The sequence below is a fragment of the Yoonia rosea genome, assembly GCF_900156505.1.
Taxonomy (GTDB): domain Bacteria; phylum Pseudomonadota; class Alphaproteobacteria; order Rhodobacterales; family Rhodobacteraceae; genus Yoonia; species Yoonia rosea.
The window spans coordinates 569819-685161 of record NZ_FTPR01000001.1; the positions used below are offsets into that span (position 1 = coordinate 569819).

Genomic DNA, 115343 nt, shown 5'->3' on the forward strand with positions numbered 1-115343 from the left:
CTGGGATGCAGAACTCGAAGCGTAACTGCGCAGCAGTGCTAGACTTGGGCCACGCATCGGGTTAGGTAGGCGGCGTTAGCGCTAACGCGGCATCCTATGGGGGTTTATTGTGGTCTCTCGCGTCATTCCTGTCGATGAATTCGATCTCGTGATTTTTGGCGGCACCGGCGATCTGGCCCGGCGCAAGATCTTGCCCGGTCTTTTCCGGCGCTTTCTCTCGGGGCAAATGCCTGCTGGTTCACGGATCATCGGTGCTGCGCGGTCTGAATTGGACGGCGATGGCTATCGCGAGATGATCGCTGAGGCAGTCGCTGAATTTGGTGGCGAAGAAGCTAGTAATAAGAAAGGCTTGGAGGCCTTTCTTAAACAACTTGAATATGTTGCGATTGACGCGCGCGGTGAGGGCGGATGGGCCGATCTGGCCGCGATTGTCCGCCAAGACGTGGTGCAGGCGTTCTACTTTTCGGTCGCACCGTCTCTGTTTGGTGATTTGGCGGAACGGCTGCACACCAACAAGATTGCCAATGCGCAAAGCCGCATCGTGGTGGAAAAGCCCTTTGGCCGCGATCTTGAGACAGCGCGCGAATTGAACCAGACGCTGGCGGCGCATTTCGACGAAAGCCAGATTTACCGGATCGACCACTATCTGGGCAAAGAGACGGTGCAGAACCTGATGGCAGTGCGCTTTGGCAACGTGCTGTTCGAGCCGCTTTGGAACAACCACTACGTCGATCACATCCAGATCACCGTGGCCGAGACCGTCGGTGTCGGCGGGCGCGGGGCCTATTATGACAAATCCGGTGCGATGCGCGACATGGTCCAAAACCACCTGATGCAGCTGTTGTGCCTGATTGCGATGGAGCCTCCTGGCCAGTTCGAGGCTGATGCAGTCCGCGACGAAAAACTGAAGGTTATCAGGGCACTACAGTCCATAGATCATCATCATATTGTACGTGGCCAGTATGATGCAGGCCCTGACGGCCCCAGCTATCGCGAAGACGCGGAAAACCCCCGCAGCTTTACCGAAAGCTTTATCGCCATGCGCTGTCACATCGCCAACTGGCGGTGGGCGGGTGTGCCGTTCTATCTGCGCACCGGCAAGCGCATGAAGGCGCGGTCGTCCGAGATTGCTGTCGTTTTCAAAGACCTCGGTCATACGATATTTGAGGGTGATGAGGCCCGTCACCGCAATATTCTGGCGATCCGCTTGCAACCCAACGAAGGTATTGATTTGCAGGTGACGATCAAGGAACCGGGGCCGGGGGGCATGCGCCTGATTGATGTGCCGCTGGACATGACCTTTGCGGATGCCTTGGGCGACGGGGCCGAGGATGTGACGGACGCCTATGAGCGCCTGATCATGGATGTGATCCGTGGCAACCAGACGCTCTTTATGCGCGGTGACGAGGTTGAGGCGGCCTGGGCCTGGACCGATCCGCTGATCAATAGCTGGGAAGCACGTAACGACGTGCCCAAGCATTATGACGCAGGCTCTGCGGGGCCGGAGGATGCGATGATGTTGTTGCACCGTGATGGCCGGAAATGGCGTGAAATCAAGGGCTAAGCCATTCGGGCGCGCGGCATGTTTGAATTGACCTGACCGAAGAAGAGGATTGGTCCTATGAAGCTCGTTGAATATCCGGATGCGGAAATGATGATGATGGATCTGGCTGATAAACTGGCCAGTGAGCTGTCATCAGCCCTACGCGCGAATGATACCGCATCGCTCGCTGTGCCGGGCGGGACAACGCCGGGGCCAATCTTTGACAGCCTGTGTGCCGTTGATCTGGATTGGGCGCGTGTGCAGGTGATGTTGACCGATGAACGCTGGGTGCCGGAGACGTCCGAGCGGTCGAATACGCGGCTGTTGCGCGAGAGGTTGTTGACCGACCGCGCCGCTGCGGCGACCTATTTGCCGCTCTACGCCGATGCGCCGACACCGGAAGAAAAGCTCGCTGAACTCGCGGCTAGTCTTAGCCCCGCATTGCCACTCACGGTGGCACTCTTGGGGATGGGGGCGGATATGCACACAGCATCGATTTTTCCCGGTGCCGATCAGCTTGATCTGGCATTGCAAGGCAGTGATCGCTTGGTCGCCATGCGCGCGCCCGGTGCGCCAGAGCCGCGTATTACACTGTCTGCGACAGTCCTGAATGCCGCGATGAGCCGGCACATAGTGATTGTGGGGGGCGAAAAGCGCGCCGCACTGGAAAGAGCGCGGCATTTATCCCCGCAAGAGGCACCTGTGGCTGCTGTCTTGAACGGTGCAACAGTACACTGGGCGGAGGCGTAAAAGATGTGGCGCAAACTGAAAGATCATCACGAGGCTGTCGCAAGCCGCCGGATCGAGACCATGCTGGACGCCGCCCGCGCTGCTGATTTTGTGGCGCAAACGGGTGACATGCGGCTGGACTACGCCAAGACGAATATCGACGCTGAAGGCCGCGCCTTGCTGATTGCGCTGCTGGATGAAGCGGGCGTTGCAGAAAAGCGTGACGCGATGTTTTCGGGCGCGCCGATCAATGAAACCGAAGGCCGTGCCGTGCTGCACACCGCTTTGCGCAATCTTGATGGCGGGCCCGTCATGGTGGACGGTCAGGATGTCATGCCAGAGGTTCTGGACACTTTGGCGCGCATGGAGAGCTTTGCCAATGATGTGCGGAGCGGCCGTTTCAAAGGGCAGGGCGGCAAGATCACCGATGTGATCAACATCGGCATTGGCGGGTCCGATTTGGGGCCTGCGATGGCGGCACAGGCGCTGGCCCCTTATCACGACGGTCCGCGCTGCCATTTTGTGAGCAACGTGGACCCTGCGGATATTGCAGGCGTGTTGCGCGGCTGTGATCCGGCGACAACTTTGGTAATTGTGGCCTCCAAGACCTTTACCACGATTGAAACCATGACCAACGCGCGGACGGCGCAAGCGTGGATGGGCCAAACCGTTTCAGATACAGGCGCACAGTTTGCGGCCCTTTCGACGGCAGCGGACAAAACAGCGGCCTTTGGTATTGATCCCGCGCGCGTCTTTGGCTTCGCCGACTGGGTCGGTGGCCGTTATTCCATGTGGGGTCCGATTGGCCTGTCCTTGATGATCGCTGTTGGCCCTAACGCATTCCGTGCCTTCCTGCGCGGCGCGCAATCCATGGACCGCCATTTCCAGGCCGCCCCCTGGCAAGAAAACCTGCCTGCGATGCTGGCGCTGGTGGGGATCTGGCACAACCAGATTTGCGGCCACGCGACACGCGCGGTTCTGCCTTATGATAACCTTCTGGCGCGTCTGCCTGCCTATTTGCAGCAGCTCGAGATGGAAAGTAACGGCAAGGGCGTCAGCATGGACGGTGCCGATCTGACCATCGATAGTGGCCCCGTGGTCTGGGGTGAGCCGGGTACGAATGGCCAGCACGCCTTTTATCAGTTGATCCACCAGGGCACTCGCGTGATCCCGTGTGAATTCCTTGTGGCGGCGCGCGGACATGAGGATGATTTGCACCATCAACACCAGCTTTTGGTCGCCAATTGTCTGGCCCAGTCCGAGGCATTGATGCGCGGGCGCACGCTGGATGAAGCCCGCGGCAAGGTGGCCGATAAATTCGCCGGTGCGGAACTCGAACGCCAGGCCCGCCACCGCGTGTTCAAGGGCAACCGCCCTTCCGTGACCATCGCCTATCCGCAGCTGACACCCGAGGTGCTGGGCCAGATCGTGGCGCTGTATGAGCACCGCGTGTTTGTCGAAGGGGTGGTGCTTGGCATCAATTCCTATGATCAATGGGGTGTGGAACTGGGCAAAGAGCTTGCCACTGCGCTGCAGCCTGTTGTCGAGGGCAAAGAGAGCGCGGATGGCAAGGATGGCTCAACTGCCGCACTTGTTGACTTTCTGCAGATGCATGGGGTGTCCTAGGGTGCGGGCTTTGTCATAAGCAGCGCGACACCTCACAAAGGACCATCACATGATCGTTGAAATGATCCCCTACGCTGTCGCGGCCATTATCGTTGTCGCGATGTTGCTGGAAATCAGAACAGGGCGCATCCCGAACTGGCTGACGGCGTTGCCGTTTGTTCTGTTTGCGGTGTTGCTGGTTGTGGCCGAGGACCGCACACCGTTTTACTGGCAAATGGGTCTGGCATTGGGCGTCTTCCTCTTCGGGCTTGTCATGTTCGCTATTGGCGGATCAGGGGCGGGGGCGGTCAAGCTGATGGCTGGTGTCGCGCTTTTTGTGCCAGTGTCGAACGCGGGCTATGCCGCCCTGATCTTCTTGGTGGTTTTCTTTGTCAGCGCGTTCGTTTTTGTCCAGTTGCGCAAGATCTTCGGCTCTGAAAACAGCAAGTGGCACCTGATGGCAAATGCGGTGCTGCCGCTGAGTTTTTCGATCGGAGTGGCGGGACTTTCAGGGATGTTTCTGCTCTAGGCATCCTAGATTGCGCACGCCTGAAATCCCTTGATATCGCGCGGTGTTCCCGTGACAGTCGGATCGGTCCGACCTCATTTATTGGTGTGCTAGAATGCTCTCAACGACCCAACAACGCAAAGCTGCAAAAAGCTATGTTCTGGCCGCTTTGGAAGACGCGGGCCTGTCGCGCAACGATGACGACGGGCGTGCCTTTCACGCGCGTTTCGAGGCGCATTTCCCGCAGCTTTTTGACCTTTTCGCCACGCTTTATGGCGCCCATGAAAGCTGCCTCGATCAGTTGGCACAACTGATCGTGCTGGCGCAGACATCATGGCGGGACCGCGCGGATGATCTCAAGACACTGGACGCCGCGCGCGAGGCGACCCCTGACTGGTTCCAGTCAAACCAGATGCTGGGCGCATTTTGCTATGTCGACCGCTACGCTGGCAATCTGGCAGGGCTGAAAGAGCATGTTCCCTATTTTCAGGAACTCGGGATCACGTATTTGCACCTGATGCCGCTTTTTGATTGCCCCAAGGAAAATTCTGACGGTGGCTATGCTGTGTCGAGCTACCGTGAGGTGCGCGCCGATCTGGGAACCATGGCCGATCTGCGCGCCTTGGCCAAGGACCTGCGCGAGGCGGGGATATCGCTGGTTGTGGACTTTGTCTTTAACCACACCTCGAACGAACATGAATGGGCGCAAAAGGCGGCAGCAGGCGATCCGGAGTATTCTGATTACTACTGGATTTTCAATGACCGCCGGATGCCCGACGCCTTTGAGCGTACGGTGCGCGAGGTCTTTCCGGACGACCACCCCGGGGCCTTTATCCAGATGGAAGATGGCCGCTGGATCTGGTCCACCTTCCATTCCTTCCAGTGGGACCTGAACTATTCCAATCCCGCCGTCTTCTGCGCCATGGCGGGGGAAATGTTGGCCTTGGCCAATCAGGGTGTCGACCTGATCCGCATGGATGCTGTGGCCTTTATCTGGAAACGGCTGGGCACCACCTGCGAGAGCCAGCCGGAGGCGCATTTGCTTTTGCGCGCATTCAACGCTGTGTGCCGTATTGCAGCGCCGTCGCTTTTGTTCAAATCCGAGGCGATCGTCCACCCTGACGAGGTCGTTTCCTACATCGACCCCGAGGAATGCCCGATTTCCTACAATCCGCTTTTGATGGCGCTGAGTTGGGAGGCTTTGGCCACGCGCAAAGTGGAACTGATTGATCAGGCCATCACCCGCCGCCAACCGATCAACGCAGACTGCGCATGGGTGAACTATGTGCGCAGCCATGACGACATCGGCTGGACATTTGCCGATGAGGACGCCGCCGAGCTAGATATTCTGGGCTTCGATCACCGCCGCTTCCTGAACAGTTTTTATACAAACCAGTTCGAAGGCAGCTTCGCGCGGGGTGTGCCCTTCCAATATAACCCCAAAACCGGCGATTGCCGTGTGTGCGGGACGACCGCCTCACTGACAGGGGTTGAGGCAGGGGACGCGGGCGGTATCGACCGGATGATCCTGCTTTACGGCATTGCGTTCTCGGCAGGGGGTATTCCGTTGTTGTCCCTGGGGGATGAGGTCGGCCAACTGAATGATGACGCCTACAAACAGAACCCGGGACAAGCCAAGGATCAGCGCTGGGTTGGGCGGCCCCTGCGGCCTGATGTACTCTATGCGCAGCGGTTTGATCCGGAGACAAACGCGGGCCAGATTTTTGCACGCATGAAGCAGTTGATTGAGGCGCGCCGTGCCGCTCCGGGTCTGGCCGGCAACGCGATCAGACCGTTTCCGACGGATAACCCCCATGTGCTGGGTTACGTGCGCAGCGGGGATGGCCAAGAGGTTTGCATACTGGCGAATTTCGCGGATGACGCCCAGGAAGTGGCCGCGGATCAGTTCCTTGAAACACCGCCACGGATGACCGACCTGATCACCGGTGAGTCTTACCATGTCCGCACAGGGGTAACGCTGGCCGCGCATCAGATCCTGTGGCTTTCACTGGCTGTTTGAGGTGCGTGGAGCGGGTAACGGGAGCCAGACTAGGCGCGTGGGTATGGTCAGACACAGATAAGACTGCGCAGCAATTATCTGGCAAGGACGGGCAGCGAGAGGCTGGCCCGTCCGGTTTCTCGTCATGATTGATGGCTGTTTGACGGGTTCCCTAACATCAATGAATATCAAGGCATTTGACAAAGATCATTGCTATCTCGCCTTTTGAGGCGCAGCCTCAAGGCGCGAAGGGCTGATGTTCGTCCTTTGATGTAAACAGTAATCTCTAAGGAGACTTGTCATGACGATCACAAAAATTACAGTACTGAGCGCAATCGCAGCGATGGCACTTGGGTTCGGGACAGCGAGCTACGCCGAATGCGTGGATGGCAGCTGCGAGGATCCAGAGACACCAGTGGAAACACGCGGCAACCCCGGCAACGCTAAGCCTGTCGGCAATAGCCCTTGGGACGGCATCACTGGCAACAGTGGGAACAACAACCCGGGACCGCGTGCTGGTACGATGGACGGTCAGCGGCCAGACTTTGATGATGACAATCCCTATGACCAGCCAGGCGGTAAAACCAGCCCCAGCAACGCAAACAAGTAACCAGCCAAAGAGCCACTGGTGACCTTCTTTGGGTTGTAAGCCAAATTGAGTATGATCGTTGGCCTGCGTGGAAATGCGTGGGCCAATTCCTTTTTCGCATTGGCCTGCTCCAGACCCCAAGCCGACCTAGGAAACTCAGGCCTAGTGGCTTGCTCTAAGCGCGGCTTAAAACGCCTTAAATAGCGTTGCTTTGCGGTAACTCATCAAGGGTGGATAAAAGGGCGGGTTTTTTGGCTGAAATTATTTAAAACCAAATAAAAACAATAACTTGATGATGCCATTGGAGCGGGTAACGGGAATCGAACCCGTAACTGAAGCTTGGGAAGCTTTCGTGATACCTTTTCACCATACCCGCGCAGCCGTTTGCATAAGCCGCACTGCGATGCGCGTCAATGGCTCTTCACATCGGCGGGGATCCGCTTTGCGCTCGCCGATCCGTGATTTGCGCCCATGGGCGCGCAGGCCTAACACAGCGTGGCACAACACAGAGGAATCCCACCATGTCAAAGACCCGCCGCACCGTTCTGGCCCAGATTGCCGCCTTTGTCGGCGTATTGGGTTTTGGCACGCAGGCCCGCGCAGCCACGCCCACACCCGCCGCCACAGAAGGGCCGTTCTATCCGACCCCGTCGATGCGTATGGCGGATGTGGACAACGATCTGGTCAAGGTGATGGGGCTGGTCCAAGAGGCAGGCGGCGAGGTGATCATCCTCAACGGGCGGGTGCTTGATACAGATGGGCAGCCGCGCGCGGGGGTGCGTGTCGAAATCTGGCAATGCGACATGAACGGCAAATACCTGCACGACGGCGACAGTCGTGATGTGGCCTATGATGCAGGCTTTCAAGGCTTTGGCCATGACATCACCGATGCCCAAGGGCAGTTTCGGTTTCGCACGATCAGGCCCACGGTGTACCCGGGCCGTACGCCGCACATCCATGCCAAAGTGCTGGATGGATCATCCGAATTGCTGACCACACAATTCTATCTGGCGGATCACCCCGAAAATGCGCGCGACCGATTGTTCAACCGCATGTCAGACTCGCAAAAGGCGCAGGTGACCATGATTTTCACCGCAGGGCCTGACGGGCCGGAAACAACGGTCGATATCGTCGTTTAACGCGGCCGGCGCCGTCTGCGGCCAGCGTCACCGCCGCCACCTGTGTTATGATTGACCTGCGGGATTGCCACGATGCTGTTGAGGATCGGAAAGGGCTCGACCGCGTTGGGGATGTTTGAGGCATTCACAAAATGCTCTTGGAAGCGCGGTTCAATCGCGGTTTCGATCTTGTGGATATTGTGCACGGTCTCTTCGATTTCGTGGCGCGCATCGGTATTCAAGAGCGCAATCCGCGCGCCGGTGCCTGCGGCATTGCCCGCACTTGTCACCTTGTCCAGCGGCGCATCGGGGATCATCCCCAGTACCATCGCGTGTTTGGGGCTGATATGCGCGCCGAACGCGCCTGCCAGTACCACGCGGTCCACCTTGTCCACACCGAATTTATCCATCAGCAGGCGCGCGCCCGAATAAAGCGCTGCTTTGGCCATCTGGATTTGGCGGATGTCAGTGTTGGTCACCGTAATCCTTGGCCCGCCATTTTCGGTGCCATCATAAAGCAGGTAGGAATTCGTGCGCCCGTCCTGAAAACAGTTGGGCGATCCGGTTTGCTCGGCCGATCCGATTAGTCCGGGTCCATCGACGATCCCAGCCATGCGCATTTCTGCGATCACCTCGATGATACCTGATCCGCAGATGCCCGTAATGCCCGTTTGCGCAATTGCCGCGTCAAACCCGTCTTCATCCGACCAGATATCGCTTCCGATGACCTGAAAGCGGGGTAGTTTGGTGACCGGATCAATTTCGACATGTTCAATCGCGCCGGGGGCGGCGCGCTGGCCGGAACTGATCTGCGCCCCCTCAAAGGCCGGACCCGTCGGTGAGGAACAGGCGAGGACCTTTTCCTTGTTCCCCAGAAGGATTTCCGCGTTGGTGCCCACGTCAACCACAAGCACAAGATCGTCGGATTTATCCGGTGCCTCGGACAGGGCGACTGCTGCCGCATCTGCGCCGACGTGGCCCGCGATGCAGGGCAGGATATAGACCCGCGCAGCCGGGTGCAGGTTCAGATCAAGCTCGGTCGCGCGCAGAGAGATCGATTCAGACGTGGCCAGCGCGAAGGGGGCTTGCCCCAACTCATAGGCGTCGATGCCCAAAAAGAGGTGATGCATCACAGGGTTGCAGACAAAAACCGCGTCCATGATCAGATTGCGGTCGATCCCTGCCTCGGAGGCGATTTGCACGAAAAGGGCGTTCATGCCCTCGCGCACGGCCTTCGTCATTTCGTCGGAACCGGTGGGGTTCATCATCCCGTAACTCACGCGGCTCATCAGGTCTTCGCCGAAACGGATTTGCGGGTTCATGATGCCGGATGAGGCCACAACCTCGCCGGATTGCAGATCACACAGGTGGGCAGCAATGGTGGTCGAGCCCAGATCAACGGCCAGCCCATAAAGCTTGCCCTCATAAAACCCGGGCCAAATCTGGATAATGCGCGGGCTGAAAACCGCATCGCCCAGATGCACGGCGACGGTGACTTTCCATTCCCCTTTGCGCAGCGCCTTTTGCAGGGTTTTCAACACGCCGAGATCGGCTTCCAGCGCGGGCAGGTCCCATTCGCGGCGCAGCGCGGCGACCAGCCGTTCCAGATCGCCCGAAGGGTCGTGCATGTCCGGTTCGGCCACTTCGACGTAGTAGAGTTTGGTCGAAGGGTTCATGATGATTTCACGCGCTTCGGCCCGTTTGCGCACGACCTGTTTGTGCACTTGGCTTTCGGCGGGCACATCGATCACGACATCGCTTTGGATCGTTGCCTGACAGCCCAGACGCCGCCCTTTCTTCAGACCGCGTTTGTCGTCATAGCGTTGCTCGACGCTGTTCCATTCTGACAATGCGGTATCGGCCACGGTGACGCCGTGTTTGGAAAATTCACCATAGGACGGAGTGATCTGACACTTTGAACAGATGCCGCGCCCGCCACAAACGCTATCAAGATCAACGCCCAACTGGCGCGCCGCTGTCAGGACAGGGGTGCCGACAGGGAAATTGCCGCGTTTGCCGGACGGGGTGAAAATGACAAGAGGATCTTTGGACATGATATGCGCCTGTTTGTTCTTGCCGCGAATGTAGCGTCTGTCCGCGCAAAGAGAAGGCCCGTATCCGTCATAATGACTATGAGCAGCGGCATCCTATTGCAGGACGTCAGTGCCGAGCAGCCAGACGGACAAAGGCACAGGCAATGTCGCGACGATTATCGTCATCATTGCATGCCGGGTCTCGAACAACCGGCTGAGCCCGCCTGCCAGCATGATCCCGCCACCGCCACCAAGTGCCACATTGCCTGGCAGGTTGATCGCCAGCCCGAGCGTGACGTAGCGATAGTTGCAAAAGATCGGGGCAAGCCACTTGGGCAGACGGTCTTGCATCGCTTGCAGCCGGTCGTCGCGCGGGGTTTCGTGGATTCGTTGCATCAAACGTGCAATCCGCGCCAGATAGAAGTCCTCGCACCACCGGACAAGCCGTGCCATCGGTACGTATTGTCCGATGCAGAAGGCCAGCGCCAAGCCGCAGACCGTCGCGAAATAGACGAACGGTGCCGCCTGCGCGCCTTCGAGCAGCAGAATGGCGATGCCAATCTCGACACCGGGCACAAAGGGAATAGCGAGAAGGATCGCGTATCCAACCATCACGGTGATCAGCAGCCCGGTCATCATACGCGCGGCTTCGTCGGTTTCGAACAGCGCGATTTTCGCCATCAGGAAATCAATGCCCGTTTTTGCAAGATAAACGAGGACAAAAACCACCAGCAGCTTGGATGCTGCGCGCGCGCACCGTTTCGCCGTTGTTCCGATTGTTGCGCCACTTTCTGCCATAAGCGCGACAGTGGTCACATTCGTGGCCAGTCACAAGCTAGCTTTTCAACCAGTTAGGTCTTTCGGTTCTTCATTATCCATGCAATAGGGACGTGCCAACGATACCACGACAAAGGAGACTGGTTGATGGAGATTCGCGAGGCACTCACCTTTGATGATGTTCTGTTGGTGCCGGGGGCGTCCAGTGTGCTGCCGTCGACTGCGGACACGCGCACCCGCGTGACCCAATCCATCAGCATGAATATCCCGCTTTTGTCCAGCGCAATGGATACTGTGACCGAAAGCCGCATGGCAATTGCTATGGCGCAGGCCGGTGGCATCGGTGTGGTCCACAAGAACCTCAACATCGAGGATCAGGCCAAGGAAATCCGCAGGGTCAAGCGCTTTGTCTCTGGCACAGTCTACAACCCCGTCACCTTGCGCCCCGATCAAACCTTGGCCGATGCCAAGGCGCTGATGGAGCGTTACCGGATCACCGGTTTCCCCGTTGTCGGCGAGGGTGGCAAGGTTGTCGGCATCGTCACCAACCGTGACATGCGCTTTGCGCAAGATGACAACACACCTGTCAGCGTGATGATGACGACGGATAATCTGGCCATTCTGCGTGAACCCGCCGATCTGGACGAGGCGCGCTCCTTGATGCAATCGCGCCGGATCGAAAAACTGTTGATCACCGATGACAAGGGCAAGCTGACAGGCTTGTTGACACTTAAGGATAGCGAACAGGCGGTACTGAACCCGATAGCCTGCAAAGACGGATTGGGCCGTTTGCGTGTTGCTGCGGCCTCTGGCGTGGGCGATGCCGGGTTCGAGCGGACCCAGGCGCTTGTCGAAGCGGGCGTTGATATGATCGTGATTGATACCGCCCATGGCCATTCCGAGGGTGTCGCCAAGGCTGTTGAACGCGCCAAGATGCTGTCCAACGAGGTGCAGATCGTGGCCGGTAATATTGCAACGGCCGAGGCGGCCAAGGCGCTGATCGGTTCGGGGGCAGATGCGGTGAAGGTCGGTATCGGGCCGGGCTCGATCTGTACGACCCGCATGGTTGCGGGTGTCGGTGTTCCGCAGCTGACGGCGATCATGGATTGCGCGGCTGGTGCAGGCGATGTGCCTGTCATTGCCGATGGCGGTATCAAGTTTTCGGGCGATTTCGCCAAGGCGATTGCGGCAGGTGCGTCCTGCGCGATGGTCGGCTCAATGATCGCCGGTACCGATGAAAGCCCCGGTGAGGTGATCCTCTATCAAGGCCGGTCTTTCAAATCCTATCGCGGGATGGGGAGCCTTGGCGCAATGGCCAGCGGATCAGCCGACCGCTATTTCCAGAAAGAGGCAGCCAGCGATAAACTCGTGCCCGAGGGGATCGAGGGGCAGGTGCCTTACAAAGGTTCGGCCCATGCTGTTGTGCACCAACTTGTCGGCGGTCTGCGCGCGGCGATGGGCTATACCGGTTGTGCCACGATTGACGAGATGCGCAAGAATTGCACCTTCGTTAAGATCACCGGTGCGGGCCTGAAAGAAAGTCACGTCCATGATGTGCAGATTACCCGCGAAAGCCCGAATTACCGGATCGGATAGGGCATGACCCCCGGCGCACGTGTGGCCGCCGCAATTGCGGTGCTGGACCAAATTCAGGCGGGGGCTGTTGCCGAGCAGGCGCTGACAGCCTGGGCGCGGGGTAGCCGTTTTGCCGGATCCAAAGACCGCGCTGCGGTGCGCGATCATGTTTTTGACGTGCTGCGCGCGAAACGCTCGCTCGGTGATGGCGCTGGTCGGGAATTGATGCAGCGTCTTGCCCAGCGTGAAAGCTGGCCCATGACCGAGCTGTTTTCCGGCGATGGCCACGCGCCCGACCCGCTCACGGCTGAAGAAATGGCGGCGCTTGATGCGCCGCTGACGCTTTCTGTCCCGGCCCGCTGCGATCTGCCGGATTGGCTCTGGCCGCTGTGGCAGGAAAGCCTGGGTGAACGCGCCGAAGCGGTCGCAATGGTGCAGCAGGGCCGTGCCGACGTCTTCTTGCGCGTGAACATGCGCAAAGGATCGGTGACTGCGGCCATGGATGCGCTTGCCAAAGACGGTGTGACGGTCATTGCGCATCCTGATGTTGCAGGCTGTCTGCGTGTTACCGGCAATCCGCGCCGTGTCAAAACCGCGGCCGCCTATCTGTCAGGACTGGTGGAATTGCAGGACGCGGCATCGCAACGGGCCGTGCGCCGGGTTGCTGTGCCGGATGGTGCCCGCGTATTGGACTATTGCGCCGGTGGCGGCGGCAAGGCGCTGGCCTTTGCCGATCTATACGAGGCGACAGTATTTGCCCATGATATCGCCCCGCAGCGGATGCGCGATCTGCCCGTCCGTGCGGCGCGGGCCGGTGTGACGATTACGCCTCTCGCGACTGAGGCGCTTGCCAAGGCGGGGAAATTTGATGTCGTGTTTTGCGACGCACCTTGCACCGGAAGCGGGACGTGGCGGCGCACGCCGGATGCAAAATGGCGTTTGGGGCCTGAAGATCTGGCGCATGTCATGCAATCACAGGATGAAGTGCTTAACGCTTCAGCCCCGCTTGTCGCGGATGCTGGCCTGCTGGTTTATGCAACCTGCTCAATCCTGTCAGATGAAAACAGCCGCAGAGTTCGAGCCTTCTGCCAGCGCAATCCCGACTGGCATATCATTGAAGAGCATCAGGACCTTCCTGATGCAAACGGCGATGGCTTTTATACCTGCGCGCTGCGCAGAAGGTAATACAACCTAGAATTGCAAACGGTGCTTTGCTATCTTGCATTAAGGTTAACTTAAGCGTTCTGCGTTTAAGGTGCCTTATCGCGTTGTGAGGTGTGTGCATTGCCTTTTGATCAGTCGTTTACGGCAGAGCGGCCCAAAGTGCCTGCCGGTCTGCCACCGGTCCTGCATCTTTTTGTAGCTGGATGTCTGTGTTTTGCCGTGGCCGTTTTGATGCCTGTGCCTGCACTTTATTTCGGCTTTGCGATCTGCGGGGGCATCTTGGTTGTGACTGCGGGTTTTGTTGGGGTCGCGCTCAAACTTGATCAGCGCGCGGCGCACCGGTTACGCGCAATGGCGCATACGATCATTGCCCATGACACGGGCATCGGATTTGTCACAGATGGTACAGGGCTTATTCGGTATGCGAATGCCGGTGCGCATGACCGCTTTGGTGCCACGGAAGGGACCGGGCTGGCGCAGGTTCTTGGGGCGATGTTGGCCAACCCGTACAGTGTGTTGTCGCAGATTATTGCACAGGCAGGGCCGACGGGCGCAAAGACAGAAGATATTGTCACGCGCGGCGGGCATTTCCGCTTGCGCCTCTTGATCATGGGCGAGGCTTGCCAGATCTGGTGGCTGGATGATCTCAGCGTTGCTGGACGGGCAGGGCGCGCGCGGCCGCAACCGGCGACTTTTCCGATGCTGACGGTGGGACCAAGTGGTCAAGTGATCCAGATGAACGAAAGTTTCCGCAAGTTGGTGGGGCCTTCGTTCCGTACGCTCGAGGATGTTTTTGATGAGCTGCCGCTGCGGTCTGGCCAACCCCAGGTCTTACGTGGATTGCAGGGGCGGAAAGACGTGGTGCTGGCGATCACGGAAGGCAGCGACGAGACGCGTGATATCTATGTCCTTCCCGGTGCGCCGATCTCGGCGACCCCGCCGATGTTCGAACCTGGCTGGGATGCCATTGAAAATCTCCCTGTGCCTTTGATGAAAATTGCGCCGGATGGGGTGCTGCTGGCTACGAACCGCGAGGCACGCCAGCTGTTGAATATCGGGGCGACACGCGGTCGACATGTGGCTGATGTGCTTGACGGGCCGGGGCGGCCCATCAACGACTGGCTTGGCGAAGCATTGGCCGGACAGGCGGGGCATGTATCACAGTTTCTGCATGGCCGTGGCGACAAACAGGACACCTTTGTTCAGGTCACACTGAACACGGCCGGTTCCCCCGATGACCTGCATGTGATCGCCGTGTTGAACGATATCACAGAGCTAAAGACGCTTGAGGCGCAATTCGTTCAAAGCCAGAAGATGCAGGCGATTGGCCAGCTTGCAGGTGGTGTGGCCCATGATTTCAACAATCTGCTGACTGCGATTTCGGGGCATTGTGAACTTTTGCTGTGCAACCACGATGAACATGACCGCGATTACAGCGATTTGATCCAGATCCACCAGAATACCAACCGCGCCGCGAGCCTTGTTGGACAACTGCTGGCGTTTTCGCGCAAACAGACCCTGCAACCCGAAGCGCTTGATTTGCGCGATACGCTGTCAGACCTGACGCATCTGTTGAACCGTCTTGTCGGAGAGAAAGTGTCGCTCAAGCTCGAGCATGACAATCAATTGGCGCGGATCAAGGCCGATAAACGGCAGCTCGAGCAGGTTTTGATGAACCTTGTGGTGAATGCCCGCGATGCGATGCAGGGTGCGGGTGAAATCCGTGTCGTGACGAAAAATACGCATCTCAAAACCGCGTTGCACCGCGACCGCGCCACTGTGCCGCCGGGCGATTATGTCTTGGTCAAAGTGATTGATGAAGGACATGGTATTCCGAGTGACAAGCTGGAAAAGATCTTTGAACCCTTCGTGACGACCAAACGGGTGGGTGAGGGAACCGGGCTTGGGTTATCCACGGCCTACGGAATCGTGAAACAGTCCGGCGGCTATATTTTTGTCGACAGCGAGGTCGGTGTCGGCGCGACGTTTTCACTGTTGTTCCCGAGCCATACACCAACGGAAGAAGTCGCAGAACCTGTGGCACCGGTTGCGAGCCTGCCCATCAAAACCAGCGCCGACGGCGTTGTGCTGCTGGTCGAGGACGAGGCACCGGTGCGCGCCTTTGCCGCCCGTGCCCTACGCTTGCGCGGCTATACCGTTCTGGAAGCGGATTGCGCCGAGGCCGCTTTGGAGCTTTTGGAAAATGCGGAGCTGCATATCGATATCTTTGTGACCGACGTCATCATGCCCGGTCAGGATGGCCCGACCTGGGTGCGCAAGGCGCTGCTGCAGCGCCCGCAAACGCGGGTTGTTTTCGTGTCTGGTTATCCCGAAGACGCTTTTGATGATGGCCAGCCAGAAGTGCTCGGGGCCGCATTCCTGCCCAAGCCGTTCTCGCTCAAGGCTTTGACCGACACTGTGCAGGAACAGCTTCAGGGGTCGCCAACATTGGAACAGGCCTGACAGGTGCTGTGAGCCGACGTTATCGCCCGATTGCAACCAGATGCGCCGCTGATCCGGTCAGGGCGGCGTAGTCATCCTCGATCACATGGACTGCAAAGTTACCCATGAAGCCTGCAAAGCGGCCCTTGTCGCGAAACGCGTCACCAAACCCGAATTGAGTCAGATGCGGTGCAAATGCGCGCGCCACGCCACCGGCCAGATACACCCCGCCAAAGGGCAGCTGGATCAATGACAGGTTGCCACAAACGGTCCCAAGAATGCGCGTGAAAAGCTGGGCGGCCTCGACAGCACGGGTGTCTGATCCGTCGGCGCAGGCGGTCATGATCTCTTGTGCGCTGCGTTCCCGCGGATCCTCGGCTTCACGTCCAAGGAATGCATAAACACGCTCAAGCCCGCGGCCGGAAAGGACATCTTCAACTGCAGGAAACCCGTGCGCAGTGGAGACAAACTGACACAACCGCAACTCCATCTCGTTGCGGATCGGCAGGTTCGCATGGCCGCTTTCAGAGGGCGTAACGATGCGCCCGTGTTCCAAATCATACACCGGTGCCGCGTTAAAGCCGGTGCCGACACCGATCACCAGTTTCGCCGCATTCTGGCTGCTGTCAGGGCCCGGCAGGATGGTACGAATATTCGCCGGATCAATGTGCCCCAAGGCATGACCCTGCGCCTGCAAGTCATTCAGAATTGCGACGGTTTCCGCTTTGGTGGCGCGGGCCAGCGTGTCCTTGTCAATTGTCCAGTCGAGGTTCGTCATCGTGGCGCGCCCGTCACGCACGGGCCCCGCCACCGCAACACAGGCCGCAACAGGGTCAACCCCGCCTTCGTCTTCGATATAGCGACGCAGCACGCTTTCAAGTCCGGGAAATTCACTGTTGTGATAGCGCCGGATCGTGCTGTCGATGATCATGCGCCCATCGGCCAAGGCGACACGCGTGTTGGTGCCGCCAATATCGGCAACCAGTGAATAGGTATCTGCGGGATGTGCCATGGTGTTCCTTAACGCGCGATCGCGGATTTCAGCGCGTGATAGGATGCTTTCGGTGTGCGCTTCAAGGTCTCAAAATCCACGTGAATGATGCCAAACCGCTTTTCATAGCCGAAGGCCCATTCGTAATTGTCCAGCAGTGACCAGTAAAAGAAGCCCTGCACATTCGCGCCTGCATCAATGGCGCGCTTTGTTGCCAGGATGTGATCATTGATGAATTGGGTGCGTTCGGGATCGGACACGCCACCGTTTACAAGATGGTCATCCCAGGCCATGCCGTTTTCCGTCACAAAGATGGGCAGATCGCCGACATAGTCCTGCGATAGGCGCGTCAGGAAAGATTGCAGTCCGTCCGGATAAATCTCCCACCCCATCTGGGTCTTGGCACCTGGGCCTTCCTCGGATGCGACATGGGGCCAAACCATGCTGTCATCACGGGTGACCTTGTGGCGGGTGTAATAGTTCACACCCAGAAAATCGATTGGCTGGCTGATCTGTGCCATGTCGTCCTGCCAGCCCGCCGGCATATGCGGGGACAGACCCGCAAGCGCCTCTTCGGGGTAGGTGCCTTTGGTCACGGCTTCGATGAACCAGCGGTTGTTGATTGCGTCCATCGTGGCCGCGGCCTGTGCGGCCTCTGGCGTGTCGTCCTTGGGGTCGGTGTGATCAAAGTTAAGAACGATCCCGCAGTTCTTCATGCCCTTGCCGCGCAGGCGCGTCATCGCCTCGCCATGGGCAAGATTGATGTGGTGCATCGCGCGTGCTGCGGCGCGGATATCCTTCAGACCCGGCGCGTGATGGCCCAGAAAATGCGACAGATACGAGATACACCACGGCTCGTTGATCGTGGCGATCGCATGGATACGGTCACCGATCCGGTCGGTGATCACATCTGTGAAATCACCGAAATACTTGCAGGTGTCACGGTTCATCCAGCCACCCTGATCGGCCAGGGCACTGGGCAGTTCCCAGTGATAGAGCGTCTGAAACGGCTGCAAGCCGCGTTCCAGCATGGCATCGACCAAGCGATCATAGAAATCCAGACCCGCAGGGTTCGGTGTCCGCCCGTCCGGCATCACCCGCGCCCAAGAGGTGGAAAACCGGTAAGCGTCCATGCCCGCATCTTTCAGCAGATCAAGGTCCTCGGCAAAACGGTGATAGTGGTCGCAAGCGAGCGCACCATCCTCGCCCCGCACCACATTGCCCGGACCTGCGGCAAAAGTATCCCAATGGGTCGGACCCGCGCCGCCGAATTTATGGCCCTCGATCTGGTAAGCGGCTGTGGCCGCCCCAAAGACGAAACCTTGGGGGAAATCTGAGCGTTTAAAGTCCATGTCAGTCCTTTCGCGGGGCAGGGCCGGTTGATGTTCCGACAACAAGTTCCGCTTCTAGCAGTTTGGTTTGTGGTGGACGCGCGGGGTTCTCGATCGCGTCAAGCAGCATTTGCGCCAACTGGCGCCCTGCTTCGCGCACCGAGGACCGTGTGGCGGTAAAAATCGGGGTGTCGCCCCCGTTCTTGAGGTACGACAAGACGTCGTCATGGCTGATCACCGAGACATCGCTGCCCATCACCAGCCCCTTTTCCTCAATCGCGCGGCGCACGCCAAGGGCGCTGATCATCGAAGAGCAGAGAATGGCGGTCGGCGCGTCCTCAAGAGCAAGCATCTGCCGTGCGCTGACATAGCCGAAATCCTCGGTCATTTCGCCCGAACGCATCAAATTCGGATCGGGTGTCACACAATGTTCAGTCAGCGATGCAACATAGCCGTTGCGCCGCCGATAGGCGAAATCCATGAATTCCAGACCGTTTACCAAACCGATCCGCTGATGTCCGAGATCGAACAAGAAATCAGTGGCGCGTTTGAACGCATTGCGGTTGTTCATATCGAGCCACGCATATGGCGTTTCGTTGACCGAAGCACGGCCATGCACGGCGAAGGGCAGATCAAGTTTATGCAAGAGGGGGATCCGCGGATCATCCATGACGGGACCATGCACAATCACCCCATCAACTGCGCGCCGTGATTTGAGCCCTTGATAAATCCTGCGCTCGTCGTCGTCGGCGACAATGGACAAGATCATTTCAAATCCGTTACGCGAATATGTTTCGCCAGCTCCTGCGATAAAGTCGCCAAAAACCGGATTAACCATCTCATGTTTGCTGGAAAGCGGGATCACATGGCCGATCGCCAGAGCTTTGCCCGTCGCCAGCCCTTTGGCCCGCGTTGACGGGCTATAGTTGAAAGTGCGGGCGGCCTCTTCAACCCGGCGTCGCGTGGCCGTGCTCACCTCGGGATAGCCGTTCAATGCCCGGCTCACGGTTGTTTGGCTAAGCCCCAGATTTTGAGAAAGTTCTTTTAAATTCATGGGGTCAGGCGATTATCCAAAGCGCTTTCAAGCATGTGGTTGACGTATGCGCGATCAAGGCAAATCGTGCGACTTGCCTTTTGAGTAGCATGATTTCTTGGAAATCCAAGGCAAATTTTAGCGCTAACAGTGCCGTATTGACAGACGCTTAAACTTGACCGACTGTGAGTAAATCCAAAGCGCTTTGGAATTTTGATTCCTTGACGCGGAAGGGAATGATCGCACGAAAGTGCATTAAAGGACGCGTTGATCTTGGCGCGATTGGGAGGAAATTCTATGATTACGAAACTGTATGCCAGCGTGGCAGCGGTTGCTCTGACTGCGAGTGCTGCAACCGCGGCAGGCCATCTTGCGTTTACGCCGGGTGAGGGTGATTTCAGCTGGGACGTCTACAATGAGTGGGCCGCAAATGCACCGGATCTGACCGGTCAGGACGTGACTGTTTTCGGGCCTTGGCTGTCACCAGAGGACGATATTTTCCGTTCGATGATCGCCTACTTTACCGAAGCAACAGGCGCAAATGTGACCTATGCGGGCTCGGACGGCTTTGAGCAGCAGATTGTCATTGACGCCGAGGCAGGCAGCCCACCGAAACATCGCTGTTTTCCCGCAGCCGGGTCTTGCCGCGAACATGGCGTCGCAGGGGCTGTTGGACCCGCTTGGTCCGGACATGGCATCTTGGGTGGCTGAGAACTATGCCGCGGGTCAGTCCTGGGTTGATCTGGGTACCTATGCCGACGCCAATGGCGACGATCAGTTCTACGGCTTCTTCTACAACGTGAACGTGAAGTCGCTTGTCTGGTATGTGCCAGAGAACTTTGAAGATGCAGGGTACGATATTCCGGAAACCATGGAAGATCTGATCGCCCTGTCAGAGCAGATCATCGCAGACGGCGGCACACCTTGGTGCATCGGTCTGGGTTCGGGTCCTGCGACAGGTTGGCCCGCGACAGACTGGGTTGAGGACATCATGCTGCGCACGCAATCCCCCGAGGATTATGATGCATGGGTCGTAAATGACCTGCCGTTCAACGATCCAAAAGTGATCGAGGCCATTGAAACATTCGGCATGTTTGCCAAGAATGATGCAATGGTTGCAGGCGGGTCCGCTGCGGTCGGTTCAACTGACTTCCGCGACAGCCCAGCAGGTTTGTTCTCGTCACCGCCACAGTGCTACATGCACAAGCAGGCGTCGTTCATTCCGGCATTCATGCCCGAGGACGTTGTGATCGGTGAAGACGCAGACTTCTTCTACTTCCCGTCCTTCGCAAGCAAAGATCTGGGTAATCCGGTTCTGGGCGGCGGTACCTTGATGGCTGTGACAGATGCGTCTGACGCGACAATGGCCTTCATGGAGTTCCTCCAGCAGCCACTGGCACACGAAGTGATGATGGCGCAGACAGGCTTCCTTACACCACACTCCGGCGTCAATCTGGATACATATGCAGATGCGACACTGCGTGGTCAGGGTGAAATCCTGCTGAACTCGACCACATTCCGTTTTGACGGGTCTGACCTGATGCCCGGCGCCATTGGTGCTGGTACATTCTGGACAGGTATGGTCGACTATGTAGGCGGTGCATCCGCGCAAGAAGTCGGCGATGCGATCCAGCAAAGCTGGGACGCGCTGAAGTAATCAGCCCAAGCTGACACGACATAGGGTTCGGGCGGGCAACTGTCCGGACCTTTCAGCGGCGCAACATGCGGCCGTCTGAGATACACAGCGAAGGGGAGGGCGCTATGAATCCGGCATTACAGGGATTGATCACCATCATTATCGGGGTCGGGGGCTGCGTAGGTTACTTCTACGGCGCGAACCTCTTTCTTGATAAGGTGCTTTTCAAAGCAGAAGGTCCCAATGCGGGCCGCAATATCAACCGCGCCAATATGATCCGGCCTTGGGTGTTTCTGATGCCCGCCTTGCTGGCCCTGGGTCTTTATCTTGCCTATCCCGTCTTCGCGACACTCCGCCTCAGCTTCCTAGAGCGTTTGCCCGGCAACGAATATGCTTTTGTCGGTTTTGAGAATTACAGCAAGATGTTCGCCGAGCCGAAGTTCATGGAGGCGATGCTGAACAACGTCCTCTGGCTGGTCGTTGTGCCTGCCGCCGCGACTGCCTTTGGTTTGCTGGCCGCCCAACTGACCGACCGCCTGAAATGGGGCAATATCGCGAAATCCATCGTGTTTATGCCGATGGCGATTTCCTTTGTCGGTGCGGCGGTGATCTTTAAACTGGTCTATGAGGCCCGTCCCGAAGACGTGGCCCAGATCGGTATCCTGAACCATCTTTACCTGACCTTTGGCGGCGACGCGCCGGTGCAATGGTTGCAGGTGCCATTCTGGAACAACTTCTTTCTGATGGCCGTACTGATCTGGATCCAGACCGGTTTTGCCATGGTGATCCTCTCTGCCGCCCTGCGCGGTATTCCCGAGGAAACGATCGAGGCCGCCGTGATTGACGGTGCAAACCCGTTCCAGATTTTCTTCAAGATCAAAGTCCCGCAGATCATGTCCACCATCGTGGTGGTCTGGACGACGATCACGATTGCCACGCTCAAGGTCTTTGATATCGTGTTCGCCATGACCAACGGCCAGTGGGAAACGCAGGTTCTGGCCAACTATATGTACGACAAATTGTTCCGCGCGAACGATTGGGGCATGGGCTCGGCCTCGGCGATGATTATCATGCTGATGGTGACGCCGATCCTTGTCTGGAACGTCTATAACGCACGCAAGGAGATGCAGTAATGGATGCGATTGCAGGACGTAAGCCCGCCGTCGTATGGGCGCTGAACATCTCGGTCGTGGCGCTTGTGGCGCTGTGGCTGTTTCCGACTTTGGGGCTCTTGGTGTCGTCGTTCCGGACGGGTGACCAGATCACAGCCTCGGGCTGGTGGTCCTCCTTCCTGCCCGCAGAGCAGACGATCCAGTTGCGTGTGGCCGATCCGGACGACGCCCGTGTCGATCTGGGCAACGGCCGTTTCATGGTCGAGGGCAACATCTTTGACGGACAGGATTTCGAAGGTGAACTGCGGTCTTGGGCCACATCCAGCCGCGACCTTGGTGCCTTCCAGCCCGGTGACGTGAATGATCTGGGTGATGGTGAGACACTCACAGTGCAGGCCGACGGTGCCTATGTCTGGGAAGGCGATGATGACCAGATCAGTGGCCGCGCTCAGCGTGTGTTCCTTGATGTCACGACACCGCCGGATTTCACGCTCGATAACTATAGCTTCGTGCTTTTCGATGAAGATAACTCGGAAGGCATGGCCAAGGCGTTTATGAACACGCTGACGGTTGTCATCCCTGCCACGATCATCCCGATCCTGATTGCGGCCTTTGCGGCCTATGCACTGGCTTGGATGGATTTCCCGGGGCGCGCCTTGCTGATTGCGATCATCGTCGGGCTCTTGGTTGTGCCGCTGCAACTGGCCCTTATTCCGCTCCTGTCGCTGCACAACGCGATTGGTATCGGCAAAGGGTATTTGGGAACATGGCTTGCGCATACGGGATTTGGCCTGCCTCTGGCGATCTATCTGTTGCGCAACTACATGGTCGGCCTGCCGCGCGATATCATCGAGAACGCCAAAGTGGATGGTGCGACGGATTTCCAGATCTTTACCAAGATTATCCTGCCGCTCAGTTTTCCGGCGCTGGCTTCTTTCGCGATCTTCCAGTTTCTGTGGACATGGAACGACCTTCTCGTGGCCTTGGTGTTCCTGATTGACGCGACAGGTGAAACCACGGTCATGACCAAGCAGATCGTCGAATTGCTGGGCACCCGTGGCGGCGACTGGGAAATCCTCGCGACCTCGGCCTTTGTGTCGATCGCGGTGCCGCTCGCAGTCTTCTTTGCGATGCAAAAATACCTTGTCCGTGGCCTTCTGGCAGGATCAGTCAAATAAAATCACGCGCCCCGGGCCAGTCTCGGGGCAACACTTACGCCCTCTGAAAGATCCCGGATCAAACACCCGGGAAGGGGCATGGAATAGGAACGACACATTATGACGACGGCGCTGGCCAATAATACCGAAATGGCTGTGGACCAAGATTGGTGGCGGGGGGCGGTGATCTACCAGATTTACCCGCGCAGCTATCAGGACAGCAACGGCGACGGCATTGGCGATCTTTTGGGGATCGTGCAGCGCTTGCCCTACATCGCGTCGCTGGGTGTTGATGCAATCTGGATTTCGCCCTTCTTTATGTCGCCGATGAAAGACTTCGGCTATGACGTCAGCGACTATTGCGACGTTGACCCGATGTTCGGCTCGATTGCGGATTTTGATGCTGTTGTCGATACCGCACACCGTCTGGGCATCCGCGTGATGATTGATCTGGTCCTCAGCCACACGAGCGATCAGCACCCCTGGTTCGCCGAGAGCCGCAAGGACCGGACGAATGACAAAGCCAACTGGTATGTCTGGGCCGACCCCAAACCGGATGGAACGCCGCCGAACAACTGGCTGTCGATCTTTGGCGGCTCGGCCTGGCAGTGGGATGCGCGACGCGAACAGTACTATCTGCACAACTTCCTTGTGTCCCAGCCGGACCTGAATTTCCATGAGCCGCAGGTGCAAGAGGCGTTGCTGGATGTCGCGCGGTTCTGGTTGAACCGGGGCTGTGATGGCTTCCGCCTTGATACCATCAATTTCTACATGCACGACGCGCAGCTGCGCGACAATCCACCTTTGCCCAAGGAAAAACGCAACGCCAACATAGCGCCTTCGGTGAACCCCTATAACCACCAGGAACATCTTTATTCCAAGAACCAGCCCGAAAACATTGATTTTCTGCGCAAATTGCGGGCCGTGATGGAACCCTATGGCGCCGCTGCCGTGGGTGAAGTGGGCGATGCGCAGCGCGGGCTTGAGATCATGGGCCAGTATACCGCTGGCGATGACCTGATGCAGATGTGCTATGCCTTTGAATTTCTGGCCGCCGATCAACCGACCGCGGCGCGCATCGTTGATGTGATGGGGCAGGTGGATGAAAAGGCTGCTGACGGCTGGGCCTGCTGGGCGTTTTCCAATCACGATGTGGTGCGCCATGCGACGCGCTGGCATTTGCCGCCAGCGGCGCAGCGTATGTTCGCAACGCTCATTATGTGCCTGCGCGGGTCGGTCTGTATTTATCAGGGCGAAGAGCTCGGCCTGCCGGAGGCCGATGTCGCCTTTGAAGACCTTCAAGACCCCTATGGCATCGAGTTTTGGCCCGAGTTCAAAGGCCGTGACGGGTGCCGCACGCCGATGGTCTGGGACAGTGACAACCAGAACGGCGGGTTCTCGGATGCGCGGCCTTGGTTGCCTGTGGCGTCTGAGCATCTGCATCTGTCGGTCAAGGCGCAAGAGGACGAACCGGGCGCGTTGCTGCACCACTACCGCAAGGCCATCGCTTTCCGGCATTCGCATCCGGCACTCAGCATCGGTGAACATGACCGCATGCAGGCCACGGGCGATGTCGTGTATTTCACGCGGACAGCAGGCAAACAGACGATATTCTGCGCCTTCAACGTCAGTGAAACGCCATCCGATTTCGATCTGCCCGAGGGGAACTGGACACCGATCGGTGCCGAGCTGGGCAGTGCACATACATCTGCAGACGGAAGACTGCACCTTGGGCCGTGGCAGGTTTGCCTCGCGCTCAAGACATAATTCTAGGGGAGTGAGATATGGCTGATCTGAAACTAACGGACGTCGCCAAGACTTATGGCGGAACGGTCGATGTGCTCAAACACATTAATCTGGATATCAAAAAGGGCGAATTGATCGTCTTTGTTGGCCCGTCCGGTTGCGGCAAGTCCACTTTGTTGCGGATGATTGCGGGGCTCGAAAAGATCACGGGTGGCGAATTGCAGATTGATGGTCAGGTCGTCAACGACGTGCCCCCTGCGCAGCGCGGGATTGCCATGGTGTTCCAGTCCTACGCGCTCTATCCGCATATGACCGTGCGCGATAACATGTCGTTCGCGCTCAAGCTGGCCAAGAAATCACAGGCGGAGATTGACGAGGCGGTAAACCGCGCCGCAAAAATCCTGCAGCTGGATGATTATCTGGATCGTTTGCCCAAAGCGCTCTCGGGAGGACAGCGCCAGCGTGTTGCCATTGGCCGCTCGATCGTGCGTGATCCCAAAGTCTATCTTTTTGACGAGCCGCTTTCGAACCTTGACGCCGCCTTGCGTGTGGCCACACGGATCGAGATCGCGCAACTCAAGGAATCGATGCCTGACAGCACGATGATCTACGTGACCCACGACCAGGTCGAGGCGATGACACTGGCCACCCGCATCGTGGTGCTGGCCAACAAGGGGATCGCCCAGGTCGGCACCCCGCTCGAGCTTTACGAACGCCCCGAGAACGAATTTGTGGCGCAGTTTATCGGCTCTCCGGCCATGAACCTGCTGGCCGGTGAAATCGTGGAAACTGGCGCGCAAACCGTTGTCAAACTTGCCGGAGGTGGTCTGGTGAAATCGGCCGTGCCGACGCAGGCATCGGACAAAGGTTTGCAGGTGAACGTCGGTATTCGCCCCGAAGACATGGTTGAATCGTCGGGTGACGACTATGCCTTCGAAGGCAAGGTCAACATCACCGAAGCTCTGGGTGAGGTTACCTTGCTCTATTTTGACAAGGTCGGTGACAATGACGCCGTCATTGGCAAGCTGCCCGGTATCCACGCCGATCTGCGTGGTAAATCCGTACGTATGGCCGCGACGCCTGAGAAGGTGCAGATCTTCCATAACGGACAGTCGCTCTATTACAGATAAGGGTTCCTCCCGAGCGTAACGAGTTGCTTGTATCGCGCCGATGTGATCGCATCGGCGCGATTAATCATTGAGGTCCGACCATGCAAACACCCGTCAACCGACTGAAAGCCTCGCTTCAATCCGGTCAGATCCAGCACGGTATCTGGCTGACATCCGGCACAGCTGTGCTGGCCGAGCTTGCGGGGAACGCAGGCTTTGACTGGTGCCTGATTGATGGTGAACACGGCCCCAATACGGTAAGCGAGATGCTACCGCAATTACAGGCGCTGGCCATCAGCGGCACGCCCGCTGTTGTGCGGATCGCGAATGCCGAGGCGTGGATGGTCAAGCAGGTGCTTGATCTGGGGTGCCAGACGGTGCTGGTGCCGATGGTCGATGATGCGCAGACAGCGCAAAAGATGGCCCGTGCGATGCGCTATCCGCCCGACGGTAATCGCGGGATGGGGGCGGTTCTGGCGCGTGCGACGGGCTGGGGTGCGGTGCCCGATTATCCGCATACTGCGAATGCACAGGTGTGCTTGCTGGTGCAGGCCGAAAGTGCTGCCGCGGTTGAGAATATTGACGCAATTGCCGCGACGGATGGCGTGGACGGAGTGTTTGTCGGGCCTGCGGATTTGTCGGCGGATATGGGCTATCCGGGCCAGCCTGATCATCCGGAAGTGGAAAAGGCCATAGACCACCTGATTGCACGCACAGTCGCTGCCGGCAAGATAGCGGGGATCATCACCTTTGATGAAAGCCGTTTTGCCGAATACGCGGAAAAAGGCGTGACATTCCTGGGTGTTGGTGGGGACATGGCGGTGCTCAACACCGCCCTGCGCGGACTTGCAGGGCGGGTAGGGCGCTAGCCAATTTCTGACACAGAAATTGCCGCCAAATCCTCAAAGAGGATTTGTCACAGACTTTCGTGAAAGTCTGTTCTTAACCGCGGCGACGGCGCCCTGTCCGCGCGCGCCCTTCGCCCTCTTTGGGGGCCACGCGGTTGAACTTGATCCATTCGGACCCTGAAGGGTCATTGTCCGTCAGGAAGTTGGCAGCACGGATCGCTTCCATCTCTTTGCCCGCACGTGGCTTGGTTGAACCAAGGCCAAAAAGCGTCACGAATGTCTCGTCGTCAATGTCTTCCGGCAGGATGATCCCTGCAGCCAGAATTTCAGCTTTCTTTTCCGCGATCTTCTTGGGCCCGACCGGCAGTGCCACAGGGTTCATAATGGCCGATGTCATGCCGGCAGTCATTGCCATCGGCAGGAACGCGTTATTGATGCCGTGACGGTTGGGTAGACCAAAGCTGATGTTGGACGCACCACAGGTCGTGTTCACGCCCAGTTCTTCGCGCAAGCGCCGCACCAGCGTAAAAACCTGCAAACCGGCGGTTCCCATCGCGCCAATCGGCATGACCAGCGGGTCGACCACGATATCATGGGCTGGAATGCCAAAATCAGCGGCGCGTTCCACGATCTTCTTGGCGACCGCAAAGCGCACGTCCGGATCTTCCGAAATACCTGTGTCATCGTTTGAAATCGCCACCACCGGCACGTTGTATTTCTTCACCAGCGGCAGCACCAGTTCCAGTCGCTCTTCCTCGCCGGTGACAGAGTTCAGCAGGGGCCGCCCTTCGGCCGCGGCCAGACCGTTTTCCAAAGCGCCGGGAACCGAACTGTCGATGCAGAGCGGCACATCCACAATCGCCTGCACACGTTCGATCATTTCCTTCATCAGAGGCGGTTCAACAAAGTTGTTGTCCGCATAGCGCGGGTCTTCGGCCATCTTGTTCGAAAACACCGCACCCGAGTTGATATCAAGGATATTCGCGCCTGCCGCGACCTGTGCGATGGCGTCCGCCTCGACGCGGGAAAAATCACCGCGCTCCAGCTCTTCGGCCAGAATTTTGCGGCCTGTGGGGTTGATCCGTTCACCGATCACGCAAAAGGGCTGGTCGAACCCGATAATGGCAGTCTTGGTTTTGGATTCAACAATCGTGCGTGTCATTATGAGCGGTCCTTAGGATTGAGATGCGGGAACGGCAGAATCGCCGCCATTTTCGATGGCCCAGGTGGCATTCGTCTTGATGCCGCCAAGGGGGAAGAAGTGGACATTGGTGATATTGAAGTCCGGGTTGGCCGCCTTGTGCGCCGCCAGTTCCGTCAGGACCTCGGTTGGCTCATAGGGCAGCAGCAGCTTGGTCACATCCATCGCACGCTTTTGCAGCACCTTCAAAGAAGGCCCGACGCCGCAGGCAATGGCGAATTTGATCAGTGTTTGCAGCTTGGCCGGACCGGCAATGCCGATGTGAACAGGGATCGTGACGCCAGCGTCTTTCAGGGCGTCAGCCCAAGCGATAATCGGGCCTGCCTCAAAGGCGAATTGTGTGGCCAGCGCCATTTCGGCGTCAGTGGTGTCAGAGAATTTCTGTTTCCAGCGCAACGCCTCCATGACGTTCTTGTCCGACCCGTCCTTGTCGATGTCGCGGTTGCCTTCGGGGTGACCCGCGACATGCAGGCGCTTGAAGCCAGCCTTGTCGAACAGTCCGCTTTCCAGCAGTTGCATGGAGGAATGATAGTCGCCATGCGGTGTTGCCACGCCACCGGCCAGCAACAACGCCTGATCGACGCCCGCCTCGCCCTGATAGCGCGCAATCCAGTCGCCCAGCGTTGCCTCATTCTTGATGATCCGCGCGGGGAAGTGCGGCATCACCTTATAGCCGTCCGTTGCCAGCCGTTTGGCCGTTGCGACCATGTCTTCAATCGGTGTGCCCTCGATATGGGCGATATAGACCCGCGTGCCAGCGGGCAGCAGTTCGCGGAAGTCTTCCACTTTTTCGGCGGTGCGTGGCATCACTTCGATGGAATAATCCCTCAGGAAGGCTTCCATGTGGGCATTGACGGTCGGCGTGGCGACCGCTTTGGATTTGCGGAATGAGAGCAGCGACATAACGACCTCCGATAGGCGCGTGGGGAAAGGGGGCGGGGTCTTCAAGCCCAGCCATCATTAGCAATGAGCGTCTTGATGCGCTCTAGGTCATATTCAGCATCGATCTTGGCGACAGTGGCTTCTGCTGCCTCTTGATCGGTGCCATCGACAGGAATCGGATCAGCCTTGCGAAAACCGGCCATGTAATCATCAGACTCAGCCGCACCTGATTTCATCGCAGCACGGTCAATCGCCTGTTCAAACCGTTCCGGCAGGGGCAGCTTCACCCCGCGCCGTCCGCGGCCCACAATGACCTGCGCTGGCATGTCGCGCCAATAGACGATCGTGACGTCGGCCATATGTGATTCCTCTCGTTTCTCTTGCTCTCGTTCTATCATCGCATTGCCCCCTTCAATGTCGGTTTTCGACCTCCATTGTGCAGTGAGCGACGATGCGTTTGCTAACCGATCCGGACCGGGACGGCTATCGGCAGGCATCTTCAAATTTTGCATAATCGTTGTGAGCCGCGCGCGGGAATGCATGACAAGACTTGTGCAAAGTCCTTTCCCCGCCTAGCTTGAGGGTAACTCGAAAATGGAGGGCGTAAACAATGGCGCCCAAGCGTCCCGATGGTGCGGGCGCGTTCCCGAAAGCGGTCGATAGCCCCGCGCCGAAATCGCCTGATCCATCGCAGCTATATGCGGCGCTGGATTTGGGCACAAATAGCTGCCGGATGTTGATTGCCCAACCCAAGGGCAGTCAATTCCATGTGGTCGACAGTTTTTCAAAGTCGGTGCAACTGGGCCATGGTCTGGAAAACACCGGCAGGCTGTCCCGCGCGTCGATGAACCGCACGATTTCGGCCATGCGCATCTGCCGCGAGAAGCTCAAACGTCACGGCGTTGAACATATGCGTCTTGTGGCGACAGAGGCATGCCGGCGTGCGCTCAACGGCGACAGTTTTGTGGCCCAGGTGCGCCGCGAGACCGGCCTTAATCTGGAAATCATCAAACCAGAGGAAGAAGCGCGCCTTGCGGTGATTTCCTGCGCACCACTGGTCAGTGTGAACACCGAACAGCTTTTGGTGGTGGATATTGGCGGCGGGTCGACCGAACTGGTCTGGATTGACCTTACCAATGTGCCCAAACGCGAACGCCCCCGTGCGATCATGCGTCTGCATGCGGGGTTCAAGTCCGATCCCGGGCCTTTCGCTGCGGCCAAGGTCGTGGACTGGATTTCTGTACCTTTGGGTGTCGCCACGCTGCGCGACCAGTTCGAAGATGTCGAAGACGATGCGGCGCGTTTCGCGCTGATGAGCTGGTTTTTTGAAGAGAACCTTGAAGAATTTTCGCCCTACGCCGCCGCTCAGGCGCGCGAAGGATTTCAGATTATCGGCACCAGCGGCACTGTGACAACAGTCGCCGCGAGCCATCTGGGCCTGAAACGCTATGACCGCACCAAGGTGGACGGTTTGCGCATGACGACAGACCAGATTGACGCGGTGATCCGAGATTACCTTGTGCTGGGGCCCGCAGGACGCCGCAATGACCCCCGCATTGGCAAGGATCGGCAGGCCCTGATTATGTCGGGCGCGGCAATTTTGCAGGCGCTGATGCGGCTTTGGCCAACGGATCGTCTGTCCGTGGCGGATCGCGGCCTGCGTGAAGGGCTGCTTTATGCCCAGATGTCCGCGCATGGGGTCTTGGAAGACACCCCGTTTTAGGGTTAAGGCGCTGTCATGGTGAAACGTCCCACAAAAAAGAACACATCCGGTCGCGGGCAACGCGATCTGCATGTGAAGGTAAAGACCGCCCGCGGGCGCAAGCTCAGCTCGACCCAATGGTTGCAGCGGCAGTTGAACGATCCTTACGTGAAACGCGCGCAGACCGAAGGGTATCGCGGGCGCGCGGCCTATAAAATCCTTGAGTTGGATGATAAATACCGTTTCCTCGTGCCGGGTGCACGCATCGTTGATCTGGGCTGTGCGCCGGGTGGCTGGCTGCAGGTGGCGGTCAAGCGTGCCAATACGTTGGGCGAACGCACCAGCAAGGCGCAGGGCTTTGTGCTGGGTGTGGACCTGCAAGAGGTTGAAGCGATCGCAGGGGCCGAAATTCACCAGCTGGATTTCATGGAAGACGACGCCGACGTGAAGGTCAAGGAATGGCTGGGCGGCAAGGCCAACGTGGTCATGTCAGACATGGCGGCCTCGGCCTCGGGGCACAAACAGACCGACCACAACCGCATTATCGCGCTCTGCGAAGCAGCGGCCTATTTCGCCTTTGACGTTCTGGAAGAGGGCGGGACCTTTGTTGCCAAGGTTCTGGCAGGCGGAGCCGAGGGCGATTTGCAAAAACTGCTGAAGGCACGGTTCACGAAGGTGGCAAACGTCAAACCGCCTGCGTCACGGTCGGACAGTTCCGAAAAGTTCGTGGTGGCAACAGGATTCAAGGCGTAGGGGATCTGGGCGTGCAAGCGCCGCTTCGCGGACGGCGCCAGATGTGATCGGCGCTGTCTTGATCCTGGTTTGCGCGGAAAAACTATCCCTGCGCCCGGTTTTGGGTCTATAGTCGGCCCTGCGCCGAAACTTTCCTTGTCTGGATGCGGAGTTGTGAGAGCATCAGGTTTTGCGCGCGGAATGAATGCGGCAAATTTGGGGATCTCCTGTGGAAGAGAAGCGCGTGGCTTTGTTGGTCGGTCCAAGTTTCTTTGGCTACAATCAGAGTATTGCCCGCGCGCTGTTGGACAACGGGTATGAGACACGTGTGATCGACACTCCAGCGCATAACCCGACCGGGCTTGTGAACCGGCTACGCATCGACGTCGGCCAAGCGCTCGGGGTGCAGCGATACAAGGACCAATGGCGCAAGACGTTTAACGCTGATCTGTTGGAACGGGCGCGGGCCACAAATCCTGACCTTTTCATGCTTATCCGTGGGGAATGGATCGACCCTGAGACGTTCTCATCCATTCCCGCCAAGACAAAGCTTTTGTGGTTTCAGGATAGCGCCCACCGATGCTGCGCGCATCATTTGGAACTGGCCAAGCGCGCAACGGCTGTGTTTGTTTTTGAACGGCTGGATATCCCGTATCTGGTCGAGAATGGCGTTGATCCTGACAAAATCAGGTTCCTGCCCATGGGGTATGACCCCGAGACCTATCGCGATTTACAGTCCAGCAAAGAAGTCGACGTCTCGTTTGTCGGGCGCATGTATGACGAACGCAAAGAGCTCATACACCGCCTCGTGGATGAGCTCCCTGATACCACGTTCGAAGTCTGGGGCCGGTATGTGCGCTACAAAGAGCCCCGGACTTGGGCTTTGTGGATGCGACGTCAGATGAGCAAACGATTGCGCCAGACATACCGCAATAAGAACATCCCCCCACAGGTTACAAACGAGGTCTATAACCGCTCTAAGATCGCCCTGAACATCCACCACAGTCAGTCACAACAAGGCTGTAACCCCCGTGTGTTTGAGATCATAGGCTCTGGCACATTCCAGATTTGCGATCGCAACGATCATGTGCGTGAACATGTCAGCCGCGATGTCGTACAGTTTGAAAATTATGACGACCTGAAACAGAAAATCGTGACTTTTCTGGCGGATGATGCGCAGCGTGACGAAATTGAACGCCATTGCCGTGCGGTGGTCGGCGCACATACCTTCAAGGCGCGCATGCACGAAGCACTGAGTAGCATACGCTGTCGGACTGAGTAGCTGTGACACGCCCGAGGCCGACCTTGAACGCTAGATCCCCGATACCAGTGCAACCCGCGTTCCCCAATCCGCACAGCTATTGATCAGCGCCTCTGACGGCACCCGATCCGTCACGAAATGATCCACTTGCGCCAGTGATGCGATCTTGACCGGGGCCTTACGTGTGAATTTCGTGCTATCGGCCACGAGGATCGTGGCGCGCGCGGCCTTGATCACCTGTTGGCTCACCCGCACTTCCTCTGGATCGAAATCCAGCAGGTCGCCGCTGAGGTCAATGGCCGAGGCGCCGATCACGGCGAAATCGACCTTGAACCGGTCAATGGCCAGCGCTGCAAGGTCGCCCACCAGCCCGCCGTCTGACCGCCGCAGGCTGCCGCCGGCCACCACCACATCGCAACTGGCGTTGCTGGCAAGGATGTTGGCCACGTTGAGGTTATTGGTCACCACCATCAGATTGCGATGGGCATGAAGTGCGTGTGCCACCGCCTCGGTCGTCGTGCCGATGTTAAGGAACAGTGAGGCGTTGTCAGGGATCAGCTGTGCCGCACGGCGGGCAATCCTGATCTTGATGTCACGGTTCAGCGCGCGCCTGTCACCATAGCCGATGTTGCTGACACCCGAGGGCAGGACCGCCCCGCCGTGGATACGCTCAAGTAGACCTGCCGCGCAAAGCTGACGCAGGTCGCGGCGGATGGTTTGTACCGCGACGCCAAGGTCGTGGGCCAGTGCAGTGGCCATGACCTTGCCTTCGGTTTGGGCGAGGGCGCGAATACGGGAGAGGCGGGTATCTGTGTCCATATGTTCGTTTAGGATATAAAGCGAACGGCAGAAACAAGAAAACCATAATTTATAAAGCGTAAGTCACTTTCGTGTCGTTTTCGTGTGTCATTCGGCGAACACTGGCGGCGTTGAGCCTTGCACCCTTGCGGCTGTCACGTCAAACGCAGGAAAAATTGCAAAGAGACAGATTATGAGCGCAGATTTCGACGTATTTATCATCGGTGGTGGCATCAATGGCTGCGGGATCGCACGCGATGCGTCGGGGCGCGGGCTGAAAGTGGGTCTGGCCGAGATGAACGACCTTGGTTCGGCCACATCATCGGCCTCGACCAAGCTGTTTCACGGTGGCCTGCGCTATCTGGAGTTTTTCGAGTTCGGCTTGGTGCGCAAGGCGCTGGTCGAGCGTGAGGTTCTGTTGCGCAACATGCCCCATATCAGCTGGCCCATGCGCTTTGTGTTGCCTTACCACAAGGATATGCGGTTCGAGAATGACACGCCAACGTCGAAGCTGCTGTCGACCGTGATGCCATGGATGAAGGGCAGGCGGCCTGCGTGGCTGATCCGGCTGGGGCTCTTCCTCTATGACAATTTGGGTGGCCGCAAAATTTTGCCTGGCACGAAAACGGTTGATCTGACCACTGCTGACACAGGCAAACCGCTGAAGGGCAAGTTTCAGAGAGCCTATGAATATTCCGATTGCTGGGTCGAAGACGCGCGGCTTGTCGTGCTGAACGCCCGCGATGCAGAGGCGCACGGTGCCACGATCATGACGCGCACCAAAGTGATCAGCGCCGCGCGTGTCGATGGGCAATGGGAGATCGTGACCGAACATGACGGTGTGCAACAGACCTATACCGCGCGTGCCCTGGTCAATGCAGGCGGGCCTTGGGTTGAAAACATCGTGCGTGATGTCACGCGGCTCAACACATCCGAAGGCGTGAGACTGGTGCGCGGCAGCCATATCGTGACGAAGAAACTGTTTGATCACGACAAGAGCTATTTCTTTCAGGGCGAGGACGGGCGGATCATCTTTGCGATCCCCTATGAGATGGACTTCACCCTGATCGGCACGACCGATGCCGAGCACGAGAACCTGTCAGAAAAACCCTATGCCACGGATGCCGAGCAGGATTACCTTTGCGCCTTTGCATCGCAATATTTCGAAAAACCCGTGACCCGCGATGATATCGTCTGGTCCTATTCGGGTGTGCGGCCGCTTTATGACGACGGTGCAAAATCAGCGACAGCAGCGACGCGCGATTATGTGTTGTCGCTGGATGAAAATGGCGCGCCGCTATTGAACATCTTTGGTGGCAAGATCACGACCTACCGCAAATTGGCCGAAAATGCGCTCAAGAAGCTGACCCCGTTGATTGGTGGGGGTGATCCGTGGACAGCGGATGCGGCTCTACCCGGGGGGGATTTCAAGGTCAGTGACCGTGATAAGCTGGTTGCTGATCTTATGTCGGATTATCCGTTCCTGACCGACCGTTGGGCGCTGCGCCTGGTCAAAGCCTACGGGACCGAGGCGCGCGCCATTCTGGGTGATGCATCCGCAGCAAAGGAGCTTGGGCAGGATTTCGGCGCGACGTTGACCGAGGCAGAGGTCAAGTGGCTCATGGCCCGTGAATATGCGCGCTCTGCCGAAGATGTCGTCTGGCGTCGCTCGAAACTTGGCCTGCGCCTGACGTCCGATCAAGTCGCAGGCCTTGACGCTTTCATGGCGTCTTGAAACAAAAAGACAAACGGGGGGAACCATGACTTATATTCTGGCCATCGACCAAGGCACGACATCCAGCCGCGCGATTATTTTTGATGCAGAGATGCGGATCAAAGCGACCGCGCAAGAGGAATTCACCCAGCATTTCCCCAAATCGGGGTGGGTTGAGCATGACACGTCCGATATCTGGTCTTCTGTCGCCTCGACCTGCCGCGGTGCAATCGAGAAAGCGGGGATCACTGCCGCTGATGTGGCCGCAATCGGCATCACCAACCAACGCGAAACCACGCTGGTGTGGGATAAGACCACAGGCGAGCCGATCCACAATGCCATCGTCTGGCAGGACCGGCGGACCGCTCCGTTCTGCGAGGAACTGCGCCGCGAAGGGTTTGAAGCGACGATTACCCAAAAGACCGGACTACTGGCTGATCCGTATTTTTCGGGCACCAAGGTCAACTACATCCTGAACACGGTTGAGGGTGCGCGGGCCCGCGCAGAGGCGGGTGAGCTCCTTTTCGGCACTGTTGACAGCTACCTGATCTGGAAGCTGACAGGCGGCAAGCGGCATGTCACAGATGCCACAAATGCCGCACGCACCATGCTTTACGATATCCGCAAAGGGCGGTGGAGCACCACGATCTGTGACCGCTTCGGTATTCCTGCCGCGATGCTGCCAGAGGTTCTGGATTGCGCCGCCGATTTCGGTACCACGCGCGCGGATCTTTTCGGCACTGAGCTCCCGATCCTTGGTGTTGCGGGCGATCAGCAGGCGGCAACCATTGGGCAGGCCTGTTTTGAACCCGGTATGCTGAAATCGACCTATGGGACAGGCTGTTTTGCGCTGCTGAACACCGGCGATACGCTGGTGGAAAGCCAAAACCGCCTGTTGGGAACGATTGCTTATCAGTTTGACGGCAAACCGACCTATGCGCTGGAAGGATCAATCTTTATCGCAGGGGCCGTCGTGCAATGGCTGCGCGATGGTCTGAAAATCATTCGCGAGGCGAAAGAAACACAGCCGCTGGCAGAAACAGCCGATCAGGGACAGGAACTTTATATGGTGCCCGCCTTTACCGGCCTTGGCGCGCCGTATTGGGACGCCGAGGCGCGGGGGGCGATTTACGGTTTGACCCGCAATTCTGGGCCCGCCGAGTTTGCGCGTGCGGCCCTTGAAAGCGTTGGCTTTCAGACGCGTGACCTGCTTGAGGCAATGAAGAGTGACTGGCAAGCCTCTGATACGGATGGTGTTTTGCGCGTTGATGGTGGTATGAGCGCGTCTGATTGGTCGATGCAGTTTCTGTCGGACATCATCGGCGCGCCGGTGGACCGGCCCACAGTGCTGGAGACCACAGCGCTGGGTGTCGCGTGGCTGGCAGGAATGCGCGCCGGTGTTTATCCCGATCAGGCAGGGTTTGCCGCGAACTGGATGCTGGATCAGCGGTTTGAGCCGCAGATGGATGCGGCCACGCGCGAACGCCGCTATGCAGGCTGGCAGGATGCGGTGCGGCGGACTTTGACGCAGCGCTAATCCGAACGCCGAGCCAGTTCCCAGACCGCGAATTCCTCGGTGCGTTTGTCGCGCAGCTTTGCTGCGATGTCGGGCGAAAGGGACAGCGGCATCACAGGCGAGACGTTCTTTTGTTTCAGCTTGAGTGTTATCGCGAGCCGCTCTTCGAGATAAGCGATCACCTTATCCCATTGCTCATATTGGAAAAGGTGATCCGCGCCGATCTCGCCACCATTGATGCGCAGAAACTTGTTCTGCGAGCCCACATTGGCGAAAGGCGCGGGATCACCTTTGCAGTATTCCAGCACGAAATCATCGAAAGTGATATGCGCTGTGCTGTTTTCGTGACCGATCAGATCGGGGCGCGTCCGGTAGCGATACCAGCTGCCCAGCCAGTCGATGGGATTGCGGACAACCGCCATCAATTCAGGGTCTTGTCCGCCGGCTTGCTTGAAAAACGGCTTCAAGAATCGTTTGTAGCGATAGCACGGTGCATGTTTCAGATGCGGCGGATCCCGCAGGACCATGGACGCGCGCGGTGCCAGAGCGCCTTCAAGCGCGGTTGATCCGGTTTTGGGCACTGCCAGCAGCACCAGATTTTCTTTCCAGAAAACAAGCATTTGATCGCTGTCTTTCGTCTATCTCCGACGCAATGCTAGGCCATAAACCATTCCTTAACCACCATTCGTTGAAAGTGAATCATGAAAATTTATGTTGCAATGTTCTGCTTTTGATCTCATTAACGATGAGAACACAATGAGAACAAAAGCAGTGATTGCCGCCCTCGGGCCGGCGTGAAATAAGGACAGGACACATGGCAACGGCAGAACTCCTCAAAATGACTGACAAGAAAACGGCAGATAAAGAAAAAGCACTCGAAAGCGCGCTGGCGCAGATCGAACGGCAGTTCGGCAAAGGCTCGATCATGAAGCTGGGCGGCCAGAACCAGATGGCCGATATCGAGGCGACATCGACCGGTTCGCTGGGGCTGGATATCGCGCTGGGGATCGGTGGTCTGCCAAAAGGCCGCGTGATTGAAATTTATGGTCCTGAATCGTCCGGTAAAACGACGCTGACCCTGCACTCCATCGCGGAAGAGCAGAAAAAGGGGGGTGTCTGCGCGTTTGTCGACGCGGAACATGCGCTTGATCCACAATATGCCAAGAAATTGGGTGTGAACCTTGATGAGTTGCTGATCTCGCAGCCCGATACCGGCGAACAGGCACTCGAGATTGTGGATACGCTGGTGCGCTCTGGTGCAGTCAGCCTTGTGGTGGTCGACTCGGTTGCGGCGCTGACCCCGAAATCCGAACTCGAAGGCGATATGGGCGATAGCTCGGTCGGTGTGCATGCGCGTCTGATGTCTCAGGCGATGCGCAAGCTGACAGGCTCGATCAACCGGTCCGGCTGTATGGTGATCTTTATCAACCAGATTCGTATGAAGATTGGCGTGATGTTCGGTTCGCCCGAAACCACAACCGGTGGTAACGCGCTGAAATTCTATGCCTCTGTCCGTCTGGATATCCGTCGCATCGGCGCGATCAAGGACCGTGATGAGGTGGTCGGCAACGCGACCCGCGTCAAAGTGGTGAAGAACAAGGTGGCACCACCGTTCAAGCAGGTGGAATTCGACATCATGTATGGTGAGGGCATTTCCAAGACGGGCGAATTGCTTGATCTGGGTGTGAAAGCGGGAATTGTTGAAAAATCCGGCGCATGGTTCAGCTATGGCGATGAGCGGATCGGGCAGGGACGCGAGAATTCCAAGGTGTTCCTCAAAGAGAATCCTGCGATTGCGCTTGAGATCGAGGATAAGATCCGCGCGGCGCATGGGCTTGAGTTCGATATGGCCGACACCGGTGATGGCGATGGTGATGATGACCTTGTCGAAGTCTAGGCACCACAGGTGATGGAATGAACGAAGGGTGCCGCAGCAGCGGCGCCCTTTTTTGATGGCTGCCTCCGGCGGAAGTTTGATTGGACATGGAAAGTATCACCCCCGTTTGTTGGTGGACAGTGCCAAGAGGCGGGGCTATTTCTGCGGGCTAACAGACATATTTGCTTGAAAGTGCGCTATGACCAGTCTTGCCGACATCCGTTCGACCTTTCTGAATTACTTCGGTTCTCAGGATCATGAGATCGTGGCCTCAAGCCCGTTGGTGCCGCGCAATGACCCGACCCTGATGTTCGCCAACTCGGGCATGGTGCAGTTCAAGAACCTGTTTACGGGCGTCGAGACCCGCGATTACACACGCGCCACCACCAGCCAGAAATGTGTGCGTGCTGGCGGCAAGCACAACGATCTTGATAATGTGGGCTACACGGCGCGCCACCATACGTTTTTCGAGATGCTGGGCAATTTCAGTTTCGGTGATTATTTCAAAGAAGAGGCGATCCCCTATGCCTGGGAATTGCTGACACGGGAATTCGGCATCGATAAGGACCGCCTTCTGGTCACCGTCTATCACACCGATGACGAGGCCGCGGCGATCTGGAAGAAAGTGGCCGGTTTCTCGGATGACAAGATCATTCGCATCCCGACGGACGACAACTTCTGGCGCATGGGCCCGACCGGCCCCTGCGGCCCCTGCACCGAGATCTTCTACGATCACGGCGATCACATTTGGGGTGGCCCTCCCGGTTCGCCGGAAGAGGATGGCGACCGGTTTATCGAGATCTGGAACATCGTTTTCATGCAGAACGAACAGTTCGAGGACGGCACGCTCAAGCCGCTCGAAATGCAGTCGATCGACACCGGCATGGGGCTGGAGCGTATTGGCGCCTTGCTGCAAGGCAAGCATGACAATTACGACACCGACCTGATGCGCGCATTGATCGAGGCCTCGGCACATGTGACCTCGACCGACCCTGATGGTCCGGGCAACACCCACCACCGCGTGATCGCCGACCACCTGCGGTCCACGTCATTCCTGATTGCCGAAGGCGTGCTGCCATCGAATGAGGGGCGTGGTTACGTGCTGCGCCGGATCATGCGGCGCGCGATGCGCCATGCCCATCAACTGGGTGGCAAAGACCCCGTGATGCACAAACTTGTCCCGGCGCTGATCCAGCAGATGGGCGGGGCCTATCCTGAACTGGGGATCGGCCAGCGCTTGATTGAAGAAACGCTGCTGAACGAGGAAGTCCGCTTTAAACAAACGCTGGATCGGGGGTTGAAGCTGCTTGATGACGAAATCAGCGGTCTGGCCGAGGGTGCGGCTTTGCCGGGTGCAGCGGCGTTCAAGCTTTATGACACCTACGGTTTCCCGCTTGATTTGACGCAGGATGCCCTGCGCGAAAAGGGACGCGCTGTGGACACTGATGGGTTCGATGCCGCGATGGCAGAGCAGAAAGCCAAGGCGCGGGCGGCATGGTCCGGCACGGGTGAAGCCGCCGAGAGTGCGATCTGGTTCGATATCGCGGATACACATGGCGCGACAGATTTTCTGGGGTATGAGACCGAGACTGCCGAAGGGCAGGTCGTGGCAATTGTCGATGAAGCAGGCAAGAGCATTGATGCGCTGAGCGCGAAGGGTGCTGCGGGCTGGGTCGTCGTGAACCAAACACCGTTCTACGCGGAAAGCGGCGGTCAGGTGGGCGATCAGGGCTATGTGCGTGCACTCGTTGGTGACCCCAACGCGCAGGCGCCTCAGTTTTCAGGCCACGTCTCGGACGTCAAGAAGATGCCGGGCGGTGTCTTTGCCCATTATCTGACGGTTGATCACGGTGAACTCTCTGTCGGCGAGCCTGTCCGTCTCGAGGTGGATCACATCAATCGGGGTAAAATCCGCGCCAACCACTCGGCCACACACCTGCTGAATGAGGCGCTGCGCGAGGTGCTGGGCGATCATATCGCACAGCGCGGGTCATTGAACGCACCCGATCGCCTGCGGTTTGATTTCAGTCATACCAAAGCTTTGAGCGCCGAAGAACTGGCGCAGGTTGAACATGATGTGAATGCGATCATCCGTCAGAACACCCCTGTCGAGACACGTATTATGACACCGGATGATGCCCGCGCCATGGGTGCTCAGGCGCTCTTTGGCGAGAAGTATGGCGACGAGGTGCGTGTTGTGTCGATGGGCCGGCAGGTGGGCTCGGGCAAGGGCGCTGAAGGGAATACCTATTCACTGGAACTTTGCGGCGGGACGCATGTGAAGCAACTGGGTGAAATCGGGGCCTTTGTGACCCTGGGCGATAGCGCATCAAGTGCCGGTGTCCGCCGGATCGAAGCGCTGACAGGGCAGGCGGCACTGGATTACCTGCGCGCGCAGGATGCCCGCCTGAACCAGGCGGCGGCTGTGTTGAAGGCGCCTGCATCCGAGGTTGCTGACCGGATCAAGGCGCTCATGGACGAACGCAAGGCGCTGGCCAATGAAGTGGCGCAACTGCGCCGTGAGGTGGCGATGGGCGGCGGCGCAAAAGAGGCAGCGCCCGCCGAGGTGATCAATGGCGTCGCATTTCAGGCGCAGGTGCTGAGCGGTGTGACCGGTAAAGACCTGCCCGCATTGATCGACGAGATGAAGGCGTCCATGGGCAGCGGTGCCGTTGTGTTGATCGCCGATGCCGGTGGCAAGGCGGCTGTTGCGGTTGGTGTCACAGCGGACCTGACCGACCGTGTTTCTGCGGTGGATATCCTGCGGGCTGTCACGCCTGAATTGGGCGGTAAAGGCGGCGGTGGCCGCCCGGATATGGCGCAGGGTGGCGGTGCTTCGCTAGAGAATGTTGATGCCGCGATTGCGGCAGCAAAGACTGTTTTGGAGGGATTGAAATGAGCGCACTCTGGATTGCCCATGTGACTGTCACGGACGAGGCCGCCTATAGCGAATACGCCAAGCGCGCGACAGGTGCGATTGCCGATCACGGTGGCGTCTTTCTGGCCCGTGGTGGTGTTTATGAGCAGTTGGAAGGGCCTGATCGCCCACGCAACGTGGTTGCCCGCTTTCCCAGCCTGCAAGCGGCGCACGACTGCTACTACTCTGATGCCTACCAAGAGGCGCTGAGCTTTGCCAAAGGTGCGAGCCAGCGTGAATTGAGCATCGTCGAAGAGATCGCTTGAAAGGCCAGCTTGGCGACATGATGGCCCGCCACGCCCGGGTGGGCCGTTTGGAGTGGATCGGGCTGCGCGACGCGCGATACGATCCGGTGGAAGTTGTTCAAAGTGTTGAAGTCACCACGGCCGGATTGCTGGGTGATCACGGCCGCGTGGGCAAGCGGGCTGTCACGCTGATACAGGCCGAGCATCTACCGGTCATCGCTGCCCTTTCCAATCTGTCAGAGATCCAGCCAGAGGTGCTACGGCGCAATTTGCTTGTGTCGGGGCTCAACCTTCTGGCGCTGCGCAAGGGGCTGCTGCGCCTCGGTGATGTGATCTTGGAAATCGAGGGGCCGTGTCCGCCTTGTTCACGCATGGAAAAAGCGTTGGGACCGGGCGGATATAACGCAATGCGCGGCCATGGTGGCTGGTACGCCAGCGTCATGCAGTGCGGTGTTTTGCAGGTCGGTGACGCGGTGGAACCCGCGTCACCCTAAAGGCATTAGCTCGCGCGGGACTGGCGCTTGCGCTCGTGCGGATCAAGGTAGCGCTTGCGCAGCCGGATCGCGTTTGGCGTGACTTCGACCAGTTCATCGTCGTCGATATAGGCAATCGCCTGTTCCAGTGACATGGTCACAGGTGTGGTCAGGCGGACCGCTTCATCGGTGCCTGAGGCCCGCACGTTCGTCAGCTTTTTGCCCTTCAGCGGGTTCACCTCAAGATCGTTTTCGCGGCTGTGTTCGCCGATGATCATGCCGGTGTAGACAGGTTCCTGCGCACCGATGAACATCTTGCCACGGTCTTCAAGGTTCCACAGGGCAAAGGCGACCGAAGTGCCGTTTTCCATCGAGATCAGAACACCCTGACGGCGGCCATCAATCTTGCCTTTGTAGGGGGTCATGCCGTGGAACAGGCGGTTCAGAACGCCGGAGCCGCGTGTATCTGTCAGGAATTCCCCGTGATAGCCGATCAGGCCACGTGACGGCACATGCGCGATGATGCGGGTCTTGCCGGCACCGGCGGGTTTCATCTCGACCAGATCGCCCTTGCGCGGGCCGGTCAGTTTTTCGACCACGACGCCGGTGTATTCGTCATCCACGTCGATCGTCACTTCCTCGACGGGTTCCATGCGTTGGCCGTCTTGCTCGGAAAAGATGACCTGCGGGCGTGAGATGGAGAGCTCGAAACCTTCGCGGCGCATGTTTTCGATCAGAACGCCCATCTGCAATTCGCCACGGCCAGACACCTCAAACGCGTCACCACCGGGGGTGTCTGCGATTTTGATTGCGACGTTGACTTCGCTTTCTTTCATCAGTCGTTCGCGGATCACGCGGGACTGGACCTTTTTGCCGTCACGTCCAGCCAGCGGGCTGTCGTTGATGCCGAAGGTCACGGTGATGGTGGGCGGGTCAATGGGTTGTGCTGGGATCGGCACATCGATGCTGAGATCACAGAGGGTATCGGCCACGGTTGCCTTGGTCATCCCTGCGATGGTCACGATGTCACCGGCCTCGGCCACATCGATGGGCTGCTGGGACAGACCACGAAAGGCAAGGATCTTGGACACACGGAACTGTTCGATCTTGTCACCGGTACGCGACAGCGCCTTGATCGTTTCACCTGCTTTCAGGGTGCCTGCCTCAACACGGCCTGTCAGAATGCGCCCGATGAAAGGGTCAGCAGACAGGGTGGTGGCGAGCATCTGGAACGGTTCATCCTTGCGGGTGATCTGCGCAGGCGTCGGCACGTGTTCAACGATCTTGTCGAACAGCGCATCAAGGTTTTCGCGCGGCCCGTCGAGTTCCTCGTCACACCAACCGGCACGGCCCGATGCGAACATGGTCGGGAAATCAAGCTGTTCGTCGGAGGCCTCAAGCGCTGCGAAAAGGTCAAACACATCATCGACGGCGCGATCAGGTTCACCATCGGGCTTGTCGACTTTGTTGACCACAACAATCGGGCGCAGACCAAGGGCCAGCGCTTTGGATGTCACGAATTTGGTCTGTGGCATCGGGCCTTCAGCGGCATCAACCAGCAGAACAACACCGTCCACCATCGACAGGATACGCTCAACCTCGCCACCGAAATCGGCGTGGCCGGGGGTGTCGACGATATTGATACGCGTACCTTTCCACTCGACGGAGGTACATTTCGCCAGAATAGTGATACCGCGTTCGCGCTCGATATCGTTGCTATCCATCGCGCGCTCTTGCGTCGCCTCGTTTTCGCGGTAAATCCCCGACTGTTTCAGTAGTTCGTCAACGAGGGTCGTCTTGCCGTGGTCAACGTGCGCGATGATCGCGATATTGCGAATGTCCATTGGTCTGCCTTTAAGGGTAAGTTGGCGCGCGGATACCGTGCAATTGCAGCAAAAGCCACCCCTTATCGTAGCAATGCGGTTTTCCTCTGCCGCGACGTTCTGCTTTCGTGGCATATCGGCAGCCAAAGCTATCGCAGGCCCCACCGAAAAACCGCTATGTTGCGAAAAACTGCCTGTACGGCGGTAAGAACAGTGGTCCGCCAAGATTTGGCCACATAGTTATTGAAGATGTTGAAAAAAATGTATTTTAGTCCTCTTGAGTTAGAAAAGAATTTAGGATCGGCCTTATGATGTCTCACCTCGCTAAACCCCTATCTGTATTTGCATTTCTGGCACTGACCGCCTGTGGCGGTGGTGGCGGTGGAGGCGATACCGGCGGTGGCGGTGGCGGTGGCGGCGGCTCGTCATCTGACAACGGTCTGCCATTTGGTGCGGTGAGTGGGCAGGATTTGTCTGACGCTGAAGGTGTACGGGTTACAACGGAAACCGCGAGTGGACGGTTCACCAGCAGCACTTTCGCCGAAATTGCACCGGCGTCGATCACCGTGAATACGAACTTCTTTACCGGGGATAGCGATGGCAATCTGGGTCCACTTGACGGAACCATTGAGATTTTGGGCGAAACGCGATCGTTCACTAACGGAACGGGCACTTTGTCGACCGGTGAAGTGATCAATGTAATTTACGAACCCAACCGGACGGGGAATCACGTTGCCGCAATTGAAGTCGCGGTGAGCGATCAGAACGGGATTAGTGGCGCTGCGGCCTATCTGATCGGCTTCGAAACCAACCCCGATACAATTGCGCAAACGGGCGGGACGACAACATATGTGGGCAATTTTCAGGTCACGGGCGAGGTGTCGGGTACGAACACCGAAAGCGAATACGATGGTGGGATCACGGTCGACGTCAATTTCCTAGATAACGACGCGGACTTCACCCTTTTGGGCAACTTTAACGGCTCACAGGTTATGAACATGGAAGGCAACGGATTGGATCTGACGGGGAACAGCATCTCCGGCGAATTGATGTGCACCTCTGGCTGTAGCAATGGTCAATCTTTGGTTGACGCCACATTCTATGGGCCAAATGCGGAAGAATTGGGCGGCGTGTTGGCGATTGGTGTTTTTGTGGCTGGTCAAGGGGTCTACGACGGGGTGGGGACGTTTATTCTACCGACGGAATAGAGCCAAGACATCAGTATGAGAGCAAAGGAGCCGCGCGATTGCACGGCTCTTTTGTTTCTTGCTTCAAAGCGCCTTGTTCAGGTTCTCGTCGATCTTTTCAAGGAACCCCATGGTTGTCAGCCACCCCTGATCGGGGCCGACCAGCAGCGCCAGATCCTTGGTCATGAAACCGCTTTCCACAGTGTCCACGACAACCTTTTCCAGTGTCTCTGCAAAGTTCATCAGCTGCGCGTTGTCATCCAGTTTCGCGCGGTGCTTGAGCCCGCCGGTCCAGGCGAAAATCGACGCGATCGAGTTTGTCGAGGTCGCTTGTCCCGCCTGATGCTGGCGGTAGTGGCGCGTGACAGTGCCGTGGGCGGCCTCGGCCTCGACGATCTTGCCATCGGGGGTCATCAACTGGCTGGTCATCAGGCCCAATGACCCGAACCCTTGCGCCACAGTGTCGGACTGCACGTCGCCGTCATAGTTCTTGCAGGCCCAGACGAATTTGCCCGACCACTTCATCGCCGAGGCGACCATATCGTCAATCAACCGGTGCTGGTATTCAATGCCGGCTTCTGTGAATTTGTCTTTGAATTCCGCGTCAAACACCTCTTGGAAGAGGTCTTTGAACCGTCCGTCATAGGCCTTCAGGATCGTGTTCTTGGTCGAAAGATAGACAGGCCAGCCAAGGTTCAGACCATAGTTGAACGACGCGCGCGCGAAATCGATAATCGAATCATCAAGGTTGTACATCCCCATCGCCACGCCTGCGCCGGGGCTGTCGAAGACCTCTTTTTCAATCACGTTGCCATCTTCGCCTACGAATTTCATGGTCAGCTTGCCGGGGCCGGGCATCAGGAAATCGGTGGCTTTATACTGATCGCCAAAGGCATGCCGACCGATCACAATCGGGTCGGTCCACCCCGGGACAAGACGCGGCACGTTCTTGCAGATGATCGGCGCGCGGAACACCACACCGCCCAGAATGTTGCGGATTGTCCCATTGGGCGAGCGCCACATCTTCTTGAGGCCGAATTCTTCGACGCGGTCTTCATCGGGGGTGATGGTCGCGCATTTTACGCCAACGCCGATTTCCTTGATCTTTTCGGCGGCATCAATCGTGATCTGGTCGTTGGTCTCGTCGCGGACCTCCATCGCAAGATCGTAGTAGAGCAGGTCGATATCCAGATAGGGCAGGATCAGTTTTTGCTTGATAAAATCCCACATGATGCGGGTCATCTCATCACCGTCAAGCTCGACGATGGGGTTCTCTACCTTGATCTTTGACATAATGTGTCTCCGTGGCGCAGTTAATCTGATGCTGCCATAGCGTATCATGCGTCACACGGGAAGCCCCGGTATGCATTCGTATACTGTTTGGGGAAGTGGTAGGCCCGGCAGGACTTGAACCCGCAACCAAAGCGTTATGAGCGCTCTGCTCTAACCAATTGAGCTACAGGCCCCCTTGTGAAGATTGGAGTAGCAGACTGGACGGGTGGGTCAAGCGGCAGGAATTGAAAATTCCGTGCCACAGCGCCACCGCCGGTCCGCGCGCCAATTGTTGTTCCATTTGGCGAAATGATGCGGTAACGAACGCCAAACACGACAGGAGCCCTGCTATGACCAAGAAGAATGGCCTGACCTATGCTGATGCAGGGGTCGATATTGACGCCGGAAACACGTTGGTCGAGCGGATCAAACCCGCCGCCAAACGCACCGCAAGGTCGGGCGTGATGGCGGGGTTGGGCGGCTTTGGCGCGCTGTTTGATCTCAAGGCGGCAGGCTACACCGATCCGGTGCTGGTGGCCGCGACCGACGGGGTTGGCACGAAACTGCGGATCGCGATTGATACCGGCAATGTGGACACCATCGGCATTGATCTTGTGGCGATGTGCGTCAACGATCTGGTCTGCCAAGGGGCAGAGCCCCTGTTTTTCCTCGACTATTTCGCCACCGGCAAGCTTGAACTGGATCAGGCGACACGGATTATCGAAGGCATTGCCGCAGGCTGTGAAGCCTCCGGTTGCGCGCTGATTGGTGGCGAAACCGCAGAAATGCCGGGCATGTATCACGCCGGTGATTTCGATCTGGCCGGTTTTGCCGTGGGTGCGATGGAGCGTGGCGCCGAGTTGCCGGCAGATGTGCAAGAGGGCGATGTTCTGTTGGGGCTTGCATCAAACGGGGTGCATTCCAATGGCTATTCGCTGGTGCGCCGCATCGTAGAAGTGTCCGGTCTGGGATGGGACGATCCCGCGCCATTCGCGGATGACACGCTCGGTGCAGCCCTGCTGGCACCGACGCGGCTTTACGTCAAACAGGCGCTGGCGGCTGTGCGGGCAGGGGGCGTGCATGCGCTGGCCCATATCACCGGCGGTGGCCTGACCGAGAACCTGCCACGTGTGCTGCCCGAAGGCATGGGCGCCGAAATTGATCTGAATGCATGGGAACTGCCGCTGGTGTTTCAGTGGCTGGCGCAAAAGGGCGGCATGGCCGAGCCCGAAATTCTCAAGACATTCAACGCAGGCATCGGCATGGTGCTGGCGGTTGATGCACGTGAGGTTTCAAAAATTACCACAGTTCTGACCGACGCGGGCGAGACCGTCCATCAGCTGGGCACAGTCACGGCAGGTGAGGGCGTGCGCTATACGGGCGCGCTTTTGTGACCAAAAGAGTTGCGATACTGATTTCGGGGGGCGGGTCGAACATGGTCGCGCTCGCGCAATCCATGTGCGGCGATCACCCTGCGCGGCCCGTCTTGGTGATGTCAAATGATCCGCAGGCCGGTGGTCTTGCCAAAGCGCGCGCAATGAACATCCCGACTTTGGCGATTGATCACAAACCCTATGGCAAGGACCGTGCCGCGTTTGAAGCGGCCTTGCAGAGGGCGTTGGAGACGGCAAAGCCTGACATCATCTGCCTTGCCGGATTCATGCGCATCCTGACGCCGGAATTTACGGCGAAATGGGAAGGGCGGATGCTGAATATCCACCCGTCACTCTTGCCCAAATACAAAGGGCTGCACACCCACGCACGCGCGCTCGAGGCTGGCGATAGCGAACATGGATGTTCGGTGCATGAGGTGACCGCCGCACTGGATGATGGCCCGATCCTGGGACAGGCGCGGATCGCTGTCCATGCGGGCGACACGCCTGAGACGCTGGCGACCCGTCTGCTCCCGCTGGAGCACGCGCTTTACGTTGCTGTCCTGCGGCGCTTCGCGGCAGGCGACCGGACCCCTGTCAATCTGGACGGGTGAAGCTGCACTTTTCATCGCGCAGGCTTTCGCTTATCAGTGAACCAATGATAAATGAAAGCGCGGTTTGCAGGCAGAGATGAAGACAATCACAACGACTGAAGACTTGGCGGCGTTCTGCCAGGAAGCTGCAAAACGCCCTTATGTCACCGTAGACACCGAGTTTCTGCGCGAACGCACCTATTATTCAAAGCTCTGCCTCGTCCAGTTGGCGTATCAGGATGATAAAGGCGCGGATGCAGCCCTTGTCGATCCGCTTGTCGAGGGTCTGTCGCTTGAGCCGCTCTATGCGCTTTTCCGCGACCAAGGCTGTGTGAAAGTGTTCCACGCCGCGCGCCAGGACCTTGAGATTTTCTATGTCGATGCAGGCGTCATCCCCGAGCCTTTGTTCGATACGCAGGTCGCGGCAATGGTCTGCGGTTTCGGTGAACAGGTCGGCTATGAAACGCTGGTGCGCAAAATTGCGAAATCCGATCTGGATAAATCCTCGCGCTTTACGGATTGGTCGCGCCGTCCGCTGACGGATGCGCAGGCGACATATGCGCTGGCTGATGTGACGCACCTGCGAGATATCTATGAATATCTGTCGGCGCGTCTGGCCAAATCAGGCCGCAGCAAATGGGTTGCCGAGGAAATGGCGGTCCTGAAAGACCCTGAGACCTATCAATCAGACCCTGAAAATGCGTGGAAGCGCGTCAAGACGCGCACACAATCGGGCAAGTTTCTGGCGATCGTGCGGGAGCTGGCACGCTTTCGTGAGGACTATGCGCAAAGCCGGAACATCCCGCGCAACCGTGTCTTCAAGGATGACGCGCTGGTTGAACTCGCGTCAACAAAACCACTGTCCGAGAATGATCTGGGCCGGTCCCGTTTGTTGCTGCGTGAGGCGCGCAAGGGCGATATCGCCAATGGTATCCTGGCTGCAATCAAAGCAGGCATGGCCGTTGCGCCCAAGGACATGCCCAAGGTTGATGGGTCCCGCGCAAAACTGCAGGTGAACCCCGCCTTGGCGGATATGCTGCGCGTGCTGTTGAAGGCCAAAACCGACGATGCCGAAGTCGCCACAAAGCTGATTGCAACTTCTGCCGATCTTGATGCGCTGGCCGCAGGCGAGCGTGATGTTGCGGCCCTGCGCGGCTGGCGGCGCGAGGTGTTTGGCAATGACGCGCTGGAGTTATGCGAAGGCCGCGTTGGTTTGGCGGTGAAGGGTCAGAAGGTCATCACGGTCGCACTTTGATCTGGACGACACAGGGGCGCGGACCTACATGTGCCCCAACACCGAACCAAAGGGAAAACCATGGCGAACCCTGACTTTGAAGACCTTGTCGAAACGTTCGAATTTCTTGACGACTGGGAAGACCGCTATCGCCACGTGATCGACATGGGCAAGGCGATGCCGCCGCTGGAAGAGGCGCTCAAGGTGCCTGCGACCAAAGTTGACGGCTGCGCAAGTCAGGTCTGGCTGGTGCCCAAGATCGCGGATAACGTATTTACCTTCCGTGGTGAAAGCGACGCGATGATCGTGCGCGGGCTGATCGCGGTGCTGTCCGCGCTTTACAACGACCAACCGGTCAGTGACGTGATGAAAATTGATGCAGCGGCCGAGTTGGGCCGTCTGGGCCTGAACGATCATCTGTCTGCGCAACGCTCAAACGGGCTGCGTGCTATGGTCGAGCGTATCCGTGAAACCGCAGCGGCCGCGGCCTAGGCGATTGCCGTCAGTGCAGGTGTCAGATCGCCATAGCCGGTAAAACGCCGCTCGAATTGCAGCCCGAGCTTTGCCGCGCAAGCCTCTGCTTTTAAAGTTAATTCTGGATCATCTGTCTGCGCCTGATAGACCAGTTTTTCGTAATTCCCGAAATACATGTCGCGTAGTTCGGGATGGCGGGCAAGCCCAAGGGGCTCCCATACAAAGGCATCAAACTGGCGCACCAGAAAGTCGGTGAGGTAGAACGCGGTGATCTCTTCGTGACCCGCAAACACCTCATTTCCCTCGAAAAACGAGTAGCAATGTGGCCCCGCAACCATGCCGATCCCCATCTCGGCGCAGGCGGCCTGCAGCTGCCCGCCTGTACCGCAATCGGCATAAACGATGAAAACCGTTTCATAGGCATCGCGATATTCGGCGACGGCTTCACGGACCGCAGGGACAATTTTTTCAGGGTGGTTATGCAGGATGGCCGGCAGGCACTGAAGATCAAGGTGATCAAGGGCGTTTGCCGCTTTGATCGCCAGAATTTCGCGTGCCAATGCACCGCAGGCAATCAAAAGAACACGACCCTGTCCTTTGGGCGCGATCCCTTGGGTGGTCAGGATGGCATCAGTTGTCATTGCGGCTGCTGTACCTACGCCACACATAGGCCGCGCAGAGTGCCGACAGGCTCAGGATGGCAAAACCCGTCATGGGTGACGCTTGCAAGCCGTCCAATGCAGCAAATACCACGGCAATTGTCGCTGCCGCAGCCGCCATCACGAGCACAAGTATAAAGATCAATCGTTCAACAGGCATGTCGTCCTCCTCATTGCAAAGATAAGAACGACACGCCGGTTTTGTAAGATCAGACCGCGGCGGCCGCCTGATTGTGTTTCCGGGCCATAAAACTCTTGGCCGTTTCCACCGCAACCGCTGCATCACGGCAATAGGCATCAGCACCAATTGCCTTGCCGAACTCTTCGTTCAGTGGCGCGCCACCAACAAGCACGACGTAATCCTCGCGCATGCCTTTTTCGACCAGCGTATCAATCACGACCTTCATATAGGGCATCGTGGTGGTCAGCAGGGCGGACATGCCAAGGATATCGGGCTTTTCGTTCTCCAAAGCGTCAAGATAGGATTCAACAGCATTGTTGATCCCCAGATCGACAACCTCGAAACCCGCACCTTCCATCATCATGGACACAAGGTTCTTGCCGATATCATGGATGTCGCCCTTGACGGTTCCGATCACCATCTTGCCCACACGCGGCGCGCCAGTTTCGGCAAGCAGAGGTTTAAGGATAAACATCCCGCCCTTCATCGCATTGGCCGCCAGCAGCACCTCAGGCACAAACAGAATACCATCGCGGAAGTCGTTGCCGACAATGGTCATGCCGCCCACGAGCGCCTCGGTCAGTACGCGGTAAGGCTCCCAACCACGTTCGATAAGGATATTCACCCCTTCCTCGATCTCTTCCTTCATTCCATCGTAAAGGTCATCGAACATCTGGGCGACGAGATCTTCGTCATTCAGTTCGGACAGGATGATGTCATCTTCTTCGTCGGACATGGCCAAGCCTTTGTATGAGTTTACACCGCAGTATTGCGCCGGATTGGGTAATTCTAGCGGTTGTTTTCCGACATGTCCAAGAACATGACCGACCTTGTGTTGCTGATGTTCGTGAATTGTTCTAATAAAGATTATGGAAGAAATGCCAGTTCAGAATTCCCATCTCACACCGGGGCGTGCGGCACGGTCAAATCCGGACAACCGGTTCGATCGACTGCACGCCGAAGCGGTTGACGACGGCTGGACGCCTGAGCAGGACTTGCCGGTTTTGCGTACGGAAATCACCGATGAGGTGGCGCGCACGGTGATCACGCGCAACACGTCGCCTGATTTGTCCTTCGACCGTTCGATCAACCCCTACCGCGGCTGTGAGCATGGCTGCATCTATTGCTTTGCACGCCCCAGCCACGCCTTTCTGGGCCTGTCGCCGGGCTTGGATTTTGAAACGAGACTGATCGCGCGCCCTAATGCGGCTGCGCAATTGCACAAAGAGCTTTCAAACCCGCGCTATACACCGAAAACCATTGCAATCGGGACCAACACAGACCCCTATCAACCGGTCGAAAAATCACGTGAAATCATGCGTGAGGTGTTGCAGGTGCTGGACGCGTTCAACCATCCTGTTGCGATTGTCACGAAAGGCACGCTGATCACACGCGATTGCGATATTCTGGCGCGCATGGCCGCCAAGGGGCTTGTCAGGGTTGGCATTTCGATCACGACGCTTGATCCCAGAACATCGCGCGCAATGGAACCCCGCGTGCCTGCACCGGCGGCCAGATTGCGCATCATCCGCCAATTGACCGACGCAGGCATTCCCGTGCGCGTGATGGTGTCGCCGGTAATCCCCGCGCTGACCGATCACGAACTTGAGGCGATCCTGAAAGCCGCCAAAGATGCAGGTGCCGTTGCGGCATCCTCTATCGTCCTGCGCCTGCCACGCGAAGTGGCCACTTTGTTTCGTGATTGGGTAGCCACCCATTATCCGGATCGTGCCGCGCGCATTATGGGCCGCGTGCGCGAATTGCACGGCGGCAAAGACTATGACCCTGAATTTGGCAAACGTATGGTCGGGCAGGGCCCGTGGGCCAATATGATGCAGCAACGTTTCAAGCTCGCCACCCGCAAACTGCACCTTGACCGCAGCCTGGCGCCCTTGCGGACAGATCTCTTCGCACGTCCCCCACAAAGCGGCGACCAGCTTTCGCTTTTCTGACGCAAGACCTGTTATTACTGGCCTGTAAATATCCCGGGGGAGGCCGCCGCAGGTGGCCGGGGGCAGCGCCCCTAGCTGCGCCGCCGCCGTCCGCGCCGTGGCGATGCTTCCGGACCGGCCCCGTCTGTACCATCGGATTCCGAAGAAAACCCGCCCAAGGCCGCGGTGATATCTTCCAGTGTTGGCAGATCACCCTTTGGTCGCGTCTCTAGCGCGGCGCGCATCGCGCGCAGGTGTTCTGGTGTCGTGCCACAACAGCCGCCAATAATTGTGGCGCCACAGTCGCGGGCAAGGACGGCATAATCGGCCATCAATTCAGGCGTGCCATCATAGTGGATATGTCCCTCGTGATATTTGGGAATCCCCGCATTGCCCTTTGCGATCACGGGCAGGGTCGGGTGGGCAGCAGTAAACCCCAGCACGGTCCGCAACAGGTCTGATGCGCCAACACCGCAGTTCGCGCCAAAGGCCAGCGGTTGGTGCGCAAGCTTGCCGACCTTCTTGACCATATCAGCCGATGTCAGACCCATCATTGTGCGCCCGGCGGTGTCGAAACTCATCGTGCCGCACCAGGGCATACCGGCCAGCGCAAAGGCCTCGGCCGCGGCGGCGTATTCTTCGGGGGCGCTGATCGTCTCGACCCAGAGCACATCCGCGCCGCCTTCTTTCAGACCCTCGGCCTGCTCGTGGAACATCTCGACTGCGATTTCATGGGTCAGGCTGCCCATCGGGGCCATAATCTCACCCGTGGGGCCGACCGAGCCTGCAACAACGATGGTACGGCCCGATGCATCTGCGACCTCGCGGCCCAGTTCGGCGGCCACTTTGTTCAGTTCACGCACGCGGCCCTCGGCACCATGCAGTTTCAGACGTGATGCATTGCCCCCGAAGCTGTTGGTCAGAAAAATATCGCTGCCCGCATCCGCCGCACCTTTGTACAGGGCTGTGATCTTGGCCGGCTCATCAATATTCCACATCTCGGGTGCATCGCCCGACATCAGACCCATGTTGAACAGATTTGTCCCTGTCGCCCCGTCGGCCATCAGCCAGTCGTTGGTTTCAAGAAGCTTTGAGAGGGCATTGGTCATAGGGGGCTCCGGCTGTCGCGAGTGGATTGTTGTGCGGTGTCATGTCTCTGCATCAGATGCAAATTCAAAGCATGCATGGTCTTTATGCAAGAAATGATAAAACCGCGCCGATCAGTGGCGCGGTTGGGCTGTCTGCTCTGGTCGCAACCTGCGTTAGACGTCTTTCATTAACTGCGCTTTGGCCTCGGCCAGACATTCGACCATCTTGGTGCGGATCGTCGCCTCATCGGCCTTGTCGCCCAGATCGCCGGACACCTTGCGATAAACATCCTCGTGCCCTGCCTCCTCGAAGTCGGACTTGACGACCTCTTTGGCATATTCAGCGGCCTCATCGCCAGTTTTTCCGAGCAATTCCGCTGCCCAAAGACCAAGCAATTTATTCCCGCGCGCCTCGGCTTTGAATTGCATTTCGGCATCATGGGCGAACTTGTTTTCAAACGCATTCTCGCGATCATCGAAGGTTGTCATGGATTTGGCCTCTTGATTTGGAAGATGTTGCTTATGATATGCCTCTCACGGTGCTTGCCCGCAAGGGGGGCTTGCACTATGACGCGCAGATGATGCGGTCCATGCCGGGCCGGAATGGGGCAAGGGGTCAGCATGTCACGTCGTAAAAAGATTTATGAAGGCAAGGCAAAGGTTCTTTATGAAGGCCCCGAGCCAGGTACCTTTGTCCAGTATTTCAAGGATGACGCCACCGCCTTCAACGCCGAGAAGAAGGCCGTGATCGAAGGGAAGGGCGTGTTGAACAACCGCCTGTCCGAGTATTTCATGACCGGATTGGGCCAGATCGGGATCCCTACGCATTTCATCAAACGCCTCAATATGCGCGAGCAGTTGATCCGTCAGGCCGAGATTATCCCGCTTGAGGTGATCGTGCGCAACTTTGCTGCAGGGTCGATGGCCAAGCGTATGGGCATGGAAGAGGGCACGCCGCTGCCCCGCCCGATTGTCGAGTTTTCCTACAAAGACGATAAGCTGGGTGACCCGCTGGTGCCCGAGGAATACATCATCGCATTCGGCTGGGCGTCGCAGCAGGAAATGGACGATATCGTCAGCCTTGCGTTGCGCGTGAACGACTGGATGTCGGGCGTGATGTATGGCGTCGGCATCAAGCTGATTGATTTCAAGATCGAGATCGGCCGTGTCTGGGACAATGAATTCCAGCGCCTTATTCTGGCAGACGAGATCAGCCCCGACAGCTGCCGCCTGTGGGATATCGAAACAGGCCAGAAACTCGACAAGGACGTCTTCCGCCGCGATTTGGGAAGTCTGACCGACGCCTATACCGAAGTTGCAAAGCGTCTGGGTGTCATGCCGTCGAACGTCACCCACACGCCCAGTAAACCCACATTGATCAACTAATCTTGCGACCCTAGCGAACAAAGGACCTGCCTATGAAAGCCCGCGTACATGTCATGCTCAAAAACGGTGTGCTGGACCCACAAGGCGAGGCAGTCCGCCACGCGCTTGGAACCCTTGGCTTTGACGGGGTCAACGGTGTGCGCCAGGGTAAGGTGATCGAGCTTGATCTGGCTGATGGCACATCAGAGGACACGATCAACGAGATGTGCGAAAAGCTTCTCGCGAATACCGTGATCGAAAGCTACAGCGTCGAGGTCGTGTGATGCGCGCTGCGGTTATTGTTTTCCCCGGATCGAACTGTGATCGCGATATGGCGGTTGCACTCAAGGCGGCTGGTGCGGATGTCAGCATGGTCTGGCACAAGGACGCGAGTTTGCCTGACAATGTTGATCTTGTCGCTGTCCCCGGCGGATTTTCATTTGGTGACTACCTGCGTTGCGGTGCGATTGCGGCGCAATCGCCGATCTGTAAGGCCGTTGTCGCCCATGCCGACCGTGGTGGATATGTGCTGGGCGTCTGCAACGGCTTTCAGGTTTTGACGGAAACTGGGCTCTTGCCAGGTGCGCTGATGCGCAACGCGAATCTGAAGTTCATCTGCAAAACCGTTGATTTGAAAGTGGAAACCTCGAATTCTGCGTTCACCGAGGGGTACAACGCCGGTGACAGTGTGGGCTTTCCTGTGGCGCACCATGATGGCAATTATACGGTCGATGCAGAGGGGCTGGCCGCACTTGTCGCCGAGGATCGCATCGCATTCACCTATGCAGACAATCCGAACGGCTCGATCAACAATATCGCAGGCGTTTTGTCTGCGAACCGCCGTGTGCTTGGCATGATGCCACACCCCGAACGCGCAGTGGATGCGGGCCACGGCGGCACCGACGGGCAGGCGCTTTTCCGCGGGTTGGTGGGGCAATTTGCCCAAGCGTGATCTGCTCGCTTGCCGCGTTGCGACCGCGGCTATAAACTCGTTATATGTTGCGTATGACTGATCTCGGCAGCGGCCGACGCCGCGGCAAATGGTACTTGCGGCTGGCGGTGCTGGTCGTGTGCCTGTTTGGCGTGATCGTCATCTATGTCTCGAACCAGCTGCTGACACAGCGTTTTACCGAAACCATCAGCAACCGCTCTGATGTGCGGTTGGCACTTTATGTGACCAACCTGATGAACGAGTTGCAGCGCAATTCCGTGGTGCCGCAGTTGTTGTCGCGTGATCCGGATCTGATCAAAGCTCTGGAGGACAAGGATTACTCGCTCTCGACGGCGCGGCTTTTGTCTTTCGTGGATGAAATTGGCGCCGCGTCGCTCACGCTTTTGGATCGCGACGGGCGCGCGGTGGCGGCGACAGACCGCAACAGGATCGGAACAGACCACCGGCAGAACCCCTATTTTGTGGATGCGCAACGCAGCAACCAGACCGTCTACACCACCTATCAACGCCCTGAGGGTGGCTTTGCCTATGTCTACTCGCGGCGTGTCGAGGTGGCGGGGACGCTTTTGGGTGTCATTATGGTCGAGGTGAACGGCCAGCGGCTTGAAACCGGTTGGGCAGGGGTGTCGGACGCGGTGCTGGTGATGGACAGCGCCGGAACGATCATCATGGCCACCGAACCGCGCTGGCGTGGCTTGAATGAAGAAGAGGCTTTGGCGCGCCAGTCCGCGCCCTCTGCGATCGAGCGCGCCATACGGGCGACCCAAGGCTGGGGCGCACTGCCTGCGGATGCCTATTTGCGCGGCGAGGCGGTGTTGCGGCGCGAAATGCGGGTGCCGCATCAGGGTTGGCGGATGGTCAGCTACACGACCTATGCCTCGGTGCGTGAGCGTGTGAACGGGATTCTCGCGCTTGAGGTCATGGGATTCGCGATCCTTCTGGCGCTCTTGTTCTGGGGCAGTTCACGGCGCACGGCGTCACGTCTGGTCTTTTTCCAGCGCGAGTCAGCAGAGCTTCGCGCACTGAACCGCCGCTTGCAGCGGGAAATTGCCGAGCGCGAGAAGGTCGAAAAGACCTTGCAAGTGGCCGAACAGACCATCGCGCAGTCGTCGAAACTGGCGGCTTTGGGCGAGATGTCGGCGGCGGTGAGCCATGAGTTGAACCAGCCTTTGGCAGCGATGAAAACCTATCTCGCAGGTGCCCGGCTGTTGTTGCAGCGCGAGCGCCCACAAGAGGCGTTGTCATCGTTCCAGCGCATCGATGATCTGCTGGAACGGATGGGGGCGATTACGCGTCAGTTGAAGTCTTACGCCCGCAAGGGGGCAGAGGCGTTTGAGCCCGTAGATACAAGGGCTGCGGTGTCCACGGCGCTCTCTTTGATGGAGCCGCAATTGAAGACGCGGGCGGTCAATATCATCCGCACTTTGCCCAACGAACCGGTTATGATTCTGGGGGATCGTCTGCGGCTGGAACAGGTGATTATCAATCTGCTGCGTAACGCATTGGATGCCACCAAACTGTCCGCCAATCCGACCATCGAAATCCTGCTTGCGGCCGGTGATACGGTCAGCCTGCAAATCCGTGACAACGGGGCGGGGATCGACAATCTCGACGAATTATTCGAGCCTTTTTACACCACTAAACAACCTGGTGATGGGGTGGGTCTTGGGCTTGCCATCTCTTCCGGGATCGTCAACGACTTGGGCGGGCGCCTGACTGCACGCAACGCAGTTGATGGCGGGGCTATATTCGAGGTGCAACTGCCGACGTTAAGGCAGGATGTTGCCGCGGCAGAGTAAGGAAAAAAACCATGAGTAAAGTCATGAAGATTGCGATTGTTGATGACGAGAAAGATATGCGGCAGTCGATTTCACAGTGGTTGGCACTGTCTGGTTTTGACACCGAAACATTCGCGTCCGCGGAAGAGGCGCTGCGCGGTCTGGGCAGTGATTATCCAGGTATCGTTGTCAGCGACATCAAGATGCCAGGGATGGACGGCATGCAGTTTCTCAAAAAAATCAAAGGCGTCGATAGCGCGTTACCTGTGATCATGATCACAGGCCACGGTGACGTGCCCATGGCGGTTGAGGCGATGCGGGTTGGCGCATTCGATTTTCTTGAAAAGCCGTTCAACCCCGACCGGATGACCGAACTGGCGAAAAAGGCCACCACCGCCCGCCGTTTGACCCTTGATAACCGTGCGTTGCGCCGTGAGCTGTCGGATGGCTCTGCGCTGATCAAGAAATTGATCGGTCAGTCGGCCCCGATGGAGCGGCTGAAAGAGGATATTCTCGATCTGGGGCAGGCGGACGGACATGTTCTCGTCGAGGGTGAGACGGGGACTGGCAAAACGCTTGTCGCGCATGCGCTGCATGCGGTTGGGGCGCGGGCCAATAAGAAGTTCGTTCTGCTCAGCTGTTCTGCTCATAATGAAGAGACATTGGGCCGGATCATCTTTGGCCCTGCCAATGATGATGAACCGATCCCGGCGATGGAAGAAGCGCGCGGTGGCACGCTGGTGCTGGAAGACATCGAGGCGCTGAGCCATTCGTTGCAGGCGCGTTTGCTGACGGCAATCAACAATCAGGGCACGCCTGCCGAAACCCGCATCGTTGCGATCTGTAACCTGCAAGAACAGGACCAGACCTGCGAAAGCGTGCTGCGGCCTGACCTCTTTTACCGGCTTGCCGCATTGCGCATCACAGTGCCGCCCCTGCGCCAGCGCGGAGAGGATATCCTGACGCTCTTTACCCGTCTGGGCGAACAATTCGCCGATGAATACGGCTGCGACGCGCCAGAGGTCAGCGCTCAGGAGGCAGCACAGCTTTTGCAGGCCCCGTGGCCAGGCAATGTGCGCCAGCTGATCAATGTGGCCGAGCGCGCAGTACTCCAGAACCGCCGCGGCTCGGGCTCGATTGCGTCGCTTTTGATGGCGGACACGGATGAGGCAAAGCCCGCAATGACCACGGAAGGCAAACCGCTCAAGGAATTTGTCGAGGCGTTCGAGCGCATGCTGATCGACAACACCATGCGACGGCACCGCGGGTCGATCGTGGCGGTGATGGACGAGCTTTGCCTGCCGCGCCGGACATTGAACGAGAAGATGGCGAAGTACGGACTACAGCGGTCTGATTATCTCTAGGCCAAGCTGCGATAAATCCACGATGATTTTCGGCACCCTGCACAGAGGTACTTGTGTTGGGTGCCGTTCCTCCTTTATGTATTGGGTACGGATGCTCGCGCGACAGTTGCGCGGTGACAGCCGATAGAGATTCTCTGTCATTGTTTTTTGACCACACATCAAAACAAGACAGCTGATTTGATCCCCCGGGGTCAGGAGAACGCCACGGATCGTGCGACACCGCCGATTGGGCCATGAACGGGCTGCGCTTTTGCGGGGTCGGAGAAGAAACGCGATGCAAAGCGCGCACAACATGAGGCACGATGCAGCCGCCCCAAGGGGCGCTGGCACAGCCCGCGCGCAGATCGCCTTAATTAGACATGTAACACGGAGTTCGGCACCCCCAGGGGCGCCACCGCGGTTATGTGCGAACGGAAAAAATGCCAAAGAAAATGCTAATAGATGCCACGCACGCGGAAGAAACCCGCGTTGTAGTGGTCGACGGAAACAAAGTCGAAGAATTTGATTTCGAAAGCCAGTTCAAGCGCCAGCTTGCCGGCAATATATACCTCGCAAAGGTAACACGGGTAGAACCATCGCTGCAGGCCGCGTTTGTAGACTATGGCGGTAATCGTCATGGTTTTCTTGCGTTCTCGGAAATCCATCCTGATTACTACCAGATCCCGATTGCGGATCGCGAAGCGCTGATCGCCGAGGAAAAAGCCTATGCCGAGAGCCTGAAAGCCGAAGCAGAGGCCGAGGAAGAAAAGCCAAAACCAACGCGCCGCCGCCGCAGCAGATCGGCCGCCGCTAAAGCAGCCAGCGATGACGCGGTCATCACATCCGAAGTTGAAACCGACGAGGAAGAGACCTCGGGCGATATCGCGGGCATGGAAACCATTGATCTGGGCGACAGCGAAGAGGGCAGCTCTCCGATGGAGCTGGTCGGTGAGACGCCTGTCGATACGCCTGCCGCTGACGAAGACCTTGATGATGACGAGGATACCGACCGCGCAGACTCAGAGAACACAGACGACACGATTGAGAGCGTCGCCGAAGAAGACGACACGGACGAAGTGCGCCCTGTGCGCAAGCCGCGTCCGAAGCGCTATAAAATCCAAGAAGTGATCAAGGTGCGCCAGATCCTTTTGATCCAGGTCGTGAAAGAAGAGCGCGGCAATAAAGGTGCGGCGCTGACAACCTATCTGTCACTGGCCGGTCGCTACTGTGTCTTGATGCCCAACACCGCGCGCGGTGGCGGTATCAGCCGCAAGATCACCAATGCTGCCGACCGCAAGAAGCTGAAAGAAATCGCCAATGACATGACCGTGCCGGAAGGCGCCGGTCTGATCATCCGGACCGCCGGTTCGCAACGCACCAAGGCCGAGATCAAGCGTGATTATGAATACCTGCAACGGATGTGGGAACAAATCCGTGAACTCACGCTGAAATCAACAGCCCCGGCAAAGATCTACGAAGAGGGCGATCTGATCAAACGGTCGATCCGCGATCTGTATTCCAAAGAGATTGACGAAGTGATCGTTGCGGGCGAGGCGGGGTACCGCACGGCCAAGGACTTCATGAAAATGATCATGCCGTCCCACGCCAAAAACGTGAAATACTATGCCGAGCAGATGCCGCTTTATGCGCGTTATCAGGTTGAGGGCTACCTCAATGGCATGTTCAACCCGACGGTCCAACTGCCGTCTGGCGGCTATATCGTGATTGGGATTACCGAGGCGCTGGTGGCCATCGACGTCAACTCTGGTCGCGCGACCAAAGAAGGCTCGATTGAACAGACCGCGCTCAAGACCAACCTTGAAGCCGCCGATGAGGTTGCGCGCCAGTTGCGCCTGCGTGACTTGGCCGGTCTGATCGTGATCGACTTCATCGACATGGATGAACGTCGCAACAACGCCGCCGTTGAAAAGCGGTTCAAGGACAAGCTCAAGACCGACCGCGCGCGCATTCAGGTGGGCCGGATTTCGGGCTTTGGCCTGATGGAAATGTCCCGCCAGCGCCTGCGCCCCGGTATGCTTGAGGCGACCACACAGATGTGTAGCCATTGCCACGGCACCGGCTTGCTCCGCTCTGACGATAACGTCGCACTTTCAATCCTGCGCGCCTTGGAAGAAGAGGGCGTGCGCGGAAGGTCCAAAGAGGTGCTGATCAAGGCGCCGATTTCGATTGCGAACTTCCTGATGAACGGCAAGCGCGAACATATCGCGGATATCGAAGCGCGCTATGGCATGTCTGTCCGCATCGAATGTGATCCAACGCTCGTATCGCCTGACTTTGCGATCGAGAAGTTCAAGACAGCCACACGTGTGGTTCCCGATGCAGCGCCGGTTGTCGCCTCTGCGGTCATGATGGATGACGATGATGATGTCGTCGCCGATGAAAATATCATCATCGACAGCGATGAGGACGCGGACAGCAATACGCAAGGTGGTGCAGGTCATGCCTCTGGGGGCGATGGTGAAGACAAGCCCAAGCGCAAGCGCCGCAGGCGTCGGCGCCGTCGCGGTGGCAGCGGCAACAACGGTGAGAACCAGAATGGTGATCATCAGAACGGTGATGACGAGTCCTCCGATGACAATGCCGAGGCCGCACCGCAAGAGGCTCCTGCCGAAGCGCCGGCACCCGAGGACAAGCCCAAGCGCACGCGTAGCCGTAGCAAGAAGGCGGTAACACCTGAAACCGAGACCGCAGCGGAAGCCGCGCCGGTTGAGGAGACGGCTGCCGAAGCGCCTGCTGAGGAACAGCCTGCGCCGAAAAAGCGGACGCGTCGCAAGAAGGCGGATGTCGAAGCAGAAGCGCCTGCTGTTGCTGATGCCGCGTCAGAGGACGCTGCTCCTGCAGAAGTGACAAAGCCCAAGAGCCGCAGCCGCGCCAAGCCGAAGCCAAAAGAAGAGACGGCACCTGTCGCAGAAGCTTCCGCTGCTGAACCTGCGGCTGAACCCGCGCCGGCGCCGGAACCTGTACCGGAAGCCAAGCCGGAACCTGTTCCTGCGACCGCTACGACGGAAGAGGCGAAGCCGGAGAAGGCAAAGCCCAAGCGCAAGGGATGGTGGTCGCTGGGCGGCTGATGTCCGGCTGTGTCGTGATCGCGGGAGACTTCGGTTTTCCGGGTGCGGCACTTGCACTGCGAAACGCGAAAAGCAAATTTGGCGCTGCCCGCTGGGTGGCGCCTTTTTTGCGCCATGAACCAACGGGTCGCACTGGCCCGCAAACCGCTGTCCGGTCCCGCTTGGCACGATGCTGGGGCCTATGTCAGTGATCGCGCAAACCACTGTGTGCGCGGCAGGGCATGCCGCTGCGGCTTTGACTGAAGCGAAACCTGACCTGCGCATGATCGCCAGTGTCGGGACGTGGCCTAGGCGCTTGGATACGGCTTTGCCGTTGTCCCCAATCAGGCCTTCTTGATGAAATAAAGCTGTCCGTCCGCCGTGTCTTCCGTTGCAATCAACGCATGGCCCGCTTCGGCGCAAAAATGCGGCACATCAACAATCGCGGCCGGATCATCGGCCAGGACGCGCAGCACCTGTCCAGAGCCCAGGGCCTGCAGGCGTTTGCGCGCTTTCAGCACAGGGAGCGGGCAGAGCAGCCCTTTGGCATCAAGATCAGCATCATAGGTCATAGCGAGGAGGTAGGCGCGATGTTTCAATTTGTCCACCAACTTGTGACAACTTGGACCGTGACCTCGTGCAAAAGCTCGCTTAAGCAGGGGCAAAGGAAATGAAATGCTCGACACTGCTCTGATTTTTGACGCCGCATTGCTACCTGCGATGTTGATCGCCATGCTGGCGGGCATTCTGTCGTTCCTCAGCCCCTGTGTGCTACCCGTTGTGCCGCCCTATCTTGCCTATATGGGCGGTGTATCTGTCAGCGAAATGGAAGAGACACGCGCAGCGCGCAAGCGCGTCTTTCTCTCGGCTGTTTTCTTTGTGCTGGGACTGTCAACGATCTTCCTGCTTTTGGGCCTCGCGTTTTCGACAATGGGCCGGATGCTTTTGCAGGTGCAGGATTGGTTTGTCATCGTCGCAGGTGCGATGATCATGGTCCTTGGCGCGCATTTCATCGGGGTGTTTCGGATCGGGTTTCTGGACCGGGAATTGCGCGTTGATGCGGGTGACAAGGGCGGATCGGCTTTCGGCGCCTATCTCTTGGGCCTTGCCTTTGCTTTTGGCTGGACACCCTGCCTTGGGCCGATCCTTGGCGCAATCCTCAGCCTTGCCGCCTCTGAGGCGGATGTCGCACGCGGGACTGTCTTACTGGCGGTCTATGCTTTCGGGCTGGGCATTCCTTTCTTGCTTGTTGCGGCGTTCTTTCCGCGCCTCAAAGGGGTTATGGGCTGGATGAAGCGCCATATGGACCGGATCGAAAAGATCTCGGGCCTGTTGTTGTGGACCGTGGGCCTGATGATGATGACCGGTCAATTCGCGGCCTTCAGCTATTGGCTGCTTGAGCGGTTCCCGGCACTGGCTTTGATTGGCTAGGCTCTTATCCTTTTCCAAAGAACCCGCTAACCTGTCCCGCACAAGCAAAGAGGGGCAGCGATGAGCGCACAGACAGGACAGGTCAGGTTACGGCGGGTCTTCCATATTCCCGGCTACGATCCGTTTCCTCCCCGCCGCTACCGTGAGCTCTACCGCACCGAGGGCGCGGCACAGGCCAAAATCAGCGGCTATGAGATCGGGATCAAGGCAGAGACCTCGGACGCGTCTTTCCGCTGGACCGTGGGCGCACGGATCGCAGGTCAGCCTGTCATGTCGCAAATCGATATTCTGGTCTGGTCCGACATCGTGCGGGACAGCATGGCGCACGCGATTCCGGCAACCTATCTGCAACTGGTGCAAACCGCTTGGACCTATATCAGCACCGGCACGTTGCGCCGTCTGATGTGGATGCGCAAAGGGCCGGTGATTGCGGCGCTTTATCCGGTGGTGATGTTGCTGACACAACTGGCCTTGGCGATCGGGGTCGGGTCATGGCTTGGCGGGCTTGTGGAAACAGGCGGGCAGGGTGCTTTGGCCTGGCTCGGATTAACCGAAGGCGGCGTGTTCACAGGCCTCGCGTGGGGGCTCTGGGCCTTGGGTTGGCTCGTGACGGTCGTGGTCGCGGTGGCGATCCTGCGCTGGTTCAAGGCCCGAGATAACAAGCTTTTTGCCTATTACCTCATGCATGACTACGCCTATTCGGCACAATTGCGGGGGCAGACGCCGCCCGCATTGGCAGCGCGCATGCGCGAATTCCAGACGCTTATCGCGGCCGCCTTGAAAGAGGACGTGGATGAAGTGCTTGTCGTCGGGCATTCATCGGGGGCACATCTGGCGGTGTCGATCCTTGCCGAAATGCTGCGCGCGGGGCAGGTGCCCGAGAACGGCCCGGCCTTGGCGTTTTTGTCGCTGGGGCAGGTAGTGCCGATGGTGTCGTTCCTGCCGCGCGCACGTGAACTGCGGCGCGATCTGGCGGATTTGTCCGCCAGTGACGCGATCACTTGGGTTGATGTGTCGGCCCCCGGTGACGGATGCTGTTTTGCCTTGTGCGATCCGGTGGCGGTGTCGGGCGTTGCCCCTGAGAACAAGCGCTGGCCCCTGGTGATATCGGCGGCCTTCACCCAAAGCCTGACGCCTGCACGGTGGAAAGCGCTGCGGTGGCGGTTCTTTCGGCTGCATTTTCAGTATCTTTGCGCCTTTGACCAGCCTAAGGATTACGACTATTTCCAGATTACGGCGGGTCCGTTGACGCTTGCTGCGCGCTATGCTGGGCGCAAACCCTCCGGATCGCGCATTGATATCCCTGTGTCCAAATACACGTCGCAGGTGCCCTGATGCAGCTGCCGCCCAAACCTGCCTCGCGGCCTGAGAAAGTGTCGCTGTGGCGGTACATGCGCCTGTTCCGCAAGGATATTCTGTCGGCACAGCCGGCCAAGCTTTACCGCGCATGGATGGCCGAATTCCGCACGCCGTTCTTTCGCAGCTATCTGGTGAATGATCCGGAGCTGGTGAAAGAGGTGCTGGTGCGCAATCCTGATGCCTTTCCCAAATCCGACCGTATCGGTGCGGGGCTGCGCCCTTTGTTGGGTGACAGTGTCTTTCTGACGAATGGGGACACGTGGAAACGCCAACGTCGCATTATCGATCCTGCGTTCGAGGGGGGGCGGTTGCGCGATACCTATCCGGGCATATGTGATGCTGCCGATGCAGGTGTGGCGCGGCTCGCAGGCCTGCCGCCGGATGAGCCGCAAGAGATCGAGGCGATCACCAGTCATATTGCCGCCGATGTGATCTTTCGTACGCTGTTTTCGATCCCGATCGAGGACGAGACCGCACAAGAGGTCTTTCATGCGTTTCGCGCCTATCAACGCACGCAGCCGATCCTGAACCTTGCGGCCTTTGTGCGTGGCCCCGCTTGGATGCCGCGGTTTTTCCGCTCTGAAACGCGGCGTCATGCACGACACATTCGCGCGTTGATTACAAAGCTGACCCAGGATCGGCTGGACCTGATTGCCGCAGGCAAGGCGCCGGATGATCTGGCGACAAAGATCCTGACGACCAAGGACCCCGTGACGGGCGATGTGTTTTCACGAGACGAGATGATTGATCAGGTCGCAATCTTCTTTCTGGCAGGGCATGAAACCAGCGCGGCAGTACTGGCTTGGGCGCTCTATCTTTTGGCGCTCTATCCTGAATGGCAAGACAGGCTGCGTGCTGAGGCGGACGGTTTTGACGGTGCGTTCGCCCACCTGTCAAAACTGAAAGATACCCGTGATGTGTTCCGCGAGACCCTGCGCCTTTACCCGGCGGTGCCCATGATGGTGCGCGAAGCATCAGAGACACAGGAATTTCGGGGCCGCACAATCAAGCGCGGGGCGCAGATTGTCCTGTCACCTTGGCATCTGCACCGGCACACGCGGCTTTGGGATCATCCGGATGCCTTTGATCCCGCACGATGGGACACCGAGAACGGCAAGGCCTGCGCGCGTGATGCCTACATGCCGTTTTCGGCAGGACCGCGGATTTGTTCGGGGGCGGGGTTTGCCCTGATCGAAGGGGTCGTGGTTTTGGCGCGGTTGCTAAAGGCCTATGAATTTTCAGCGGTCGACGGACGCAGTCCTGTCCCCGTGGCCCATCTGACAGTGCGTTCGACAGCAGGCATCTGGCTGCGAATCAGGGCGCGGTAGGATGGCATTGTTTCGCTATCGCTGACAAATTGGGCAGGTTCGGCTGCTTTGTTAGTAATTTGCGCAGAGATTATGACATAATGATTGAAAGGTTAATGCTGCGATAACTCTCTTAATATAATAATAACAATGCCTTAGGTTCTGTTGTCGAAATATGGCACTTGAACGGACATTTGCCCTGTTGTCTACATTGTGCCATTCTCAGTTTAACAGAGTATGTATCTTTAAAGAGGGGGCTCGATCTCATGACAATTTCGCTGCCAGGTTCGTCAAGAAAAGGTCTTACTGGCCTGTTTAAGCGTAACGATGATACCGCTGCAAAGCGCCCGACTGCGAAAAAGCAGCTTGATGGTTCACAGCTTGCCAAGCTGTTTGACAAGCAAGCCCGCACGGCAAAGCCGGTCAAGCCTGCAAAGCTGAGCGAGGGCGAGCTGGATGCAAGTGCACAACTTTCCAGCCTGCGTGGCGCGCTGTATTCTTCCAAGTCCTAAACCCGTTTGAGCGCACGCTCGAGCACGAAAATCCGTATCGCTGAAGCAAGCCCGAGATCACCTCGGGCTTCGTCTATTTTAGCGGCCAGTCCGTTGATGGTATCGCCGTCTTCATCCGCATATCGGCGGAACGCATCCCAAAAGATATCTTCAAGCGACACGCTTGTGCGGTGCCCACGCAAGGTCAAAGACCGCTTCACGGGGCGCCGATGATCCATCACTCGTCTTCGAACTTCAGTTGCGAGAGCCTGTCGCTGGCCTGTTTCGCGCGGGTCGCATCCAATACCTTTTCGGCCTTCGTGCGACCAAAGCGTACGGCGTTTTCGTCCGCTTTGGCCTTGGCCTCGGCACGCGTTTTCGCCTTGCGCACCTGATTGAGGTTCACAGGCTTCATTTTGGCCCGATCATGTCCTCTGGGCGCACGACCTTTTCAAAGGTCGCCTCATCCACAAAGCCCAGCTTGATCGCTTCCTCTTTGAGCGTCGTGCCGTTCTTATGCGCTGTCTTGGCGACCGTCGTGGCGTTGTCATAGCCGATAGTAGGGGCCAAAGCCGTGACCAGCATCAGCGATTCCCGCATCAGTTTTTCGATCCGTGTGCGATCAGCCCGAATGCCGACAACGCAGTTATCGGTGAATGTGACCGATGCGTCACCCAAAAGCTGCATAGATTGCAACACGTTATAGGCCATCATTGGCTTCATCACGTTCAGCTCAAAGTGCCCCTGCGAGCCGGCAAAACCGACGGCGGCGTCATTGCCCATGACATGGGCGCAAACCTGCGTCAGCGCTTCAACCTGTGTGGGGTTCACCTTGCCCGGCATGATGGATGAGCCGGGTTCATTCTCGGGCAACATCAACTCGCCCAGACCACAGCGCGGGCCAGAGCCCAGCATGCGGATATCTGCAGCGATCTTGTAAAGGCTGACGGCGACGGTCTTCAGCGCACCCGACATTTCGACAAGCGCGTCATGTGCAGCCAGCGCTTCGAATTTGTTAGGCGCGGTGACGAAGGGCAGACCGGTGATCTCGGCCATATGTGCCGCCACGGTTTCGCCCCAGCCTTTGGGTGTGTTCAGGCCTGTTCCAACAGCTGTGCCACCTTGCGCCAGTTCATAGATCGCGGGCAGGGCGGCCTTGATCCGGCGGATCCCCATGGCGACTTGATGGGTGTAGCCCGAAAATTCCTGACCCAGTGTCAGTGGCGTGGCATCCATCGTATGTGTGCGGCCGATCTTGATGATATCATCAAATTCCGCCTGTTTTGCCGCCAGAGCCGCGTGGAGCTTCTCGAGCCCCGGCAGCAGCACGTCGCGGGCTGTCATCGCCACGGCGATATGCATTGCGGTGGGGAAGGTATCGTTGGACGACTGGCCCATGTTGCAGTGATCGTTGGGGTGCACAGGGTCTTTCGATCCGATCACACCGCCCAGCATTTCAATCGCGCGGTTTGACACCACCTCATTGGCGTTCATGTTCGATTGCGTGCCCGATCCCGTCTGCCAGACCACCAGAGGAAAGTGATCATCGAGCTTGCCTGCCACCACTTCGGCGGCGGCCGCGATAATCGCATCGGCCAGTGCGGGGTCCAGTTTGCCACGCTCCTTGTTGGCCATGGCACAGGCCTGTTTGATCACACCTAAACCGCGCACGATGGCAACCGGCTGCTTCTCCCAGCCGATGGGGAAGTTCATGATCGAGCGCTGCGTTTGTGCGCCCCAATAGCGGTCGCTGGGAACCTCCAGCGGGCCAAAACTGTCGGTTTCTGTACGTGTATTGGTCATGATGTTCCCCTTAGGCTTCTCGCATCTGACCTATAGGCAGCAGGGGGCGTTTGCGCAATATCGCATCACTGCCAAGGGCGGGTGATTACTTGCGAAATTGATCAAGGCTGACGACTTCGGCCTCTTTGGGCGCTTTGTCTTCTTCTGGTTCGACCATTTCGTCCATCGGGGCCTCTGCCACTTCTTCGGTGGTGTCATCTTCGTTCTGCGTCTCGAACCGCAGGCCGAATTCGACGGACGGGTCCACGAAGGTCTTGATCGCATCATAAGGGATGTAAAGAGTCTCGGGGTTATCCCCGAAGTTCAGCGTGATCGTAAAGCCCTCATCGGTGACGTCCAGATTGTCAAACCAGTGCTGGATCACCACGGTCATTTCGCCAGGATACCGGTCGGACAGCCAATCGGCGATTTCCACGTCAGGGTGCATCGTGTCAAAGGTGATGAAGAAATGGTGCTCACCCGGGAGCCCCTTTTTCTGCACATCCGTCAGGACCTCTTGGATCAACCCACGCATCGCGCGGTGCATCAGATTTCCATAGTCGATGGTGGTCGTCACGGCTGTGCTCTCCTTGCGGTCTTGGCGCTAGCATAGGGGATTCGAAGCGGGTTGAAAGGGGGGGCGTCAGATCGTACCGCCGATAGCTGCCGCAGCAAGGCTGAGCGCCGCCGAAATGAGCAAGACAAGCGGCAGCGGCCAATGGCGCCACAGCAAAAGTAGCCCTGTGATCGCGGCAAGGCCAAGCGCCAGCGGTTGCAGAGTGTTGAGAGCAGGCCAGATGAACTGCAAAGGGCCAAGAATGACCGTATCAACCTGACCGAAGAACACATGCAGGGCGAACCAGAGCGACAGATTGGCGATGACGCCGACAACCGCCGCCGTGATCGCGGCCAAAGCGCCGCGCAACCGTGGCCGCCCGTCCAGCCAGTCGATCAGCGGCGCGCCTGCGAAGATCCAGATAAAGCAGGGCACAAAGGTGACCCAAAGCGTCAACGCGCCTGCCAGCAACGCCATCGCTGCGCCGCCTTCGGCCATGCCTGCGATCATCCCCACAAATTGGGTGACGAGGATCAGCGGCCCCGGCGTTGTTTCTGCCAGTCCCAAAGCATCCATCATCTGAGCGGTGCTGAGCCAGCCAAAAGACACCACGACCTCTTGGGTCATATAGGCAAGCACGGCATAGGCCCCGCCGAAGGTGACCACCGCAAGGGTCGAAAAGAAGGTGCCGACATCCAAAAGAAACGTGTTGCCCGAGAGGGCGATCAGGCCAAAAGGTGCCGCCCAGATCAAACCGCCGATGAGCAAGACCGATAGGCTGGTGCGTAAGCTGCCGGAACGGATGGTCGGTGTTGTGACGGCACCAGTCTGGCCCAACGCGCCGATCAATGCGGCAAGGGCGATGACCAAGGGAAAGGGGAGGGCAAAGAAGAACAGTGCGACAAAGGCCGCAACGGCAAGAAAGAGATGCGCCCGCTTAATCAGCGCCCGCCGCGCAATCTTTAACAGCGCTTCGATAACGATGATCACAACGGTCGCCTTGACGCCAAGAAACAGCGCCTGCACAACGGGCTGGTTCCCGTAAGCGCCATAGGCCAAGGCTAGCACCATGATCACCAGCGCGCCCGGCAACACAAAAAGCCCGCCCCCGATCAGCCCGCCGATCATGCCCTGCCGCTTCCATCCGGCATAGGTGGCCAGTTGCATCGCCTCAGGCCCCGGCAACAACATGCAGAACGACAGCGCGCGCAGGAATTGCTCCTCGCTCAGCCAGTCACGCTTCTCGACAAGCTCTTTGTGCATCAGGGCGATCTGGGCTGCGGGCCCACCAAAGGACATCAGGCCGATGCGCCCGAAGACAGCGATCAGTTCATGCGTCATTGTGCGCGTCCGGCGGGCCAATCATGGCCTTCATCCTGCCCATCACGTGCCCACCTGTAAAATGCGTCGTAAAGCAACATCCCTGCTTCCAACTGTGCGATATCATCACGAAACATACGTGACAGTCCGACAGATACAGCCAAAAGACCTGCGGCTTGCGGGGCAAGCGCGTGCTGGTCGGTATCCGCAGCGCGCACGACCGTCGCAAGTGTATCAAGGGCAGGGTGGCTGAGCCCGAAACGGTCAATCATCATATCAAAAGTGCAAAGATCGCCATGATGGCTCCATTCACCGTCCTCGATATCAAACGGCGTGGCATGGAAGCGTTCGGCGACGCCTTGGACGGCGGAAGGGGGCACGAACAAGAATTCCGCCTGCGGATCAACGAAACGGCGGATCAGCCAAGGGCAGGCGATGCGGTCGATCTTGGGGCGGTGGCGTGTCACCCAAAGCCGGCCGAGGATGGCACTGGCTGGCACGGCAGGCAGTTTGGCGTCACGCCACGCGACCTTTCCGCCGGTCACGATCTGCGCGCTGAGGCCACGCGCCCGCAGATGTGCGGCCACCCCTTGCGACAGTTTCAGACCTTGATGGCAGGCGATGACCGTGTCCTTGCCATCCAGACGCGCGATCAGCCCGTCGACATCGGCGTGGGGATGCCGAAAAGACGTCGGGATCAAACGCGGGTCTTCTGCAAAATCATCGTCGATGCAGACATCGACAATGGCAGGGCATTGCGGGGTGCCGATCAAGCGCATCAGCTTGGCGGGGGTAATTTCATTGAAAGCAGCCATGGTGCATCCCTTCTGAAGCTGTCAGTGGATGCGATGCTTTGGCCGGGGCCTTACGGGGTGGTCGCAAACCCCATAACCGAACTGTGCGTGATCGGCAGATGCGGGTCAACCCTATCCGAAGATGCGGCTGATCTCGCGCAGGATCTTGGCGCGGATCGTTGCGGGGTATTCGCGGTGGGTGCGTGCGGTCATGACAAATCCGTTGCGGGTAATCACGGCACCGCGAAAAAAGTTCGTGATCGCGAGACCCATCGATTCAATCGCAATGGCGTTGATGGTCACACCGGCACGCTCGGCCGCGGTGCGCGCGGCACGCACATCCGAGCCACCGTTCGGTGTGCCATCCCCCGAAATATCAATGACTTTGCGGGCGCAATTCGGCACCTGATCAAAAAGCCGCAGGGAAAAGAAAATCGCCTCGGCAGGGGCGGTATCGGACAGGACAAAGGCGCGCTCCATCACGCGTGTCTTCTGGGCGAAACTCTCGACATCCAAGGCGGTCCGCATCTGGGTCCAGGGGATTGACACGGCCTGCCGGTCAACACCGGACCATTGCACGACCGTGAGAAAATTTTCTCCGGCCACCATCGTTTCCACAATCTCGGGGTCCCGCAGGGCTTCGGCCAGTCCGTCGGTTTGCAGTCGGTATTCGGCGCTGTCGATCGAATTTGAGACATCCATCGTCAGGATCAGTGCCGTCTCGCAGGCCTGTGCAGTGACGGGCAGGGTAGAGATAAGGGACGCAAAAACAAACCGGATCATAGGGGGATCGTGCGCAGAGCCACTGGCCAATGCAAGTGACAAGATCGCAAAACGACGACAAAAAGCGGGGAAGGTGCAGGTTTCTGTTGCCAGGTACCTGCGGACCCCGCCTATGGTCGCAAAACCATAGGGCTTAAGGTTTCGATATTACGCACAGCTTACGCTGCGAGTGCCATCGGTGCTTTGTTGTCATTTGCAACTAGCTTTGTTGTACCGATAACGGTGGTAACTCACCGGGACAAAGCAAAACCCCTTTAGACGTTCGTCGATCCTATTTCGTCCCCATTGCTGCCAAATGAGCAGGTTTTGGTGGAGACGCCGGGTACCGCCCCCGGGTCCGATCCGCTTATTACGAGCGCGTTTATGTCCATAGTCCCGAAGGACACTTTACAGATAGGGAACTGGAGAGGGCGGCGCAAGGGGGCGTGGGAAAAGGTACGAAGGGTGGTGATGGGAAATAGGTTTGTTTGCGACTTTCACAACATAAACGGTATATTGTGACAACGGGCGGGCAAAGTCTGCTTTGGGCGGACAAAGTCGCCGTTCGCTGCATGCGCACCAATGTCTGCTCAAAAAGAGTTCTATTTCAAAAAGAACATGCGACATCGTCGGTGCATTTAGGCCAATCACTGTTGGCTTACGCTCGCCCAGATTGCATTTGCGTAGTCCAACATGGTTGTTGCCTGAGATTTCATTTCAGTGGGCTCAAATCTATCAAGAAAGATAGTCGCACTCACTTTAGCAGCAACGCTAAACTTGAGACGGCAATAACGACTAAAGTGAGGGTTGCTCAATATGCTCTCATCGCGGCGCGTATTGCATTCAATTTCAATTGGAGCACCAAGATAATCCATGCCGAGGTTTTCTTCCCCAGCATTTAGCCAGTTATTATCCTGAAACCGCTGCAAATTGCCTTCAATCATAGGCGAGAAAACAACCCTATGCCTTGGCTTTCCCTGGCACCAAACGCTTTCAGAAAACGCGGCCCTTGTTTCACACCACGCCTGAAGTTTGGACTGTCGCAAACATGCGTTCAGTGGTGCGGTGGGGCCGTCGCATGTACGATGCACCGGGATCAACTCAATTTCCATTAAGACAACTTCCTCCGCCCCAAACCCTGCAAGGTCTTGAAGCGTGTCTCCACTGCGCAAGAATTTCGTGTAGCAGCGCTGATAGCTTTCGCACGTATGAATGGTCTCCAACTGTGGACTTGCAGGAAAACGAACCCTTTGATCGCCGATTTGTCCAACAATATCGCCCGCTTGGAAGGCAGCCAAGTCATCCTGGCGCTGCTCTTCATGCGTATTTTGGCTCCACCAAAAGAGCAGAATTGCGAAAGAGGGGCCAATCACTGAGATTGCTCCCATCGCAAAGGCAGAAATCGTCCGGTTTTTACTGGCAAGATCATTAGCTATTGTTGAGACGGCAAGGCCAATCCCAAACGCTAAAGCTGGAAAAAGGATAAACAGCGGTATGGCGGCAAAAATGAGGCCACCCATTTGAATGCCGCTGATCAATACAAAAAATGCTACTGCAGCAAGCAAAGAGGCAGTGGTTACTCGAAAACCAACTCTCTTGGATTTCGCGGAATTATCGCCGCGTCGTGTTACCCCGAAAATCCATGCCAGAAGAAAAATTATATAGTACAAGTAATACAATGGAATGGCTCCAACGTTCGGTCAGACATCGCCAAGCTCCGCCTGAAATTTGCGTGCAAGATGGCACTTGCTCTGGTGTGTTTCAACAAAAGTGCGGAGCTCAGAAGATTTCAAAGGAGCCGTCCTCCATGCGCCGCGCAGCATCCGGCACGTTGGGCTCAAAGCTGTCATCCGCTGCACCTGCGCACATCAATCATGCTTGCATCCAAAAACAAGCAGGCCCGGGTCAATGGAATGTGTCCCGCCCAAACCTCCCGTTGATCGAACCACCTTACCGTGCCAACTTTGTCTTATGTGCAACCTCTATTCCCTGACCTCGACCCAGTCCGCGATTGCCGATCTGGTCAACTTGTGGCGCGATGAGACGGGCAATTTACCCCCGCTGACAGGCATTTACCCAGACTATCCCGCACCCGTGATCACGCAGACGCCCGCAGGCCGTGTGATGCAGATGATGCGCTGGGGGATGCCGTCGCCTGCGTTCGTCTTGAAGGGAAAGAAAACCGACAAAGGTGTCACCAATGTGCGCAACACGGCCTCACCGCATTGGCGGCGCTGGCTGGGTCCGGCGCACCGCTGTGTGGTGCCATTCACCAGCTTTTCGGAATACCAGACCGTGAAGGGCGAAAAGCCCAAGACCGTCTGGTTTGCCCCCACAGGCCCGCAGAAGACGCTGTTTTTCGCGGGCATCTGGACGGAATGGACTTCGGTCCGGACGTTGAAGGAGGGCGAGACGACAAATCACCTCTTCGCCTTTCTCACGGTGGAACCAAATGCTGTTGTCGCGCCCATCCACCCCAAAGCCATGCCTGTGATCCTGCGCAGCCCCGAGGCCATTGCCCACTGGCTGGACGCCCCCGTGGAGGCCGCGCTGAAACTGCAACGGCCATTCGCAGATGACGGGTTGGAGGTTGTGGAGGAGGCGGTTTAGAGGGGAGGTGAGGGCGGGACGAGGACTTTCGCTGCGGCGCCGCCTGACATCTGACAGGAACGTGAAGCCGACGTTCGCGAGTATCTTTGTCTGGATGCATCGTTGGCGCAGTTACCGCATGCTGGAGGACACCACGTTTCCGACACTTTGTTTCTTTGCGGTTTTACCGGTCTGTTCGTACCCTCTTCGAAAAACCACCTTGATGTTCGGGTTCAGATCGCGCGCGCCTCTGATTAACAGAGGGGTCACTTCTTTGAGGTCGGCCACAAATATTGTCAGTGCCGCAACTTCTGTTTTCCCCGAGGCCACCTGCACCAACTGGCTTTCCCCTTTCAGCCATCCATCGGCATTTTCTTTGGTGACGTCCATCCAGCCTGCGTAGCCCACGATCACATCGCCCTTGAGTGCGAAGAGATGGTTCTGCGTCTCGAGCTGAACTCTGATTGCTGCGGCCAACGAACCCGCTGTATGATCGGCAAATGGTTTGCGCTTTGACAGATAGTTGAAGATTAGCCCCAAACTGGCATGGGACGGCTTTAACGTTGTTATTCTGATTTCATCGCCCAATGGTATCCCCCGCCTATGTCAGAGATGAGAGCCTGAGTTGCGTACCATTCTTGCGACGCATACTGATCCCCCATTCGATTTGCCCTATTGTCGTAGCATCAATGCGAAACGCAAGACGCTGCAGGAATGCAATGACAGCAGATTCAATTTCCTTGATTGCAAAATTGGCGCCCGGGCAAACACGTTGCCCATGCCCAAAGGACATGGCCGATGTCAGTGCCCGCCTTGTCGTATCATCTTGCGCAAACCTGTCGGGATGAAAGGCGAACGGTTTTTCCTGCGCGACTTTGCCAAGATTCACGCCGACCAAAGACACGACAATACGTTGACCGCGCTGGACGCGTAGGTCGCCCTTGATCGCCTCGCGATTTGCGATACGGCCAAGCGCCGGAACAGGTGGAAATAATCGCAAGGCCTCGGCAATGATGCGGTGCAGTAATATGCTTTCCCCATCGTTTTGACCAAGTTCGGCGCGCACCGCCTCTTGCAGGCTTGGTGCCCTTGCCAATGAAAACAATATCCACGTAATCGCGCTGGCAGTCGTTTCATATCCAGCCACAAGCAGGGTTGCAAACTCCGCCAATGGGTCTGTGCGTTCTGGGTCCGCATTCAGTATCCGCGCCAAAAGGTTGTCTTCGGCAAAACCCGAGTTGTTTTCCCGAAGTCGCGCAAAGTCCGATTGCAGTTGCTGAAAGCCTGCTTGGGCAGAGCGCGCAATGTCAGTGTCAGAATCCGGCATCAATGCGCTAGGGGTCCAATTTGCCATCGTCGTGAGCCGGAAAATCGACCGCAGGTTTTGGGCCAACGTGTTCGAGAGCATGTCTGGCGGTATCTTGAAAACAAGCCGACACAGGACGCGCATCGCCGCGACATCTATGGCATCATCAATAAGCACAGGATCGCCCTCGGGGGCTGCCCTCAAAAGCGAGTCAGCCGCCGCCGCGAACTCTTTGCCCGCAACGTCAGCAATCTCAGACGAGGATGGGGCCAAGATGCGCTCTTGGCTTATGTCACGCAAATATCGCCAGTCCGCGCCGTCAGCTGTTAACCGACTGCGCCCAAGGGCTGATTTGTGAAAGCCAACGTATTTTTCAAAGACCTTGTCTTTGTTCGAAAGCACCCACTGAGCGGTCGCCGGGTTCTGGATAACACGCAGCCCGCCAAAGGCATTCGGCAAGACGAGGTCTTTGCCGGGATGCGAGCGGGAAAGCGAGTAAAGAAACGACGTGGGGTCAGCGCGAAGCGCCTGCATCACTTGTGACTGCGCCTGCGCTGATGTCCCGTTCATGTTTGCTGTAAATTGTTCAAGGTACAGTGTCCTGCTAGAACGCGATCTCTAGACCAACAAAGGCCCCTACGAACGATCGATCTCCGGCCTCGACTTCATTTAATGCGCCATCATTATCGATATCGGCAACAAAGTCCGTACCTGACGCCCAGTCCATATCATTGATCTGCATATAGTTCATGCCAAGCTTCACAGCGGCCGCATCGGTGATGTTATAAGCAACCCCCAACTCCGCCTCGAAATTGAGAACAGCTTCATTTGACGACTCAGAGTTGCTGGCGGGGTCCTCAAAAATAATGGAACCTCCCACTTCATTCGTTCTTTCACCGTATAGTAGTGCGGCAGAGGCCCCACCAAAGACACCAAATGAACCAGCTTGGCCAGTTGACGTATTGAATTCAGCGCCAGCGCGTGGGCCGATCCCAGTGAAAGTGGCCTCCGAAACAAGCAAATCTCCTTCGGTAGAAAAGGCCGAATCTGATTCAAAGTTCAAAACCCGCAAACCGAGGAACCCGCGGACTTTGTCACCAATTGGCCGACCGTATTCAACGTCAACGAATTGGAAATCAACATCATCTGAGATAGCGACTTCACCAAAGAAATCTACTCCCGCTTCGGTTTCTTCCATCGACGTGCTGGCAAAACCTGCACCGACCGCAATGTCACTCCCGCAGCGATCCCATGTGAACTGACCGGCACCAAAACCACCTTCGGCGTCACCTAATCCGAGTTTGTCGCTCAAGTTTGCATCTTCGAAAGAAAAGTTATCATCAAGCGACGCTGTGTCATCCGCCAAAACGTTGTCTGACCGCAGTATGCCTGCGCGAAGATCGAGTGTCGGACCGCCAAGGCAGGTTGCCGCGGGCGCTGCGATAGCAGGCTCGGTAATCGCGTCAGCGACCCCCCCCGCGAAAGCACCAGAACTGATTGTTGTGAGTATCGCGAACCAAGATGTCGTCGAGATAAGTGAAGGTTTCATAGTCTTTACCTTTTGTTAATTCTCCGGCCGTATTAGTTAACGCAATGTGGTGATAGTTTGGCGCTTGCAGTGTTTTGTGCTGACTATCTGCATTTTCAACTATGGGGTGTGTCGTGCGCGCTACATGTCCGTTTTTGGACCGGTGCATTCAGCTGTGTACGAACAATCATCTCCCGCCCACTCAGACAGGCTCGCAGATTAGCAAGGGTCGACCAACGTCCGCTTCGGGAGAGCTGCGCCGCTAGAACCGGCGGCGCGTCGCAACGGGCGACGATAGGTGCCCCAAGGTCTTCCCGTCAGCATGCGCATTGGCCGCTATCGTCATGTTTTGCTGTGCGATTTCAATCTGGGGCTGCTTACGCAGGCTTCATGAATCTAAGACACTGCCTATTTTGACCGGGGAGATCCGGTCCAAAATACGGCGAGCCGTTTAGAGGTGGTGTTCATCGCCATAATCGTTGGTGAGTGACGCAGTTTCTGGATCTGAGTTGCGTTTGATCCGATCCATAAAAAGGCGGGGGCACGGTCCCGAAGCAAGGCTTCGATTTGCTTTTGGAACGTTGCTGGTGTGGCCCATGCAATGGTAGTCCCCTTAGGCGTTGGCATTGGGTAATCCGTTTGGCCTGTATGGGTTAACAGCAACGCGCGTGCGGTGTGGCCATCGGGTAAGGCATCTATCATACGCGCCATGGCAGGAAAGCCGGTTTCATCCGCCGCGAGTATGACGTCGTTGGTATCCAGAACGCCACTCCCACCGGGTCCGAACAAGGCCACCTGATCCCCGGTATTGACAGTTTTCGACCATTCCCAAGTGCGCCCGCCATCGTGGTGGAAAATATCAACGGTTGCGATGTCCTCGTCCAACTTGCGGATTGTATAGACCGGGCGATGCAATGCGTCAGCACCCTGTGGCCACTTCGTCGATCCGTTTGGCGCAAGCGTTGGCCATTGGGGTGGGTTGGTGTTGTTTTGTGGGAACAAAAACCGAAAATGGATTGCCTGATCGCTGAACAACTGCGGCTTACTCAGGCGCATCCTGATCCGTGTGAACGTGGCACATAAACGGGCCGATGACAGCACCGTTGCGAATTGGAAGTTTGGTGCGATCATGCCGGTTTTATCGGCATCCGACCATGTGATGGCTTTCACGACGTCAGGGGCATAATGGGTGATGTGTTCCAAAACACTGTCGCGGAGCGCGTAAAGCTGGTTTGGCTCTTGCGAAGCGACGTGCAACCGGATTTTCCCAGGCTTGACATCCGCAATGCCAAATTCGCCCAACGTCGTTTGAATGCGCAAATTCGCATCAGAATCTTCGCACACCTTCAGCCCATGCGACTGTGCTTCGTGAAGTATCATCCCTTTCAGTGCGTTAAACGATAACCCACTGAACTCACTATAAACTTCGATCATCCCAGCTCTGGCCCCTGATGTTATTAGGTTCATCGCGGGCTGGCGCGGAAAATGGTCCACGGTTGGCGGGCTGGGTGCAATTAATCACGATCTGAACACCATTTCCAGAGCCGCAATTAAGCCATGTCGCCCGTCATCTTTCACGCATTTTTTTTAATCGCGCCAGCCGCCCATCATTGGTGGAGGCGACTCGGCAAGAGCACCCAAAAGAAATGCAATAATACCTGACTAAAACACTTGTGCTTGGTCTGGTGCTGTGGTGTATTCTCGGCGCCAGCGTGAGTGCCAGCATTACCTCTGAGGATTAGAATGGTATGCTGCACTTCCCCAATAATAGAATTTCGCTTGCAATATTTGGGCTTTATCTAGCGCAAGCTATTCCACTGTATCTTGTCGCTGCGGCGCTTCCGCCAATTTTGCGCGCAAACGGCATTGGGCTTGATGTGATCGGCGGTATGGGGCTGTTACTCGCGCCTTGGGTGCTCAAGGTATTCTGGGCTCCGCTCATAGATCGCTTGTGTCATATGCCGCGTTTCGGGCACCGCGGTGTTGTGGGCATGTTCATGTTTGTGACCCTCACAGGCGTCTTGATTTTGTCGTCTCTGGACCCGGTGACGGACGCGGCAACATTTTTCCCAATTTTGATGGTCATGTCCATTTCGTCGGCGACCCAAGATATCGCCTCAGATGGTTGGACAATTGAACATCTTCCGCCCGATGAGCAGCCGACAGGCAACGCCGTCCAAGGTAGCGCGGTGGCATTTGGTGTCTTGGTGGGCGGGTCCGGAACCTTGATCATCAACGATCTGGTAGGGTGGAGCAGCGCACTCTGGATCATGGCTGTCGTCACTTTGGTTGCCGTAACGCCCTTCTTCCGGTTGCCAGCACAAGAAGGTCTGCGGCAACTGCCGCCCATGGCCGGTCGTGCGCGGTTCCGTCAATTCTTTGCAATCCCCGGAGCATTCGCGATTTTGGGTTTCGCCCTGCTGATCCGCATACCTGAGGGGCTTGTGAAAGCGCTTGAGCAAGCGTTTTTGGTCGATCAAGGGTTTACATTGTCCGAGATCGGCGCGCTTTCAGGTATCTCGGCTGCGGTGGTGGGTATCTTTGGCGCATTTGCCGGGGCCTACGTCATCAGCCGGATCGGCTTGTTGCGCTTTTTCCTGCTACTGATCGCAGCACGCACACTGGCATTTTGGCTGTTCTATGTTGCCGCAACCGCAGGCATTGGCACATGGCCCTTGGTGGCGCTGTCTGCGGGTGACACGTTCCTGCGCTACATTGAAATGGTGGCGCTGTTTACGGTCTACATGCGTTTCAATTCGTTACAGCAGGCTGGGACTGACTTCACCATTCTCACCTGTGCGACGCTATTCACCTACATGGTCGGCGGTATGGTCGCAGGGACAATTGCTGAACTGCACGGTTACGGCCCGGTCTTCCTGATCGCAACAATCCTATCGGCCGCATCTGGAATGATAGCTTTGCTTTTCCTCTCACCAAAGGTGCGCGCCATCGCGGCGACACCTTGATATAAAACCCGGAGAATACGCATGAAATTCACAGCTTTGCTGGCTGGGGTATCGTCCCTTGCCTTGATGACAACGAACGCGGCTGCCCAAGAGGGAGAGCCCGTTTTTTTAGGCACTATCACGGTGGACGCCTTGCGTACCGGTGCCACTGAGGGGTCGATCCCCGGCACAGTGCAAGTGATCGAAGGCGATGATCTAGCGCGTGCTGTTGCACAGGGTGGCAGCCTTGCAAGCGTTTTGGCAAATGCGGTGCCGGGGCTTGCCCCGGCCAACGGCACGCTTGGCGATGCGGGTCAAACCCTGCGCGGGCGCAGTGCGCAAATCTTGGTGAACGGCATTTCGCGCACATCGGAATTGCGTGGTTTTAGCCGCGAACTGGCGCTGATTGATCCGTCCTCAATCGACCGGATCGAAGTTGTCAAAGGATCCACCGCCCGCTTTGGGAACGGCGCAACCGGGGGTCTGATCAATATCGTGCTTAAACAACCAGCCGATGACAATGTCACAACAGTTGATACGCAGCTATCAATCCAAGACGGCAGCGATAGCCTGTCAAACAGGGTTTCAATCGCGCATGAACGGCGGTTCGATGATCTCGCGCTGCGGTTTACAATGTCGCGCAGTGAGACCGGAACCCGTTATGATGGCGCGGGCGATGAAATCTCGTCCGACGCATTGGTGGGGCAGGGCAGCCTTGATAACACCGAAAGCTACAACCTAGGTGTTTCAGGTCTTTGGGCATCTGGTGCGCATTCTGTCGAATTTGGTGTCGGTGCATATTCCTTGGAACAGGACATCGACTTTTTCCCAGACTTTGATGTCAATCCTGTTGGTGTTTCGGACAGGGAATACACCGGTGAACCGGTCACGGATGAAGGTGTCAACGCCTATGTGACCTATGCAAATGACGACACCCGATTTGGCGAATTAGAGATCAGCGCGAAAGTGTCCGATATTGAACGCCGCGCAGCGGCCGCTGAGGTCAATGGTGTCAACTTCCTGTATTATACAGACGGCGCAGGAACACTGGTCCAAGATCCTGATAGCCAAGGCGAATTGTTTACGACCACCTATGAGCTCTCGACCACGTTCCGGACACCCATGGACGGCATCACCTCTGGCAGCATATTGACATGGGGTGTCGACGTGGGCCGTGACGAAGTCGAACAGAAAATGCTCGACGGCACCGATTTGATTGCCCCGATGGTTCAAAACAGCATTGCCGCATTTGCACAACTTGATGCGCCTTTGACGGATGACATTGAAATCAGTGCAGGCTTGCGGGCGGAGCGGTTTGCACTTTCCGTGTCCGACTTTACACGCCCGGATGCTGCGATCTATGGATACGGTCTCCTGCTCCCGGCTGTTGACGTCATCGGCGGTGATTTCAACTACGATGCGGTGGTCGGCAATATCGGTGCTGTGTACCATGTCACTGAAACTTCAGACGTCTACGCAGGCTTTAGCCAAGGGTTCTCGGTCCCCGATGTTGGTAGTTTCACCCGCCGTGCCGGATCAGATATCTACGTCGCTGGCCAAACAATTTCTTTCGCAGACATCCGGCCCGAGGCGCAAATCGTCAATACCTATGAAGTGGGATATCGCTACACGACCGAAATGACCCAATTGGACGTGGCCGCTTACTTTTCTACATCTGAAGAAGGTGCGGTGCTTGATGACACAACCGGTACGATCACCCAACAAGCCGAGGAAATCTGGGGTGCTGAAGTTCAAGCGAAGTCGGCGCTGAACCATAATTGGGATATGGGCGCGTTATTGGCCTACGTCGAAGGGCGCTATGATACCGATGATGACGGCGATACGGATAGCTGGTTGCCCAACAGCCGGATCCCATCCAGCTTTACCGCCACATTGTTCAGCGATTACGCCTTTCAAAATGGGCTGAACCTCAACGGTGAGGTTGTCTATGCCTCGGGCCGCGAACAAGGCGATCTGGAGGTGCTCGAAGAGATGGTGACCGTCAATGTTGGCGCGCGTTATCCGCTGGGTGACGGTGCCTTAACGGTTGGTGTGACCAATCTGTTTGACCGCGATCAGGAAAACGCAACGGCCAGCAGTATCCGGACAAATTTGCTGACCGGTGGGGCGGTGCGTGTTGCAGACACTGGGCGAACGCTTTCCATGGGGTATTCGCTGAGTTTCTAGATACCGCAAAAGCCCCGCCAATATCTGGCGGGGCTTTTGCTTTAGGCGCTTTTGCGTGCGATGACTGGCGTATCGATCATGCCCCAATCAATCATGCTACCGGGACTGTTGTGTAGACCATCGAACAGGCGTTGACCTGTGGCATCTTCCAGAATTTTCCCTGCGCGCCACGCCGCCAGACTCAGCTGTGGATCAACAATCCCATGCGACGCGCGCCCATGGTTTAACGCGTAAATTGGTGTCGTCTCAGGACCATCCCAAATAACGCGGTAGTTTTCGTCTAATACAAGTGATCCGTTGGGTTCCACCTCAAGCCGCTCCTGTAACGGGGCAAGGCAATCCGGGATATGTGGGCGGAAACCTGTGGCAAGAATGACGACATCTGCAAAGGTCTCTTCAACCACATCCAGGTCAGATCGGGCGCTGACGCGGTAACCACCCGTCGTTGGCATTACTTCAATAACTTCACGACCCGGTCGCAATGAAACAGGGGCGGTTTGGTTCAGGTGTTTAAACCGATAAAGCGCCTTGTATATCGCATCTGCTGTCTCGGGTGTGAGGCCGTCGCTGCTGAATTTTTGCTCGGCAACGGTGGTCACCTGATCGGTCGGGGACAAATTTCGGTAGTGATCGCGGTAGGCCGGTGTGAAGATTTGATCGACCAAACTGCCTTCTTGTAAATGCCAAAAGGCGCTGCGACGGCTAAGCCAGACAAGATCAGTTGGGTTGGACGTGCCATCCATCAGATCGAGCACGATTTCCGCACCGGTCTGCCCGCCGCCAACAACCACGATCCGTTTTCCTTTCAAGTGATCGCGGTGATGCAAATATTCACTGCCGTGAAAGCAGTTTTGGCCCAATGGTGCATCTTTGGGAATGCGTGGTGCTTGGCCAGTACCGATAGTAATGGCAGCACTGCGGATTTGCTGTCCGCGGGCGGTCTCTACGACGAATTGCTGACCGTCATGATCTATTCGCGTGACACCGTTGTCGAAATGGCAAGAGGGCAGGTTTTGTGTGACCCATCGCATATATTCGGTGAACTCAATCCGGGAAACCGCACCGAAGCGCCCCGCCAAGAAGTCGTTAAAGCGGCCGTGTGTCACCAGAAAATTCAAGAAACTAAGTGAACTGGTTGGATTCACAGGCGTCACCATGTCTTTCAGGTAAGACGTCTGCATCACAGAATCGCGAAAGCCCAACCCGGCGTGCCAGCTGAACTGAGGCTTCCGGTCAAAAAACGCCGTTTGCAGATTTGGAATAGATGACGCCAGCGCCGCAACGCTTAAGTTAAATGGCCCAATGCCAACGCCGAGTAGGTCGAGTTTTAAACTGTTACTGGTCATGTCAGATCCTTTGTTTTGGGGGAATAGACAAAGCCATGGCGACACCACATAACGCCGCCACAGCAAACGGAGCGGCTGGTGACAGCACAAGAAGCGCTGAGCCAATGCCGACTCCAAGGGCTAGAGCTGCGATTTGTGTCGCAGCGTTCCAACCGGTGACCTGTAGCTGGGCGAATTCCTCGCGGGTCATGAGTTCTGATAGATTGAAGACAAACAAGAGGGAGGAGCACCCTCCAAACATTAAACTACACAACAAGATAAGTCCGAAGTGAGACGTGAGAACCGTTCCAATCGCTGTCAATGTCACGCAAACAGCGGCCACTTTGGCCAACCGCCGTGTCGCATGCGCAGCCAGCAAAAACGCGCTGATCAACAGCCCGGTATTGGCCGCAGCAATGCACAAACTGGCCGCACCTGCCGCTTGTATTGGGGTGAATCCTAACCGGTGCATCAAAAGCGGGGCAAGGCCAACCTGCACCGCGCCCAACGCCACTTGGTTCATCACTGGCAGGCGCAGCATCGCAATGGGTGGTGGTCTACTGATTGGGCGCAACTGTGGAAAGTCGCCGCGCCACGACATCACCAGGCTGATGCCCGCACCAATGGCCCCAGGTGCCAAAGGGGCGAGTGGCGAAATCAGCAAAAGCGGGCCGATCATCAGGCAAGACAAGATCCGCCCAACACCCGACATTGATTGTACTTTTGACAGGCCTTGCCGTGCGGTTCCGGCGGTTTGTGTTCCCGCCTCTTGCGCCGCGATGACAACCGCAACGACGCTTGTTCCCTGAATAAACCTGATCGCAAGCAATAGTCCCAAGGTCACGGCCGTTGCAAAAGTGGCATCGGCGGTGCTGACCAACCCAAGCAGGGCGATATTTGCACCAAGAAGAAGCGTCAATCCGCCGATCACAACACCACGTCCACCCATGGACGCAATGAACGGCACCACGAAAACCGCGCAAAGCATACCCAGCGATATGGCAAGCCCCATGGCACTTTCAGGCAGGCCCATGGTCGCTGCAAGCAACGGAACCATGCTGATCATGGCGGTCTGCTGGAAGGCGTGACCGCTTAGGGCGGGGGCGTATCTAAAAAGTTTTTTCATAGGGCTTGACGAATCCTGACTAAAACAGTCAGTAATGTACTGCAAGGCGAACGTAAATACCCAGCACAACCGAAAAGAAACAAGGATTGGTTGGTATTTCAATGCCTTATCATCAGGTCACGGGCGAGATTGCGTCGCTCGAAGCATTCATCAATGCAGCGTTGCGTGAAGATAAACTGACCGATCCATCGTGTCTTGATGGGCGGCTTGTCTTCACTGATCATGACGGTGCTAAGGTCGTTTTAGGTCTCGCGCGGCATTCTTCAGATTTACGATTGCGGTTTGACGGTAGTGTGACACGCGACCTAAATGGAGCCGTGTCCACGATGACCCCAACGGCCTTGTTGCGGCATATGTCGGCACCCGGAGGGAAGGTTTTCCAAAACCGGGTGATGAACAGTATCAACGCGACAATAGCGGCCCCACCGCGCAGAGGGACACCCGAGAACTGGACCTTTATCGCCGCAGAACAGGCATTAAAGGCGGGCCACCCGATGCACCCGACCCCGCGCAGCCGGGATGAAATGACCCATGAGGCTGCACAACGCTACGCTCCCGAGCATGAGGGCCGGTTTGCGTTAGAGTGGTACGCCGTCGATCGGGACAATATGCAGCTTGGCGGTGAAGATGCGCAGACCCGCTTCGCTATGCTCGCTAAGGCGGACCTGGATCAATCGCACGATGGGTGTTTGATCCCATTGCACCCGTGGCAAGCGACACAATTGGCCGGTGATCCGCGAATTACGACGATGATCGACAACGGCACGATACGGCATTTGGGGGCGGGTCGGCCTGCCTGGGCTGCGACGTCTTCCATGCGCAGCCTTTACGCATCTCATGCCCCGTTTATGGTCAAAACATCGCTCAGCTTGCGTCTCACAAATTCGGTGCGTCATCTGTCGTTGCGCGAAGTCAGGCGGGGTTTGCATATCTCCTCACTGCTTCTCTCCCCGTTGGGGACGAAAATGCGTCAGGAATGCCCGACACTCAATATTCTGGGTGAGCCGGGCTATGCCGCGATGATCGACGAAGGTGGAACACTTTGCCCGGAAACCATCGCCGTCTTACGTGACAATCCGTTCGACGGCACATCGCGCGGCCCCGTTTTGCTGGCCGCATTGTGCGAGGCAGCAGGCAATGACGTGTCCCCCTTGGGTGAACTTGTCCAAAGGCTGGGCCACAATGCCGGACCACGCTGGTTTGCGCGCTTCTTAGATGTCGCTGTCTATCCCGTGCTTGAGGTCCGGGCACGCCATGGGCTGTTATTTGGCTCGCATCAGCAAAATATGATGGTGGGTCTGAAAGATGGTTGGCCTGCAAATGTGTGGGTGCGTGATTGCCAAGGGACCGGTCATCTTGAGAGTTTCCATGATCATCTGACAGCGTTCTGTCCTGACGTTGGCGAGGGTACGGAGAACATTGTGCCCGCAGAGATGGGTGATGGGCTTTTAACCTACTACGTGGTCGTGAACACAGTGATGCATACGTTGGCAACACTCGTGCTTGATGGGGCCGCCTCTGAGCCAGAGCTGATCGATATCTGGCGTAATGCGCTGCGGCGTTGGCAACGGGAAACACCCGGTGACGCGACCCTTTATACCCGGCTGCTAGAGCGGCCCGGCCTGACCTGCAAAGGCAATTTTTCAACCAGCTTAAGCGGCGTGAACGAAGCCGATGGCGACGCTGGTGGACAGCTTGCCACATTCCTTGAAATCCCCAACCCCGTTTTAGAAAGACAACCCGCATGACCAAGCTTGCCCCACAGCCGTTTTTCCCCGCAGATGACGTTCCCGCCATTGGGTCTGACATGTTTGAGCCATGGGTCGCCGCGCAATTCGGTGATGACCCAAGCCTGACAGAAATCGCATTGCCTCTGCCAATGGCAACCCGGCTGCGCCCTTACCTGCGCCGTGAAGGTAATCAGGGGATCATTCATAAATCGGGCTTTCTGCAAACGGCAAACCTGTGGCGGAAGCATCCTGAAGCGACCTATCAAAGCACAGAATTGGTGCCCGGCCCCGACGGGCGCGATCATCCGTTGCGGCCACAAAACCCCGATGGGGTGGTTTACGAACGCTACTTTGCCGACGCGGACGTGACCGTGTCATTTCGCGCTATCGATATCGATTGCGATTTAGACATGTTCCACCGGTGGCAAAATGACCCACGCGTTGCCTATTTTTGGGAAGAGGACCGTTCCAAAGAAGAGCTGTGCGAATTTTTGGAAACCCGCCTGTCTGATCCGCATAACTTTTCAGTTGTGGGCGAATATGATGGGCAGCCTGTTGGATATTTCGAAATCTATTGGGCGCGCGAAGATCGTCTTGGCGCATATTTTGACGCAGGACCATGGGACCGTGGATGGCATGGGCTTATCGGTGAAACAGCTCAGTTAGGCCGTCGTAAAACATCCGCCTGGATCAGGGCCTTAACACATTACATCTTTCTAGATTGCCCGATGACAGAATTGGTCGTTGGCGAACCGCGCGTCGATAATGCAAAACTGCTCCGTTACGCCGATGCGATGGCCTACGATAAGATCAAGGAATTCGATTTTCCGCATAAACGTTCCGCCTTGATGCATTGCTACCGCGACAAGTTTTTTGCCAAGGTCCCAATGTGATGGGCACTTACCTATTGGCCAAACGCCGTCTTTTGGCGAAAATGATCAGTGAGCTCACTTGGGAAGAACTGCTAGACCCCAAGGGTGGGCCACAGTTTGAACTGCGATTGGCATCCGGTGCTGTCTACAGTTTCAAGGCAGTGCGACGCATCTGGGACAATCTGGATATCGACCTGGACAGCATTCAGGTGTCACATAGTGGTGCGCCATGCCCGCTCAATTTTGTCGTCGATGCGCGCAGCGAGTTGGGCATGACCCCGGCGACCGAGGCGATGTTCCTGCGCGAACTTTCCAACACGCTGCAGCAAGATCAAGAGATGCTTTCGAAAAACGGGCACTTGACCGGATCCGATATCATCAAACTCGCTATCCCGATGTTACATGCGCAGTTGAACGGACACCCCAAGGCGGTGGCAAACAAGGGGCGTCTGGGCTGGGGTGTGGACGATTTGGCCCGGTACGCGCCAGAGAATGCCGAAACGATGCAACTCTTCTGGATTGCCGCAGACCGCACGATGTTGCGTGTCGGGGGATCGGCCGAATTTGATGCAGATGATGCCTTGAACAGCGCCCTTGGCGCACATGCCAAGACGCTTCGCCTGATGGCCACCAATATGGGCGTCGCTGACACACACGTCTTGGTGCCAATTCATCCGTGGCAATGGACCAATACGATCAAGCAAAGCTTTGTCGACGAAATCGCATCTGGGCGCATTGTTCCGTTGGGCCTCTGTGGTCCTGATTTTATAGCCACCCCCAGCCTGCGGACCTTGACGCCGCTGGATGGCGGGCCGTTTGATATTAAGCTTTCGTTGGGCATTTTGAACACGTCGGCTTGGCGGGGCATGCCCGGCAAATATATCGAACATGGGGGGGCTATTTCGGATTGGTTGGAAGGGATCGTCGCCAATGATCCGGAACTATCGCCTGTTGTGACGGTCCTGAAAGAGGTCGCGGGCTATTGGTACGCGCACCCACAATTTGAATCGAACGCAGACTCGCCCTATCGGCATCACGAAATGCTTGGCGCGATCTGGCGTCAAAATGCGGAATATCTTGCGGGACCAGATCGGCAGGCGGTGATGGCCGCTGCATTGTTTCATGAAGATGCCGAGGGGCGTCCCTTGGCGCTGGCTTGGGCGGAACAATCCGGCCTCAGCATCCAAGACTGGCTGTCCAAACTGTTTGCGGTGACAGTCCTGCCGCTGTGGCATTTCTTGTGCAAATACGGGGTTGGCTTTATCGCGCATGGGCAGAACGTGACTGTTATTCTCAATAATGGTTTGCCCGACGGACTTGCGATCAAAGACTTCCAAGGCGACCTGGACCTCGTAGATCAAAATTTTGATGAGATGTCAGGACTTGCGCCCCAAATTCGAGACCTGCTGCCACGTAAGCCCCCCGCATATATCGTGCACGACATCCAAACGGCCCATTTCATAACGGTATTGCGGTTCTTATCGGCTGGGTTGGCGCGCGCCAATGCCATTGATGAAGCCGAGTTTTACCACCTACTCAGGAAGGTATTGCATGACTATTCAACCCGTCACCCATCACTTTCCCATCGTTTTGCCCTGTTCGATCTATTTGCCGCGATGATGCCAAAAGTGTGCATCAACCGCGTGCGGTTTGCTATTGGCTACGACGATTCAGCAGAACGCCCCTTGCCAGCGCGCGGGCGTGATCTTGATAACCCGTTGTATTTATCGCCTTGAAAGGTGACTTTCTCCGCGCTGTGTGAATTCACCAATCACCTGATTGCGCGCTTGCAGCGAAAGTCCGCAATGACGGGCCGCATCGCAGCATCCCAGATGGTTGCTGTACAGCGGCAAAGGGCCGAATGCCCCCACACCCTCTATCCCAAATTCAAACCAATCGCGGCCAATCCAACCACAGCTTCCACCGCAAAATACGTCCATTTCTGCCGCGTCGCGCCATCCAGCACCAGTGACGTCAACCGCCCCATGGCAGCACCTGTCCAGCAAAAGCCGAGCATCAGATAGGCCTCGGGCGTGCCCAACCATACGGCACCTACGCCCATCCCGACAAAGAGCGCACCTGCCGAGGCGCGCACCTCGGACATGCCCATCGTGGTCACGCCCGCCTTCAGGTCGAGGGCACCCATCGTATAGCGCGGGGCCAGCCAGCCAAAGCAACCCAGACCGATGCTGAGGATGGCAAAAATGATATTGAGGATGTCCATGGCGCTGCTTTCAGTTCAATTCTGGTTCAAAGTGGCGCAGTGGACCGCAACTTCAACCGCAAAAGCTAGGAGGCCTGCGAATACTGTGCTGCGATCCCCGCAAAACCGTCATAGCGTTGGGCAACAATGCGGGTGAGTGCGCGCCCTGCGGGTGTAATGCGGATGTGCCCTGCATCTTTGACAACCATGCCTGCGAAATCCTGCAAAATGGTCTCATGGATCGGGGCAAGTTCTGCTGCACCTGCATGCTGCGCGAGCCGCTCCAGATCAATTGCGAAGTCGCACATCAGCATGTTGATCGCGGTAGCGCGCAGACGGTCCCCTGCTGTCATTTCATAGCCGCGATGCCCTGCAAGCTGGCCTGCCGTGACACGTTCAATATAGGCAGCGGTGGCCGATGCGTTCTGCACATAGCCTTGCGCGAATTGCGAAATCGAAGAGGCCCCGATCCCGATCAGGGTAGGGCAGGTGTCATCGGTGTAGCCTTGGAAGTTGCGGCGCAGATGGCCTGTCTTTGCAGCAATGGCAAGGCTGTCTGCGGGTTTGGCGAAATGGTCGATCCCGATGGGCTCATAGCCGCTGCCCGCAAAGGCGGCTGCGGCCCGGCGCGTCAAATGATAGCGGTCTTCCTCACCGGGCAGGGCCGCATCGGGGATCAGTTTCTGGCGCTTGGAAAAGCTGGGCACATGGGCATAGCCGAAAAGTGCGATGCGATCCGGATCAAGCGCGCGGACTTTGGCGATGGTCGCGGCGAGCTTGGCTGCGGTCTGAAACGGCAGCCCATACACAAGGTCCGCATTCAGCGACGTGATCCCTGCGGCGCGCAGGCTGTCCACACAGGCACGGGTCTGGGCAAAGCTTTGCTTGCGTCCGATCGCCTCTTGGACGTCGCGGGCAAAATCCTGAATACCGATGCTGGCCCGCGTCATGCCCATCTCGGCCAGCGCTGCGATCTTGGCGTCGTCCACCAAAGTGGGGTCAATCTCGACCGAAAAGCTGAAATCGGGCGCAGGCGGGATTACGTCTTTGACCGCCTGCGCGAGGTCGCGGATCATCTCGGGTGGCAGGATCGTGGGCGTGCCACCACCCCAATGCATTTGCCCCATCACCACATCCGCAGGCAGGGTCGCGCGCAGCAAAGCAAGCTCGTCCTTCACCACCTCAAGATAATGCGCCACGGGTTTGAGCGTACGCGTCCCTTGCGTCCGGCAGGCGCAAAACCAGCAGAGCCGTTCGCAAAAGGGGATATGGATATAGACCGAAACAGGTGTTGCCGGATCAAGCGATTGCAGGCAACTGACCTGAAAGTGGGCCCCTTGCGCAGGGGTGAACGCAGTCGCCGGCGGATAGCTGGTGTAGCGGGGCACGCGGGCGTCAAAAAGGCCCATGCGGCGGAGGGTATCGAGATGTGTCATACACCTCTTTTTGCCCATCGCCTTTTAGGATTTGTTGCGCCAGATCAAGTGGCGCATTTTTTCTAGCTGTTTTGCGCCATAAAGCAGGCCGAGATCTCTGCGACAGCTTCTGCCGGTGTGTCGCGCCGGAAGAAGGTTGCGAACCCTGTTTCGGGGAACATCAGGTAGGTCTGCGTCGAGTGATCAACGAGATAGTATTCGGGATCACCCTCAACTGCGCGGTAGTAGGTTTTATAGGCTTGGCTCGCCGCTTTGACCTGTTCTGGTGATCCGGTCAGGCCGATCATGTCTTCGTGGAAGTTGTCGGTGAAATCGCGCACAACTTCGACCGTGTCGCGTTGTGGGTCGACCGAGATAAAGATTGTTCCCACATCAAGCCCTTGGTCTTCAAGGATATAGGCCGCCTGTGCATTCCGTGCGGAATCCAGCGGGCAAACGTCAGGGCAGAATGTGTAGCCGAAATAAACCAGCGTCGGCTTGGTGATGACATCGGCATCGGTCACAGTTTCGCCGGTTTCCGAGACCAGTTCGAATGGTCCGCCAATGGCGCTGCCTGCCACGGCTGTGTCGCCGCATGGCGCCGGTGTGTTCTGGCTCTGCCACGCATAGATACCGAGTGCGGCGGCGGCGGCCAGTGTGACAGTTCCGAAGATCGCAGCTTTCATCAAATCCTCCGATGATGACGGGCTTTCGTGCTTTAGTGCGATCCTTACCTGTGTTTGTCTTGGATGGACAGCCACGGATCGCACAAGAGATGATCAAAAAACGGTGTGATCGGCGGCGTAAGGTGGATCAAGATCCACCTTACCTTAACCACGCTTGGACTGCCTTTCGGCAATCACATTCTGTGCCAACTCTTGGGTATAGGTTGCCAAGGCAGCCAGATGAGTGTCAGCGGCTTGCGCGTCCTGCGCTTCGATCGCATCGGCGATGGACGTATGCAGGGCCACGATCTTTTCACGCGACCGCGCGCTGAAGGTGATCATATTCATTAATGGCTGCATCGCTTCGACCGCGCCGGCCAATTGGTAGGATAAAACAGGATTGCCCGCTGCATCCACCAAGGCGCGATGAAATGCGACATCCGAGGCGCAAAAGGCCTCATCCGTCAGACCGGGCTGCAATTGGCGGTGCGCCTCGGCCCGCATCGTGGCAAGGTGGTCGGCGCTGCGCCGTGATGCCGAAAGCGGCGCACAGGCGCGCTCCAGCGCATAGCGCGCTTCACAAGCGGTGGCAAAGCTGACGTCATTCATCGAAAGCAGCAAGGTCGATGTGGTAATCTGCTGCCCATATGCATCTTCAAACCGCAACCGGTTCACGAATGCACCACCGGTGGCGCCGCGCTGCGTGCGGATCAGCGATTGGGCGGCCAGCCGTTTCAACGCTTCACGTACCGTAGGGCGCGAGACATCGAACTGATCGGCCAATTCAGCCTCGGAAGGCAGGCGTTCATCCACAGGCAAAGCGCCAGAGATGATCGCATCGCGAATAGCCTTGGCGATCTGGGCAGAAAGGTCTGCGGGGTTGTGCGGATCAATTTTCATTTGTCAGACAATTAAACGTCTGACATATGATTGTGCAAGTCTTGAGTCGCAAACTGGTCTTCGGGAGAGCCGCTTGTCGCATTTGATCAGATCATCGCTTTGGCTGCTCTTTTTCGGCACGATCCTGTTGTCCTGGCTGATGCTCTATATGATGGCGGTCGATATGGACCTTGATCTGCTGGGCCGTCCGGGGCCGATGGGGCAGGCGATGGCAGAGATGGACCCGCGCATGCCGATGGATATGCCGATGGCGCGTTTCGGCCCGCTGTTTGCGATGTGGGCTGTGATGATGGCCGCGATGATGCTGCCCACCTTGGTGCCGACGCTGACAACTTATGAAAAACTGATGGTCAGCGCCGATGGCACACGGGCAGGGTGGGTCGGTCTGCTGCTGGGCTACTTCATCGTCTGGGTGGGTTTTGCTGCCGTGATCGCCGGACTTCAGTTGGCCCTGCTTTTTGGCGGCGTGATCAATATGCTGGGGATTGCGCCGGTCTGGTTTTCCGCTGCCTTGCTGATCATCGTGGGGGCATTCCAGTTTACCCGCATCAAGGAGGTCTGCCACGGCGTGTGCCATGCGCCGATGACCTATTTTCTGGGGCATTGGAAAACCGGTTTCTCCGGTGGTTTGCGTATGGGGATCGGGCTGGGCGCATTTTGTGTGGTCTGTTGCTGGGGCTATATGGCGCTTGGATTTGTGGGCGGCGTGATGAGCCTTGCTTGGATGGGTTTGGCAACGCTGCTGATGGTTTTTGAAAAACTGCCCGAAATCGGGCATCGTGTGATCAAGCCTGTCGGCGTGGTCTTGATTGCTGCCGGCCTCGGCTTGGCAATTTTTTAGAAGAGGGACGAGATATGGCTGACAAGACACGGGCCCCCGCAGATCGACTGCCGATTTCGCAGCGCATCGATCAACGGATGGAAAGCAATCCGCTGCGCCGCAAGATGAAACCCACTGAATGGGCGATCAAGGGCGAGTTGTTTTTGAACTGTTCCTGCACGGTCTTTTGTCCCTGCGTCGTCAGCCTTGGTGCGCACCCGCCGACCGAGGGACATTGCCATGCGTGGATGGCCATTGCCATTGATGAGGGGCACTTCGAGGGCGAGGACCTGTCAGGTCTAAACGTTGGTCTGCTCGTCGATATTCCGGGCCGGATGGCCGAGGGCAATTGGAAAGTTGCGGCTTATGTCGATGAACGCAGTACACAAAAGGCCTACAATGGCATTTTGAAGATTTTCAGCGGGCAGGCGGGGGGCACCACGGGTCTGTTCACCATGCTGGTGTCTGAAATTATCGGGGCCGAGCGCGAAAAGGTCGAGATCGTCCGCGAAGGAACCAAGCGTGGCATCTATATTGGCCGCAAAATACAGGGCGAGATCGAAATGATGGCGGGCAAATCCCCCGATCATCCGGTTATGGTCAGCAATTCCAAATACTGGATGGGGCCTGATATCATCGCCGCCACAGGCACAAAATCCAAGGTCCGCGACTATGGCCGTGTCTGGGATTTTGGCGGCAAATCCGCCGAGATTTGCCCGATTGACTGGAAAGGTCCCAAGCCTTGATCACGCCAGAGTATTGCCGGACGATGGCGCGCTATAATGCGTGGCAGAATTCTGCTTTGCGCGAGATTGTCTTGACGATGGACAAAGCCGAGCTGCGCAAGGATCGCGGGGCGTTCTTTGGTTCGATCATGGGCACGCTGAATCATCTGCTGTGGGGCGATACCTTGTGGATCAGTCGTTTTGACGGCGGGGCCGGCACGGACGTGACGCTGAAGGAAAGCGTGGAAATGGCGGTGACGCCCGCTGTCTGGGCTGCGGATCGGTTCCGGATGGATGCGCGGATCGCGCTTTGGGCGCAAAGCGTCCAAGCGATTGATTTGGTGGGCAATCTGGACTGGTACTCTGGCGCGTTGGGCAGGCAGATGTCCAAGCCGATGGCGCTCTGTGTCATGCAAATGTTCAACCATCAAACCCATCATCGCGGGCAGGTTCATGCGATGATGACCGCGGCAGGGCACACACTGCCCGACACCGATCTTCCCTTTATCCCAGAGGATTTCTGATGGCTGTGATTGCACCTTCGCGCCGTGTTCGGCGCACACCCTTTAGCGATGGCGTCGAAGCGGCCGGGGTTAAGGGATATACCGTCTATAACCATATGCTGCTGCCCACGGTGTTTCGCAGCGTGGTGGAGGATTATCACCACCTGAAAGCTGCCGTGCAGGTCTGGGATGTGGCCTGTGAGAGGCAGGTGGAACTGCGCGGCCCGGATGCCGCACGCCTGATGCAGATGCTGACGCCACGCGATTTGCGCGGCATGTTGCCGGGGCAGTGTTTCTATGTGCCGATCGTGGATGAAACCGGCGGGATGTTGAACGATCCCGTCGCGTTGAAACTGACCGAGGACCGCTGGTGGATTTCCATTGCCGACAGTGATTTGCTATTCTGGGTCAAGGCTTTGGCCTATGGCTATCGCCTGGATGTTTTGGTGGACGAGCCTGATATTTCGCCGCTGGCGGTGCAGGGGCCACTGGCCGATGATCTGATGGCGCGGGTCTTTGGCGATGCGGTGCGTGCCATCAAGTTTTTCCGCTTTGGCTGGTTCGATTTCAACGGTGTCAGCATGGCGGTGGCGCGGTCGGGCTATTCCAAGCAGGGCGGCTTCGAGATTTACGTTGACGGCACAAAGAACGGTATGCCGCTGTGGAACGCGTTGATGGAGGCGGGTAAGGATCTGGATGTCTACGCAGGTTGCCCCAATCTGATCGAGCGGATTGAAGGCGGGCTATTATCCTATGGCAATGATATGACCCGTGAGAACACACCCCATGAATGCGGGCTGGGCCGGTTCTGTTCGACCCAGACCGCGATTGGCTGTGTGGGGCGCGATGCGCTTTTGCGGGTGGCCAAAGAGGGGCCAACGCAGCAAATCCGCGCGATCGCGATTGCGGGTGATATTCCGGTGTGCAATCAGGTTTGGCCATTGATGGCCAAGGGCAAGAAGGTTGGCCAGATCACGTCGGCTGCGGCATCGCCGGATTACGGGACCAACGTCGCCATTGGCATGGTGCGGATGACCCATTGGGACGAAGGCACGCAGCTAGAAGTGCAGACACAGGATGGCCCGCGTGTGGCCACCGTGTACGAGAAATTCTGGATCTAGGCCCGGTTGCCGCGCCGGAGCCTCCGGCGGAAGTCTGAAGAGACATGGAAAGTGGGGGCCTCAGCCCCCGAAATGAAAGGAATGACGATGTTTAAAGCTTTGATGGTCGAGAAAGATGCAGAAGGGAAAACCAGCGCATCTGTGCAAGAGCTGTCGCTGGAACAGTTGCCCGAAGGTGATGTGACGGTTGCCGTCGAATATTCGACCGTGAACTACAAGGACGGGCTTTGCATCGGGCCGGGCGGTGGGTTGGTGCGCAATTACCCCCATGTGCCTGGCATTGATATGGCGGGCACTGTCGAGGCATCGGATGATCCGCGCTATCAGCCCGGTGACAAGGTTGTGCTGACCGGATGGCGCGTGGGCGAGGCTTATTGGGGCGGGTATTCCCAAAAGGCGCGGGTGAAGGCGGATTGGCTTGTGCCATTGCCAGAAGGCCTTGCTTCGCGTCAGGCGATGGCAGTGGGCACTGCGGGCTTTACCGCGATGCTGGCGGTAATGGCGCTTGAAGATCATGGCATCAAGGATGGTCCGGTCCTCGTCACAGGTGCGGCAGGTGGCGTGGGGTCCGTTGCAACGGCGATCCTGGCCAATCTGGGCCATGAAGTGGCGGCGGTGACAGGACGGCCCGAGACGGCCGATTATCTGAAATCGCTTGGTGCGACACAGATCGTGCCCCGCGAAGAGATCAACGCAATCACCCGTCGGCCACTGGAGGCCGAGACCTGGGGCGGTTGTGTTGACGCGGTGGGTGGCGAGATGCTGGCGCGTGTCTTGGGGCAGATGAAATATGGTGCCTCTGTCTCTGCTGTGGGTCTGGCGGGCGGGGCGGGATTGCCCGCATCCGTCATCCCGTTCTTGCTGCGTGGTGTGAACCTTTTGGGGATCGACAGCGTGATGCAACCCTATGACAACCGCGTCCGCGCCTGGGCGCGCATTGCCAAGGATTTGCCGATGGATAAACTCGAGGCGATGATCCAGCCTGCGACGCTGTCAGACCTGCCCGCACTTGGTGCTGGCATTCTGCAAGGTCAGGTCAAAGGCCGTGTTGTGGTTGATGTGAACGCCTGAACTCACATGTCGTAAACAGACGATTTTGCCGCCGGAATGCTGTGTTCCGGCGGCATTTTCTTTTGTAAATAACGCGAGATTGCTGCGGTGCGGAAACACTGATCGGTGTCGCTTTTGGCTATCATGCCGCTTTATAGGTTTGGTCGGGGGGTATTCTTGTGTAGTATGATTGCACAATAAATAGCCAACAGGGGACAAAAAATGGCACCGAAACCTCCATTGATGGATCTGCCCATCAAGACGGCAGAGAGTGGTTTTTACCGCGGATTTACCAAGGACGTGACGATTACGGCGAAGATACTGGTCGGGGCGTTAATTATTTGGGCCGTTGCATTTCCCGACGCAGCGGCAAGTGTGCTGGGGGGTATCAACGGATTTATCCTCGGGACGTTCAACTACTGGTATGTTTATGCGATGGCGTTCTTCGTCATTCTTTGCCTCGGGCTTGCGTTATGGCCGGCTTCTGGCCGGTTAAAACTTGGCATGCCTGACGACCAGCCGGAATTTTCGAACTTTTCGTGGTTCTCGATGATGTTTGGTGCCGGGATCGGTATCGGGATGCTGACCTTTGCGACGGCCGAGCCGATGTATCATTGGGCGTCCAACCCTGCGACCATCATGGGCGATACGACAGGCAGCAGCGCCGACAACGTGCGTGATGCCTATATCTGGTCGTTCACCCACTGGGGACTGGCGGCATGGGCATCCTATGCGATTGTCGGTCTGTCTTTGGGCTATTTTTCATATCGCCGCGGTCTGCCACTCACGATCAGGTCAGGGCTGACTCCATTGTTCGGCAAAGCCTTGTCGGGGCCTTTGGGCCATGTGGTCGATGTGGTGGCTGTGGTTGCGACTGTGCTGGGCGTGTCACAGACACTCGGTTTTGGCGTCGAACAGTTTATCTCCGGTCTGTATCGCATCGGCTTTGGCGAATGGCTTTACACGACGGATGCTGCGGGTGAGCAATCATCCTCGACTATGGCGATTATCGTCGCGCTGATTGTGATCATGGGTGCATCAACCCTGTCGGCACTTTCGGGTGTGGGCAAAGGGATCAAATGGCTGTCGAACATCAACATGGGACTGAGCTTTTTCATCCTCGTGTTCTTTATCATCTTCGGATCGACATTCTTTGGCCTGACGGCCCTTTTTGTCGGGATTTGGGATTATTTGCTATCGATACCCGGCAATATCCTTACTGTCTGGGCGGCAGATGGCACCGAGCAAGGCGATGCGCTGGCTGGTTGGCAGGGTGGTTGGACCATCTTTTACTGGGCATGGTGGATTGCATTTGCACCTTTCGTTGGTGTGTTCCTTGCACGCATTTCGCGTGGGCGCACAGTACGCGAATATGTGCTGGGTGCTTTGATCATTCCTGCGGTGATGTGCTTTGTCTGGTTCGCCCTGGTTGGTGGGACAGCGATTGATCTGGAATTGAACGGCGATGCGAACGGTGCGATCACGGGTGCTGGCCAGTCGGATCAGCTCTTTGCGATGTTGGCGGTCATTCTTGAGCCGACCTTGGCTTGGATCATGTCGGTGATCGTGGTGATCCTGCTGCTGACCTATCTGGTGACGTCGGCTGACTCGGCAGTGTTGATCATCAATACAATCAACGCAGCCGGTGACGAAGGCCCGAAAGCGCGTCCGCATATCCTTTTCTGGGGGGCGGCGCTTGCGTTTGTTGTCGGTGGTCTGATCATCGCGGGCGGTCTGGGTGCGATCCAGACAGCGATGGTGATTGGTGCGCTGCCGTTCAGCGTTGTGATGGTTTTGATGGGCTTTGCGCTGATCAAGGGCATCTGGCTTGATGGCAAGCGGGAGGCGGCTGGCGTACAAACGACGGTGGATGAAGCCGCTTTGCCTGCGGAATAAAGCGGGCGGTCTGAAAAACGAAGGCTCCGGTGCTTGCGCATCGGGGCCTTTTTCGTATCCATGTGCGTATGACACTAGATATCGCATGGGTGCGCGCCCAATTCCCCGCCTTTGACCAGCCTTCATTGCAGGGGCAGGCCTTTTTTGAAAATGCTGGCGGGTCTTATACCTGCCGTCAGGTGATTGACCGGTTGCACCGCTTCTACACCGAACGAAAGGTCCAGCCTTATGCGCCCTATGATGCGTCGCGCTTAGGCGGTGAGGAAATGGACGAGGCGCGCAGGCGTTTGGCCGAAATGCTGGGGGTTGAAACGCATGAGGTGTCTTTCGGGCCCTCGACCACACAGAATACCTATGTGCTGGCACAAGCGGTGCGCAAATGGATCAAGCCGGGCCAGAGTATTGTCGTGACCAATCAGGATCACGAGGCCAATAGCGGCCCGTGGCGGCGGTTGGCCGAGGATGGCGTCAATATCCTTGAGTGGCAGATTGATCCCGACACGGGCGAGTTGCGCCCGGAGGACCTTGCCAAGCTCTTTGAGCAGCATGTGGCGCTTGTGGTGTTCCCGCATTGCTCGAATGTTGTGGGTGCGATCAATGATGTGGCTGGCATCTGCGCTTTGGCGAAATCTGCCGGTGCTCGCAGCGTTGTTGATGGGGTCAGCTATGCGCCACATGGCTTTGTCGATGTGGCCGAACTTGGCTGTGATGTCTATCTGTTCAGTGCCTATAAAACCTATGGACCACATCAAGGCATCATGGTGATCCGCGCGGACTGGGGCATGGAGCTGCCCAATCAGGGGCACCATTTCAACGGTGACAGCCTTTACAAGCGCTTCACACCTGCAGGTCCTGACCATGCGCAGGTCGCAGCCAGTGCGGGCATGGCCGATTATTTTGAGGCGATGTCTGCGCATCATGGTGGTGGCACGGGGGCTGCGGCGGCGCGCAAATCCCATGATCTGATGCGCGCGCAAGAGGTGGTCCTTTTGCAGCCTTTGCTGGATTACGTCTCGGCAAAAAACTCGGTACGGCTTATCGGTCCTGCGGACGCTCTGCGCCGCGCACCCACTGTTGCGCTGTCACTGGAAGCGGATGCTGAAGAGACAGCAGCGCAACTTGCCCCGCATGGGATTATGGCGGGGGGCGGTGATTTTTATGCGCAGCGTCCGCTTTCGGCTATGGGTGTGGACCTGTCCAAAGGTGTGCTGCGGGTCAGTTTCGTGCATTACACCACCAAGGATGAGGTTGACGCGCTGATGGGGGCGCTAGATCAGGTGTTATAAAGCAGGCACGCCGTCCTGCGCGGAGGTCTGATGAGCAAATCCCCTATTCTGATGTGGTTCCGGCGCGACCTGCGCCTTGGCGATCATGAAGCGCTGTCTGCGGCCGTCGCGGCGGGTCATCCGGTTATTCCGGTTTTCATTTATGACGAACTGACAGAAACCCTTGGTGCGGCGCCGAAGATGCGGTTGGGTCTGTCGGTGAGTGATCTGGCGAAATCGTTGCAGGAAAAAGGCAGCCGTTTGATTCTGCGCCGTGGCGAGGCGCTGACGGTGTTGCGCGATCTGATTGCCGAGACAGGGGCAGGGGCGGTGTATTGGTCGCGCATGTATGACCCGCAGACGCGCGAACGCGATACCAAGGTCAAGACTGCCTTGAAAGAAGATGGCCTTGAGGCCGAGAGTTTCACTGGGCATGTCCTGTTCGAGCCATGGACGGTTGAGACCAAAACCGGCGGGTTTTACAAAGTCTACACGCCCATGTGGAAATCCGTGCGCGACAACGACGTGCCTGACGCACTTCCAACCCCCGCCACAATCCCCGTACCTGACAGCTGGCCGGCCTCGGATGATATGGAAGAGTGGCAAATGTCCGCTGCGATGCAGCGCGGGGCGGATATTCTGGCATCCCATTGCACCGTCGGGGAAACGGCCGCATCGCACCGTTTGGGCGCCTTTATCGCCAATCATGTCGCCAATTACGTCAAGAACCGTGATCTGCCTGCCGTGGATGGCACCTCGGGGCTGTCGGAAAACCTGACCTACGGCGAAATCAGCCCGCGCAAATGCTGGCACGCAGGCTGGCGCGCGCTGCACGACGGCAAGGGTGATGCCGAGACTTTCCTGAAAGAACTGGTCTGGCGCGAGTTTGCCTATCATCTGGCTTATCACACGCCCCGCATCACGACGGGCAACTGGAAAGAGGACTGGGACAGCTTTCCATGGAATACGGACGAACGGCTGGCCGAGGTGAAAGCGTGGAAGCAAGGACGCACGGGAATCCGGTTTGTCGATGCCGCCATGCGCGAGATGTATGTGACGGGTCGGATGCATAACCGCGGACGGATGATCGTTGCGTCTTATCTGACCAAGCACCTTTTGTGTCACTGGAAGATCGGGCTGGATTGGTTTGCTGATTGCCTGATTGACTGGGATCCCTGCAGCAATGCGATGGGGTGGCAGTGGTCGGCGGGGTCGGGTCCCGATGCCACCCCCTATTTCCGCGTGTTCAATCCGGTGACGCAGTTGGACAAATTCGACAAGGATCGCGCATACGTCAAGAAATGGATTGCCGAGGGCACCAAGACACCAAGCGCGACAGCTTTGTCCTATTATGATATGATCCCTCTCAGTTGGGGCATGACAGCGCAGGACCGCTACCCTGATCCGATTGTTCCGGCAGATGTGGGTCGCAAGCGCGCACTTGATGCCTATCAGGACCGTGGTTTCTGATTGCCCCAAGGTCAGTTGAAACTTTTTTGAACGTTCTCCGTGACTTCACCGTAGCAAAGGTTAATTTGGGTACAAACAGGCCGCGCAAGATGCCCGAGTGCCAAAGACGACGACAGGAAGAAAACATGATCTTAACGAGTACAGACGGCCAAACCGGTCTGCCCCGCTATTTTGCGCGGGTATTTGATCAGGTGAAAGACCTTCAGAAAGGCCGCGTTGATATCATTCTGCCTGATGGGCGCCATTTTCGTGCCGAAGGCGTGAAACCCGGTTATGTGGCGGAGGTGCACGTGCACAACGCCGATCTTTTTGCGCGCACAGTACGCGAAGGCGATATGGGGTTTTCCGAGGCCTATATGGATGGCTGGTGGACCACCCCCGATCTGATGGCGGTGATGGATTTCATGCATGATGAGGCCGATCATATTTACGATGGGTTCCCTGCACAAAAGCTGATCCGGTTTTACGAGCGTGTCCGGTTCTGGATGCAGCGCAATTCAAAGACCCAAGCGCGCAAGAACATCAGCTATCATTACGATCTGGGCAATGATTTTTACGGGCTCTGGCTTGATGACACGATGACCTATTCCTCGGCGATTTTCGAGACAGGGCAGGAAAGCACCGAAGCCGCGCAAACCGCTAAGTATGCAAGTATGGTCGATCAGATGGGCGCCAAAGCTGGCGATCATGTGCTTGAGATTGGCTGTGGCTGGGGCGGGTTCGCTGAATACGCCGCCAAGGAACGCGGGATCAAGGTGACCGGTTTGACGATCAGTCAGGAGCAGCATGATTTTGCCGTGGCGCGGATGGCCAAGGCGGGTCTGTCCGACATGGTCGAGATCAAAATGCAGGATTACCGCGACGAAACAGGCCTTTACGACGGGATCGCCAGCATCGAGATGTTCGAAGCGGTCGGGGAGCAATATTGGCCCAAGTACTTTGAAACCGTGCGTGAACGGCTCAAACCGGGCAAACACGCAACACTCCAGATTATCACTGTCAAAGACGAACGCTGGGAGAGTTATCGCAAGGGCGTGGACTTTATCCAGAAATACATCTTCCCCGGTGGTATGCTGCCAAGCCCGACTGTTTTGCGTCAAGAGGTTGAAAAAGCGGGATTAAATGTTAAAGGGTCGATTGAATTCGGCAAGAGCTATGCGCTGACGCTGCGCCGCTGGCACGAGACATTCAACGAAAAGTGGGATCAGGTCGCGGCTTTGGGCTTTGACGCGCGTTTCAAACGGATGTGGGATTTTTATCTGACCTCTTGTGCCGCGACATTCGATAGCAGAAACTGCGACGTAACGCAGATTACCGTGACACGGCCGAGCTAACACAGGGTCGTGCGCGCCAAGAGAGAGGACGCATGACATGCCAACAGCCGGACGTCTTGCTGGTGCAATTATCTTTGCTTTGTTTGGTTGGTACCTTGCGGGCCTGACAATCCCGTTCTTTCCCGAGTCGAACGCGCCCACGTTCTGGCTTCCTGTCGTCAGCTTTATCGGCCTTGTCGTGGGATGGCGGGTCTGCGGGAGCCGCGCCGGACAAGGCTATAACCCTGCGGTAGGCATCGGGCTTACCAGTGGTGCGGCGATTGCTTTTTGCGCGATTTTCGCCCTTTCGTTCAATAAGATGATCTCGAATGCGCTGCGCAACCGCTATAATGACGGTACCATGGAAGCCGTGATTGATGTCTTCAACCAGATGATCGAATACGCAATTTTGTTCACTGATGTGACCCTGATCGCCACGGTGCTGATCGGCGGGATCGTTTGTGCATGGATTACCGAATTTTTCGGTCAGCGTTTTCCCTAAGCCATGGATCTTTTTGTTTACGGGACTTTGCGGTCCCAAGACTTGATGGCCGCCGTGTGCGGTGGTCCGGTCCGTGGTGCTGTGCCGGCTGATCTGCCGGATTATGGCGTTTTTCCTGTGGACGGGAATGTGGTGCCTTTCATTGCGCCGCAGCGTGGCGCGACGGCGCAGGGGCTGGTCTATGAAGGTCTGGATGATCAGCAAATGGCGCGCCTTGATCTTTACGAGGGCGCATTCGGCTATCGTTTCGTCGCGGTCGAAGTGACGACCGCGACGGGTCCGCGTACGGTCCAATGCTATCTTCCACCCGAAGACGTTGCACTGGGTGTGGGCGCATGGTCGCTGGCCGTGTGGGAGGCGGATCACCTCGCGCCTGCCGTGCTTGCGGCAACAGAACTGTTTTCCTATGATCCGCTGCCTTCCTTTGCGGTGGCACGCGCAATGTGGCCGATGATCGAAGCACGGGCGTGGTCCAAGCATCGCGCCAAAGCGGCACCTGCCACGCAGCGCTATACCGCCCAATCTACGGATTTCCAGATCACCGGCGCGCGCGCGCCGCAGGGGCGTTTCTTTCGCTTTGAAAGCGTCGATGTCATGCATCGCAAATTCACTGGCGGACGCTCTGATGTGTTGGTGCGCGAAGGCTTTGTGGGGACAGATGCGGCTGTTGTCCTGCCTTACGACCCGGTGCGCGACAGGGTTCTGCTGGTTGAGCAGGCCCGTCTGGGCCCGCGTCTGCGCCACGACCCGAACCCGTGGATGCTCGAACCTGTTGCGGGGATTGTGGATGCACGCGAGACGCCACAGGCAGCGGCGCTGCGCGAATGCAAGGAAGAGGCGGGGGTGACCGTCACGCGTCTGGAAGAGGCGGGGGCGTTTTATGTCTCGCCCGGGGCCAGCACGGATTATTTCTACACCTATGTGGGGCTGTGTGATTTGCCGCAAACTGAGGCCTATCTGGGCGGGTTGGACGATGAGGCGGAGGACCTCAGGCTGCATCCGCTGGCTTTTGACGATGCGCTGGCCCTTGCGGACAGCGGGGAAATCGCGACCGGTCCGGCGCTCTTTCTGCTCTACTGGATACTGCGCCACAAAGCGCGCCTGCAGGGTGCTGCCTGACCTTGAGTTTGCTTGATGTTAGGCCCTCGCAGCCCTACACAGAGAGGAACAGATGAAAGGGCCGTGGAATGACAATTAAGACCGATCTTGCAGATGCCGTAGGAAACACGCCCCTGATCAAGCTCCGTGCCGCATCCGAGGCAACAGGATGCACCATTCTGGGCAAGGCCGAATTTCTGAACCCCGGTCAATCGGTCAAAGACCGCGCGGCCCTTTTCATGATCAAGGATGCGATTGCGCGCGGTGATCTGAAACCGGGCGGGACCATCGTTGAGGGGACCGCCGGCAACACAGGCATCGGCCTTGCGCTGGTCGGTGCCTCGATGGGTTTCAAGACGGTGATTGTTATTCCTGACACCCAAAGTCAGGAAAAAAAGGACATGATCCGCGTGGCGGGCGCGCAATTGGTCGAAGTGCCGGCGGTGCCTTACGCCAATCCCAATAACTACGTGAAATATTCGGCCCGTCTGGCCGCCGAGCTGAACAAGACCGAACCGAATGGCGCGGTTTGGGCAAACCAGTTTGATAACACTGCAAACCGGCAGGCCCATATCGAAACCACTGGTCCTGAAATCTGGGAACAGACCGACGGCAAGGTTGACGGGTTTACCTGCGCCTGCGGTTCCGGCGGCACATTGGCGGGGGTCGGGCAGGTCTTGCAGGCCAAAGGTGTCAAGGTCGGCCTGTCTGATCCGGATGGATCGGGGCTCTACAAGCTTTACACAGGTCAGGTTCCTCCGGCGGGTGATTCCATCACCGAAGGGATCGGGCAGGGGCGGATCACCGCCAATCTTGAGGGCTTTACCCCTGATTTTGCGTATAAAATCCCCGATGCCGAGGCACTGCCGATTGTCTTTGATCTCTTGCAGCACGAGGGGCTTTGCATGGGCGGGTCCACCGGTATCAACATCGCAGGTGCGATCCGGCTCGCGCGTGAACTGGGGCCGGGTCATACGATTGTGACGATCCTGTGTGACTACGGCACGCGCTATCAGTCCAAAATTTTCAACCCTGACTTTCTGAGGGGCAAGGACCTGCCAGTACCCACATGGTTAGAGCAGAAGGTTGACGTGCCCGAGGTTTTTGAAGCTGTATGATACGGGTCCTCGCGGCAGTCTGTCTGATCGGTCTCCTTGCTGTTTTGCAGCCTGCAAGCGCCGCCGCACAAGGGACGCCGCAGGCGGATACGCCGGCTGAAACCGAAAGCGATGCACCAGCCGAGACAGCACCTGATGCGCAGTCGCCATCGCTTGGTGATATTCCGATTGAGGTGGGCGTAGCGGACACGGGCAGCTTTGAAAGACTTGCACTGCGCGCTGAAGAACTTGCTGGTCGTGATGATTCGTCTATGTTTGCGATCAGTAGGTTACGCGCCGAACTTGTTGTGTGGCGCGACCGTTTCCTCGAGCAGACAAACATCAATGCCGGTCGGATTGCCACGGTCGACGCCCAGATTGCGGCGCTCGGGGTGGTGCCTGAAAGCGGTGAAGAAGCGCCTGCCGTGGCCGCCCGCCGTGCTGCGCTGGTCGCGCAGCGCAGTATGCTCGAGGCACCCCGCCTGCTCGCGCAGGAATCCTACGCCCGCGCGAACGGTCTGATCGGTGAATTTGATGCGATGGCGTTGCAGCAACAGACCGATGAGCTGTCGGTGCGGGGGCCATCTCCGCTTAATCCCACTTACATCGGCGAGGCGATTGCGACCCTCTGGCAGCTTGCGGATGTCGTTGGCATCGAGATCATGACAGGTTTCAACGCCCGCAGCAGCAGCGGGATGCTGAGCCGTGATTTGCCGCGCGTTTTGTTGTTGCTTGTTGTCGGCGTCGCGTTGCTCAGCGTTGGGCGCGGGTTCGTGACGCGCTGGCGTATGTCTTTAACGACAAGAGAAGGGCACTGGCGGCCGCTGTTGCTCTTTGTTGCGTCATTGATCCAGATCGCAGTGCCGTTGCTGGGGCTTCTCGCACTGACCGAGGCATTGCAGGCGCTTGATATTGTCGGCCTGCGCGGTGGCGATATTCTGGAGGCGGTTCCGCTTGCGGGATCATACGTGATTTTCGGCTGGTGGTTGTCGCGCCTTGTTTTTCCTTTGGGCGAGAACCCGGGTTATCTGGGGTATGACGCGCAAACCCGTGCCGCCGGGCGGCAGGCCAGCAGCGCGCTTGCCTGGGTCATGGCCTTTGGCACATTGGCAGGGGCCGGGCTTCGGACAATGGATATGTCACAGGGTGCGACAGCGGCTTTCGCATGGCCGATCCTTGTTGTGCTTGGGCTTCTTTTCTGGCGGCTGGGCCGTGTGATCCGCACCAAGCCCGAACAAAAGGATGACCAGATCGTATCGGCGGGGCGCATGCGCAATCTGGTCGGGCGCTTTGCCACCATTGTTGCGGTTGTCGCCCCTGTGATTGCGGGGTTCGGTTATATTGCGGCGGGCATCGCTCTTCTTGGGCCGTCCATCGTTTCCGTCGCACTCGTGGCCGTGCTGTTCTTGTTGCAGCAGATTGTCAGCGAACTGACGCAACCGCGCAATGAAGGCGAAGATGTGCGCGGCCTGCATGCGCTGATCCCGGTCATGGTCAGCTTCGTTCTTTATATGGTCAGCTTACCCGTTTTTGCACTGATATGGGGCGCGCGGGTCGATGACCTGACCGAAATCTGGGCCCGTTTCCGCGAAGGTTTTTCAATTGGCGAAAGCCGCATTTCGCCAACCGATTTCCTGACCTTTGCGATTGTCTTTGCGGTGGGCTATCTGTTGACGCGCTTTATTCAAGGCACTTTACGGCGCACGGTATTGCCGCGCACGCGGCTGGATCTCGGCGGGCAGAACGCCATTGTCGCCGGTTTTGGGTATGTTGGTATCATGCTGGCGGCGCTTGTGGCGATCTCTACAGCGGGGATTGATCTATCGAATTTTGCGATTGTGGCCGGTGCCTTGTCCGTGGGCATCGGTTTTGGCCTGCAGAATATCGTCTCAAACTTTGTTTCCGGGATTATCCTGCTCATCGAACGTCCTGTCAGTGAGGGCGACTGGATCGAGGTGGGCAATCAAATGGGCTATGTACGGTCGATTTCGGTACGTTCAACGCGGATCGAGACGTTCGACCGGACCGATGTCATCATTCCCAATGCCGATCTGGTGAGCGGGCAGGTGACGAACTGGACCCGTGGTAATCTGGTCGGGCGCGTGATTGTGCCCGTCGGTGTGGCTTACGGGACGGATACCGACAAGGTGTCGGACATCCTGCGCGGCATTGCCGAGGCGCATCCGCAGGTCGTCTTGTCGCCGCCACCTGCAGTCTTGTTTACGGGTTTCGGTGCGGACTCCCTTGATTTCGAGATCCGCGCGATCCTGCGCGACGTGAACTATGTCGTTGTCGTGAAATCCGAGATGAACCACGCGATTGCCAAGGCCTTTGCCGAAGAAGGCATCGAAATTCCCTTTGCCCAGCGTGATATATGGCTGCGGAACCCCGAAGTTTTAAAGGAGACCAAGACAACATGACCGAACTGCTGTTTCGTAAAGATGCCTATGCCCGCGAAGCGATTGGCACGGTCAAAGCGATCACGACGGAAGGCGGTATCGTGCTGGATGGGACACTCTTTTACCCCACATCCGGCGGGCAACCGGGGGATAGCGGGGCGCTGCGCTGGAAAGGTGGCGAGATCGAGATTGCCACCACTGTCAAAGGTGATGGTGAGGATGTGGTGCTGATCCCGGCGGAACCCGCGGGCCTCCCAAGTCTTGGCCAAGAGGTGACACAGGTGCTGAATTGGGACCGTCGTTTGCGCCACATGCGGGTGCATACCGCGCTGCATCTGCTGTCTGTTGTGATCCCGCTGCCGGTATCCGGTGGGTCCATCGGGACCGACAAAGGCCGCTTGGATTTCGATATGCCCGAGGCACCAGAGGACAAAGAGGCGCTCGAGGCAGACCTGAACCGGCTGATTGCCTGCAATTTGGATGTGACAGAGGAATGGATCACAGACGCCGAACTTGATGCGCAGCCGGATCTGGTGAAAACTATGTCTGTCCAGCCCCCGCGTGGCAGCGGTCAAATCCGTCTTATCCGCATCGGGGTCGGCGCTGAGACTGCCGATTTGCAGCCCTGTGGCGGCACCCATGTCGCCAATACCGAAGAGATCGGGCGCGTGCGGATCGGCAAGATCGAAAAGAAGGGCCGCCAGAACCGGCGTGTCTATCTGCATCTGGAGTAGGCCTTTGCTGCGTTTGATACCCCTCTTGATCGTGATGCTCTGCGCGGGCCTTCCAGCGGCAGCCGAAACGCGCCATTCGGGCTGCACCATGGAACAGGCCAAGATCGTTGACGCGGCCATTGCGACCGCCAAGGACCTCACGCTCAATGCCGCAGTGGCGGTGGGCGACACATCCGATTATCAACGCTGGTTCGGCACGTATTCGCAGGCCAACGCTGAGCGCGTCCGTGCCAGCCTGAAATCAGTGGTGACGGCATTGCGCGGTGGTGCTGTGACCGCACAATGTGATGCAGCCACGGATGACGGGTGCAGGGCGGGCGAATACGCTTGGGTCTTTGCCAACCAACCCTATCTGATGCACCTTTGCCCGTCTTTTTTCACACTCCCGCCGCTGACCGCCCTGCGGCCGGGCGACCGCCGCTCCAATAACGGCACGCGCGAGGGGACGATCGTGCATGAGGTGTCGCATTTCCTGCACGTCGCAGATACCGAGGACCATTGCTATTCGCGGACCGAATGTTCGCGGATGGCGCAAAGGGATGCGCGCCGCGCGATCGAGAACGCGGATAGCTATCAGTATTTCACCGAGGATGTGACCTATTACGCGCGTCAGCCCATCGGGAATAAACCGCCGCCTGCAATGCGTTCTGACCGCTAGTCGCGCTTGCTGTCCTGTCCGAAAAGATCGCGCTCGATCGGCTGATCCAGCATTTTCTCGGACTCCGGCAACCCCTCACGTGACAAAAGGACCGCGAAGGGGCGCAGGTTGGGCACATGGCTGCAGACCACCAGTAACATCACCATGATGGGCACCGACAGGAACATGCCGGGGATGCCCCAGACAGCCCCCCAGAATGCCAAGGACAGGATGATCCCGAAGGATGACAGCCGCAGCGCGCGGCCCATCAGCATGGGGTCGATAATGCTGCCGTTCACAAACTGGATCACACCTGCAATACTGAAGACTGCCAGCGTTGTGGTGGAGTCTCCGATCTCGACATGGGCAACCAGCGCGATCAGCGCTGTGGCCACAATTGACCCGATGTTGGGGATGAAGTTCAGCACAAAGGTGATGATCCCGAGCGAGGTCGCCAGTTCCAGACCAAAGGCCTGTGCCAGAACAAAGATCATCGCACCGGTGATGGCGCTGATGACGGTCTTGACCAGCAGGTAATAGTTCACGCGGTGGATGATCGATTGAATGATTTTGCCCACGCGTTCGGCCTGCGCCTTGTCGCCGACAAGGCTCAGAAGTTTCGTTTCAAACCAGATCCGTTCGGCAAAAAGAAAACCGACGAAGAGAATGATCAAAACAGTGGCTTGGGTCACGCCGCTTGCCTGACTGGCAGCACCTCGCAGATAGTTTGACACGTTCACGGAGCGCAGAGCGTTCAAGATAGCAAGTTCACTGTCCTCGCCCAGCCAGGCAAACAAAGACGCAACCGCCGAAGGGGCCCGTTCTGCATAAGACAGCGTCGTGACCAGCACCGTGTTGATCTGCGCCAGCAGGATCGAGGTCAGCGTCAGCAGGGCTGCTGCGATCAAGACCATGGCAGCGATACTTGCAAGGGTGTTTGGCACGCGGAACGGACCGATCCGCTGACGTGCGATGAAATTGATAACATCGCTTGTCAGGCTGAAAAGAATGATCGCTGTGGCCAGCGAGATCAGGACAAAGCGCGCCTGTACCAGCAAGAAAAGCACAACGGCGAAGGCGATAATCAACAAAGCGCCCGTTTGCAGACGTGTTGTCTCGCTGGACCGTTCGGATGTGCCGGTTTTGGGCGGATCATGCAGCATAGATCGGATGGCCTTTTATCGCGAACCCTTCATTTGTAGGGGGCAGGCGGGGCCGGGGTAAAGGGGGTTCACAAACATATGTATAGGGTCTTGCAAAAGGGGTGGGGTTAGGGCTAAACCGCGCTCCACGGACAGGTGGCCGAGTGGTCGAAGGCGCACGCCTGGAAAGTGTGTAGGCGGGAGACCGTCTCCAGGGTTCGAATCCCTGTCTGTCCGCCACTTCCCCTTACCACTTATGCGATATCGTTCGGTTCGCGGCTGTTCAGCTGACGTAGGGCGCGTCATCCAGTTCAATAAGGTGATTGGGTAACTCGTTGGTGGTCGGGCGATCGAGCGGAAAGTGTTTGATCAGCAAATCGCCCGCACCGCCGATGATGGACAAGAACCCGTTTGCCATGTCGTCGGCTTTGATGGCCGTTACAAAACCTGCGATCAGGTCGTCCCAATCCGATTGCTGGACCCGTTCATTTATACCCTTGTCTGCTATGATCGTGACATAATGTTCCTCCCACGACACAAAGATCATGATCGCGTTGCGGGCAGGGGTTTCATGCAGGTTCCGGTGGAAGAATTGTTCCGTGCTGTAACGCGCGCAGTTTTGCTGTTGGAGCCATTTGGGTGTCACCCAATGCCGGAGCGGCGTCGCAATAAACGCGATGGCGAGGATCGCAAAGACGATCGCCTGATGCTGAAACCGCAGTGTGAAATCATAAAAACCCAACAGTTGCGCAACCCCTTGCGCCAGAGGCAGCATCAACGCAAGGATTGCTGCTGTCAAAAGCGGATAGAGCACATAGCGCGCAGATCGCTTGGTCACGACGCAGACCAGTTCGCTGTCACAGGTCTTTTCGACCTCGGCAATCCGGTTCTGGATCAGGTTTTTGGTGGCCGGATCAATCTTGCGCATATCTTGTCCTCACCAACTGCCCGAGGCGCCGCCGCCGCCAAAGAGGCCGCCACCACCCACAAATCCACCGCCAAATCCGAAGAAACGGCCGATGGCAAAGAAGGGCAGAAACAACAGGAAGAGAAACGATTCCCAGTTTGTCGGTTCGCGGTATTTTCCACCCAATGCCGCAATAATCGCCTGATGTCCCGCGACGATCCCGCCTTCGAGGTCATCATCACGGAAGCGGGGCAGAATTTCGTTGTCGATGATGCTTTGGGCAATCCGGTCCGGCAGCCCGTCTTCCAGCCCGCGCCCTACCTCGATGCGCACCCTGCGATCATTGGGGGCCACCAAGAGCAACACACCATTATCGGCATTTGACTGCCCAATGCCCCATGTATTCCCGAGCCAGCGCCCGTAGCGTTCGACCGTCCAGCCCGCAAGCGTGTTGACGGTCACCACCACGACCTGGTCGGTTGTTTGCGCCTCGAAGGCTTTGGCCGTGTCGGTCAGGCTCTTGATGGCCGAGATGCTCAAAATGCCAGCCTGATCCGTCACCCAGAACTGATCTTCGGGGGCGTTGTCAGGTGCTTGTGCGAGTGCGGCCGAGAACCAGAGGAATGGTACGAACACGCAGGCCCACACCATTCTCTGGCAGAGACAAAAGACTGTCTTTCGCATGTCTGCCCTTTCGTGTGGCTCTGTCTGGTGCAGAGCATACGACAAGGACATTGATTTTCATACACTTTTGGGGGTGTTGCATGAACTTAGCTGCCGTTGCGTACCTCACGCACCCACGCAACAAGTGTCGCACGCGCCTCGGGGTCCATCTGGACGGCGTTGGGTGGGGGCATCGCATGACTGACACCCGCTTGCAGGTAAATCTGGCTGGCGTGGCGCGCCACATCGCTGGGGGTTTCCAGATACACACCTTTGGGCGCCCACTGCATATTGCCCCAGACGGGTTCGCGTGCGTGGCACATGGAACAATTGCCGATCACCGTGTTGTAGGCCGCTTCAAACCCGTCGGCAGATGCGAACCGTTCCTCATAGGCGGTCAGCGGGCGCGCCTCGGCCTCTTGCCATGTATCGCCCGTGCGGACCGTGGACAGCCACGCGATGATAATCATCAGCAACACCGTCACCGCCCATGTCCAATGCGGCCCTTCGCCGGTCTTGTGCATCGTGTTGAAGTAATGCCGGATCGTGACGCCAGTCAAAAAGATCAGGCTTGCGATGATCCAGGAATACTCTGTGCCAAAGGCCAGCGGATAGTGGTTCGACAGCATCAGAAACACGACCGGAAGCGTCAGATAGTTGTTATGGGTGGAACGTACCTTGGCGATCTTGCCGTATTTCGCATCAGGTGTGCGGCCTGCTTTCAGGTCAGCTACGACAATGCGCTGGTTCGGCATGATCTGGAAAAACACGTTGGCGGTCATGATGGTGGCGGTGAAAGCGCCCAGGTGCAGCAGCGCCGCACGCCCCGTAAAGACCTGATTATAGCCCCATGACATCACCACGAGGATCACGAAAAGCAGCAGCATAAGCAGGGTCGGCTGCTCGCTTAGTTTCGATTTGCACATCGCGTCATAGGCCAGCCAGCCGATTGTCAGTGATCCACCCGAGATCAGTATACCTTGCCAAAGCGCCAGATCGGCCTTGGTGGGGTCTAACAGGTAAAGTTCGCCACCGACCCAGTAAACGATCATCAAAAGCGCCGCACCCGAGAGCCAGGTGGAGTAGCTTTGCCATTTATGCCACGTCAGATTTTCGGGCATCTGTGCCGGTGCGACCATGTATTTTTGCGTGTGATAAAACCCGCCGCCATGGACTTCCCATTCCTCACCAGACACACCCTCGGGCATGTTGGGGGCGGGTTTCAGCATCAGATCAAGCGCAATGAAATAGAACGACGCGCCGATCCACGCCATCGCCGTGATGACATGCAGCCAGCGGACCGAAAAGGCGATCCAGTCCCAGAAAATAGCAAGATCATACATGGCGTGTCCCCGTTTTGCCTTGGCGTCAGCCCATCCTATGCGAGCGCGGATTGTTCTGCTATTCCTTGTAGAGGCCAAACAGCATCAAAAAAAACAATCAAATGTCTTATCTCGACAATATCCGCACATTCGTCCGTGTCTACGAGCTGGGCAGCATGTCTGCCGCCGCGCGCGATCTGCGGATTTCGCCTGCGGTCACGTCCGCGCGAATTTCCCAGCTTGAGGGGCATCTGAGCGTCCGTCTGTTCCAGCGCACCACGCGGAGCCTGACGCCGACCGAACAGGGCAGGGCGTTCTATGGCGGCGCTTGCGAGATACTGGAAAGCGTGGCGAATGCTGAAACCCAAGTGGTCAATATCACCGAAAATCCCAAAGGCGCGCTCTATGTGGCGGCCCCGTTAGGGGTTGGGCGGCGGTTGATTGCGCCACATGTGCCGGATTTTCTGGCACTTTATCCCGAAATCACCCTGCGACTGCGTCTGACGGATCGCAAAGTGGACCTGACGACGGAAGGTCTGGACCTCGCGTTCTTTCTGGGTGAGCCGGAGGATAGCAACCTGCGTATCCGCAAGATCGCTGATGTGCAGCGGATCTTGTGCGCCGCACCGGCCTATATTGCCAAGCGTGGAACCCCTGCCTCGGGCGACGATCTGATCGCGGACCGCCATGAATGTCTGAACCTGCGCTTTCCTGGTGCGTCGGAATTTCAATGGCGCCTGATGACGCAAGAGGGGCCGAAGAAATTTCGTGTCCAAGGCCGCTACGAATCCGATGATGGGGATGTGCTGACGGATTGGGCGCTGTCGGGTAATGGCATCGCGATGAAACCTGTCTTCGAAGTGGCCGAGCATATCAAGGCGGGCCGATTGGTGCCCGTTGCGACCAAGACGCCGCCCGTGCCGATCCAGATGGCGTGTCTGTTCACGCATCGGCGGCGGCAAGACCCAAAAACGCGCCTGTTTATGGATTTCGTGATCGACCGGATCAGCGCCGTCGTGCGCGGCGATCAGGACCCGCGGTAAGTGCTATAGCCGAAGGGCGAGAGCAGCAGCGGCACATGATAATGCGATGCGTCCGACATGCCAAAGCGGATCGGAATGATGTCCAGAAAACGCGGGTCTTCGGGCGGAGTGCCGACCGCATCAAGATAGGCACCTGCGTGGAACACCAACTCATATGTGCCGGTTGCGAATTGATCCGCAGGCAGGATTTGTTCATCCGTGCGCCCGTCATCATTCGTGACCAAGGTCTTGAGCAGGCTGCGCGTCTCGCCCGCAATCGCAAAAAGCTCAATTTTGAGGCCTTGCGCCGGACAACCGCGCGCCGTGTCCAGAACATGTGTTGTCAGATAACCGCTCATTGCGCTGCTCCTTTGATGCTGT

General features: G+C 57.5%; 104 protein-coding genes, 3 tRNA genes, 1 other RNA gene and 2 pseudogenes (1 of these 110 cut by a window edge). 66 read left to right on the forward strand and 44 right to left on the reverse strand.

What is annotated here, in order from left to right; genetic code table 11:
• From B0B09_RS02720 to B0B09_RS02750, 7 genes are all read left to right on the forward strand, one after another.
• Window positions 1–25: the 3' end of an HNH endonuclease gene (locus B0B09_RS02720; RefSeq protein WP_076658270.1), read on the forward strand. It extends 563 nt beyond the left edge of the window; only the last 25 of its 588 coding nucleotides appear in the window; the start codon falls outside the window, past its left edge; its stop codon occupies window positions 23–25.
• A gap of 84 nt (window positions 26–109) precedes the next feature.
• Window positions 110–1564, forward strand: coding sequence for a glucose-6-phosphate dehydrogenase (gene zwf / locus B0B09_RS02725; RefSeq protein WP_076658271.1), 1455 nt, complete (start codon window positions 110–112; stop codon window positions 1562–1564).
• A gap of 57 nt (window positions 1565–1621) precedes the next feature.
• Entirely contained in the window at window positions 1622–2293 is a 672-nt protein-coding gene (gene pgl, locus B0B09_RS02730) for a 6-phosphogluconolactonase (protein ID WP_076658272.1), read from the forward strand.
• A gap of 3 nt (window positions 2294–2296) precedes the next feature.
• On the forward strand, window positions 2297–3898 hold the full coding sequence (gene pgi, locus B0B09_RS02735; RefSeq protein ID WP_076658273.1) for a glucose-6-phosphate isomerase: 1602 nt from the start codon (window positions 2297–2299) through the stop codon (window positions 3896–3898).
• 49 nt (window positions 3899–3947) lie between these two features.
• Window positions 3948–4406: a prepilin peptidase gene (locus B0B09_RS02740; RefSeq protein WP_055292630.1), complete on the forward strand. Its 459-nt coding sequence runs from the start codon at window positions 3948–3950 to the stop codon at window positions 4404–4406.
• A gap of 94 nt (window positions 4407–4500) precedes the next feature.
• A complete protein-coding gene (locus B0B09_RS02745; RefSeq protein ID WP_076658274.1) occupies window positions 4501–6405 on the forward strand; it encodes an alpha-amylase family glycosyl hydrolase in 1905 nt (634 codons plus the stop codon).
• 280 nt (window positions 6406–6685) lie between these two features.
• Complete coding sequence (locus B0B09_RS02750; RefSeq protein ID WP_076658275.1) at window positions 6686–6994, forward strand: hypothetical protein; 309 nt, start codon at window positions 6686–6688, stop codon at window positions 6992–6994.
• Between the two features lie 281 nt (window positions 6995–7275).
• Here the strand turns inward: B0B09_RS02750 and B0B09_RS02755 are convergent.
• A tRNA-Gly gene (locus B0B09_RS02755) sits at window positions 7276–7349 on the reverse strand.
• 145 nt (window positions 7350–7494) lie between these two features.
• On the opposite strand from B0B09_RS02755, the gene B0B09_RS02760 reads away from it, so the two are divergent.
• Complete coding sequence (locus tag B0B09_RS02760) at window positions 7495–8112, forward strand: dioxygenase family protein (protein WP_076658276.1); 618 nt, start codon at window positions 7495–7497, stop codon at window positions 8110–8112.
• Here B0B09_RS02760 and B0B09_RS02765 read toward each other — a convergent pair.
• Both B0B09_RS02765 and B0B09_RS02770 read right to left on the reverse strand, forming a co-directional pair.
• Window positions 8109–10145 (reverse strand): ASKHA domain-containing protein, encoded by a 2037-nt coding sequence (locus B0B09_RS02765; RefSeq protein WP_076658277.1) that lies wholly within the window; start codon window positions 10143–10145, stop codon window positions 8109–8111. The two genes, B0B09_RS02760 and B0B09_RS02765, sit on opposite strands and share 4 nt — an antisense overlap.
• 93 nt (window positions 10146–10238) lie before the next feature.
• The gene (locus tag B0B09_RS02770; RefSeq protein WP_131824985.1) at window positions 10239–10922 is read right to left on the reverse strand and encodes a hypothetical protein; all 684 of its coding nucleotides are present in this window, start codon (window positions 10920–10922) and stop codon (window positions 10239–10241) included.
• A gap of 126 nt (window positions 10923–11048) precedes the next feature.
• Here B0B09_RS02770 and guaB point away from each other — a divergent pair, with 126 nt between their 5' ends.
• The 3 genes from guaB (at window position 11049) to B0B09_RS02785 (ending at window position 16103) form a co-directional block, all read left to right on the forward strand.
• Complete coding sequence (gene guaB / locus B0B09_RS02775; protein ID WP_055292635.1) at window positions 11049–12497, forward strand: IMP dehydrogenase; 1449 nt, start codon at window positions 11049–11051, stop codon at window positions 12495–12497.
• Window positions 12498–12500: 3 nt separating this feature from the next.
• Window positions 12501–13661 carry an RsmB/NOP family class I SAM-dependent RNA methyltransferase gene (locus B0B09_RS02780; RefSeq protein ID WP_076658279.1) on the forward strand — a complete coding sequence of 387 codons (1161 nt, stop codon included), beginning with the start codon at window positions 12501–12503 and terminating at the stop codon, window positions 13659–13661.
• 99 nt (window positions 13662–13760) lie between these two features.
• The gene (locus tag B0B09_RS02785; protein WP_076659752.1) at window positions 13761–16103 is read left to right on the forward strand and encodes an ATP-binding response regulator; all 2343 of its coding nucleotides are present in this window, start codon (window positions 13761–13763) and stop codon (window positions 16101–16103) included.
• Between the two features lie 19 nt (window positions 16104–16122).
• Here the strand turns inward: B0B09_RS02785 and B0B09_RS02790 are convergent, their stop codons facing one another.
• The 3 genes from B0B09_RS02790 to B0B09_RS02800 are packed head-to-tail and all read right to left on the reverse strand — an operon-like array spanning window position 16123 to window position 19458.
• The gene (locus B0B09_RS02790; protein WP_055292637.1) at window positions 16123–17094 is read right to left on the reverse strand and encodes a glucokinase; all 972 of its coding nucleotides are present in this window, start codon (window positions 17092–17094) and stop codon (window positions 16123–16125) included.
• Window positions 17095–17102: 8 nt separating this feature from the next.
• Window positions 17103–18425 carry a GH1 family beta-glucosidase gene (locus tag B0B09_RS02795; protein ID WP_076658280.1) on the reverse strand — a complete coding sequence of 441 codons (1323 nt, stop codon included), beginning with the start codon at window positions 18423–18425 and terminating at the stop codon, window positions 17103–17105.
• Window position 18426: 1 nt separating this feature from the next.
• Window positions 18427–19458 (reverse strand): substrate-binding domain-containing protein, encoded by a 1032-nt coding sequence (locus tag B0B09_RS02800; protein ID WP_076658281.1) that lies wholly within the window; start codon window positions 19456–19458, stop codon window positions 18427–18429.
• A gap of 276 nt (window positions 19459–19734) precedes the next feature.
• On the opposite strand from B0B09_RS02800, the pseudogene B0B09_RS02805 reads away from it, so the two are divergent.
• The 6 genes and pseudogenes from B0B09_RS02805 (at window position 19735) to B0B09_RS02830 (ending at window position 27066) form a co-directional block, all read left to right on the forward strand.
• A pseudogene (locus tag B0B09_RS02805) lies at window positions 19735–21094 on the forward strand (ABC transporter substrate-binding protein).
• Window positions 21095–21198: 104 nt separating this feature from the next.
• Window positions 21199–22206, forward strand: coding sequence for a carbohydrate ABC transporter permease (locus tag B0B09_RS02810; protein ID WP_055292641.1), 1008 nt, complete (start codon window positions 21199–21201; stop codon window positions 22204–22206).
• On the forward strand, window positions 22206–23363 hold the full coding sequence (locus B0B09_RS02815) for a carbohydrate ABC transporter permease (protein ID WP_076658282.1): 1158 nt from the start codon (window positions 22206–22208) through the stop codon (window positions 23361–23363). The genes B0B09_RS02810 and B0B09_RS02815 overlap by 1 nt, the downstream gene beginning before the upstream one ends.
• Before the next feature lie 129 nt (window positions 23364–23492).
• The gene (locus B0B09_RS02820) at window positions 23493–25109 is read left to right on the forward strand and encodes an alpha-glucosidase (protein WP_076659754.1); all 1617 of its coding nucleotides are present in this window, start codon (window positions 23493–23495) and stop codon (window positions 25107–25109) included.
• 17 nt (window positions 25110–25126) lie between these two features.
• A complete protein-coding gene (locus B0B09_RS02825) occupies window positions 25127–26218 on the forward strand; it encodes an ABC transporter ATP-binding protein (RefSeq protein WP_055292643.1) in 1092 nt (363 codons plus the stop codon).
• A gap of 80 nt (window positions 26219–26298) precedes the next feature.
• The gene (locus B0B09_RS02830) at window positions 26299–27066 is read left to right on the forward strand and encodes an HpcH/HpaI aldolase family protein (protein WP_076658283.1); all 768 of its coding nucleotides are present in this window, start codon (window positions 26299–26301) and stop codon (window positions 27064–27066) included.
• 73 nt (window positions 27067–27139) lie between these two features.
• Here B0B09_RS02830 and B0B09_RS02835 read toward each other — a convergent pair whose 3' ends face one another.
• From B0B09_RS02835 to B0B09_RS02845, 3 genes are read right to left on the reverse strand one after another with little or no spacing between them, the layout of a single operon-like run.
• Window positions 27140–28207 (reverse strand): methyltetrahydrofolate cobalamin methyltransferase, encoded by a 1068-nt coding sequence (locus B0B09_RS02835; RefSeq protein WP_055292645.1) that lies wholly within the window; start codon window positions 28205–28207, stop codon window positions 27140–27142.
• 12 nt (window positions 28208–28219) lie between these two features.
• Window positions 28220–29149, reverse strand: coding sequence for a methylenetetrahydrofolate reductase (locus tag B0B09_RS02840; RefSeq protein WP_076659755.1), 930 nt, complete (start codon window positions 29147–29149; stop codon window positions 28220–28222).
• Between the two features lie 41 nt (window positions 29150–29190).
• Entirely contained in the window at window positions 29191–29487 is a 297-nt protein-coding gene (locus tag B0B09_RS02845; protein WP_055292646.1) for a virulence factor, read from the reverse strand.
• 251 nt (window positions 29488–29738) lie between these two features.
• On the opposite strand from B0B09_RS02845, the gene B0B09_RS02850 reads away from it, so the two are divergent.
• The 3 genes from B0B09_RS02850 (at window position 29739) to B0B09_RS02860 (ending at window position 32844) form a co-directional block, all read left to right on the forward strand.
• Window positions 29739–30851 carry a Ppx/GppA phosphatase family protein gene (locus tag B0B09_RS02850; RefSeq protein WP_076658284.1) on the forward strand — a complete coding sequence of 371 codons (1113 nt, stop codon included), beginning with the start codon at window positions 29739–29741 and terminating at the stop codon, window positions 30849–30851.
• 15 nt (window positions 30852–30866) lie between these two features.
• On the forward strand, window positions 30867–31583 hold the full coding sequence (locus B0B09_RS02855; RefSeq protein ID WP_076658285.1) for an RlmE family RNA methyltransferase: 717 nt from the start codon (window positions 30867–30869) through the stop codon (window positions 31581–31583).
• Window positions 31584–31791: 208 nt separating this feature from the next.
• Window positions 31792–32844 carry a CgeB family protein gene (locus tag B0B09_RS02860; protein WP_076658286.1) on the forward strand — a complete coding sequence of 351 codons (1053 nt, stop codon included), beginning with the start codon at window positions 31792–31794 and terminating at the stop codon, window positions 32842–32844.
• Between the two features lie 30 nt (window positions 32845–32874).
• On the opposite strand, the gene B0B09_RS02865 is transcribed toward B0B09_RS02860, so the two are convergent.
• Window positions 32875–33642 (reverse strand): DeoR/GlpR family DNA-binding transcription regulator, encoded by a 768-nt coding sequence (locus B0B09_RS02865; protein ID WP_076658287.1) that lies wholly within the window; start codon window positions 33640–33642, stop codon window positions 32875–32877.
• 172 nt (window positions 33643–33814) lie between these two features.
• Here B0B09_RS02865 and glpD point away from each other — a divergent pair, with 172 nt between their 5' ends.
• Together glpD and glpK are read left to right on the forward strand one after the other, a co-directional pair.
• On the forward strand, window positions 33815–35356 hold the full coding sequence (gene glpD, locus B0B09_RS02870; protein ID WP_110549914.1) for a glycerol-3-phosphate dehydrogenase: 1542 nt from the start codon (window positions 33815–33817) through the stop codon (window positions 35354–35356).
• 25 nt (window positions 35357–35381) lie between these two features.
• Window positions 35382–36872, forward strand: coding sequence for a glycerol kinase GlpK (glpK, locus tag B0B09_RS02875; RefSeq protein ID WP_076658288.1), 1491 nt, complete (start codon window positions 35382–35384; stop codon window positions 36870–36872).
• Here the strand turns inward: glpK and B0B09_RS02880 are convergent.
• Entirely contained in the window at window positions 36869–37471 is a 603-nt protein-coding gene (locus tag B0B09_RS02880) for a gamma-glutamyl kinase (protein ID WP_076658289.1), read from the reverse strand. The two genes, glpK and B0B09_RS02880, sit on opposite strands and share 4 nt — an antisense overlap.
• A 194-nt stretch (window positions 37472–37665) precedes the next feature.
• Here B0B09_RS02880 and recA point away from each other — a divergent pair, with 194 nt between their 5' ends.
• The 4 genes from recA (at window position 37666) to B0B09_RS02900 (ending at window position 42383) form a co-directional block, all read left to right on the forward strand.
• Window positions 37666–38748: a recombinase RecA gene (gene recA, locus B0B09_RS02885; protein ID WP_055292653.1), complete on the forward strand. Its 1083-nt coding sequence runs from the start codon at window positions 37666–37668 to the stop codon at window positions 38746–38748.
• Between the two features lie 178 nt (window positions 38749–38926).
• Window positions 38927–41626, forward strand: coding sequence for an alanine--tRNA ligase (gene alaS, locus B0B09_RS02890; protein ID WP_076658290.1), 2700 nt, complete (start codon window positions 38927–38929; stop codon window positions 41624–41626).
• Window positions 41623–41910 (forward strand): DUF1330 domain-containing protein, encoded by a 288-nt coding sequence (locus tag B0B09_RS02895; protein ID WP_076658291.1) that lies wholly within the window; start codon window positions 41623–41625, stop codon window positions 41908–41910. Before alaS ends, B0B09_RS02895 begins: the two co-directional genes overlap by 4 nt.
• Entirely contained in the window at window positions 41907–42383 is a 477-nt protein-coding gene (locus B0B09_RS02900) for an MOSC domain-containing protein (RefSeq protein ID WP_375342211.1), read from the forward strand. Before B0B09_RS02895 ends, B0B09_RS02900 begins: the two co-directional genes overlap by 4 nt.
• A gap of 5 nt (window positions 42384–42388) precedes the next feature.
• Here B0B09_RS02900 and typA read toward each other — a convergent pair whose 3' ends face one another.
• A complete protein-coding gene (typA, locus tag B0B09_RS02905) occupies window positions 42389–44206 on the reverse strand; it encodes a translational GTPase TypA (protein ID WP_076658292.1) in 1818 nt (605 codons plus the stop codon).
• Between the two features lie 287 nt (window positions 44207–44493).
• On the opposite strand from typA, the gene B0B09_RS02910 reads away from it, so the two are divergent.
• Window positions 44494–45393 (forward strand): transferrin-binding protein-like solute binding protein, encoded by a 900-nt coding sequence (locus tag B0B09_RS02910; protein ID WP_076658293.1) that lies wholly within the window; start codon window positions 44494–44496, stop codon window positions 45391–45393.
• A 63-nt stretch (window positions 45394–45456) separates the two neighbouring features.
• Here the strand turns inward: B0B09_RS02910 and B0B09_RS02915 are convergent, their stop codons facing one another.
• Window positions 45457–46665, reverse strand: a complete 1209-nt coding sequence (locus B0B09_RS02915) for an NADP-dependent isocitrate dehydrogenase (protein ID WP_076658294.1) — start codon at window positions 46663–46665, stop codon at window positions 45457–45459.
• 96 nt (window positions 46666–46761) lie between these two features.
• Window positions 46762–46838 (reverse strand) — tRNA-Ile (locus tag B0B09_RS02920).
• Between the two features lie 156 nt (window positions 46839–46994).
• Here B0B09_RS02920 and purM point away from each other — a divergent pair.
• The 4 genes from purM to B0B09_RS02940 all read left to right on the forward strand — a co-directional run bounded on the left by purM (window position 46995) and on the right by B0B09_RS02940 (window position 50336).
• Entirely contained in the window at window positions 46995–48038 is a 1044-nt protein-coding gene (gene purM / locus B0B09_RS02925) for a phosphoribosylformylglycinamidine cyclo-ligase (protein WP_076658295.1), read from the forward strand.
• Window positions 48035–48631 carry a phosphoribosylglycinamide formyltransferase gene (gene purN / locus B0B09_RS02930; protein WP_076658296.1) on the forward strand — a complete coding sequence of 199 codons (597 nt, stop codon included), beginning with the start codon at window positions 48035–48037 and terminating at the stop codon, window positions 48629–48631. The genes purM and purN overlap by 4 nt, the downstream gene beginning before the upstream one ends.
• Before the next feature lie 76 nt (window positions 48632–48707).
• Window positions 48708–49865 carry a ribonuclease D gene (gene rnd / locus B0B09_RS02935; protein ID WP_055293362.1) on the forward strand — a complete coding sequence of 386 codons (1158 nt, stop codon included), beginning with the start codon at window positions 48708–48710 and terminating at the stop codon, window positions 49863–49865.
• Between the two features lie 60 nt (window positions 49866–49925).
• Window positions 49926–50336 carry a SufE family protein gene (locus B0B09_RS02940; RefSeq protein ID WP_076658297.1) on the forward strand — a complete coding sequence of 137 codons (411 nt, stop codon included), beginning with the start codon at window positions 49926–49928 and terminating at the stop codon, window positions 50334–50336.
• Here the strand turns inward: B0B09_RS02940 and B0B09_RS02945 are convergent.
• From B0B09_RS02945 to B0B09_RS02955, 3 genes are read right to left on the reverse strand one after another with little or no spacing between them, the layout of a single operon-like run.
• Entirely contained in the window at window positions 50333–50959 is a 627-nt protein-coding gene (locus tag B0B09_RS02945; protein WP_076658298.1) for a DUF1638 domain-containing protein, read from the reverse strand. The two genes, B0B09_RS02940 and B0B09_RS02945, sit on opposite strands and share 4 nt — an antisense overlap.
• On the reverse strand, window positions 50949–51137 hold the full coding sequence (locus tag B0B09_RS02950; RefSeq protein WP_076658299.1) for a hypothetical protein: 189 nt from the start codon (window positions 51135–51137) through the stop codon (window positions 50949–50951). Before B0B09_RS02950 ends, B0B09_RS02945 begins: the two co-directional genes overlap by 11 nt.
• 49 nt (window positions 51138–51186) lie before the next feature.
• Window positions 51187–51894, reverse strand: coding sequence for a cobalamin B12-binding domain-containing protein (locus B0B09_RS02955; protein ID WP_055292664.1), 708 nt, complete (start codon window positions 51892–51894; stop codon window positions 51187–51189).
• A 142-nt stretch (window positions 51895–52036) separates the two neighbouring features.
• Here B0B09_RS02955 and B0B09_RS02960 point away from each other — a divergent pair, with 142 nt between their 5' ends.
• A complete protein-coding gene (locus B0B09_RS02960) occupies window positions 52037–53110 on the forward strand; it encodes a PA0069 family radical SAM protein (protein ID WP_076659760.1) in 1074 nt (357 codons plus the stop codon).
• A 71-nt stretch (window positions 53111–53181) separates the two neighbouring features.
• On the opposite strand, the gene bmt is transcribed toward B0B09_RS02960, so the two are convergent.
• Complete coding sequence (bmt, locus tag B0B09_RS02965) at window positions 53182–54198, reverse strand: betaine--homocysteine S-methyltransferase (RefSeq protein ID WP_076658300.1); 1017 nt, start codon at window positions 54196–54198, stop codon at window positions 53182–53184.
• A 153-nt stretch (window positions 54199–54351) separates the two neighbouring features.
• A complete protein-coding gene (locus B0B09_RS02970; RefSeq protein WP_076658301.1) occupies window positions 54352–54666 on the reverse strand; it encodes a DUF1476 domain-containing protein in 315 nt (104 codons plus the stop codon).
• Window positions 54667–54798: 132 nt separating this feature from the next.
• Here B0B09_RS02970 and purC point away from each other — a divergent pair, with 132 nt between their 5' ends.
• From purC to B0B09_RS03000, 6 genes are all read left to right on the forward strand, one after another.
• Complete coding sequence (purC, locus tag B0B09_RS02975; protein ID WP_055292668.1) at window positions 54799–55563, forward strand: phosphoribosylaminoimidazolesuccinocarboxamide synthase; 765 nt, start codon at window positions 54799–54801, stop codon at window positions 55561–55563.
• 32 nt (window positions 55564–55595) lie between these two features.
• Window positions 55596–55826, forward strand: a complete 231-nt coding sequence (purS, locus tag B0B09_RS02980) for a phosphoribosylformylglycinamidine synthase subunit PurS (RefSeq protein ID WP_076658302.1) — start codon at window positions 55596–55598, stop codon at window positions 55824–55826.
• Window positions 55826–56494 carry a phosphoribosylformylglycinamidine synthase subunit PurQ gene (purQ, locus tag B0B09_RS02985; protein WP_076658303.1) on the forward strand — a complete coding sequence of 223 codons (669 nt, stop codon included), beginning with the start codon at window positions 55826–55828 and terminating at the stop codon, window positions 56492–56494. Before purS ends, purQ begins: the two co-directional genes overlap by 1 nt.
• Window positions 56495–56547: 53 nt before the next feature.
• The gene (locus B0B09_RS02990; protein WP_076659761.1) at window positions 56548–58293 is read left to right on the forward strand and encodes a sensor histidine kinase; all 1746 of its coding nucleotides are present in this window, start codon (window positions 56548–56550) and stop codon (window positions 58291–58293) included.
• A gap of 11 nt (window positions 58294–58304) precedes the next feature.
• Window positions 58305–59636, forward strand: a complete 1332-nt coding sequence (locus B0B09_RS02995; RefSeq protein ID WP_055292671.1) for a sigma-54-dependent transcriptional regulator — start codon at window positions 58305–58307, stop codon at window positions 59634–59636.
• Between the two features lie 419 nt (window positions 59637–60055).
• Window positions 60056–62704: an Rne/Rng family ribonuclease gene (locus tag B0B09_RS03000; RefSeq protein ID WP_076658304.1), complete on the forward strand. Its 2649-nt coding sequence runs from the start codon at window positions 60056–60058 to the stop codon at window positions 62702–62704.
• 323 nt (window positions 62705–63027) lie between these two features.
• Here the strand turns inward: B0B09_RS03000 and B0B09_RS03010 are convergent, their stop codons facing one another.
• Window positions 63028–63255 (reverse strand): sulfurtransferase TusA family protein, encoded by a 228-nt coding sequence (locus B0B09_RS03010; RefSeq protein ID WP_055685705.1) that lies wholly within the window; start codon window positions 63253–63255, stop codon window positions 63028–63030.
• 103 nt (window positions 63256–63358) lie between these two features.
• Between B0B09_RS03010 and B0B09_RS03015 the strand changes: the two genes are divergently transcribed.
• The 4 genes from B0B09_RS03015 to B0B09_RS03030 all read left to right on the forward strand — a co-directional run bounded on the left by B0B09_RS03015 (window position 63359) and on the right by B0B09_RS03030 (window position 67292).
• A complete protein-coding gene (locus B0B09_RS03015) occupies window positions 63359–64114 on the forward strand; it encodes a cytochrome c biogenesis CcdA family protein (protein ID WP_076658306.1) in 756 nt (251 codons plus the stop codon).
• Window positions 64115–64174: 60 nt separating this feature from the next.
• Window positions 64175–65449: a hypothetical protein gene (locus B0B09_RS03020; protein WP_076658307.1), complete on the forward strand. Its 1275-nt coding sequence runs from the start codon at window positions 64175–64177 to the stop codon at window positions 65447–65449.
• On the forward strand, window positions 65449–66801 hold the full coding sequence (locus B0B09_RS03025; protein WP_076658308.1) for a cytochrome P450: 1353 nt from the start codon (window positions 65449–65451) through the stop codon (window positions 66799–66801). Before B0B09_RS03020 ends, B0B09_RS03025 begins: the two co-directional genes overlap by 1 nt.
• 245 nt (window positions 66802–67046) lie before the next feature.
• Window positions 67047–67292 (forward strand): hypothetical protein, encoded by a 246-nt coding sequence (locus B0B09_RS03030; RefSeq protein ID WP_076658309.1) that lies wholly within the window; start codon window positions 67047–67049, stop codon window positions 67290–67292.
• Here B0B09_RS03030 and B0B09_RS03035 read toward each other — a convergent pair.
• The 9 genes from B0B09_RS03035 to B0B09_RS03075 form a co-directional block, all read right to left on the reverse strand.
• Window positions 67289–67510: a ribbon-helix-helix domain-containing protein gene (locus tag B0B09_RS03035; RefSeq protein WP_076658310.1), complete on the reverse strand. Its 222-nt coding sequence runs from the start codon at window positions 67508–67510 to the stop codon at window positions 67289–67291. The two genes, B0B09_RS03030 and B0B09_RS03035, sit on opposite strands and share 4 nt — an antisense overlap.
• Window positions 67510–67686 carry a DUF4169 family protein gene (locus tag B0B09_RS03040; RefSeq protein WP_076658311.1) on the reverse strand — a complete coding sequence of 59 codons (177 nt, stop codon included), beginning with the start codon at window positions 67684–67686 and terminating at the stop codon, window positions 67510–67512. Before B0B09_RS03040 ends, B0B09_RS03035 begins: the two co-directional genes overlap by 1 nt.
• On the reverse strand, window positions 67683–69074 hold the full coding sequence (fumC, locus tag B0B09_RS03045; protein ID WP_076658312.1) for a class II fumarate hydratase: 1392 nt from the start codon (window positions 69072–69074) through the stop codon (window positions 67683–67685). The genes B0B09_RS03040 and fumC overlap by 4 nt, the downstream gene beginning before the upstream one ends.
• Before the next feature lie 85 nt (window positions 69075–69159).
• Complete coding sequence (locus B0B09_RS03050; protein ID WP_076658313.1) at window positions 69160–69630, reverse strand: SspB family protein; 471 nt, start codon at window positions 69628–69630, stop codon at window positions 69160–69162.
• A gap of 66 nt (window positions 69631–69696) precedes the next feature.
• Entirely contained in the window at window positions 69697–70950 is a 1254-nt protein-coding gene (gene chrA, locus B0B09_RS03055) for a chromate efflux transporter (RefSeq protein WP_076658314.1), read from the reverse strand.
• A complete protein-coding gene (locus tag B0B09_RS03060) occupies window positions 70947–71744 on the reverse strand; it encodes a chromate resistance protein ChrB domain-containing protein (protein WP_076658315.1) in 798 nt (265 codons plus the stop codon). The genes chrA and B0B09_RS03060 overlap by 4 nt, the downstream gene beginning before the upstream one ends.
• Before the next feature lie 111 nt (window positions 71745–71855).
• The gene (locus B0B09_RS03065) at window positions 71856–72506 is read right to left on the reverse strand and encodes a DUF1194 domain-containing protein (protein WP_076658316.1); all 651 of its coding nucleotides are present in this window, start codon (window positions 72504–72506) and stop codon (window positions 71856–71858) included.
• 72 nt (window positions 72507–72578) lie between these two features.
• Window positions 72579–72929, reverse strand: a transfer-messenger RNA (tmRNA) gene (gene ssrA / locus B0B09_RS03070).
• A 203-nt stretch (window positions 72930–73132) separates the two neighbouring features.
• Entirely contained in the window at window positions 73133–74155 is a 1023-nt protein-coding gene (locus B0B09_RS03075; protein ID WP_131824987.1) for a hypothetical protein, read from the reverse strand.
• Between the two features lie 301 nt (window positions 74156–74456).
• Between B0B09_RS03075 and B0B09_RS03080 the strand changes: the two genes are divergently transcribed.
• Window positions 74457–75095 carry an SOS response-associated peptidase gene (locus B0B09_RS03080; protein ID WP_076658318.1) on the forward strand — a complete coding sequence of 213 codons (639 nt, stop codon included), beginning with the start codon at window positions 74457–74459 and terminating at the stop codon, window positions 75093–75095.
• A gap of 111 nt (window positions 75096–75206) precedes the next feature.
• On the opposite strand, the gene B0B09_RS03085 is transcribed toward B0B09_RS03080, so the two are convergent.
• Genes B0B09_RS03085 through B0B09_RS03095 form a run of 3 tightly spaced genes read right to left on the reverse strand, consistent with a single transcriptional unit; the run spans window position 75207 to window position 77929 of the window.
• Window positions 75207–75662: a hypothetical protein gene (locus tag B0B09_RS03085; RefSeq protein WP_131824988.1), complete on the reverse strand. Its 456-nt coding sequence runs from the start codon at window positions 75660–75662 to the stop codon at window positions 75207–75209.
• A gap of 13 nt (window positions 75663–75675) precedes the next feature.
• Entirely contained in the window at window positions 75676–76950 is a 1275-nt protein-coding gene (locus B0B09_RS03090) for a cytochrome P450 (protein WP_076658320.1), read from the reverse strand.
• A gap of 34 nt (window positions 76951–76984) precedes the next feature.
• Entirely contained in the window at window positions 76985–77929 is a 945-nt protein-coding gene (locus tag B0B09_RS03095) for an Lpg1974 family pore-forming outer membrane protein (RefSeq protein WP_076658321.1), read from the reverse strand.
• A 251-nt stretch (window positions 77930–78180) separates the two neighbouring features.
• Here B0B09_RS03095 and B0B09_RS18205 point away from each other — a divergent pair.
• Window positions 78181–78258 (forward strand): annotated as a pseudogene (locus tag B0B09_RS18205) (IS5/IS1182 family transposase); the annotation flags it as partial.
• Between the two features lie 58 nt (window positions 78259–78316).
• Here the strand turns inward: B0B09_RS18205 and B0B09_RS03100 are convergent.
• Window positions 78317–79288, reverse strand: a complete 972-nt coding sequence (locus B0B09_RS03100) for a siderophore-interacting protein (protein WP_165689284.1) — start codon at window positions 79286–79288, stop codon at window positions 78317–78319.
• A gap of 368 nt (window positions 79289–79656) precedes the next feature.
• On the opposite strand from B0B09_RS03100, the gene B0B09_RS03105 reads away from it, so the two are divergent.
• Window positions 79657–80874 carry an MFS transporter gene (locus B0B09_RS03105; protein WP_076658323.1) on the forward strand — a complete coding sequence of 406 codons (1218 nt, stop codon included), beginning with the start codon at window positions 79657–79659 and terminating at the stop codon, window positions 80872–80874.
• Between the two features lie 21 nt (window positions 80875–80895).
• Window positions 80896–83040 (forward strand): TonB-dependent receptor, encoded by a 2145-nt coding sequence (locus tag B0B09_RS03110; protein WP_076658324.1) that lies wholly within the window; start codon window positions 80896–80898, stop codon window positions 83038–83040.
• A gap of 41 nt (window positions 83041–83081) precedes the next feature.
• Here the strand turns inward: B0B09_RS03110 and B0B09_RS03115 are convergent, their stop codons facing one another.
• Window positions 83082–84386 (reverse strand): lysine N(6)-hydroxylase/L-ornithine N(5)-oxygenase family protein, encoded by a 1305-nt coding sequence (locus tag B0B09_RS03115; RefSeq protein WP_076658325.1) that lies wholly within the window; start codon window positions 84384–84386, stop codon window positions 83082–83084.
• A gap of 1 nt (window position 84387) precedes the next feature.
• Window positions 84388–85491 carry an MFS transporter gene (locus tag B0B09_RS03120; RefSeq protein ID WP_076658326.1) on the reverse strand — a complete coding sequence of 368 codons (1104 nt, stop codon included), beginning with the start codon at window positions 85489–85491 and terminating at the stop codon, window positions 84388–84390.
• Between the two features lie 392 nt (window positions 85492–85883).
• On the opposite strand from B0B09_RS03120, the gene B0B09_RS03125 reads away from it, so the two are divergent.
• The 3 genes from B0B09_RS03125 to B0B09_RS03135 are packed head-to-tail and all read left to right on the forward strand — an operon-like array spanning window position 85884 to window position 89829.
• A complete protein-coding gene (locus B0B09_RS03125) occupies window positions 85884–87239 on the forward strand; it encodes an IucA/IucC family protein (RefSeq protein ID WP_165689285.1) in 1356 nt (451 codons plus the stop codon).
• Window positions 87236–88114 (forward strand): GNAT family N-acetyltransferase, encoded by an 879-nt coding sequence (locus tag B0B09_RS03130; protein ID WP_076658328.1) that lies wholly within the window; start codon window positions 87236–87238, stop codon window positions 88112–88114. Before B0B09_RS03125 ends, B0B09_RS03130 begins: the two co-directional genes overlap by 4 nt.
• Window positions 88114–89829, forward strand: a complete 1716-nt coding sequence (locus B0B09_RS03135) for an IucA/IucC family protein (protein ID WP_076658329.1) — start codon at window positions 88114–88116, stop codon at window positions 89827–89829. The genes B0B09_RS03130 and B0B09_RS03135 overlap by 1 nt, the downstream gene beginning before the upstream one ends.
• Before the next feature lie 140 nt (window positions 89830–89969).
• On the opposite strand, the gene B0B09_RS03140 is transcribed toward B0B09_RS03135, so the two are convergent.
• The 4 genes from B0B09_RS03140 to B0B09_RS03155 all read right to left on the reverse strand — a co-directional run bounded on the left by B0B09_RS03140 (window position 89970) and on the right by B0B09_RS03155 (window position 93276).
• Window positions 89970–90317, reverse strand: coding sequence for a DUF4345 family protein (locus B0B09_RS03140; RefSeq protein ID WP_076658330.1), 348 nt, complete (start codon window positions 90315–90317; stop codon window positions 89970–89972).
• Between the two features lie 65 nt (window positions 90318–90382).
• Entirely contained in the window at window positions 90383–91732 is a 1350-nt protein-coding gene (hemN, locus tag B0B09_RS03145) for an oxygen-independent coproporphyrinogen III oxidase (protein ID WP_076658331.1), read from the reverse strand.
• A gap of 62 nt (window positions 91733–91794) precedes the next feature.
• Window positions 91795–92397 (reverse strand): SCO family protein, encoded by a 603-nt coding sequence (locus B0B09_RS03150; RefSeq protein ID WP_076658332.1) that lies wholly within the window; start codon window positions 92395–92397, stop codon window positions 91795–91797.
• Window positions 92398–92541: 144 nt separating this feature from the next.
• Window positions 92542–93276, reverse strand: coding sequence for a FadR/GntR family transcriptional regulator (locus B0B09_RS03155; RefSeq protein ID WP_076658333.1), 735 nt, complete (start codon window positions 93274–93276; stop codon window positions 92542–92544).
• 73 nt (window positions 93277–93349) lie between these two features.
• Between B0B09_RS03155 and B0B09_RS03160 the strand changes: the two genes are divergently transcribed.
• The 15 genes from B0B09_RS03160 (at window position 93350) to B0B09_RS03230 (ending at window position 109927) form a co-directional block, all read left to right on the forward strand.
• Window positions 93350–94117 carry a DUF2182 domain-containing protein gene (locus tag B0B09_RS03160; protein ID WP_076658334.1) on the forward strand — a complete coding sequence of 256 codons (768 nt, stop codon included), beginning with the start codon at window positions 93350–93352 and terminating at the stop codon, window positions 94115–94117.
• A gap of 14 nt (window positions 94118–94131) precedes the next feature.
• On the forward strand, window positions 94132–94842 hold the full coding sequence (locus B0B09_RS03165; protein ID WP_076658335.1) for a DUF1326 domain-containing protein: 711 nt from the start codon (window positions 94132–94134) through the stop codon (window positions 94840–94842).
• A gap of 23 nt (window positions 94843–94865) precedes the next feature.
• On the forward strand, window positions 94866–95345 hold the full coding sequence (locus tag B0B09_RS03170) for a DinB family protein (protein WP_084190796.1): 480 nt from the start codon (window positions 94866–94868) through the stop codon (window positions 95343–95345).
• Entirely contained in the window at window positions 95345–96445 is a 1101-nt protein-coding gene (locus B0B09_RS03175) for a dimethylsulfoniopropionate demethylase (protein WP_076658337.1), read from the forward strand. The genes B0B09_RS03170 and B0B09_RS03175 overlap by 1 nt, the downstream gene beginning before the upstream one ends.
• A gap of 87 nt (window positions 96446–96532) precedes the next feature.
• Entirely contained in the window at window positions 96533–97516 is a 984-nt protein-coding gene (gene acuI / locus B0B09_RS03180; RefSeq protein ID WP_076658338.1) for an acryloyl-CoA reductase, read from the forward strand.
• A gap of 201 nt (window positions 97517–97717) precedes the next feature.
• Entirely contained in the window at window positions 97718–99391 is a 1674-nt protein-coding gene (locus tag B0B09_RS03185; RefSeq protein WP_076658339.1) for a BCCT family transporter, read from the forward strand.
• A gap of 68 nt (window positions 99392–99459) precedes the next feature.
• Entirely contained in the window at window positions 99460–100677 is a 1218-nt protein-coding gene (locus B0B09_RS03190) for an aminotransferase class V-fold PLP-dependent enzyme (protein WP_076659763.1), read from the forward strand.
• Window positions 100678–100707: 30 nt separating this feature from the next.
• Window positions 100708–102126: a cryptochrome/photolyase family protein gene (locus tag B0B09_RS03195; RefSeq protein WP_076658340.1), complete on the forward strand. Its 1419-nt coding sequence runs from the start codon at window positions 100708–100710 to the stop codon at window positions 102124–102126.
• A 125-nt stretch (window positions 102127–102251) separates the two neighbouring features.
• Entirely contained in the window at window positions 102252–103460 is a 1209-nt protein-coding gene (locus B0B09_RS03200; RefSeq protein WP_076658341.1) for an SAM-dependent methyltransferase, read from the forward strand.
• A gap of 37 nt (window positions 103461–103497) precedes the next feature.
• A complete protein-coding gene (locus B0B09_RS03205) occupies window positions 103498–103941 on the forward strand; it encodes a TrgA family protein (RefSeq protein ID WP_055292713.1) in 444 nt (147 codons plus the stop codon).
• A 3-nt stretch (window positions 103942–103944) separates the two neighbouring features.
• Complete coding sequence (locus B0B09_RS03210; protein ID WP_076658342.1) at window positions 103945–105060, forward strand: NUDIX domain-containing protein; 1116 nt, start codon at window positions 103945–103947, stop codon at window positions 105058–105060.
• 68 nt (window positions 105061–105128) lie between these two features.
• Window positions 105129–106157, forward strand: a complete 1029-nt coding sequence (locus tag B0B09_RS03215; protein WP_076658343.1) for a cysteine synthase A — start codon at window positions 105129–105131, stop codon at window positions 106155–106157.
• The gene (locus B0B09_RS03220; RefSeq protein ID WP_084190713.1) at window positions 106154–108556 is read left to right on the forward strand and encodes a DUF3772 domain-containing protein; all 2403 of its coding nucleotides are present in this window, start codon (window positions 106154–106156) and stop codon (window positions 108554–108556) included. Before B0B09_RS03215 ends, B0B09_RS03220 begins: the two co-directional genes overlap by 4 nt.
• Complete coding sequence (locus B0B09_RS03225; RefSeq protein WP_076658344.1) at window positions 108553–109269, forward strand: alanyl-tRNA editing protein; 717 nt, start codon at window positions 108553–108555, stop codon at window positions 109267–109269. The genes B0B09_RS03220 and B0B09_RS03225 overlap by 4 nt, the downstream gene beginning before the upstream one ends.
• 4 nt (window positions 109270–109273) lie before the next feature.
• Window positions 109274–109927: a M35 family metalloendopeptidase gene (locus B0B09_RS03230; RefSeq protein WP_084190714.1), complete on the forward strand. Its 654-nt coding sequence runs from the start codon at window positions 109274–109276 to the stop codon at window positions 109925–109927.
• Here B0B09_RS03230 and B0B09_RS03235 read toward each other — a convergent pair.
• Entirely contained in the window at window positions 109924–111069 is a 1146-nt protein-coding gene (locus tag B0B09_RS03235; RefSeq protein ID WP_207552126.1) for an AI-2E family transporter, read from the reverse strand. The genes B0B09_RS03230 and B0B09_RS03235 overlap by 4 nt on opposite strands.
• Window positions 111070–111198: 129 nt before the next feature.
• On the opposite strand from B0B09_RS03235, the gene B0B09_RS03240 reads away from it, so the two are divergent.
• Window positions 111199–111288 (forward strand) — tRNA-Ser (locus B0B09_RS03240).
• Between the two features lie 43 nt (window positions 111289–111331).
• On the opposite strand, the gene B0B09_RS03245 is transcribed toward B0B09_RS03240, so the two are convergent.
• The 3 genes from B0B09_RS03245 to B0B09_RS03255 all read right to left on the reverse strand — a co-directional run bounded on the left by B0B09_RS03245 (window position 111332) and on the right by B0B09_RS03255 (window position 113961).
• Complete coding sequence (locus tag B0B09_RS03245; RefSeq protein WP_076658345.1) at window positions 111332–111976, reverse strand: TPM domain-containing protein; 645 nt, start codon at window positions 111974–111976, stop codon at window positions 111332–111334.
• A 9-nt stretch (window positions 111977–111985) separates the two neighbouring features.
• On the reverse strand, window positions 111986–112606 hold the full coding sequence (locus B0B09_RS03250; RefSeq protein WP_076658346.1) for a TPM domain-containing protein: 621 nt from the start codon (window positions 112604–112606) through the stop codon (window positions 111986–111988).
• Between the two features lie 119 nt (window positions 112607–112725).
• On the reverse strand, window positions 112726–113961 hold the full coding sequence (locus B0B09_RS03255) for a urate hydroxylase PuuD (protein ID WP_076658347.1): 1236 nt from the start codon (window positions 113959–113961) through the stop codon (window positions 112726–112728).
• Between the two features lie 101 nt (window positions 113962–114062).
• Here B0B09_RS03255 and B0B09_RS03260 point away from each other — a divergent pair, with 101 nt between their 5' ends.
• Window positions 114063–114983 (forward strand): LysR family transcriptional regulator, encoded by a 921-nt coding sequence (locus tag B0B09_RS03260; protein ID WP_076658348.1) that lies wholly within the window; start codon window positions 114063–114065, stop codon window positions 114981–114983.
• On the opposite strand, the gene uraH is transcribed toward B0B09_RS03260, so the two are convergent.
• The gene (gene uraH, locus B0B09_RS03265) at window positions 114968–115321 is read right to left on the reverse strand and encodes a hydroxyisourate hydrolase (RefSeq protein WP_076658349.1); all 354 of its coding nucleotides are present in this window, start codon (window positions 115319–115321) and stop codon (window positions 114968–114970) included. The genes B0B09_RS03260 and uraH overlap by 16 nt on opposite strands.
• Window positions 115322–115343 lie beyond the last annotated feature (22 nt).

Coding starts and splice junctions, on each gene's coding strand:
- pgl (WP_076658272.1), top strand. CDS start 1,622: ATGAAGCTCGTTGAATATCCGGATGCGGAAATGATGATGATGGATCTG.
- pgi (WP_076658273.1), top strand. CDS start 2,297: ATGTGGCGCAAACTGAAAGATCATCACGAGGCTGTCGCAAGCCGCCGG.
- B0B09_RS02740 (WP_055292630.1), top strand. CDS start 3,948: ATGATCGTTGAAATGATCCCCTACGCTGTCGCGGCCATTATCGTTGTC.
- B0B09_RS02745 (WP_076658274.1), top strand. CDS start 4,501: ATGCTCTCAACGACCCAACAACGCAAAGCTGCAAAAAGCTATGTTCTG.
- B0B09_RS02750 (WP_076658275.1), top strand. CDS start 6,686: ATGACGATCACAAAAATTACAGTACTGAGCGCAATCGCAGCGATGGCA.
- B0B09_RS02760 (WP_076658276.1), top strand. CDS start 7,495: ATGTCAAAGACCCGCCGCACCGTTCTGGCCCAGATTGCCGCCTTTGTC.
- B0B09_RS02765 (WP_076658277.1), bottom strand. CDS start 10,145: ATGTCCAAAGATCCTCTTGTCATTTTCACCCCGTCCGGCAAACGCGGC.
- B0B09_RS02770 (WP_131824985.1), bottom strand. CDS start 10,922: ATGGCAGAAAGTGGCGCAACAATCGGAACAACGGCGAAACGGTGCGCG.
- guaB (WP_055292635.1), top strand. CDS start 11,049: ATGGAGATTCGCGAGGCACTCACCTTTGATGATGTTCTGTTGGTGCCG.
- B0B09_RS02780 (WP_076658279.1), top strand. CDS start 12,501: ATGACCCCCGGCGCACGTGTGGCCGCCGCAATTGCGGTGCTGGACCAA.
- B0B09_RS02790 (WP_055292637.1), bottom strand. CDS start 17,094: ATGGCACATCCCGCAGATACCTATTCACTGGTTGCCGATATTGGCGGC.
- B0B09_RS02795 (WP_076658280.1), bottom strand. CDS start 18,425: ATGGACTTTAAACGCTCAGATTTCCCCCAAGGTTTCGTCTTTGGGGCG.
- B0B09_RS02800 (WP_076658281.1), bottom strand. CDS start 19,458: ATGAATTTAAAAGAACTTTCTCAAAATCTGGGGCTTAGCCAAACAACC.
- B0B09_RS02810 (WP_055292641.1), top strand. CDS start 21,199: ATGAATCCGGCATTACAGGGATTGATCACCATCATTATCGGGGTCGGG.
- B0B09_RS02815 (WP_076658282.1), top strand. CDS start 22,206: ATGGATGCGATTGCAGGACGTAAGCCCGCCGTCGTATGGGCGCTGAAC.
- B0B09_RS02820 (WP_076659754.1), top strand. CDS start 23,493: ATGGCTGTGGACCAAGATTGGTGGCGGGGGGCGGTGATCTACCAGATT.
- B0B09_RS02825 (WP_055292643.1), top strand. CDS start 25,127: ATGGCTGATCTGAAACTAACGGACGTCGCCAAGACTTATGGCGGAACG.
- B0B09_RS02830 (WP_076658283.1), top strand. CDS start 26,299: ATGCAAACACCCGTCAACCGACTGAAAGCCTCGCTTCAATCCGGTCAG.
- B0B09_RS02835 (WP_055292645.1), bottom strand. CDS start 28,207: ATGACACGCACGATTGTTGAATCCAAAACCAAGACTGCCATTATCGGG.
- B0B09_RS02840 (WP_076659755.1), bottom strand. CDS start 29,149: ATGTCGCTGCTCTCATTCCGCAAATCCAAAGCGGTCGCCACGCCGACC.
- B0B09_RS02845 (WP_055292646.1), bottom strand. CDS start 29,487: ATGGCCGACGTCACGATCGTCTATTGGCGCGACATGCCAGCGCAGGTC.
- B0B09_RS02850 (WP_076658284.1), top strand. CDS start 29,739: ATGGCGCCCAAGCGTCCCGATGGTGCGGGCGCGTTCCCGAAAGCGGTC.
- B0B09_RS02855 (WP_076658285.1), top strand. CDS start 30,867: ATGGTGAAACGTCCCACAAAAAAGAACACATCCGGTCGCGGGCAACGC.
- B0B09_RS02865 (WP_076658287.1), bottom strand. CDS start 33,642: ATGGACACAGATACCCGCCTCTCCCGTATTCGCGCCCTCGCCCAAACC.
- glpD (WP_110549914.1), top strand. CDS start 33,815: ATGAGCGCAGATTTCGACGTATTTATCATCGGTGGTGGCATCAATGGC.
- glpK (WP_076658288.1), top strand. CDS start 35,382: ATGACTTATATTCTGGCCATCGACCAAGGCACGACATCCAGCCGCGCG.
- B0B09_RS02880 (WP_076658289.1), bottom strand. CDS start 37,471: ATGCTTGTTTTCTGGAAAGAAAATCTGGTGCTGCTGGCAGTGCCCAAA.
- recA (WP_055292653.1), top strand. CDS start 37,666: ATGGCAACGGCAGAACTCCTCAAAATGACTGACAAGAAAACGGCAGAT.
- alaS (WP_076658290.1), top strand. CDS start 38,927: ATGACCAGTCTTGCCGACATCCGTTCGACCTTTCTGAATTACTTCGGT.
- B0B09_RS02895 (WP_076658291.1), top strand. CDS start 41,623: ATGAGCGCACTCTGGATTGCCCATGTGACTGTCACGGACGAGGCCGCC.
- typA (WP_076658292.1), bottom strand. CDS start 44,206: ATGGACATTCGCAATATCGCGATCATCGCGCACGTTGACCACGGCAAG.
- B0B09_RS02910 (WP_076658293.1), top strand. CDS start 44,494: ATGATGTCTCACCTCGCTAAACCCCTATCTGTATTTGCATTTCTGGCA.
- B0B09_RS02915 (WP_076658294.1), bottom strand. CDS start 46,665: ATGTCAAAGATCAAGGTAGAGAACCCCATCGTCGAGCTTGACGGTGAT.
- purM (WP_076658295.1), top strand. CDS start 46,995: ATGACCAAGAAGAATGGCCTGACCTATGCTGATGCAGGGGTCGATATT.
- rnd (WP_055293362.1), top strand. CDS start 48,708: ATGAAGACAATCACAACGACTGAAGACTTGGCGGCGTTCTGCCAGGAA.
- B0B09_RS02940 (WP_076658297.1), top strand. CDS start 49,926: ATGGCGAACCCTGACTTTGAAGACCTTGTCGAAACGTTCGAATTTCTT.
- B0B09_RS02945 (WP_076658298.1), bottom strand. CDS start 50,959: ATGACAACTGATGCCATCCTGACCACCCAAGGGATCGCGCCCAAAGGA.
- B0B09_RS02950 (WP_076658299.1), bottom strand. CDS start 51,137: ATGCCTGTTGAACGATTGATCTTTATACTTGTGCTCGTGATGGCGGCT.
- B0B09_RS02955 (WP_055292664.1), bottom strand. CDS start 51,894: ATGTCCGACGAAGAAGATGACATCATCCTGTCCGAACTGAATGACGAA.
- B0B09_RS02960 (WP_076659760.1), top strand. CDS start 52,037: ATGCCAGTTCAGAATTCCCATCTCACACCGGGGCGTGCGGCACGGTCA.
- bmt (WP_076658300.1), bottom strand. CDS start 54,198: ATGACCAATGCCCTCTCAAAGCTTCTTGAAACCAACGACTGGCTGATG.
- B0B09_RS02970 (WP_076658301.1), bottom strand. CDS start 54,666: ATGACAACCTTCGATGATCGCGAGAATGCGTTTGAAAACAAGTTCGCC.
- purC (WP_055292668.1), top strand. CDS start 54,799: ATGTCACGTCGTAAAAAGATTTATGAAGGCAAGGCAAAGGTTCTTTAT.
- purS (WP_076658302.1), top strand. CDS start 55,596: ATGAAAGCCCGCGTACATGTCATGCTCAAAAACGGTGTGCTGGACCCA.
- purQ (WP_076658303.1), top strand. CDS start 55,826: ATGCGCGCTGCGGTTATTGTTTTCCCCGGATCGAACTGTGATCGCGAT.
- B0B09_RS02990 (WP_076659761.1), top strand. CDS start 56,548: ATGACTGATCTCGGCAGCGGCCGACGCCGCGGCAAATGGTACTTGCGG.
- B0B09_RS02995 (WP_055292671.1), top strand. CDS start 58,305: ATGAGTAAAGTCATGAAGATTGCGATTGTTGATGACGAGAAAGATATG.
- B0B09_RS03000 (WP_076658304.1), top strand. CDS start 60,056: ATGCCAAAGAAAATGCTAATAGATGCCACGCACGCGGAAGAAACCCGC.
- B0B09_RS03010 (WP_055685705.1), bottom strand. CDS start 63,255: ATGACCTATGATGCTGATCTTGATGCCAAAGGGCTGCTCTGCCCGCTC.
- B0B09_RS03015 (WP_076658306.1), top strand. CDS start 63,359: ATGCTCGACACTGCTCTGATTTTTGACGCCGCATTGCTACCTGCGATG.
- B0B09_RS03020 (WP_076658307.1), top strand. CDS start 64,175: ATGAGCGCACAGACAGGACAGGTCAGGTTACGGCGGGTCTTCCATATT.
- B0B09_RS03025 (WP_076658308.1), top strand. CDS start 65,449: ATGCAGCTGCCGCCCAAACCTGCCTCGCGGCCTGAGAAAGTGTCGCTG.
- B0B09_RS03030 (WP_076658309.1), top strand. CDS start 67,047: ATGACAATTTCGCTGCCAGGTTCGTCAAGAAAAGGTCTTACTGGCCTG.
- B0B09_RS03035 (WP_076658310.1), bottom strand. CDS start 67,510: ATGGATCATCGGCGCCCCGTGAAGCGGTCTTTGACCTTGCGTGGGCAC.
- B0B09_RS03040 (WP_076658311.1), bottom strand. CDS start 67,686: ATGAAGCCTGTGAACCTCAATCAGGTGCGCAAGGCGAAAACGCGTGCC.
- fumC (WP_076658312.1), bottom strand. CDS start 69,074: ATGACCAATACACGTACAGAAACCGACAGTTTTGGCCCGCTGGAGGTT.
- chrA (WP_076658314.1), bottom strand. CDS start 70,950: ATGACGCATGAACTGATCGCTGTCTTCGGGCGCATCGGCCTGATGTCC.
- B0B09_RS03060 (WP_076658315.1), bottom strand. CDS start 71,744: ATGGCTGCTTTCAATGAAATTACCCCCGCCAAGCTGATGCGCTTGATC.
- B0B09_RS03065 (WP_076658316.1), bottom strand. CDS start 72,506: ATGATCCGGTTTGTTTTTGCGTCCCTTATCTCTACCCTGCCCGTCACT.
- B0B09_RS03080 (WP_076658318.1), top strand. CDS start 74,457: ATGTGCAACCTCTATTCCCTGACCTCGACCCAGTCCGCGATTGCCGAT.
- B0B09_RS03090 (WP_076658320.1), bottom strand. CDS start 76,950: ATGAACGGGACATCAGCGCAGGCGCAGTCACAAGTGATGCAGGCGCTT.
- B0B09_RS03095 (WP_076658321.1), bottom strand. CDS start 77,929: ATGAAACCTTCACTTATCTCGACGACATCTTGGTTCGCGATACTCACA.
- B0B09_RS03100 (WP_165689284.1), bottom strand. CDS start 79,288: ATGATACTTCACGAAGCACAGTCGCATGGGCTGAAGGTGTGCGAAGAT.
- B0B09_RS03105 (WP_076658323.1), top strand. CDS start 79,657: ATGCTGCACTTCCCCAATAATAGAATTTCGCTTGCAATATTTGGGCTT.
- B0B09_RS03110 (WP_076658324.1), top strand. CDS start 80,896: ATGAAATTCACAGCTTTGCTGGCTGGGGTATCGTCCCTTGCCTTGATG.
- B0B09_RS03115 (WP_076658325.1), bottom strand. CDS start 84,386: ATGACCAGTAACAGTTTAAAACTCGACCTACTCGGCGTTGGCATTGGG.
- B0B09_RS03120 (WP_076658326.1), bottom strand. CDS start 85,491: ATGAAAAAACTTTTTAGATACGCCCCCGCCCTAAGCGGTCACGCCTTC.
- B0B09_RS03125 (WP_165689285.1), top strand. CDS start 85,884: ATGAACAGTATCAACGCGACAATAGCGGCCCCACCGCGCAGAGGGACA.
- B0B09_RS03130 (WP_076658328.1), top strand. CDS start 87,236: ATGACCAAGCTTGCCCCACAGCCGTTTTTCCCCGCAGATGACGTTCCC.
- B0B09_RS03135 (WP_076658329.1), top strand. CDS start 88,114: ATGGGCACTTACCTATTGGCCAAACGCCGTCTTTTGGCGAAAATGATC.
- B0B09_RS03140 (WP_076658330.1), bottom strand. CDS start 90,317: ATGGACATCCTCAATATCATTTTTGCCATCCTCAGCATCGGTCTGGGT.
- hemN (WP_076658331.1), bottom strand. CDS start 91,732: ATGACACATCTCGATACCCTCCGCCGCATGGGCCTTTTTGACGCCCGC.
- B0B09_RS03150 (WP_076658332.1), bottom strand. CDS start 92,397: ATGAAAGCTGCGATCTTCGGAACTGTCACACTGGCCGCCGCCGCCGCA.
- B0B09_RS03155 (WP_076658333.1), bottom strand. CDS start 93,276: ATGAAAATTGATCCGCACAACCCCGCAGACCTTTCTGCCCAGATCGCC.
- B0B09_RS03165 (WP_076658335.1), top strand. CDS start 94,132: ATGGCTGACAAGACACGGGCCCCCGCAGATCGACTGCCGATTTCGCAG.
- B0B09_RS03170 (WP_084190796.1), top strand. CDS start 94,866: ATGGCGCGCTATAATGCGTGGCAGAATTCTGCTTTGCGCGAGATTGTC.
- B0B09_RS03175 (WP_076658337.1), top strand. CDS start 95,345: ATGGCTGTGATTGCACCTTCGCGCCGTGTTCGGCGCACACCCTTTAGC.
- acuI (WP_076658338.1), top strand. CDS start 96,533: ATGTTTAAAGCTTTGATGGTCGAGAAAGATGCAGAAGGGAAAACCAGC.
- B0B09_RS03185 (WP_076658339.1), top strand. CDS start 97,718: ATGGCACCGAAACCTCCATTGATGGATCTGCCCATCAAGACGGCAGAG.
- B0B09_RS03190 (WP_076659763.1), top strand. CDS start 99,460: ATGACACTAGATATCGCATGGGTGCGCGCCCAATTCCCCGCCTTTGAC.
- B0B09_RS03195 (WP_076658340.1), top strand. CDS start 100,708: ATGAGCAAATCCCCTATTCTGATGTGGTTCCGGCGCGACCTGCGCCTT.
- B0B09_RS03200 (WP_076658341.1), top strand. CDS start 102,252: ATGATCTTAACGAGTACAGACGGCCAAACCGGTCTGCCCCGCTATTTT.
- B0B09_RS03205 (WP_055292713.1), top strand. CDS start 103,498: ATGCCAACAGCCGGACGTCTTGCTGGTGCAATTATCTTTGCTTTGTTT.
- B0B09_RS03210 (WP_076658342.1), top strand. CDS start 103,945: ATGGATCTTTTTGTTTACGGGACTTTGCGGTCCCAAGACTTGATGGCC.
- B0B09_RS03215 (WP_076658343.1), top strand. CDS start 105,129: ATGACAATTAAGACCGATCTTGCAGATGCCGTAGGAAACACGCCCCTG.
- B0B09_RS03220 (WP_084190713.1), top strand. CDS start 106,154: ATGATACGGGTCCTCGCGGCAGTCTGTCTGATCGGTCTCCTTGCTGTT.
- B0B09_RS03225 (WP_076658344.1), top strand. CDS start 108,553: ATGACCGAACTGCTGTTTCGTAAAGATGCCTATGCCCGCGAAGCGATT.
- B0B09_RS03235 (WP_207552126.1), bottom strand. CDS start 111,069: ATGCTGCATGATCCGCCCAAAACCGGCACATCCGAACGGTCCAGCGAG.
- B0B09_RS03245 (WP_076658345.1), bottom strand. CDS start 111,976: ATGCGCAAGATTGATCCGGCCACCAAAAACCTGATCCAGAACCGGATT.
- B0B09_RS03250 (WP_076658346.1), bottom strand. CDS start 112,606: ATGGTGTGGGCCTGCGTGTTCGTACCATTCCTCTGGTTCTCGGCCGCA.
- B0B09_RS03255 (WP_076658347.1), bottom strand. CDS start 113,961: ATGTATGATCTTGCTATTTTCTGGGACTGGATCGCCTTTTCGGTCCGC.
- B0B09_RS03260 (WP_076658348.1), top strand. CDS start 114,063: ATGTCTTATCTCGACAATATCCGCACATTCGTCCGTGTCTACGAGCTG.
- uraH (WP_076658349.1), bottom strand. CDS start 115,321: ATGAGCGGTTATCTGACAACACATGTTCTGGACACGGCGCGCGGTTGT.